General features: G+C 73.1%; 90 protein-coding genes and 1 riboswitch (2 of these 91 running past the window's edge). Of the genes, 45 read left to right on the forward strand and 45 right to left on the reverse strand.

The features are described from left to right. A protein-coding gene (locus tag A6A08_RS11420) for an amidohydrolase family protein (protein WP_073702531.1) crosses the window boundary here: on the reverse strand, positions 1 to 1,084 show its 5' portion. The gene continues 125 nt to the left of window position 1, outside the view; only the first 1,084 of its 1,209 coding nucleotides appear in the window; its start codon is at positions 1,082 to 1,084; its stop codon lies beyond the left edge, outside the window. Positions 1,085 to 1,541: 457 nt separating this feature from the next. Continuing rightward, positions 1,542 to 3,080 carry a GTPase HflX gene (gene hflX / locus A6A08_RS11425; RefSeq protein ID WP_073702532.1) on the reverse strand — a complete coding sequence of 513 codons (1,539 nt, stop codon included), beginning with the start codon at positions 3,078 to 3,080 and terminating at the stop codon, positions 1,542 to 1,544. Positions 3,081 to 3,420: 340 nt separating this feature from the next. On the opposite strand from hflX, the gene aceB reads away from it, so the two are divergent. The 4 genes from aceB to A6A08_RS11445 all read left to right on the forward strand — a co-directional run bounded on the left by aceB (position 3,421) and on the right by A6A08_RS11445 (position 9,326). Next, the gene (gene aceB / locus A6A08_RS11430; RefSeq protein WP_073702533.1) at positions 3,421 to 5,025 is read left to right on the forward strand and encodes a malate synthase A; all 1,605 of its coding nucleotides are present in this window, start codon (positions 3,421 to 3,423) and stop codon (positions 5,023 to 5,025) included. A 147-nt stretch (positions 5,026 to 5,172) separates the two neighbouring features. Continuing rightward, entirely contained in the window at positions 5,173 to 6,663 is a 1,491-nt protein-coding gene (locus A6A08_RS11435; RefSeq protein ID WP_073702534.1) for an FAD-linked oxidase C-terminal domain-containing protein, read from the forward strand. A 52-nt stretch (positions 6,664 to 6,715) separates the two neighbouring features. Further along, positions 6,716 to 7,939: an FAD-binding oxidoreductase gene (locus A6A08_RS11440; RefSeq protein WP_073702535.1), complete on the forward strand. Its 1,224-nt coding sequence runs from the start codon at positions 6,716 to 6,718 to the stop codon at positions 7,937 to 7,939. Positions 7,940 to 7,964: 25 nt separating this feature from the next. Then, positions 7,965 to 9,326 carry a (Fe-S)-binding protein gene (locus A6A08_RS11445; protein ID WP_083609071.1) on the forward strand — a complete coding sequence of 454 codons (1,362 nt, stop codon included), beginning with the start codon at positions 7,965 to 7,967 and terminating at the stop codon, positions 9,324 to 9,326. A gap of 30 nt (positions 9,327 to 9,356) precedes the next feature. Here A6A08_RS11445 and dapF read toward each other — a convergent pair whose 3' ends face one another. Further along, complete coding sequence (gene dapF / locus A6A08_RS11450) at positions 9,357 to 10,181, reverse strand: diaminopimelate epimerase (protein WP_073702536.1); 825 nt, start codon at positions 10,179 to 10,181, stop codon at positions 9,357 to 9,359. A 101-nt stretch (positions 10,182 to 10,282) separates the two neighbouring features. On the opposite strand from dapF, the gene miaA reads away from it, so the two are divergent. The 3 genes from miaA to A6A08_RS11465 all read left to right on the forward strand — a co-directional run bounded on the left by miaA (position 10,283) and on the right by A6A08_RS11465 (position 13,545). Further along, positions 10,283 to 11,284 carry a tRNA (adenosine(37)-N6)-dimethylallyltransferase MiaA gene (miaA, locus tag A6A08_RS11455; RefSeq protein ID WP_073702537.1) on the forward strand — a complete coding sequence of 334 codons (1,002 nt, stop codon included), beginning with the start codon at positions 10,283 to 10,285 and terminating at the stop codon, positions 11,282 to 11,284. A 172-nt stretch (positions 11,285 to 11,456) separates the two neighbouring features. Beyond that, positions 11,457 to 12,263 carry a TetR/AcrR family transcriptional regulator gene (locus tag A6A08_RS11460; protein ID WP_199866900.1) on the forward strand — a complete coding sequence of 269 codons (807 nt, stop codon included), beginning with the start codon at positions 11,457 to 11,459 and terminating at the stop codon, positions 12,261 to 12,263. Between the two features lie 13 nt (positions 12,264 to 12,276). Next, a complete protein-coding gene (locus A6A08_RS11465) occupies positions 12,277 to 13,545 on the forward strand; it encodes a cytochrome P450 (RefSeq protein WP_073702538.1) in 1,269 nt (422 codons plus the stop codon). Positions 13,546 to 13,616: 71 nt separating this feature from the next. Here A6A08_RS11465 and miaB read toward each other — a convergent pair whose 3' ends face one another. Next, positions 13,617 to 15,083 carry a tRNA (N6-isopentenyl adenosine(37)-C2)-methylthiotransferase MiaB gene (gene miaB, locus A6A08_RS11470; RefSeq protein ID WP_274534035.1) on the reverse strand — a complete coding sequence of 489 codons (1,467 nt, stop codon included), beginning with the start codon at positions 15,081 to 15,083 and terminating at the stop codon, positions 13,617 to 13,619. A 350-nt stretch (positions 15,084 to 15,433) separates the two neighbouring features. Here miaB and A6A08_RS11475 point away from each other — a divergent pair, with 350 nt between their 5' ends. The 5 genes from A6A08_RS11475 to A6A08_RS11495 all read left to right on the forward strand — a co-directional run bounded on the left by A6A08_RS11475 (position 15,434) and on the right by A6A08_RS11495 (position 21,193). Continuing rightward, a complete protein-coding gene (locus tag A6A08_RS11475) occupies positions 15,434 to 16,177 on the forward strand; it encodes an amino acid ABC transporter ATP-binding protein (protein ID WP_073702540.1) in 744 nt (247 codons plus the stop codon). 45 nt (positions 16,178 to 16,222) lie between these two features. Next, positions 16,223 to 17,077 carry a glutamate ABC transporter substrate-binding protein gene (locus tag A6A08_RS11480; RefSeq protein WP_073702541.1) on the forward strand — a complete coding sequence of 285 codons (855 nt, stop codon included), beginning with the start codon at positions 16,223 to 16,225 and terminating at the stop codon, positions 17,075 to 17,077. Between the two features lie 81 nt (positions 17,078 to 17,158). Further along, positions 17,159 to 17,833 carry an amino acid ABC transporter permease gene (locus A6A08_RS11485; RefSeq protein WP_073702542.1) on the forward strand — a complete coding sequence of 225 codons (675 nt, stop codon included), beginning with the start codon at positions 17,159 to 17,161 and terminating at the stop codon, positions 17,831 to 17,833. Then, positions 17,830 to 18,927 carry an amino acid ABC transporter permease gene (locus tag A6A08_RS11490; protein WP_073702543.1) on the forward strand — a complete coding sequence of 366 codons (1,098 nt, stop codon included), beginning with the start codon at positions 17,830 to 17,832 and terminating at the stop codon, positions 18,925 to 18,927. Before A6A08_RS11485 ends, A6A08_RS11490 begins: the two co-directional genes overlap by 4 nt. 154 nt (positions 18,928 to 19,081) lie before the next feature. Further along, positions 19,082 to 21,193 (forward strand): prolyl oligopeptidase family serine peptidase, encoded by a 2,112-nt coding sequence (locus tag A6A08_RS11495; protein ID WP_073702544.1) that lies wholly within the window; start codon positions 19,082 to 19,084, stop codon positions 21,191 to 21,193. A 112-nt stretch (positions 21,194 to 21,305) separates the two neighbouring features. Here A6A08_RS11495 and recX read toward each other — a convergent pair whose 3' ends face one another. From recX to A6A08_RS11510, 3 genes are all read right to left on the reverse strand, one after another. After that, on the reverse strand, positions 21,306 to 21,893 hold the full coding sequence (gene recX / locus A6A08_RS11500) for a recombination regulator RecX (protein WP_073702545.1): 588 nt from the start codon (positions 21,891 to 21,893) through the stop codon (positions 21,306 to 21,308). After that, complete coding sequence (gene recA / locus A6A08_RS11505; protein ID WP_073702546.1) at positions 21,886 to 23,031, reverse strand: recombinase RecA; 1,146 nt, start codon at positions 23,029 to 23,031, stop codon at positions 21,886 to 21,888. The genes recX and recA overlap by 8 nt, the downstream gene beginning before the upstream one ends. Positions 23,032 to 23,189: 158 nt before the next feature. After that, positions 23,190 to 23,384: a DUF3046 domain-containing protein gene (locus A6A08_RS11510; protein ID WP_073702547.1), complete on the reverse strand. Its 195-nt coding sequence runs from the start codon at positions 23,382 to 23,384 to the stop codon at positions 23,190 to 23,192. Positions 23,385 to 23,462: 78 nt separating this feature from the next. Here A6A08_RS11510 and A6A08_RS11515 point away from each other — a divergent pair, with 78 nt between their 5' ends. The 3 genes from A6A08_RS11515 to A6A08_RS11525 all read left to right on the forward strand — a co-directional run bounded on the left by A6A08_RS11515 (position 23,463) and on the right by A6A08_RS11525 (position 29,490). Further along, complete coding sequence (locus tag A6A08_RS11515) at positions 23,463 to 28,022, forward strand: ATP-dependent helicase (protein WP_073702548.1); 4,560 nt, start codon at positions 23,463 to 23,465, stop codon at positions 28,020 to 28,022. A gap of 96 nt (positions 28,023 to 28,118) precedes the next feature. Next, a complete protein-coding gene (locus tag A6A08_RS11520) occupies positions 28,119 to 28,610 on the forward strand; it encodes a GNAT family N-acetyltransferase (protein WP_199866914.1) in 492 nt (163 codons plus the stop codon). Positions 28,611 to 28,836: 226 nt separating this feature from the next. Beyond that, positions 28,837 to 29,490 (forward strand): hypothetical protein, encoded by a 654-nt coding sequence (locus A6A08_RS11525; RefSeq protein WP_073702549.1) that lies wholly within the window; start codon positions 28,837 to 28,839, stop codon positions 29,488 to 29,490. A 92-nt stretch (positions 29,491 to 29,582) separates the two neighbouring features. Here A6A08_RS11525 and A6A08_RS11530 read toward each other — a convergent pair whose 3' ends face one another. Then, positions 29,583 to 30,797, reverse strand: coding sequence for an ROK family transcriptional regulator (locus A6A08_RS11530; RefSeq protein WP_073702550.1), 1,215 nt, complete (start codon positions 30,795 to 30,797; stop codon positions 29,583 to 29,585). A 255-nt stretch (positions 30,798 to 31,052) separates the two neighbouring features. Between A6A08_RS11530 and A6A08_RS11535 the strand changes: the two genes are divergently transcribed. The 5 genes from A6A08_RS11535 (at position 31,053) to A6A08_RS11555 (ending at position 36,719) form a co-directional block, all read left to right on the forward strand. Continuing rightward, positions 31,053 to 32,330: an extracellular solute-binding protein gene (locus A6A08_RS11535; protein WP_073702551.1), complete on the forward strand. Its 1,278-nt coding sequence runs from the start codon at positions 31,053 to 31,055 to the stop codon at positions 32,328 to 32,330. A 94-nt stretch (positions 32,331 to 32,424) separates the two neighbouring features. Beyond that, positions 32,425 to 33,417 carry a carbohydrate ABC transporter permease gene (locus tag A6A08_RS11540; RefSeq protein WP_073702552.1) on the forward strand — a complete coding sequence of 331 codons (993 nt, stop codon included), beginning with the start codon at positions 32,425 to 32,427 and terminating at the stop codon, positions 33,415 to 33,417. Continuing rightward, positions 33,414 to 34,382 carry a carbohydrate ABC transporter permease gene (locus tag A6A08_RS11545; protein WP_073702553.1) on the forward strand — a complete coding sequence of 323 codons (969 nt, stop codon included), beginning with the start codon at positions 33,414 to 33,416 and terminating at the stop codon, positions 34,380 to 34,382. The genes A6A08_RS11540 and A6A08_RS11545 overlap by 4 nt, the downstream gene beginning before the upstream one ends. 144 nt (positions 34,383 to 34,526) lie before the next feature. Then, entirely contained in the window at positions 34,527 to 36,011 is a 1,485-nt protein-coding gene (locus tag A6A08_RS11550) for a glycoside hydrolase family 3 protein (RefSeq protein WP_073702554.1), read from the forward strand. 243 nt (positions 36,012 to 36,254) lie between these two features. Continuing rightward, positions 36,255 to 36,719, forward strand: a complete 465-nt coding sequence (locus tag A6A08_RS11555; RefSeq protein WP_073702555.1) for an Rrf2 family transcriptional regulator — start codon at positions 36,255 to 36,257, stop codon at positions 36,717 to 36,719. 118 nt (positions 36,720 to 36,837) lie between these two features. Here A6A08_RS11555 and A6A08_RS11560 read toward each other — a convergent pair whose 3' ends face one another. The 9 genes from A6A08_RS11560 to A6A08_RS11600 form a co-directional block, all read right to left on the reverse strand. Beyond that, positions 36,838 to 37,194 (reverse strand): helix-turn-helix domain-containing protein, encoded by a 357-nt coding sequence (locus tag A6A08_RS11560; RefSeq protein WP_073702556.1) that lies wholly within the window; start codon positions 37,192 to 37,194, stop codon positions 36,838 to 36,840. A 159-nt stretch (positions 37,195 to 37,353) separates the two neighbouring features. Then, entirely contained in the window at positions 37,354 to 37,911 is a 558-nt protein-coding gene (locus A6A08_RS11565) for a CinA family protein (RefSeq protein ID WP_073702557.1), read from the reverse strand. Continuing rightward, on the reverse strand, positions 37,908 to 38,513 hold the full coding sequence (gene pgsA / locus A6A08_RS11570) for a CDP-diacylglycerol--glycerol-3-phosphate 3-phosphatidyltransferase (protein ID WP_073702558.1): 606 nt from the start codon (positions 38,511 to 38,513) through the stop codon (positions 37,908 to 37,910). The genes A6A08_RS11565 and pgsA overlap by 4 nt, the downstream gene beginning before the upstream one ends. Further along, positions 38,510 to 39,946: a 30S ribosomal protein S12 methylthiotransferase RimO gene (rimO, locus tag A6A08_RS11575; protein WP_073702559.1), complete on the reverse strand. Its 1,437-nt coding sequence runs from the start codon at positions 39,944 to 39,946 to the stop codon at positions 38,510 to 38,512. The genes pgsA and rimO overlap by 4 nt, the downstream gene beginning before the upstream one ends. Positions 39,947 to 40,117: 171 nt before the next feature. After that, on the reverse strand, positions 40,118 to 41,353 hold the full coding sequence (locus tag A6A08_RS11580; protein WP_073702560.1) for a helix-turn-helix domain-containing protein: 1,236 nt from the start codon (positions 41,351 to 41,353) through the stop codon (positions 40,118 to 40,120). Positions 41,354 to 41,564: 211 nt separating this feature from the next. Then, complete coding sequence (locus A6A08_RS11585) at positions 41,565 to 44,081, reverse strand: DNA translocase FtsK (RefSeq protein WP_073702561.1); 2,517 nt, start codon at positions 44,079 to 44,081, stop codon at positions 41,565 to 41,567. Positions 44,082 to 44,326: 245 nt separating this feature from the next. Next, the gene (locus A6A08_RS11590) at positions 44,327 to 46,012 is read right to left on the reverse strand and encodes a ribonuclease J (protein ID WP_073702562.1); all 1,686 of its coding nucleotides are present in this window, start codon (positions 46,010 to 46,012) and stop codon (positions 44,327 to 44,329) included. After that, positions 46,009 to 46,980, reverse strand: coding sequence for a 4-hydroxy-tetrahydrodipicolinate synthase (gene dapA, locus A6A08_RS11595; RefSeq protein WP_073702563.1), 972 nt, complete (start codon positions 46,978 to 46,980; stop codon positions 46,009 to 46,011). The genes A6A08_RS11590 and dapA overlap by 4 nt, the downstream gene beginning before the upstream one ends. 340 nt (positions 46,981 to 47,320) lie before the next feature. Continuing rightward, positions 47,321 to 47,701 (reverse strand): phage holin family protein, encoded by a 381-nt coding sequence (locus A6A08_RS11600; RefSeq protein ID WP_073702564.1) that lies wholly within the window; start codon positions 47,699 to 47,701, stop codon positions 47,321 to 47,323. 98 nt (positions 47,702 to 47,799) lie between these two features. Here A6A08_RS11600 and A6A08_RS11605 point away from each other — a divergent pair, with 98 nt between their 5' ends. The 3 genes from A6A08_RS11605 (at position 47,800) to A6A08_RS11615 (ending at position 50,210) form a co-directional block, all read left to right on the forward strand. Then, complete coding sequence (locus tag A6A08_RS11605) at positions 47,800 to 48,354, forward strand: N-acetyltransferase (RefSeq protein ID WP_073702565.1); 555 nt, start codon at positions 47,800 to 47,802, stop codon at positions 48,352 to 48,354. 141 nt (positions 48,355 to 48,495) lie between these two features. Then, positions 48,496 to 49,368 (forward strand): 1,4-dihydroxy-2-naphthoate polyprenyltransferase, encoded by an 873-nt coding sequence (locus tag A6A08_RS11610; protein WP_073702566.1) that lies wholly within the window; start codon positions 48,496 to 48,498, stop codon positions 49,366 to 49,368. A gap of 158 nt (positions 49,369 to 49,526) precedes the next feature. Next, complete coding sequence (locus A6A08_RS11615) at positions 49,527 to 50,210, forward strand: class I SAM-dependent methyltransferase (protein ID WP_073702567.1); 684 nt, start codon at positions 49,527 to 49,529, stop codon at positions 50,208 to 50,210. A gap of 115 nt (positions 50,211 to 50,325) precedes the next feature. On the opposite strand, the gene dapB is transcribed toward A6A08_RS11615, so the two are convergent. The 10 genes from dapB to A6A08_RS11665 all read right to left on the reverse strand — a co-directional run bounded on the left by dapB (position 50,326) and on the right by A6A08_RS11665 (position 61,878). Then, positions 50,326 to 51,069 carry a 4-hydroxy-tetrahydrodipicolinate reductase gene (dapB, locus tag A6A08_RS11620; RefSeq protein ID WP_073702568.1) on the reverse strand — a complete coding sequence of 248 codons (744 nt, stop codon included), beginning with the start codon at positions 51,067 to 51,069 and terminating at the stop codon, positions 50,326 to 50,328. A gap of 28 nt (positions 51,070 to 51,097) precedes the next feature. After that, positions 51,098 to 52,072, reverse strand: coding sequence for an L-histidine N(alpha)-methyltransferase (gene egtD / locus A6A08_RS11625; RefSeq protein ID WP_073702569.1), 975 nt, complete (start codon positions 52,070 to 52,072; stop codon positions 51,098 to 51,100). 69 nt (positions 52,073 to 52,141) lie between these two features. Beyond that, the gene (gene egtC / locus A6A08_RS11630) at positions 52,142 to 52,879 is read right to left on the reverse strand and encodes an ergothioneine biosynthesis protein EgtC (protein WP_073702570.1); all 738 of its coding nucleotides are present in this window, start codon (positions 52,877 to 52,879) and stop codon (positions 52,142 to 52,144) included. Then, a complete protein-coding gene (gene egtB, locus A6A08_RS11635) occupies positions 52,879 to 54,225 on the reverse strand; it encodes an ergothioneine biosynthesis protein EgtB (RefSeq protein ID WP_073702571.1) in 1,347 nt (448 codons plus the stop codon). The genes egtC and egtB overlap by 1 nt, the downstream gene beginning before the upstream one ends. Next, positions 54,222 to 55,520, reverse strand: a complete 1,299-nt coding sequence (gene egtA, locus A6A08_RS11640; protein ID WP_073702572.1) for an ergothioneine biosynthesis glutamate--cysteine ligase EgtA — start codon at positions 55,518 to 55,520, stop codon at positions 54,222 to 54,224. The genes egtB and egtA overlap by 4 nt, the downstream gene beginning before the upstream one ends. A 290-nt stretch (positions 55,521 to 55,810) precedes the next feature. After that, positions 55,811 to 56,890: an ABC transporter ATP-binding protein gene (locus tag A6A08_RS11645; protein ID WP_073702573.1), complete on the reverse strand. Its 1,080-nt coding sequence runs from the start codon at positions 56,888 to 56,890 to the stop codon at positions 55,811 to 55,813. Continuing rightward, the gene (locus A6A08_RS11650) at positions 56,887 to 57,945 is read right to left on the reverse strand and encodes an ABC transporter ATP-binding protein (RefSeq protein WP_073702574.1); all 1,059 of its coding nucleotides are present in this window, start codon (positions 57,943 to 57,945) and stop codon (positions 56,887 to 56,889) included. Before A6A08_RS11650 ends, A6A08_RS11645 begins: the two co-directional genes overlap by 4 nt. Beyond that, positions 57,942 to 58,934: an ABC transporter permease gene (locus A6A08_RS11655; protein ID WP_073702575.1), complete on the reverse strand. Its 993-nt coding sequence runs from the start codon at positions 58,932 to 58,934 to the stop codon at positions 57,942 to 57,944. The genes A6A08_RS11650 and A6A08_RS11655 overlap by 4 nt, the downstream gene beginning before the upstream one ends. Beyond that, positions 58,931 to 60,001, reverse strand: a complete 1,071-nt coding sequence (locus A6A08_RS11660; protein WP_073702576.1) for an ABC transporter permease — start codon at positions 59,999 to 60,001, stop codon at positions 58,931 to 58,933. Before A6A08_RS11660 ends, A6A08_RS11655 begins: the two co-directional genes overlap by 4 nt. After that, complete coding sequence (locus tag A6A08_RS11665) at positions 59,998 to 61,878, reverse strand: ABC transporter substrate-binding protein (RefSeq protein WP_073702577.1); 1,881 nt, start codon at positions 61,876 to 61,878, stop codon at positions 59,998 to 60,000. The genes A6A08_RS11660 and A6A08_RS11665 overlap by 4 nt, the downstream gene beginning before the upstream one ends. A 240-nt stretch (positions 61,879 to 62,118) precedes the next feature. On the opposite strand from A6A08_RS11665, the gene A6A08_RS11670 reads away from it, so the two are divergent. The 5 genes from A6A08_RS11670 to A6A08_RS11690 all read left to right on the forward strand — a co-directional run bounded on the left by A6A08_RS11670 (position 62,119) and on the right by A6A08_RS11690 (position 68,346). Then, complete coding sequence (locus A6A08_RS11670) at positions 62,119 to 62,832, forward strand: metal-dependent hydrolase (RefSeq protein WP_073702578.1); 714 nt, start codon at positions 62,119 to 62,121, stop codon at positions 62,830 to 62,832. 84 nt (positions 62,833 to 62,916) lie between these two features. Continuing rightward, entirely contained in the window at positions 62,917 to 63,576 is a 660-nt protein-coding gene (locus A6A08_RS11675) for an O-methyltransferase (protein ID WP_073702579.1), read from the forward strand. 99 nt (positions 63,577 to 63,675) lie between these two features. After that, positions 63,676 to 64,821 carry an exonuclease SbcCD subunit D gene (locus tag A6A08_RS11680; RefSeq protein WP_073702580.1) on the forward strand — a complete coding sequence of 382 codons (1,146 nt, stop codon included), beginning with the start codon at positions 63,676 to 63,678 and terminating at the stop codon, positions 64,819 to 64,821. Beyond that, positions 64,821 to 67,823, forward strand: coding sequence for an AAA family ATPase (locus A6A08_RS11685; RefSeq protein ID WP_073702581.1), 3,003 nt, complete (start codon positions 64,821 to 64,823; stop codon positions 67,821 to 67,823). Before A6A08_RS11680 ends, A6A08_RS11685 begins: the two co-directional genes overlap by 1 nt. A gap of 94 nt (positions 67,824 to 67,917) precedes the next feature. After that, positions 67,918 to 68,346 (forward strand): hypothetical protein, encoded by a 429-nt coding sequence (locus A6A08_RS11690; RefSeq protein ID WP_073702582.1) that lies wholly within the window; start codon positions 67,918 to 67,920, stop codon positions 68,344 to 68,346. 190 nt (positions 68,347 to 68,536) lie between these two features. Here the strand turns inward: A6A08_RS11690 and A6A08_RS11695 are convergent, their stop codons facing one another. Further along, positions 68,537 to 70,732 (reverse strand): cytochrome c oxidase assembly protein, encoded by a 2,196-nt coding sequence (locus A6A08_RS11695; RefSeq protein WP_083609073.1) that lies wholly within the window; start codon positions 70,730 to 70,732, stop codon positions 68,537 to 68,539. A 368-nt stretch (positions 70,733 to 71,100) separates the two neighbouring features. Here A6A08_RS11695 and A6A08_RS11700 point away from each other — a divergent pair, with 368 nt between their 5' ends. The 4 genes from A6A08_RS11700 to A6A08_RS11715 all read left to right on the forward strand — a co-directional run bounded on the left by A6A08_RS11700 (position 71,101) and on the right by A6A08_RS11715 (position 75,691). After that, positions 71,101 to 72,348, forward strand: coding sequence for a dihydroorotase family protein (locus A6A08_RS11700; protein WP_073702798.1), 1,248 nt, complete (start codon positions 71,101 to 71,103; stop codon positions 72,346 to 72,348). A 186-nt stretch (positions 72,349 to 72,534) separates the two neighbouring features. Continuing rightward, positions 72,535 to 73,656 (forward strand): alanine dehydrogenase, encoded by a 1,122-nt coding sequence (gene ald, locus A6A08_RS11705; protein WP_073702583.1) that lies wholly within the window; start codon positions 72,535 to 72,537, stop codon positions 73,654 to 73,656. Positions 73,657 to 73,960: 304 nt separating this feature from the next. Beyond that, positions 73,961 to 75,124 (forward strand): enolase C-terminal domain-like protein, encoded by a 1,164-nt coding sequence (locus tag A6A08_RS11710; RefSeq protein WP_073702584.1) that lies wholly within the window; start codon positions 73,961 to 73,963, stop codon positions 75,122 to 75,124. Positions 75,125 to 75,235: 111 nt separating this feature from the next. Further along, positions 75,236 to 75,691: a MaoC family dehydratase gene (locus A6A08_RS11715; protein ID WP_073702585.1), complete on the forward strand. Its 456-nt coding sequence runs from the start codon at positions 75,236 to 75,238 to the stop codon at positions 75,689 to 75,691. 93 nt (positions 75,692 to 75,784) lie between these two features. Here the strand turns inward: A6A08_RS11715 and A6A08_RS11720 are convergent, their stop codons facing one another. The 5 genes from A6A08_RS11720 to A6A08_RS11740 form a co-directional block, all read right to left on the reverse strand. Then, positions 75,785 to 77,479, reverse strand: coding sequence for a glycosyltransferase (locus A6A08_RS11720; protein WP_378698216.1), 1,695 nt, complete (start codon positions 77,477 to 77,479; stop codon positions 75,785 to 75,787). Then, on the reverse strand, positions 77,476 to 79,527 hold the full coding sequence (locus A6A08_RS11725) for a glycosyltransferase family 2 protein (RefSeq protein ID WP_073702586.1): 2,052 nt from the start codon (positions 79,525 to 79,527) through the stop codon (positions 77,476 to 77,478). Before A6A08_RS11725 ends, A6A08_RS11720 begins: the two co-directional genes overlap by 4 nt. A 186-nt stretch (positions 79,528 to 79,713) precedes the next feature. After that, complete coding sequence (locus tag A6A08_RS11730; protein ID WP_073702587.1) at positions 79,714 to 81,363, reverse strand: glycosyltransferase family 2 protein; 1,650 nt, start codon at positions 81,361 to 81,363, stop codon at positions 79,714 to 79,716. Beyond that, positions 81,360 to 83,384 (reverse strand): glycosyltransferase family 2 protein, encoded by a 2,025-nt coding sequence (locus tag A6A08_RS11735; RefSeq protein WP_073702588.1) that lies wholly within the window; start codon positions 83,382 to 83,384, stop codon positions 81,360 to 81,362. Before A6A08_RS11735 ends, A6A08_RS11730 begins: the two co-directional genes overlap by 4 nt. Before the next feature lie 112 nt (positions 83,385 to 83,496). Then, positions 83,497 to 84,543, reverse strand: a complete 1,047-nt coding sequence (locus tag A6A08_RS11740; protein WP_073702589.1) for a class I SAM-dependent methyltransferase — start codon at positions 84,541 to 84,543, stop codon at positions 83,497 to 83,499. Positions 84,544 to 85,511: 968 nt separating this feature from the next. Between A6A08_RS11740 and A6A08_RS11745 the strand changes: the two genes are divergently transcribed. After that, positions 85,512 to 86,126: a superoxide dismutase gene (locus A6A08_RS11745; RefSeq protein WP_073702590.1), complete on the forward strand. Its 615-nt coding sequence runs from the start codon at positions 85,512 to 85,514 to the stop codon at positions 86,124 to 86,126. A gap of 145 nt (positions 86,127 to 86,271) precedes the next feature. Here the strand turns inward: A6A08_RS11745 and A6A08_RS11750 are convergent, their stop codons facing one another. After that, the gene (locus tag A6A08_RS11750) at positions 86,272 to 87,747 is read right to left on the reverse strand and encodes a PLP-dependent aminotransferase family protein (RefSeq protein WP_083609075.1); all 1,476 of its coding nucleotides are present in this window, start codon (positions 87,745 to 87,747) and stop codon (positions 86,272 to 86,274) included. A gap of 120 nt (positions 87,748 to 87,867) precedes the next feature. Between A6A08_RS11750 and A6A08_RS11755 the strand changes: the two genes are divergently transcribed. Beyond that, positions 87,868 to 88,353 (forward strand): DUF3291 domain-containing protein, encoded by a 486-nt coding sequence (locus A6A08_RS11755; protein WP_073702592.1) that lies wholly within the window; start codon positions 87,868 to 87,870, stop codon positions 88,351 to 88,353. Here A6A08_RS11755 and bioD read toward each other — a convergent pair. Then, entirely contained in the window at positions 88,319 to 89,044 is a 726-nt protein-coding gene (bioD, locus tag A6A08_RS11760) for a dethiobiotin synthase (RefSeq protein ID WP_073702593.1), read from the reverse strand. The genes A6A08_RS11755 and bioD overlap by 35 nt on opposite strands. Next, a complete protein-coding gene (locus tag A6A08_RS11765) occupies positions 89,041 to 90,384 on the reverse strand; it encodes an adenosylmethionine--8-amino-7-oxononanoate transaminase (RefSeq protein WP_073702594.1) in 1,344 nt (447 codons plus the stop codon). The genes bioD and A6A08_RS11765 overlap by 4 nt, the downstream gene beginning before the upstream one ends. A 263-nt stretch (positions 90,385 to 90,647) precedes the next feature. Between A6A08_RS11765 and A6A08_RS11770 the strand changes: the two genes are divergently transcribed. Together A6A08_RS11770 and A6A08_RS11775 are read left to right on the forward strand one after the other, a co-directional pair. After that, positions 90,648 to 91,895 carry an 8-amino-7-oxononanoate synthase gene (locus tag A6A08_RS11770; protein ID WP_073702595.1) on the forward strand — a complete coding sequence of 416 codons (1,248 nt, stop codon included), beginning with the start codon at positions 90,648 to 90,650 and terminating at the stop codon, positions 91,893 to 91,895. 49 nt (positions 91,896 to 91,944) lie between these two features. Beyond that, a complete protein-coding gene (locus A6A08_RS11775; protein WP_073702596.1) occupies positions 91,945 to 93,357 on the forward strand; it encodes an SGNH/GDSL hydrolase family protein in 1,413 nt (470 codons plus the stop codon). Between the two features lie 108 nt (positions 93,358 to 93,465). Here the strand turns inward: A6A08_RS11775 and rocD are convergent, their stop codons facing one another. Then, a complete protein-coding gene (gene rocD / locus A6A08_RS11780; protein ID WP_073702597.1) occupies positions 93,466 to 94,740 on the reverse strand; it encodes an ornithine--oxo-acid transaminase in 1,275 nt (424 codons plus the stop codon). 360 nt (positions 94,741 to 95,100) lie between these two features. Here rocD and A6A08_RS11785 point away from each other — a divergent pair, with 360 nt between their 5' ends. The 4 genes from A6A08_RS11785 to thiD all read left to right on the forward strand — a co-directional run bounded on the left by A6A08_RS11785 (position 95,101) and on the right by thiD (position 99,838). Next, on the forward strand, positions 95,101 to 96,792 hold the full coding sequence (locus A6A08_RS11785) for an acyl-CoA synthetase (RefSeq protein WP_199866901.1): 1,692 nt from the start codon (positions 95,101 to 95,103) through the stop codon (positions 96,790 to 96,792). A 419-nt stretch (positions 96,793 to 97,211) separates the two neighbouring features. Continuing rightward, complete coding sequence (locus tag A6A08_RS11790) at positions 97,212 to 98,141, forward strand: DUF368 domain-containing protein (protein ID WP_073702598.1); 930 nt, start codon at positions 97,212 to 97,214, stop codon at positions 98,139 to 98,141. Positions 98,142 to 98,160: 19 nt separating this feature from the next. Then, on the forward strand, positions 98,161 to 98,853 hold the full coding sequence (locus tag A6A08_RS11795) for a DedA family protein (RefSeq protein ID WP_073702599.1): 693 nt from the start codon (positions 98,161 to 98,163) through the stop codon (positions 98,851 to 98,853). Positions 98,854 to 98,947: 94 nt separating this feature from the next. Next, positions 98,948 to 99,046: riboswitch (TPP riboswitch) on the forward strand. Continuing rightward, positions 99,035 to 99,838 carry a bifunctional hydroxymethylpyrimidine kinase/phosphomethylpyrimidine kinase gene (gene thiD / locus A6A08_RS11800; protein ID WP_073702600.1) on the forward strand — a complete coding sequence of 268 codons (804 nt, stop codon included), beginning with the start codon at positions 99,035 to 99,037 and terminating at the stop codon, positions 99,836 to 99,838. Its footprint overlaps the riboswitch before it by 12 nt. Positions 99,839 to 99,936: 98 nt before the next feature. Here the strand turns inward: thiD and A6A08_RS11805 are convergent, their stop codons facing one another. Beyond that, positions 99,937 to 101,361, reverse strand: coding sequence for a sodium:alanine symporter family protein (locus tag A6A08_RS11805; RefSeq protein ID WP_073702601.1), 1,425 nt, complete (start codon positions 101,359 to 101,361; stop codon positions 99,937 to 99,939). A gap of 206 nt (positions 101,362 to 101,567) precedes the next feature. Beyond that, positions 101,568 to 101,819: a DUF6457 domain-containing protein gene (locus A6A08_RS11810; protein ID WP_073702602.1), complete on the reverse strand. Its 252-nt coding sequence runs from the start codon at positions 101,817 to 101,819 to the stop codon at positions 101,568 to 101,570. Positions 101,820 to 102,075: 256 nt separating this feature from the next. Between A6A08_RS11810 and A6A08_RS11815 the strand changes: the two genes are divergently transcribed. Next, entirely contained in the window at positions 102,076 to 103,242 is a 1,167-nt protein-coding gene (locus A6A08_RS11815; protein ID WP_242422353.1) for a glycosyltransferase family 1 protein, read from the forward strand. A gap of 37 nt (positions 103,243 to 103,279) precedes the next feature. Here the strand turns inward: A6A08_RS11815 and A6A08_RS11820 are convergent, their stop codons facing one another. After that, positions 103,280 to 104,608: a pyridoxal phosphate-dependent aminotransferase gene (locus A6A08_RS11820; protein ID WP_073702604.1), complete on the reverse strand. Its 1,329-nt coding sequence runs from the start codon at positions 104,606 to 104,608 to the stop codon at positions 103,280 to 103,282. Between the two features lie 129 nt (positions 104,609 to 104,737). Between A6A08_RS11820 and A6A08_RS11825 the strand changes: the two genes are divergently transcribed. Continuing rightward, positions 104,738 to 105,676: a LysR family transcriptional regulator gene (locus A6A08_RS11825; RefSeq protein ID WP_073702605.1), complete on the forward strand. Its 939-nt coding sequence runs from the start codon at positions 104,738 to 104,740 to the stop codon at positions 105,674 to 105,676. A gap of 315 nt (positions 105,677 to 105,991) precedes the next feature. Here the strand turns inward: A6A08_RS11825 and A6A08_RS11830 are convergent, their stop codons facing one another. The 3 genes from A6A08_RS11830 to A6A08_RS11840 form a co-directional block, all read right to left on the reverse strand. Continuing rightward, complete coding sequence (locus tag A6A08_RS11830) at positions 105,992 to 106,321, reverse strand: hypothetical protein (RefSeq protein ID WP_073702606.1); 330 nt, start codon at positions 106,319 to 106,321, stop codon at positions 105,992 to 105,994. 377 nt (positions 106,322 to 106,698) lie between these two features. Beyond that, positions 106,699 to 107,949, reverse strand: coding sequence for a glycosyltransferase (locus A6A08_RS11835; protein WP_073702607.1), 1,251 nt, complete (start codon positions 107,947 to 107,949; stop codon positions 106,699 to 106,701). Positions 107,950 to 107,965: 16 nt separating this feature from the next. After that, complete coding sequence (locus A6A08_RS11840; protein WP_073702608.1) at positions 107,966 to 108,880, reverse strand: DMT family transporter; 915 nt, start codon at positions 108,878 to 108,880, stop codon at positions 107,966 to 107,968. A 415-nt stretch (positions 108,881 to 109,295) separates the two neighbouring features. Between A6A08_RS11840 and A6A08_RS11845 the strand changes: the two genes are divergently transcribed. Further along, positions 109,296 to 110,888, forward strand: a complete 1,593-nt coding sequence (locus A6A08_RS11845) for a beta-N-acetylhexosaminidase (protein WP_073702609.1) — start codon at positions 109,296 to 109,298, stop codon at positions 110,886 to 110,888. A gap of 52 nt (positions 110,889 to 110,940) precedes the next feature. On the opposite strand, the gene A6A08_RS11850 is transcribed toward A6A08_RS11845, so the two are convergent. Continuing rightward, on the reverse strand, positions 110,941 to 112,182 hold the full coding sequence (locus A6A08_RS11850) for an alanine racemase (protein WP_073702610.1): 1,242 nt from the start codon (positions 112,180 to 112,182) through the stop codon (positions 110,941 to 110,943). 143 nt (positions 112,183 to 112,325) lie between these two features. After that, positions 112,326 to 113,291: a glycerophosphodiester phosphodiesterase family protein gene (locus A6A08_RS11855; RefSeq protein ID WP_073702611.1), complete on the reverse strand. Its 966-nt coding sequence runs from the start codon at positions 113,289 to 113,291 to the stop codon at positions 112,326 to 112,328. A gap of 253 nt (positions 113,292 to 113,544) precedes the next feature. Between A6A08_RS11855 and A6A08_RS11860 the strand changes: the two genes are divergently transcribed. Next, on the forward strand, positions 113,545 to 114,903 hold the full coding sequence (locus A6A08_RS11860) for a hypothetical protein (protein ID WP_073702612.1): 1,359 nt from the start codon (positions 113,545 to 113,547) through the stop codon (positions 114,901 to 114,903). Between the two features lie 329 nt (positions 114,904 to 115,232). Continuing rightward, positions 115,233 to 115,343: the 5' portion of a gamma-glutamyltransferase family protein gene (locus A6A08_RS11865; protein ID WP_073702613.1), read on the forward strand. Its footprint extends 1,692 nt past the window's final position; only the first 111 of its 1,803 coding nucleotides appear in the window; its start codon is at positions 115,233 to 115,235; the stop codon falls past the right edge of the window.

A 115,343-nucleotide genomic window follows, 5' to 3' on the forward strand; every position in this document is an offset into this window, starting at 1 on the left:
CGCGGTCGCCCAGGCCCAGGGCGCGGGCGCTGCCCACCGTGGCGGCGTGCAGCGCCTCCTGGACCGTCATCTCGAACATGGAGATGGCCAGCGAGATCACCAGCGGCATCGACATCGTCCCGGACTGTCCGGGGTTGTGGTCGGTGCCCAGGCCGATCGGCACCCCGTGGTCGAGCAGGGTCCGCACCGGCGGGGTGCGGCGCTCGTGCAGCGAGGTGGTCGGACAGGCCACCACCGGAGTGCGTGTGGCGGCCAGCGCCAGGACGTCCTCCTCGTCGGTCTCGTGCAGCAGGTCCACCGACGAGCAGCCCATCTCGGTGGCCATGCGCACGGCGCCGTGCCGGGGCCGGGAGCAGGCGTGCAGCGTGGTGCGCAGCCCCACCGACTGGCCCACGCCCAGCAGCATGTGGGCGTCCTCGGTGGTGAACTGCTGGTTGTCGCAGTACACGTCCACCCCGTCGGCGCCGGCCAGGGCGGCGTCGCTGAGCCAGGAGGCCGCGGTGGCCACGTACTCCCGGGGGCGTCCGAAGAACTCGGGCGGCACCCCGTGCGCGGGGAAGAAGGTGACGTGCAGGCGCGGCATGCCCGGCTCCTCCTCCAGGGAGCGCAGCAGGCGCACGTCGGCCAGTTCCCCGTCCCTGGTCAGGTGGTAGCCGGTCTTGGCCTCCACGGTGGTGCTGCCGGTCAGCACCCAGTGCCGGAGCCGCTCGCGGACCGCGTTGCACAGGGTCCACGGGTCGGTACCCCGTGTGATGGTCACGGTCGTGGAGACACCGCCGCCCGCCGCGAAGATGTCCCCCTTGGACGCGCCCTTGGCCCACATGTTGACCTCGGCGTAGCGGTCGCCCGCGTACACCGGGTGGCAGTGGGCGTCGACCAGGCCCGGGGTGATCATGCCGCCGCCGATGTTGACGACGTCGTCGACGTCGGTGAGGTCCTCCACCACGCCCGGAATGCGCTGGGGCAGCTCGGCGGCGGGGCCCAGCCAGGCCACGCGGTCGTCGTCCATCAGGAGCGCGGCCTTGGTGAGCAGCTCGTTCCCGGTCCACAGCCGTCCGATGTTGCTGAGGAGTACTACCGCCATGGGGTCGCCCGTCCTCGCCGGTCAGATCCGCAGCTGTGGCCGGGGGACGCGGTCGTGGGATACACGGACTGGCATGGCGACCTCGTATCTGGAGCGGTCCGACAGAGCCGGTGGGGGCGGCCGGACGGCCGCCGCGGTGCCGGACAGTGGGGGAGTGTCGGCTGTCGCCGGGACAGCGGCCACTGACGGCCAGTGCTCCAAAACCGTAGTCCATCCGCGGACTCCGTGTACACCTTCCCTGGGGACGAATGCGAATGTACCGGAGCAGAATTCGCGAGTGGCCGGAGTGACACGCACCACGGACGCCCGTACCGGGGCGCGGAGGCGCCCCGGCGGCACGCGCGTGACACGCCTGGGGCAAGCGCGGCGGTCCTTCGGACACGGCCGAGGGCCGGGGCGCCCCTCTCGGAGCGCCCCGGCCCTCGGCCGTCACGGTGCGCGGCGTGCCGCGCGGTCCTCAGACCGCGCTGGGCGTGTACTCGTTCAGCCTGGCGGCGAGCAGCTCGGGGACGAAGGCGTGGAGCGCCGTGCCCTCGGCGGTGTGCTCCTCGCTCAGGATGCGCCCCTCCTCGTACACCCGCGCGACGAGGTCGCCCCGGGAGTAGGGGACGAGCGCGCGGACCTCGTGCGCCAGCTCGGGCAGCGCGTCGGCCAGCGCCTCCACCAGTTCGGGCACACCCTCCCCGGTGCGGGCCGAGACCTCGACCATGTCCGGGTAGCGGGTGCGCAGCGTCCTGAGCACGTCGGGGTCGGCGGCGTCCACCTTGTTGACCACGATGAGCTCGGGCACGTCGCCGGCCTCGATGTCGGCGAACACCTCGCGGACCGCGCTGATCTGGCTCTCGGGGTCGGGGTGGGACCCGTCGACCACGTGCAGGACCAGGTCGGAGTCGGCGACCTCCTCCAGGGTGGAGCGGAAGGCCTCCACCAGCTGGTGCGGCAGGTGCCGGACGAAGCCGACGGTGTCGCTGAGCGTGAATCCGCGGCCGTCGGGCGTGCGCGCCTGGCGGACGGTCGGGTCCAGGGTGGCGAACAGGGCGTTCTCCACCAGGACGCCGGCGCCGGTCAGCCGGTTGAGCAGGCTCGACTTGCCCGCGTTGGTGTACCCGGCGATGGCCACGGAGGGCACCTCGCGGGTGCGCCGGACGTCGCGCTTGACCTCGCGCGCGGTGCGCATGTGGGCGAGCTGGCGGCGCAGCTTGGCCATCTTGTCGTTGATGCGCCGGCGGTCGGTCTCGATCTTGGTCTCACCGGGACCGCGCAGGCCCACGCCGCCGCCCGCACCGCCACCGCCGGAGCCGCCCGCCTGTCGGGACAGGGAGTCACCCCAGCCGCGCAGCCGCGGCAGCAGGTAGTTGAGCTGGGCGAGTTCGACCTGGGCCTTGCCCTCGCTGCTGCGCGCGTGCTGGGCGAAGATGTCCAGGATCAGGGCGGTACGGTCGATCACCTTGACCTTGACGACGTCCTCCAGCTGGCGCAGCTGGCCCGGGGTGAGCTCCCCGTCGCAGATCACGGTGTCGGCGCCGGTGGCCTCGACGATGTCGTGCAGCTCGGCGGCCTTGCCCTTGCCGACGTAGGTGGCGGGGTCGGGCTTGGAGCGGCGCTGGGTGAGGCCCTCCAGTACGAGGGCGCCCGCGGTCTCGGACAGGGCCGCCAGCTCGACGAGCGAGTTGTCGGCCTCGGCCTGGGTGCCGTTGGTCCACACGCCGATGAGGACGACGCGCTCCAGCCGCAGGGAGCGGTACTCGACCTCGGTGACGTCGGTGAGCTCGGTGGAAAGTCCCTGTACGCGTCGCAGCGCGTGACGCTCGGCGAGTTCCATCTCGCCCTGGTCGGGGACGTTGTTCGGGTCGTCGTAGCGGTCGCCGCCGGTGGCCTGGGCCTCGCGGGACGCGTCTGTTGCGTTGACCCCGTCCCCGACGGTGATCGCCTCGCGGAACGCGTCCTCGGCCTCGTGGCCGTGACGGGCGCTTCCGCGGGTGTCAGCTGTATTCATATCCCTCCAGGTGGGTCAACGCGATCGCCACCGTGATTCTTCCCGTGGCCGGGCCGTGGCGGTGCCCTGCCGGGTCGATGGTGACACCTCGTCTCCGCCGGGGCACCTGAATTATCGCAGGGCGCGCGGCGGAGTACGGTACCGCGCGCGGAGCCGGAGCCAATCCTTGCCGCCTTCGGCCAAGAATCACGGAACTTGAACTGAGAAGTTCTTAGGGTCTTCCCATACCGGGAAACTTCCCGGTCACGTGAGACACACGCGACGTTGACCGCCTGACCGACCGGGCGGTACCTTCATTTCCACATACCAGAAGCTAGTTTCGTATTGCGGAAGGTTTTCCATGGGCGCCACGCACGGGGTCGAAGTCACCGGCCCCCTCCACGAACGGTTCGACGAGATCCTCACCGAGGACGCCCTCGCCCTCGTCGCCGAGCTGCACCGCACCTTCGAGGGACGCCGCCAGGAGCTCCTCGCCGCGCGCGAGGCCCGCCAGGAGCAGATCTCGGCGGGGGCCGACCTCGACTTCCTCCCCGAGACCAAGCACATCCGCGAGGATGACAGCTGGCGGGTCGCCCCGCCCGCCCCGGGCATCACGGACCGGCGGGTCGAGATCACCGGCCCCACCGACCGCAAGATGACCATCAACGCGCTCAACTCCGGCGCCAAGGTGTGGCTGGCCGACTTCGAGGACGCCAACACCCCGCTGTGGGAGAACATGATCGGTGGGCAACTCAACCTGCGCGACGCGCTCGACCGCAGGATCGACTTCACCTCGCCCCAGGGCAAGACCTACGCGCTGAGGGAGGACGACGAGCTCGCCACCATCGTCGTGCGCCCGCGCGGCTGGCACCTGGACGAGAAGCACATCCTCGTGGACGGCAAGCGCGTCAGCGGCGGCATCGTCGACTTCGCGCTCTACTTCTTCCACTGCGCCCAGCGCCAGATCGACAAGGGCAGGGGCCCCTACTTCTACCTGCCCAAGATGGAGAGCCACCTCGAGGCCCGTCTGTGGAACGACATCTTCGTCCTGGCCCAGGAGCGCCTGGGGATCGCGCGCGGCACCATCCGCGCCACCTGCCTGATCGAGACCATCCCGGCCGCGTTCGAGATGGAGGAGATCCTCTACGAGCTGCGTGAGCACTCCGCCGGGCTCAACGCGGGCCGCTGGGACTACCTGTTCAGCATCATCAAGGTCCACCGCACCCGCGGCCGCGGCTTCCTGCTCCCCGAGCGCAACGCCGTCACCATGACCGCGCCGATGATGCGGGCCTACACCGAGCTGCTGGTCAAGACCTGCCACAAGCGCGGCGCGCACGCCATCGGGGGCATGGCGGCCTTCATCCCCTCCCGCAGGGACGAGGAGGTCAACAAGGTCGCCTTCGCCAAGGTCCGCGACGACAAGTCCCGCGAGTCCGGCGACGGCTTCGACGGCTCCTGGGTGGCCCACCCCGACCTGGTCCCGGTCGCCATGGAGATCTTCGACGGCGTCCTGGGCGAGCGTCCGAACCAGCTCGACAAGCAGCGCCCCGAGGTGGAGGTCTCCGCCGCCGACCTGCTCGCCGTCAGCCGCACCCCGGGCGGCGTCACCCTCGCCGGCCTGCGCGGCAACATCAACGTCGCCCTGCAGTACCTGGCGTCGTGGATGGGCGGCAACGGCGCGGTGGCCATCCACAACCTGATGGAGGACGCCGCGACCGCCGAGATCTCGCGCTCCCAGATCTGGCAGTGGCTGCACAACGACATCACCCTCGACGACGGCCCCAAGGTCACCGTCGACCTGGTCAAGCAGATCATCGACGAGGAGCTGGCGACCATCCGGGAGTCCCTGGGCCAAAGCTTCGACGAGAACCTGTTCACGCAGGCCACCGAGCTGTTCACCGAGGTCGCGCTCGCCGACGACTACGTCGACTTCCTGACGCTCCCCGCCTACGAGCGCATGCCGTAATTCCGGCAGGTATTTCACAAAACGGAAAATAACGTCCACCGTGCCCCTTGCCTCGGCAGGGGGCACGGTCGTACTTTCGCCTTGCGAGCTCGCATCCGGCGGGAGCGGGGCCACCCGTGTCGGCGCCGGTGGAACCGGGAGGCCTCCATGTCCGAGACCGCGACCCCGACGAGGGCCCAGGCCGACGTGGCCTCGCTCGTCCCGCGGCTGCGCCGGATCTGCGGCGAGGACGGGGTCCTCACCGACACCGCCCGGCGCCGCACCTACGAGAGCGACGGCCTCACCCACCACCGCACCGTCCCCGGCGCCGTCGTCCTGCCCACCACGGCCGACCAGGTCGCCGCCGTCGTGCGCCTGTGCGCCGAGAACGGCGTGCCCTTCGTCCCGCGCGGAGCGGGCACCGGCCTGTCCGCGGGAGCGCTCCCCCACGCCGAGGGCGTCCTGCTCGTCACCTCGCGCATGCGCCGCGTCCTGGAGATCGACGTCGAGAACGAGTGCGCCGTCGTCGAACCCGGTGTGGCCAACCTCGACGTCACCCGCGCCGCCGCGCCGTACGGCTACTACTACGCCCCCGACCCCTCCAGCCAGCAGGTGTGCTCCGTGGGCGGCAACGTCGCCGAGAACTCCGGCGGCGCCCACTGCCTCAAGTACGGGTTCACCGTCAACCACGTGCGCGGACTGGACATCGTCACCCCCTCCGGCGAACAGGTGAGCCTGGGGGGCAAGAGCCCCGGCGCGCACGGCTACGACCTCATCGGCGCCTTCGTCGGCTCCGAGGGCACCCTGGGCGTGGCCACCCGTGTCACCGTCGGCCTCACCCGGTCCCCGGAGCGGACCGTCACCCTGCTCTTCGCGTTCACCTCGACGGACGCCGGCGGGCAGGCGGTCGGCTCGATCATCTCCGCCGGGGTGCTGCCCTCGGCCGTCGAGATGATGGACGCGCTGGCCATCGAGGCCGCCGAGAGGGCCGTGGCCTGCGACTACCCCGCGGGCGCCGCCGCCGTGCTGGTGGTGGAGCTGGACGGGCCCGCCGCCGAGGTCGACGCCCAGCTCGCCGAGGTCACCCGGCTGTGCGCGGAGGCGGGCGCCTTCGAGACCCGCACCGCCAGCGGAGCCGACGAGCGCGCCCGGATCTGGAAGGGCCGCAAGTCGGCCTTCGCCGCCGTCGGCCGGATCAGCCCCGCCTACATCGTCCAGGATGGCGTCGTCCCGCGCACCGCCCTGCCCGAGGTGCTGCGCCGCATCACCGAACTGTCGGCCGCGAGCGGCATCCGCGTCGCCAACGTCTTCCACGCCGGGGACGGCAACCTGCACCCGCTCGTGCTGTTCGACGACGCCGAGCCCGGCGCGGGGGAACGGGCCGAGGAGGTCTCCGGCGCCATCCTGGACCTGTGCATCGAACACGGCGGGTCCATCACCGGCGAGCACGGCGTGGGCGTGGACAAGGCGTGCAAGATGCCGCGCATGTACGGCCCCGACGATCTGGCCACCTTCGACCTGTTCCGCCGGGCCCTGGACCCGGACGGGATCGCCAACCCGGACAAGCTGCTGCCCACCCCGCGCCTGTGCGGTGAGCAGCCCGGCGTGCGCCGGGGGCCGCACCCGCTGGTGGAGTCGGGAAGGGCCGAGCAGTTCTGAGCACCGGGGCACGCCGGGCGGGACACCAGGACACGAGAGCAGGGGGACGCGCGTGACACTCGTCGGGGAACCGGGCGCCGGGAGCGGCGCCCTGAGGGAGGGGACCGGCGCCGACGCGGTGGGCGGCCTGGTCCCCGCACGTGTGGCGCGCCCCGACGGCACCGAGGCGCTGGGGCGGGTCATGGCGGCCGCCGCTCGGGAGGAGCTGGCCGTCGTCGCGCGCGGCAACGGCACCGCCCTGGACTGGGGCGGCCTCCCCCGCCGCCTGGACCTGCTCGTGGAAACCGCCGGCCTGTCCTGGATCGAGCACATCGCGGGCGATCTGGTGGTGGAGGCCGGCGCGGGCACCCCCGTGGACGAGCTGTACGGGGTGCTGGCCGCCGCCGGACAGCGGCTGTCCGCGGACCCGGTGCGCACGGGCGGCACCGTGGGCGGGATGGTCGCCACGGGTGTGAGCGGTCCGCGCCGCCTGCTCGGCGGGGCGCTGCGCGACCTGGTCATCGGCATGACGGTGGTGCGCGCCGACGGGGTGGTGGCGCGCAGCGGCGGCCGGGTGGTCAAGAACGTGGCCGGGTACGACCTGGCCAAGCTGCACACCGGCGGGCTGGGCACCCTGGGCGTGATCGCCTCGGTGGCCTTCCGCCTGCACCCGCTCCCGCCGGCCCTGCGCGTGGTGAGCCGCGCGCTGCCCTCCCACGAGCACGCCGAACGGGCGCTGGAGGCGCTGCGGCGGAGCACGGTGGTGCCCTCGGCGGTGGAACTGGACCGGCCTCCGGAGGGGCCGGCATGCCTGCGGGTGGTCCTGGAGGGAACCCCGGACGGCGTCGAGGCGCGGGCGGCCGAGACCTCACGCGCCCTGGGCGGGGAGCCGGAGGTGGCCGACTCCCTGCCCGGGGGCTGGGGCGTCCTGCCCTCCGAGGGCACGCTCGCGCTGGTGTCGGTGCCGCCCGCCGAGAGCGTCCGGGCCGCCGCACGGGTGGGCGGGCTCTCCGGCGCGGCGGGGGCGCCCGCGCACGTCACCGGTTCCCTCCCCGCAGGCGCGCTGTACGCGTCCTTCCCCCCGGGTGCCGGTGCCGGGGCCGTGGGAGCGGTGGCCGACGGCGTGCGCTCCGTCCCCGGCTGGTCGATGGCCCTGCTGCGCGCCGAACCGGACGTCCACACCGCCGGGGTGGACCTGTGGGGCGAGGTTCCCGGCCTGCCGCTGATGCGGGCGGTCAAGGACTCCTTCGACCCCGGCCACCGACTGGCCCCCGGGCGTTTCGCGGGCGGCATCTGAAGACCACGAGTACCAGGGAGGGCCCGTGACCGACCTACCGGCCGACGCCGCGAACGAGACCGCGGGGGCCGCGGACGAGGCTCCGGACGAGCGCGAGCGACTGTTCGGCGAACTCCTCGACGACTGCGTCCACTGCGGGTTCTGCCTGCCCACCTGCCCCACGCACGTGCTGTGGGGCCAGGAGATGGACTCACCGCGCGGGCGCATCCACCTGATGGAGCAGACGCACACCGAGGACGTGCTCACCGAGGCCGCCGTCGGGCACTTCGACAACTGCCTGGGCTGTCTGGCGTGCGTGTCCGCGTGCCCCTCGGGGGTGGCCTACGACGCCCTCATCGAGCACACCCGGCACCGGGTGGAGACCGAGTACGACCGGCCCCGGAGCGAGCGGGCGCTGCGGGGCGCGGTCTTCGCGCTCTTCCCCCACCGGAACAGGCTGCGGCTGCTGCGCGGCCCCCTGCGCGCCTACCAGGCCAGCGGCGTGTCCTCCCTGGTACGGCGGTCGGGACTGCTGGACCGGATCTCCCCGTCCCTGGCCGCGATGGACCGCGTCGCACCATCGCTGTCCTCTCCCCCGCCCGCGCTGCCGGAACGGGTGCCCGCCGTCGGGCGGGCGCGGGCCCGGGTGGGCATGCTGGTGGGCTGTGTGCAGGGGGCGTTCTTCCCCGAGGTCAACACCGCGACCGCGCGCGTACTGGCCCTGGAGGGCTGCGACGTGGTCGTCCCCCGCTCCCAGGGCTGCTGCGGCGCCCTGTCCGGACACGCCGGGCGGCTGGAGGAGTCCGCCGGCTTCGCCCGGCGCCTGATCGAGGTGTTCGAGCGCGAGCGCGTGGACCGGATCGTGGTCAACTCGGCGGGGTGCGGCTCCAGCATGAAGCACCTCGACCGCACCCTGGCCGAGGCGGGCGCCGACGAGGCCTGGGTGCGCCGGGGCCGGGCCCTGGCCGAGCGGGTCGTGGACCTCACCGAGTTCCTGGTGGACCTGGGCCCGCGGGCCGAGCGCCACCCCCTCCCCCTGCACGCGGCCTACCACGACGCGTGCCACCTCTCCCACGGACAGGGCGTCATCCGGCAGCCCCGCGCCCTGCTCGCGGGCATTCCCGGGCTGCGCGTGTCCGACCTGCCCGACAAGGAGGTCTGCTGCGGCTCGGCCGGGGTGTACAACCTCCTCAGACCCGGGGCCGCCGTGGAGCTGGGCGACCGCAAGGGCCGGGACGTGGCCTCCACCGGCGCGGACGTGCTGGTCTCGGGCAATCCCGGATGCTCCCTGCAGATCGCCGCCGCCATGAGGCGCGCGGGTTCTCCGATCGCCGTGACGCACACCGCCCAGGTACTGGACGCCTCCCTGCGCGGCCTGCCCGCGGAGCGGCTGTCGGGCCGTGCCTGAGCCGGGGCCGACGGGGCTCGGGGCCGGGGCTCAGGCCAGCGAGGTCTCGCCCTCGGCCACGATGACGGCGGGGCCGCGCAGCCGCGCGCCGTCCGGGGCCAGGAGCACGGTGCACTCGCCCCCGAGAACCCGCACACGCCAGGTCGCGCTCTGGCCGGCCGGCGTGGCGGCAGCGGCGGCCGCGACGATCCCGGTACCGCAGGAGCGGGTCTCGCCGGAGCCGCGCTCGTACACGCGCATCTCCAGCACGCCCGGGGCGACCCTCCTGTAGACCTCGACGTTGGCGCCGTCGGGGAAGGCCTCGCCGTCCAGCACCGGAAGCTCGGTCAGGTCCACCTCGGCGACGGGTCCGGACACCTCGCAGGCCAGGTGGGGGTTGCCCACGGAGATCTGGGTGCCGTGCACGACCTGCCGGGCGAGCTTGGCGGAGGAGGTCCCCTGCACCTCCACGAAGCCCATGTCCACGGTGATGTCGCCGTCGTCCCCGACCTGTGCCTCCTTGGCCCCGTCGCGGGTGCCCACCTCGAAGCGGTCGCCCCGGACCAGCCCCGCGTGCAGCAGGTAGCGGGCGAAGACCCGCACCCCGTTGCCGCACATCTCGGCGATGCTCCCGTCGGCGTTGCGGTAGTCCATGAACCACTCGGGGCGCTCGGCCGTACGCGCGGCCGGGGCGAGGGTCTCGCCGAAGGCGCGCGTGCGCACCACGCGCAGGACGCCGTCGCCCCCGATCCCGGCGCGACGGTCGCACAGCAGGCGGACGGTCTCCTCCGTGAGGTCGAGCTCCCCCTCCGGGTCGGGGAGTATCACGAAGTCGTTCTCTGTTCCGTGGCCCTTGGCGAATCGCATGACGACCATCCTAGGTGCGACCGCCAACCCCGCCCCACTTCGCGCCTTCGCGCCGCCGGCGCCTCCGCCGGACGGGTCGGGGCAGGCCCCGGGCCGAATACGCTGGGGGGATGATCAAGGTGATCGCGGTCGTCGGCCCGACCGCTGTGGGCAAGTCGGACCTGGCCGTCGAGATGGCCCTGCGGCTGGAGGAGCGCGTCGGACGCCGGGGCGAGGTGATCAACGCCGACTCCATGCAGCTCTACCGCGGCATGGACATCGGTACCGCCAAGCTCACCGAGGACGAAAGACGCGGAGTCCCCCACCACCTGCTCGACGTCTGGGAGGTCGGCGAACCCGCGGACGTGGCCAGCTACCAGGCCATGGCCCGCGACCGCGTCGAGGAGTGCACCGACCGCGACGTCATCCCCATCCTGGTCGGCGGTTCGGGCCTGTACGTGCGGTCGGTCCTGGACCACCTGGAGTTCCCCGGCACCGACCCGGAGGTCCGCGCCCGCCTGGAGGCCGAGTTGGGCGACGTCGGTCCGGGTGTGCTGCACGCCCGCCTGGCCGAGGCCGACCCCGCGGCGGCCCGCGCCATCCTGCCCGGCAACGGACGGCGGATCGTACGCGCCCTGGAGGTCATCGAGCTGACCGGCGAGCCGTTCACCGCGAACCTGCCGGACCACACCTCCTTCTACCCGTGCACGCAGATCGGCCTGTCCGCTCCCCGCCCCGAACTGGACGAGCGCATCGGCACCCGTGTGGACCGCATGTGGGAGCGGGGCCTCCTGGAGGAGGTCCGCCGGCTGGACAAGCAGGGACTGCGCGAGGGCCGGACCGCTTCGCGCGCGCTCGGGTACGCGCAGGCACTCGCCCAGCTGGACGGAGAGCTGTCGGCGGAGGAGGCCAGGGAGGCCACCGCCCAGGCCACCCGCCGTTTCGCGCGCCGCCAGGAGTCGTGGTTCCGTCGCGACCCGCGGGTGCGCTGGCTGCCCTACGACGCCTCCGACCTCGTGGAGCGCTCCCTGACCCAGGTGGAGCGGGCGCTGGCGGGGGCCGTGGAGGAGCCGGGAGAGGCGCTGGTGGACGTGTCCACCTGGGTGCCCAGCTCCCAGCGCGGCGCGGAGTAGCCGCCTCCCACGCACGAGAGGGGGCCGGGCCCGGCGGGGCCCGGCCCCCTCTCGTGTCCGCTCCCCGTCTCCCCCGGCAGGTCCCTTGCCCCCGGGTGTCCGGTCGCCTACCTTGACTGTATGACCAGATTTCATATCTGGTCACGGAGTCAGAGGGTGGAGGTGTGGGGATATGGTCATCGCGACAACACGCGTGGTCAGCCGTACCGCGCCCACTCTCGACTCACAGGAGTACACCGTGGCCCCGTCCACCGACACGTCCGTCACCGAACGCGAACTGCGCGCCGACCGCATCCTGGACGCGGCGGAGGCACTGGTCGTGGCCTGGGGGCACCGCAAGGTCACCATCGAGGACGTCGCCCGTCGGGCGAAGGTCGGCAAGGGCACCGTCTACCTGCACTTCTCCACCAAGGACACGCTGCTCATGACGGTCGTCATGCGCGCGCAGCTCGACATGATCTCGCGGCAGCTGGACGCCATGCGCCGCTCGCCCGAGAACATCCGGCCCAGCGAGATCGCACGCAACCTCTACCTGCTCCAGCTGGAGTCACCGCTCCTGCGGACCCTGTTCGCCGGCGACACCGAGTCCCTCGGCGACCTCTCACGCAGCGCCTCGGCCGTGGCCGGCGGCCTCGTCCAGGAGCGTATGGAGGCCCTGCGGACCGCATGGGGGCTGCTACGCGAACACGGCGTGCTGCGCACCGACCGGCCCTTCGACGACCAGGTCTACGCCTTCACCGCGGTCGTCCTCGGCCACATGGTCGCCGCCCCGCTGCTGGGCGAGGCCCGCTTCCACGTGCCGGACCACACCACCCGCGCCGACCTCATCGCCCAGAGCATCCGGCTGCTCATGGAGGAGGACGTCCTCCCGGAGAGCGCGCACAGGGCCCATCCCCGGGTCGTGGAGGTGTTCTCCCGCCTCGCGGAGCGGATCCGCGACGAGATCGAACGGCAGAAGCAGACCGCACGCACCACCTAGACCAGGAGGACCCATGACAGCCACGTCCCCGTCCGACGACCCCATCGATCTGCGCTCACCCGAGTTCGCCGCCGACCCCTTCCCGGTGATCGACCGGGTCCGTGAGGCGGGCGGAGCGGCCCCGGCCCTGTTCGTGGACACCATGGAGGCGGTCCTCTTCGTCGACGACGAGGACGTGCGCACCATCCTCGGCGACCGGCGGTTCGTCCTGGATCCCGCCAACGTGTCCCAGGGACAGGTCAGCGCCAGGCGCTCCGACGCCCTGAACGCGATGGGCATCAGCCCGGACCTGGTCACCTACCTGACCGAGTCGCTCCTGGACAAGGACGGCGACGACCACACCCGGCTGCGCAAGCTGGTCTCGCGCACCTTCACCGTGCGCCGGGTCAACGAGCTGCGGCCCAAGGTCCAGCGCGTCACCGACGAGCTGCTGTCCCGGCTGCCCGCCCTCGCCGACGGGGACGGGGTCGTGGACCTCATGCCGCACTTCTCCTACCCCCTGCCGATCGCGGTCATCTGCGACCTGGTGGGGGTCCCGGAGGAGGACCGCGCCGCCTGGCGGGAGTGGAGCACGCAGCTGAACAGGTTCGACCCCACCCGCGCCGAACTGATGAACGACACGCTCGGCGCGATGATCGACCACATCAGGGGCATGCTCGCCCAACGCCGCGCCGAGCCGACCGACGACCTGCTCGGCGCGCTGGTCCGGGCCCGGGACGAGGACGGTGGCCGCCTCAGCGAGAACGAGCTGATCACCCTGGTGTTCACTCTGGTCATCGCCGGACACGAGACCACGGCGCACCTGCTGGGCAACGGTGTGGCGACCCTGCTCGCCCACCCCGACCAGCTGGAGGCGCTCAGGTCCGACCCCGGGCTGCTGCCCTCGGCCGTCCACGAGATGCTCCGCCACGGGGGCACCGCCGTGGTCAGCAAGGCCCGGTACGCGGCCGAGGACGTCCAGCTCAGGTGCGGCCGCCTGGCCGCGGGGCAGCGGGCGATCGCGGTCATCGCGGGCGCCAACCGCGACCCGCGGGTCCACCCGGACCCGCACCGGTTCGACATCACCCGCCACCGGGGGAAGCCGGGTGAGGCGCACGTGGGCTTCGGCCACGGCATCCACTACTGTCTGGGCGCGGCCCTGGCCCGCCAGGAGGGTGAGGTGGCCGTCGGTTCCCTGCTGGCCGCCCACCCAGGCCTGTCACTGGTTCCCGGCCGGGAGCCCCGGCGCATGTCCTCCCCGGGCGCGCTGCGGATGGACAGCCTGCCCGTACGGCTCCGGTGAACCCGTTCGCCCGGTGACGACGGCGGCCCCCGGCGCGTGCGCGCCGGGGGCCGCCCGCGTCCATGCGGCGGTCAGGCCTCGCAGCAGCCGCCCGCGGCGGCGGGCTGCTCGGCCGGGACGCCGACCCGGGGCATGCCCAGCAGCACGTCCGGCCTCCTCTGCTCCACCGGTCGGCCGTTGCGGGCCGCCCAGGCCTCACCCGCACGGGTGCGGCGCAGGCTCCGGACCCCGGAGTCGGCCACGAGGTGGTGCGGGGCGGCGTAGGTGACCTCCACGGTCACCGTGTCGCCGGGGCGCGGCTCCTCGCCGTCGCCGACCGCGAAGTGCACCAGGCGGTTGTCGGGGGCCCTGCCGGACAGGCGGCGGTGCTCGCCGTCCTTCTTGCCCTCGCCCTCGGAGACCAGCAGCTCGACCTCGCGGCCGACCAGTTTCTGGTTCTCCTCCCAGGAGATCCGGTCCTGCAGCTCGACCAACCGCTGGTACCGGTCCTTGACCACCTCCGGCGGCACCTGGCCGTCCATCGTGGCGGCCGGGGTCCCGGGACGCTTGGAGTACTGGAAGGTGAACGCCATGGCGAAGCGGGCCTCGCGGACCACGTGCAGCGTCTCCTGGAAGTCCTCCTCGGTCTCGCCGGGGAAGCCCACGATGATGTCGGTGGTGATCGCGGCGTGCGGCATGGCGGCGCGCACCTTCTCCACGATGTTCAGGAAGCGCTCCTGGCGGTAGGAGCGCCGCATGTCCTTGAGGACCTTGCTGGACCCCGACTGCAGCGGCATGTGCAGCTGCGGCATGACGTTGGGGGTCTCGGCCATGGCCTCGATGACGTCGTCGGTGAAGTCGCGCGGGTGCGGGGAGGTGAAGCGGACCCGCTCCAACCCCTCGATACCGCCGCAGGCGCGCAGCAGCTTGGAGAAGGCCTGCCGGTCGCCGAAGCCGCTGCCGTAGGCGTTGACGTTCTGGCCGAGCAGGGTGACCTCGCTGACGCCCTCGTCGACCAGCGCGCGCACCTCGGCGAGCACGTCGCCGGGGCGGCGGTCCTGCTCCTTGCCCCGCAGCGCGGGCACGATGCAGAAGGTGCAGGTGTTGTTGCAGCCGACGGAGACCGACACCCACGCCGCGTAGGCGGACTCGCGGCGGCTGGGCAGTGTGGAGGGGAAGTGCTCCAGCGACTCGGCGATCTCCACCTGCGCCTCCCTCTGGACGCGGGCGCGCTCCAGCAGGGTGGGCAGGGAGCCGATGTTGTGGGTGCCGAACACGACGTCGACCCAGGGCGCGCGGCGCACGATCTCACCGCGGTCCTTCTGCGCCAGGCACCCCCCGACGGCGATCTGCATGCCCGGGTTGGCGTCCTTGACCGGGCGCAGGTGCCCGAGGTTGCCGTACAGGCGGTTGTCGGCGTTCTCCCGGACCGCACAGGTGTTGAAGACGACGATGTCTGCGGTGGTGTCCTCGGCTGCGCGCGCGTACCCAGCGTCCTCCAGCAGACCGGAGAGGCGCTCGGAGTCGTGGACGTTCATCTGGCAGCCGTAGGTCCGCACTTGGTAGGTACGACTCTGGCTCACGGCTCCAGGCTATCCCGTACCGCGGACCGCACGGGGCCCGCCGGCGCACCGGTGCGCGGGGCCGCCGCGGGCCCGGCACCTGCCGGTCCGCACGTGCCGGCATGGGGCGACACGGGCGGGCCGCCGGACACGGGGAGGCCGCGCGCGCCCGGAGAAGGCCCGTGTGAGACGCTGAAGCACGGAATCACGACAGGGAGCGACAAACACGCACCTAATCGTCTAAACGGGTAACAGTTTCGCCGATCACGCCGTAACAAGTCTGCTACTCCGCAGTCGGGCGGCGCTTTTGTGATGACACGGCAATATGGACCCGTTAGGTTCCCAACATGACCTCAACTCCTCTCGTCGTGCTGGAGAACGTCAACAAGCACTTCGGCGACCTGCACGTGCTCCGCGACATCGATCTGACGGTTAACTCCGGCGAGGTGGTAGTCGTCATCGGGCCGTCCGGCTCCGGCAAGTCGACTCTGTGCCGCACGATCAACCGCCTGGAGCCCATCGACTCCGGGACGATCACCCTGGACGGGCAGCCGCTGCCCGCCGAGGGACGCGGCCTGGCCAAGCTCCGCAGCGACGTGGGCATGGTCTTCCAGTCGTTCAACCTGTTCGCGCACAAGACCGTGCTGCAGAACGTGACCCTCGGTCCCACCAAGGTCCTGCGCATGGGCAGGGCGGAGGCCGACAAGCGCGGCATGGAGCTGCTGGACCGCGTACAGATCGGCAACCAGGCGGACAAGTACCCGGCACAGCTCTCCGGCGGCCAGCAGCAGCGCGTGGCCATCGCCCGCGCCCTGGCGATGAACCCCAAGGTGCTCCTCTTCGACGAGCCCACCTCCGCCCTGGACCCGGAGATGGTCCAGGAGGTCCTCGACGTCATGACCGACCTGGCCGGCGAGGGCATGACGATGGTCGTGGTCACCCACGAGATGGGCTTCGCGCGCCGCGCCGCCAACCGGGTCGTCTTCATGGCCGACGGGCAGATCGTCGAGGAGAACACCCCGGACGAGTTCTTCACCAACCCCCGGTCCGAGCGGGCCCAGGACTTCCTCTCCAAGATCCTGACCCACTAGGTTTCCCCGCGTTCTTCGCACGAACCAAGGAAGAGGTACCCCAACATGCGAGTTCGTCGCATCAGCAGCATCCTGGGCGGCACCGCGGCCCTGGCCTTCGCCCTCAGCGCCTGCGGCACCGCCGACGTCGGCGGCGGTGGCGGTGGCGGTGACGAGAGCGGCGGCGAAGGCGGCGGTGAGACCATCACCATCGGCGTCAAGTACGACCAGCCCGGCCTGGGCCTGTACGAAGGCGACGCCCCCGTCGGCTTCGACGTGGACGTGGCCACCTACATCGCCGGCGAGCTGGGCTACTCCCCCGAGCAGATCGAGTGGGCCGAGGCCGCCTCCGCCAACCGCGAGTCCTTCCTCCAGCAGGGCACCGTCGACATGGTGGTCGCCACCTACTCGATCACCGACGAGCGCCGCGAGGTCGTCGACTTCGCCGGCCCGTACTACGTGGCCCAGCAGGACATCCTGGTCAACGCCGACAACGAGGACATCCAGGGCCCGGACGACCTCGAGGGCAAGGTGCTGTGCTCGGCCTCCGGCTCCCGGTCGGCCCACAACATCGTCGACGACATGGGGATCGACGCCGAGCTGCGCGAGGCCGGCAACTACTCCGAGTGCCTGTCGCTGCTCGGCAACGGCGCCGTCGACGCGGTGACCACCGACAACACCATCCTCGCGGGCTTCGCCGCGCAGAACCCCGGCACCTACCGGATGGTCAACGACCCCTTCGGCGAGGAGCGCTACGGCGTCGGCCTGCCCGCCGGCTCCACCGAGCGCTGCGAGGAGGTCAACGCGGCCATCACCAAGATGTGGGAGGAGGGCGCCGCCATCGAGGCCCTGGAGAAGGCCTTCGGCGAGACCGACTTCGACTACGAGGAGACCACTCCCGAGGTCGACGCCTGCCAGTAAGGCCCCTCATCCGACCGCACGCCCCGCGGCGGGGCCGGATCCGTCCGGCCCCGCCGCTCGGCCCTTGACCAGCTGGGACCCATGGAAGCCTTTCTCAGCAATATCGACAGGGTTGTCGACGGTTTCTCATGGACCGTCCGGCTCACCCTCCTCAGTGCCCTCTTCTCCTTCGTCCTGGGCGTCCTGCTCACCGCCATGCGGGTCTCCCCCGTCCCGCTGCTGCGCGGCCTGGCCACCGCCTACGTCGAAGGCATCCGGAACACGCCCCTGACCCTCGTCCTGCTGTTCTGCGGGCTCGGCCTGAACAGCGCGCTCGGCCTGAGCCTGTCCGGCACCGTCGCGTGGGACGTCTTCTGGTGGGCGGTGATCGGCCTGTCCGCCTACACCGCCTGCTTCGTCTCCGAGTCGCTGCGCTCGGGCATCAACACGATCCCCCTCGGCCAGGTCGAGGCGGCCCGCTCGCTGGGCCTGACCTTCACCCAGAACCTGCGGCTGATCGTCATCCCGCAGGCGCTGCGCGCCGTCGTCGGCCCGCTGGGCAGTGTGCTCATCGCGCTGACCAAGAACACGACCGTCGCCTCCGTCGCGGGACTGGGCGTCCAGGAGGCGTCCCGGGAGATGAAGCTCATGTTCGACCAGGGAGTCGCACCGGTCCTGCCGACCTTCGTCGGCTTCGCGATCGGCTTCCTGATCCTGACCCTGCCGACGGGCTACTTCTTCGGGTGGCTCTCCAAGCGTGTGGCGGTGGTCCGGTGAGTACCCAGAGCTCCGTCCTCTTCGACACGCCCGGCCCCCGGGCCCGCGCGCGCAACACCGTCTACACCGTCATCACGCTGGTCCTGTCCGTGGTCGGCCTGGCGGTCCTGTACCTGGGGTTCAACGACTACTTCCGGGGGGAGAGGCCGTCCCTGCTCGACCCGGCCACCTGGGCGGTCAACCCCTCAGGTGAGTGGACGGCGGCCAAGTGGGAGCCGTTCCTGCGGCCGGGCACGTGGACCGACTACGTCCTCCCGGGCCTGCAGAACACGCTGACCGCCGCCCTGACCGCCTCGGTCCTGGCCATCGTCTTCGGCCTGGTCTTCGGCGTCGGGCGCCTGTCCGAGCACTGGTGGATCCGCGTCCCCGCCGGAGCCGTCGTGGAGTTCTTCCGCGGCATCCCGCTGCTGATCCTGATCTTCTTCACGATGGCACTGCCGATCGTGGCCTACCAGCTGTTCGACATCCCCACCGGCACCTTCCAGGTGACCGCCCTGGCCGCCGTCGTCACGGGTCTGACCCTGTACAACGGCTCCGTGCTGGCGGAGGTCTTCCGCGCGGGCATCCTCGCCGTGCCCAAGGGCCAGTCCGAGGCGGCGCAGGCCATCGGGATGACCAGGAGCCAGAACATGTGGCTGATCCTGATCCCGCAGGCGATCACCGCGATGATGCCCGCCATCGTGGCGCAGCTGGTGGTCCTGCTCAAGGACTCCGCGCTGGGCTACATCGTCGCCTTCCCCGAGATGCTGCGCAGCTTCACCCTGCTCGCGACGCGCGAGGGCAACGTGATCCCCGCGGCGATCATCTGCGCGGTCATCTACATCGCCATCAACCTCTCCCTGAGCCGGGTCGCGATCTGGTTGGAGCGCCGCAACTCCCGCCGCGGCCGCGTCTCGGCCAAACCCGCGGACGCCGAGGACGCGCCGGTGAAGGCCGACACGGCCACCGGCCCCGCAGGCGCCGTCGCGGTGGAGCCCACCGTGCAGGAGCCCCTGCCGGACACCCTCCGCGAGGACGGCTCCGCCGAGCCCGGCGACGGCGGCACCGAGCCCGGCGACGCCGACGGCAACGGCCCCCGGGACGGCCGGGACTGACCCCTCACCCCCGGCCGTACGGCCCCGTCCGCGCCCCGGGGCGCGGACGGGGCCGTCGCCGTCTGCACGCCCTCACCGGTACTGCACAGGAAAGCGTCTGAGGGCTAGGGTCGACATGTCATCCGATCGAACCCACGACCCTTCCTGAGCGGACATGTCTGAACTGTCGAGCCCCTATGGCTCCTGGCCATCGCCCATCAGCGCCGGTGACGTCGCCCGAGGAGGGCGGCGCCTGGCGTTCCCGTCCGTCGTGGGCGGCGCGGTCTGGTGGGAGGAGGGCCGTCCGGAGGAGGGGCGGACCACCCTCATGCGGCGCGACGCCGACGGGACGGTGACCGAGCTGCTGCCCGCCCCCTGGAGCGCGGGCACCCGGGTGCACGAGTACGGGGGACGCGCCTACCTGCCGGTCCCCCGCCGCGACGACAAGGCCATCGCCCGCATGGGCGTGGTGTTCTCCTCCTCCGCCGACCAGCGCCTGTACCTGCTGGAACACGGATCCCGGGAACCGGTGCCGCTCACCCCCGACGACGGGGCGTCCTCCCGCTACGCCGACCCCGCGCTGAGCGCGGACGGGCGCGGCGTGCTGTGCGTGCGCGAACGGCACGAGGACGGCGCGGTCCACCGCTCGATCGTGTCGGTGCCGCTGTCCGGCCGGGGCGCGCAGGACCCGTCGGCGGTGCGCGAGCTGGTCTCGGGCGCGGACTTCTACGCGTCGCCCACACCCTCGCCGGACGGGGCCCACCTGGCGTACGTGCGGTGGAACCACCCCAGGATGCCGTGGGACGGCAGCGAGCTGCGGGTGGGCGCCCTGGACGGGTCCGGGCTGTCCGGTGAGTACACGCTCAAGGGCGGCGTGGACGAGTCGGTGGTCTCCCCGGTCTGGGCGGACGACGCGACGCTGTACGTGGCCTCCGACTGGCCGGGCTGGTGGAACCTGTACCAGGCCGGGATGACCGGGCAGGCGATCGCGCTGTACCCGGCCGAGGAGGAGTTCCACGCGCCGCCGGGACGGCTGGGCGACCGGTCCTTCTGCGTACTGGACTCGGGCAGGATCGTGGCGCTGCACGGGCACGCGGACATGACCCCGAGCGTGTACGACCCCGACACCCTGGACCTGGCGCCGGTGCGGACCGGGCTGACCACGTGGTCGATGCTGGACACCGACGGGCGCACCGTGGTGGCGGTGGCCTCCTCGCCCACCGAGCCGCAGTGCCTGGTGCGTCTGGACCCCGGCTCGGGGAGCGTGGAGGTGCTGCGCCGTGTCACCGAGAAGCTGCCGGACGCCGCCTACCTGCCGGTTCCCCGGAGGGAGACGCTGCCGGGACGGTACGGGGCTCCGGTGCACGCGAACGTGTATCCGCCGACCAACCCCGACGTCGTGGCGGAGGGGCCCGCCCCGTACGTGGTGTGGGCGCACGGCGGACCGGTGTCGGCGAGCACGCTGGCGTTCGACCCGGTCAAGGCCTACTTCACCAGCCGGGGGATCGGCGTGGTGGACGTCAACTACGGCGGCTCCACCGGGTACGGGCGCTCGTACCGCAAGCGCCTGCACAAGGAGTGGGGCGTGGTGGACGTGGAGGACTGCGTGGCCGCCGCGCGGGCGCTGGTCGAGCAGGGCGTGGCCGACCCGGATCGGCTGGCGATCCGCGGGCCGAGCGCGGGCGGCTACACGGCCCTGATGGCGCTGACCGGGGACACGTTCGCGTGCGGGGTGTCCCTCTTCGGCGTGACGGACCTGCTGGGGTTCGGCGAGACCACGCACGACTTCGAGTCGCGCTTCCTGGACACCCTGGTGGGGACGCTGCCGGGGTTCGCGGAGCGGTACCGGGAGAGGTCACCGGTCAACCGGGCCGCGGACATCGACGTCCCGGTACTGCTGCTGCAGGGCCTGGAGGACAAGGTGGTGACGCCGGACCAGGCCACGGCGATGGCGACGGCGCTGGGGCGGTGCGAGTCGCCGTACGCGCTGCTGGAGTTCGAGGGTGAGGCGCACGGGTTCACCGCGCAGGACGTGCGCGTCCGCGCGCTGGAGGCGGAACTGGCCCTCTACGCGCGGGTGTTCGGCTTCGAGGCGGACGTGGCGCCGCTGGAGCTGGTGACCGCGCCTCCGCCGACGCGCCCGGAACCGGAGCCCGAAACGCGCTCGCAGGCGCCCGAGCCGGCCGGGGAGGCCGGGACGGAGGCCGCCGGAGAGGGCGGCACGCCAGGAAAGGACGGGGACGCCGGGGAAGCACCGCGTTCCGCCGGAGCCGCCGTCACCGACTGAGCCGGGGCACCGGCCCCGGCGGGCACCCACACGTGCGCGGTCGCCGTCGGGGCACGCTCAAGCGGGGACGGCCTCCTCGTCCGTGACCGCCTCCCCGGCGCGGTGGACCGGCTCAGAGGTCGGGGTCGTACAGGTCGGCGTCCACACCCTCGTGTTCGAGCTCCTCGCGGATCACCCGGTAGGACAGGCCCGACGGGTAGCCCTTGCGGGCGAGTGCGCCCAGGGCGCGGCGGATCCGGGTCTGCTTGTCCCTGCCCCGGCTGGCGGCCAGACGGCGGCGGGCCAGGTCACGGGCGGCCTCCTCCTCGTCCTGGTCGCTGAGCTCGCCGACGGCCTCCTGGACGGTGTCCTCCTCCACGCCCCGGGTGCGCAGCTCCCGGGCCAGCGCGCGGCGGGACAGGCGCCTGCCGTGGTGGCGGGAGGAGACCCAGGCCTGGGCGAAGGCCGCGTCGTCGATCAGCCCCGCCTCGCTGAACGTGCCCAGGACGGAGGTGATGACCTCCTCGGGGAACTCCCTGCGGTGCAGTGCCCGCTCCAGCTGGGCACGGGTGCGCGGGGAGTGGGTGAGCATCCGCAGGACCAGGGCCCGGGCCCTGGCCTCGGGATCCTCCCCGGACGGGCCGCGCCCGCCCGGGGAGGGACCGTCCTCGGGGAACCCGGGTTGCTGGGGCCGGTCCTGGGACCGGCTCCCCTCACGCATCCGTCGTGGGCGCCTTGGTCGTCCTGGCCGTGGCGCGCTTGGCGGGGGCCTTGGCGGCGGCCGAAGCCGGGGCCTCCTTGGCGGATTCGGCGGTGTCGGCGGAAGCGCTGTCGGCGACCGGACCGGAGGCGCTGTCGTCGCCCCTGGAGGGCACGCCCAGCTTCTCCTTGATCTTCTTCTCGACCTCGTTGGACACGTCGACGTTCTCGCGCAGGAACTTGCGCGCGTTCTCCTTGCCCTGGCCCAGCTGGGTGCCGTCGTAGGTGAACCAGGCGCCCGACTTGCGCACGATGCCGTGCTCCACGCCCAGGTCGATGAGGCTGCCCTCGCGGGAGACGCCCACACCGTAGAGGATGTCGAACTCGGCCTGCTTGAAGGGCGGGGCCACCTTGTTCTTGACGACCTTGACGCGGGTGCGGTTGCCGACCGCGTCGGTGCCGTCCTTGAGCGTCTCGATGCGGCGCACGTCCAGGCGCACCGACGAGTAGAACTTCAGCGCCTTGCCGCCGGTCGTCGTCTCGGGCGAGCCGAACATGACGCCGACCTTCTCGCGCAGCTGGTTGATGAAGATCGCGGTGGTACCGGTCTGGTGCAGCGCGCCGGCGATCTTGCGCAGCGCCTGGGACATCAGGCGGGCCTGCAGGCCGACGTGGCTGTCGCCCATCTCGCCCTCGATCTCGGCGCGGGGCACCAGGGCCGCCACGGAGTCGATGACGATGACGGAGATCGCGCCCGAGCGGATCAGCATGTCGACGATCTCCAGCGCCTGCTCGCCGGTGTCCGGCTGCGAGAGCAGCAGGTCGTCGGTGTCGACGCCGATCTTCTTGGCGTACTCGGGGTCGAGCGCGTGCTCGGCGTCGACGAAGGCGGCGATACCGCCCATCTTCTGCGCGCTGGCCACCGCGTGCAGGGCGACGGTCGTCTTTCCGCTCGACTCGGGCCCGTAGATCTCGACGATGCGGCCCTTGGGAATGCCTCCGATGCCCAGGGCCACGTCGAGGGCGATCGCCCCGGTGGGGATCGCCTCGATCGGCGGGCGCTCGTCGTCGCCCAGACGCATGACGGAGCCCTTGCCGAACTGCCGCTCGATCTGGGCGAGTGCTGTTTCGAGAGCCTTGTCTCGGTCTCCGGATGCCACGGGATACCCCTGTTGTTGGGTCGATGCCTTTTTCTTCATGATGAGCACGACGCTACGCGGCCGGTACGACAATCGCGACGTCCGACGTCCGCCTGTGGATATCCACACTACCCGAACCTGTGTTCGATGTGACGTACGAAACGTGTACTCGTGTGAGGTCAGCGCATGGACGCGGGGATGTCGAAGGCCTCGCACACCGCGCGCCACACCTCCTTGGCCCCCACCCCGTCGGCGAGCGCCTGCTGGATCGTGCGGGACCCGAGGCCCTCCAGGACGTAGTCCTTGGCCAGGCTCTGCGTGTAGGCCTCGCCGAACTGCTCGTGCATGTTGTTCCAGAAAACCGTGAGTCTCATCGGGCCCAGTATCGGTGATCGGCGCGCCCCCACCGCCCCTTCCGGGTTTTTGTCACGGCCCGCGGGCACACTGGCGGCATGAGCCGTGCGCCGCACCCCCTCGAACGCTTCGGACCGGCCACCCGGACCTGGTTCGAGCAGGCCTTTCCCGCCGGTCCCACCCCCGCGCAGACCGGTGCCTGGGAGTCGGTGTCGCGGGGAAGGAACACGCTGGTGGTGGCCCCGACCGGCTCGGGCAAGACCCTGTCGGCCTTCCTGTGGTCACTGGACCGGCTGACCTCGGCGCCGGTCCCCGAGGACCGCGCCCGCCGCTGCCGGGTGCTGTACGTGTCCCCACTCAAGGCCCTCGCGGTGGACGTGGAGCGCAACCTGCGCGTCCCCCTCGCCGGGATCGCGGCCGCCGCCGAGGCCGCGGGGCGCGAGCTGTCCCCGGTCACCGTGGGGGTGCGCACCGGCGACACCCCCGCCGGTCAGCGGCGCGGGCTCGCCAGACGGCCGCCCGACGTGCTCATCACCACACCCGAGTCCTTGTTCCTGGTCCTCACCTCGCGCGCCAGGGAGGGACTGGCCGGTGTGGAGACGGTGATCGTCGACGAGGTGCACGCGCTGGCGGGCACCAAGCGCGGCGCGCACCTGGCGCTGAGCCTGGAGCGGCTGGACGCCCTGCTGGACCGCCCGGCGCAGCGGATCGGGCTGTCGGCGACCGTGCGCCCGACCGGGACGGTGGCGGAGTTCCTCGGCGGCGCCGACGTCGTCTCGCCGCCCGACTCCCCCGGCATGGACCTGCGCGTGGTGGTGCCCGTTCCCGACATGGACGATCCCGGAGCGCCGGAAACGCCCCCCGCGCCGCCCGGCGACGGCTCCCCGGGCGGCGGGCCCCGGGGCGGCGGGTCCCTGTGGCCGCACGTGGAGGCGCGGGTCCTGGACCTGGTCGAGTCCCACCGCTCCACCATCGTGTTCACCAACGGCCGCCGCACCGCCGAGCGGCTGTGCGCCCGCCTCAACGACCTGCACGCCGAGCGGCACGGCCGGGAACTGCCGCCGGAGGAGGTGCCCGCTCAGGTCATCGCCCAGTCCGGAGGCAGCCGCGGCGGCGCCCCGGTCCTCGCGCGGGCCCACCACGGATCGATGTCCAAGGCCGAGCGCGCCCTGGTCGAGGACGACCTCAAGGCGGGGCGGCTGCGCTGCGTGGTGGCCACCTCCAGCCTGGAGCTGGGCGTGGACATGGGCGCGGTCGACCTGGTGGTGCAGGTGGCCTCGCCCCCGTCGGTGGCCGGCGGCCTCCAGCGGGTGGGCCGTGCCGGGCACCGGGTCGGCGAGACCTCGCGCGGGGTGTTCCTCCCCCAGTTCCGGGGCGACCTGCTGTCGACGGCCGTGGTGGTGGAGCGGATGCGCGCGGGCGACATCGAGCGCCTGGAGATGCCCCGCGCTCCCCTGGACGTGCTGTCCCAGCAGATCGTGGCGATGGCCGCCATGGACGACTGGCCCGTGGCCGGGCTCGCCGGCCTGGTGCGGCGGGCCGCGCCCTTCGCCGGGCTGACCGACCCGGTACTGGAGTCGGTCCTGGACATGCTGTCGGGACGCTATCCCTCGGACGAGTTCGCCGAGCTGCGCCCGCGCCTGGTGTGGGACCGGGAGGCGGACGTGGTGCGGGGACGGCCGGGCGCGCAGCGGCTGGCGGTGCTCAGCGGCGGCACCATCCCCGACCGGGGGACGTACGGGGTGCACCTGGCCGCGGAGGGCGCGGACCCGGGGCGGGGACGGGCGCCCACCCGGGTCGGCGAGCTGGACGAGGAGATGGTCTACGAGTCAAGGGTGGGCGACGTGTTCGTGCTGGGGTCCACCTCGTGGCGGATCGAGGGGATCACCGCCGACCGGGTGCTGGTCTCGCCCGCGCCGGGGCGGCCGGGGCGGATGCCGTTCTGGAAGGCCGACGCGCAGGGCCGCCCGGCCGAGCTGGGACGCGCGGTGGGCGCGCTGGCCAGGAGACTCGCCGAGGCGGAGCCGGAGGAGGCCCTGGCCCTGGCCGAGGAGGTGGGGCTGGACCCGTGGGCGGCGCGGAACCTGGTGGCGTACGTGGCCGAACAGCGCGAGGCCACCGGCCAGGTGCCCGACGACCGGACCGTGGTCGTCGAGCGCTTCCGCGACCAGGTCGGCGACTGGCGCGCGGTGGTGCACTCGCCGCTGGGTGCCCGGGTGCACGCGCCCTGGGCCCTGGCGGTCGCCCGCCGGGTGCGGACGCGGTTCGGAGCGGACGCGCAGGTCGTGCACGGCGATGACGGGATCGTGCTGCGGCTGCCGGACACCGAGCAGGGCGGGATCGACCACGCGGGCGGGCTGGCCGACCTGGTGGCGCCCGACCCCGGGGAGGTGGAGGAGGCGGTCACCGACGAGCTGCCCGGGTCGGCGCTGTTCGCCGCCCGCTTCCGCGAGTGCGCGGCGCGGGCGCTGCTGCTGCCCCGGCAGCGCCCGGACCGGCGCATGCCGCTGTGGCAGCAGCGGCTGCGGGCCTCGCACCTGCTGTCGGTGGCGGGCCGGTACGGGTCGTTCCCGATCGTGCTGGAGACGGTGCGCGAGTGCCTGAGGGACGTGTTCGACGTGCCCGCCCTCGTGGAGGCGCTCACGGACATCCGGGCCCGGCGCACACGTGTGGTCGAGGTGCGCACCGAACGGGCGTCGCCGTTCGCGCGGTCGCTCCTGATGGAGTACACGGCGGCGTTCCTGTACGAGGGTGACGCCCCGGCCGCCGAGCTGCGGGCACAGGCGCTCACCCTGGACCCGTCGCTGCTGTCCGACCTGCTGGGGCGGGCGGACCTGAGGGAGCTGCTCGACCCGCGGGTGGTGGAGCACGTCGGCGCCCTGCTGCAGCGTACGGCCGAGGGGGCGGGCGCCGGGGACGCGGAGGGCGCGTCGGACCTGCTGCGCGAGGTCGGTCCGCTGACCACGGCCGAGGCCGCCGAACGCGGTGTCCGGCGGGAGTGGCTGGAGGGGTTGGAGTCCGCGGGCCGGGTGGTGCGGATGTCCGTGGCGGGCGCCGAGCGGTGGTGCGCGGTGGAGGACGCGGCGCGGCTGCGCGACGCCCTCGGCGCCGAGCCGCCCGCCGGTGTGCCCCGGGCCCTCCTGGAGCCGGTGGAGGAGCCGACACGCGACCTGGTGTCGCGGTACGCGCGCACGCACGGGCCGTTCACCTCCGCCGAGGCCGCCGAGCGCCTGGGGCTCGGGCGCGACGTGGTGGAGGGCGTGCTGCGGGAGCTGTCCCGCCGGGGACGGGTGTCCGGCGGCGGCTTCCGGCCGGGCGGGACGGGCATCGAGTGGTGCGACGCCGAGGTGCTGCGCCGGTTGCGGCGCGGCTCTCTCGCACGGCTGCGCCGGGAGGTGGAACCGGTCGGTCCGGAGGCGCTGGCCCGGTTCTCCCCGCTGTGGCAGCGCGCCGTGCCGGGTGAGCGCCGGCGCGGTCCGGACGCGGTGTTCGACGCGGTGGAGTCGCTGCGCGGGGCGAGCCTGACGGCGTCGGCGCTGGAGTCGCTGGTGCTGCCCGCTCGGGTGGAGGACTACGCGCCCCACCGGCTGGACGAGCTGACCCAGGCGGGCGAGGTGGTGTGGGCCGGAGCGGGGGCGCTTCCCGGCCAGGACGGGTGGGTGTGCCTGCTCCCGGCCGACGAGGCTCCCCTCCTGCTGCCCGAGCCGGTTCCTCCCGAGGAGGGCACGCTGCCCCACGCGGTTCTGGAGGTGCTGCGCGAGGGCGGAGCGCTGTTCTTCCGCGACGTCGCCGACCGGGCGGCGAGGACGGCGGGCGGCTCCGCGGTCACCGACGGGGACCTGGTCGAGGCGCTGTGGGAGCTGGTGTGGTCGGGCTGCGTCACCAACGACACCCTGGCACCGCTGCGGGCCGTGCTGGGGACCGGGCCCGCTCCGCGCCGCTCCCCGTCGCGGAGGTCGTCGCGCGCGGTGGGGCGCCGGCCGGTGATGCCCACCCGGTCGGGTCCGCCCACGGCCGCGGGGCGGTGGTGGGTCCTGCCCGAACGCGAGGGCGATCCCACGCGGCTCGCCCTGGCCCGCCTGGAGGCGCGGCTGGAGCGCCGGGGCGTGCTGGTGCGCGGGTACCAGGGCGGACGGATCTCGCCGGAGGAGTACCGGATGCTGCGGACCCTGGAGGAGTCGGGCCGGGTGCGCCGGGGCTACTTCGTGGAGGGGCTGGGCGGTGCCCAGTTCGCCCTGCCCGGCGCGGTGGACCGCCTGCGGGCGCTGTCCGGGGGCGGGGCGGGCGCCCCGGTGGTGCTGGCGGCGACCGATCCGGCGAACCCGTTCGGCACGGACCTCCCCTGGCCGCCGGGAGGGGACGGCCAGGGGCGGCAGGCCAGGCCGGGCCGGACGGCGGGCTCCCTGGTGGTGGTCGACGACGGACGGCTGACCCTGTACGCGGGCCGGGGCGGCCGCTCGGTGCTGACCTTCGGTTCGCCGCCCGACCTGCTGGAGCGGGCGGCCCGTGCCCTGGCCGGGGCGGTGCGGGAGGGGCGCGTGGCGTCGTTGACGGTGGAGCGCGCGGACGGGGCGGAGGTGTTCGGCAGCCCCCTGGACACCGCGCTCGTGGCGGCCGGGTTCCACGTGACCCCCAAGGGGCTCCGCCTGCGCCCATGAGCCGGAAACGACTGGACGCGATGGCCGGAACCGGCCAGGATGGCGCCCGTCCGGACGAGGCTGGGAGGCAGGGTGGAGCACACGGGGATCCGACCGATGCGGCCGGAGGACACCTCGCATCTGGTGGAGGTGTCGCTGGCGGCGGACACGGTGTTCGCCGGGGCCGGTGTGGTCCTGCCTCCCGACGATCCCGGGGAGATGCTCGCGCACGCGGAGCGGGTCCTGGTGGCCGACGACCCGGTGGCGGGCGCCCCTGTGGTCGGCCTGGCCGCGACCGTGACCGTGGACGGCCGCCCGCACCTGGAGCAGCTCGCCGTGCATCCCGACCACGGCAGGCGCGGGGTCGGCGGCGCCCTGCTGGAGGCGGTGTGCGCCGAGGCGGCGGCCGCCGGCCACACCAGCCTCACCCTCACCACCTTCCGTGACCTGCCGTGGAACGGCCCCTGGTACGCGGACCGGGGCTTCGCCGTCCTGCCCCGCCTGGAGTGGGGCCCCGGCCTGGAGGGGGTGTGGGAGGCCGAGGAGCGGGCGGGGATCCGGGTGCTCCCGCGCGTGGTGATGGTGCGGGACCTGTCCCCACCGGGCTGAGGAGTACGGGCCCGGCCGTCCCGGGCCGTCGCACACCTACAATCAGACGCGCTCGCGTCCCCCCGCACCGGAGGCCTTCGTGCACGATCCCGGACATGCCCCGCAGCGCCAGGCACCGGCGGAATCGAACGACGCTCCGTCCGGGGCGGCACCGCCACGGCCCGGGCACCCGCCCCGGCCCGCCGGTCCGCGGACACGGGGCCCGCTACTGGTCGGGCTCAGCCTGGTGTGCACGCTGGTGGTCGCGGCCGCCGGGCTGGCGCTGGTCCAGCGGCTGTCCCCGCCCGGCTCCGGACCCGCCACCGCGGCCTCGGCGCCCGGAAAGGCCACGGAACCGGAGCAGCCCGCGGACGCGGCGCCCACAGAACCCTCCCACGCGCCGGTGGAGTACTCCGACTTCAGCGATGACGGCGTCGTCATGCGCTACCCCCGGGAGTGGGCCACCGTGTACGTCATCGTGGACGCGACGGCCGAGGACTCCGGCGTCCTCTCCAACTACGAGTTCTGCTCTCCGAGCGGTGACCACCGGATCAGCTTCACCGTCTTCTCGCTGGAGGGCCTCCGGCCGCGCACGGCCCGCGAGTACCAGCGGGACGCGGAGACCGTGTTCCTCATGGAGGAGCCGAACGTCTCGGACTGGCGGCGGCTCGCCCTGGAGGACGACCCGTCCGCGCCGTCGGGATGGGACGCCTCCCGCATGGAGGCGACCTACCGCGGCGGAGACTGGGCCCGGCCCGACCGGTGGATGCTGTGGAGGTACGCCCTCGCCACGGAGGAGGGCAGGGGGTACCACCTCCGGTTCGACGTTCCCGCGTCGGAGCAGGAGGAGTACGCGCCGGTCGTGGAGGAGGTCTTCGACTCCTTCGAGCTGGTGCTCTGAGGAGTCCCGCGCCGGGCGGCCGCTGTGCCGCGGCCGGGTGAGGAGGGGCCGGGGCACAGCGATGGGAGGGCTCCCAGGGACTCCGGCGCCGGTCACACGGTGGAGGAGAAGACGTCCTCCCGGGCGCGTTCGAGGGCGTGCAGGAGCGCGCCGCGCACGACCGGGCTGCCCTCCACCCCGCCCAGGGCCACCTCGGTGGTGTTGGGCGCGATGCGGGCGGTGGCCTCCTGGACCCGCTCGGCGAGCTTGGCGCCGCCCGCGCGGGCGACGTCTCCGCCGAGCACCACCAGGCCGGGGTCGAGGATGACCGTGACGGCGGCCACACCCCGGGCCAGGCGCTCGGCGAAGGCGTCCAGGAAGGCGTCCCCCCGCGAGGTCCCCGCGGCGGCGGCCGCAGCGACGACCTCGGTGACGTCGGTGCCCTCGATGCCGTACCCGGCGGCGAGCTCGACCACCTGGCCGGCCTTGACCAGGGCCTGGAAACCGTGCGGCAGTTCGCGGTTGGCGCCGAGGCGCAGGGACTCGTAGCCGCCGGACAGCCCCACGTCGGCGGGCATGGGGGCGCCGGGCACGGGCAGGTAGCCGATCTCGCCCGCGCCGCCGGAGCGCCCCCGGTGGATGCGGCCGTCGATCATGGTGGACATGCCGACACCGCCGTTGGCGCTGAGCCAGATGAGGACGAACTCGGCCACGCCCGCGGCGGCGCCCTCGGAGTGCTCGGCCAGGGCGGCCAGGTTGACGTCGTTCTCGATCACGACCGAGCGCTTGAGGTCGGCGCGCAGGGCCTCCAGGACGCCCTCGTGCCAGGACATCAGGTCGAAGGAGAAGCGGATGTCGCCGGTGCGGGGGTCGACGACGCCCGGGGTGCCGATGACGCAGGCGCGGACCTTGCCCAGGGGGACCCCGGCGGTGTCGGCCAGGCGCATCACCGCGGTGTGCACGAGCGCGACGGGGTCGTCGGAGGCGCGGGGGTCGACGGTGACGTCGCTGATGATCCTGCCCGTGATGTCGGCGATCGTCGCGGTCACCCGCTGCGCGCTCACGTCCAGGGCCGCGACGTAGGCGCTCTCGGGCACCACCGCGTACAGGGCGGCGTTGGGCCCCCTCCCTCCCGCCTGGCTGCCCACCACTCGCACCAGGTCCCGCTCCTCCAGCCGCGCCAGCAACTGGGATGCGGTCACCTTGGACAGACCGGTCCTCGTTCCCAGCTGCGTCCTGGTCAAGGGCCCCGCGGACAGCAGTAGTTCCAGCGCCGCGCGATCATTGAGCTGGCGTAGCAGCCGGGGCGTCCCTGGACGTTGAGACATAACCGTGACACCTCACCCTGTTTTTATTAGGAAAGTTTCCTGTTAATTTAGCTCACAACCTCACAGGAGGTCACGTCCTGGCAGGCCCGCTTTCCGGGCCCTTCCGGTACCCGCGCCGGCGGGGCGGCCAACGTGCTATCCCAGCACAACCCCCACGAAGACGTCGAGTCGCGGGGTGGTCCCTCGATCATCCCAGGTCGATTCGAGCACAGGCGTCGAACCCCAGCGCGCCGTGCGAAGGGAGAAGAGGTACACATGAGGTTCCCCAAGATCGCCGCGGCCACGGCCGTGGTCCTGCTCGCCGCGGCATGCGGCGGCAACTCCGAATCCGGCGGCGGCGGTGAGGCCGACAGCCTGACCGTCTGGGTCATGGGCACCTCCCAGGAGCCCCTCGTCAAGTACTTCGAGGACACCGAGGCGCGTTTCCAGGAGACCCACCCGGGCGTCTCCGTCGAGGTGGAGTTCATCCCGTGGCCCGACGCGCAGGAGTCCATCACCAACGCCCTCGCCGGCGGTGACGCCCCCGACGTCCTGGAGGTCGGCAACGACCAGGTCTCGAACTGGGCCGCTCAGGGCGCCCTGCTGGACATCACCGAGCAGGTCGAGAACTGGGACGCCGCCGCGGGCATCGACGAGAAGGCCCTGGAGTACGGCACCTACGAGGGCGTCCAGTACGGCGTTCCGTGGTTCTCGGGCGTGCGCACCCTGTACTACCGCGCGGACTGGCTGGAGGAGCTCGGCCACGAGCCGCCGAAGACCTGGGACGAGCTGGTCGAGGTCGCCGAGGCCATCGAGGACGAGCAGGGCGTCCCCGGCTTCGCCGCGCCGACCGACTTCACCAACGGCATCGCCAGCTTCATCTGGAGCAACGGCGGCGAGATCGCGGAGCAGAACGGCGACGAGTGGGAGGGCAGGCTCACCGACCCCGCCACCGTCGAGGCCATCGAGTTCTACGCGAGCCTGACCACCGACGGGATCTCCCCCCAGGACTACGTCGGACAGAACGAGCTCATCGCCCTGGCCGACATGGCCAACAGCGAGCTGGGCATGTACATCGACGGCGGCTGGGCGATCGGCTCCATGGAGGAGCAGGCCGCCGACCCGTCCGTCGTCGAGAACATCGCCGCCGCGCCGATCCCCGGCGCCGACGGCATCGCCCCGGCCTTCGCGGGCGGCTCCGCCCTGACGGTGTTCACCACCACCGAGCACCCGGACCTGGCCTTCGACCTGCTGACCGTCCTCGGTGACGAGGAGGGCGGCAAGGGCTACGCCGACGTCGCGGGCTTCTTCCCGGCCTACCCGCACCTGCTGGAGAGCGACGAGTACCAGGAGGACCCGGACCGCGCCGCCGCCGCCACGCAGATGCAGAACACCCGGTTCTTCCCGACCACCCCGCGCTGGACCGCGGCCGACCAGGACAGCAAGATCCTGCCGGGAGCCGTCCTGGAGATCGTGCAGGGCGGTGACCCCGAGAAGGTCCTGGAGGCGGCCAACGAGGAGCTCACCTCGATCCTCAACGAGCCGGTCGAGTAGCCGGAACCGACTCACTGTGCAGAGCTGCGCGCGGGCGGGACCCGCATCCGGGTCCCGCCCGCCGCGCCCGGCCCACGCCTCGATTGAGAAGACCATGCCACGAACCGTCGAACCAGCGGCCGAACACGAGGCCGAGAGGCCCGTCAGGGCCCCCGCGGCCGAACCCGCGCCGCACCGCCGCAAGCTCCCCACCCCGTACCTGCTCATCGCCCCGGCCCTGATCCTGCTCGCGGTCGTGCTGCTGTGGCCGATCGTGCAGATGGTGTGGTACTCGCTCACCAGTTTCACCACCCGCAACCTCCTGCCGAACCAGCCCGGCCCCGCCTGGAACGGCTTCGCCCACTACCAGACGCTGCTGACCGACCCCGAGTTCTGGACGATCCTGCGCAACACGGTCCTGGTCTGCGTGCTGATGGTCGGCATCACGATGGTGCTGGGCACCCTCGTGGGACTACTGCTGCACAAGCTCCCCCAGTGGTTCTCGGCGTTCGTGTCCCTCGGCATGATGCTCGCCTGGGCCACCCCGGCGCTGAGCGCCTCGCTGGTCTTCCGCTGGCTGTTCCTGCCCGAGCGGGGGCTGGTCAACGTCGTCCTGGACCGGCTGCCCGACTGGCTGGTGGGCAGCGGGTGGCTGGAGTACAACTGGTTCCTCGAACCGGGCTCGCTGTTCTTCATCCTCGTCACGGTGATCGTCTGGCAGTCCTTCCCCTTCGTCTCCGTCTCCGTCCTCGCCGGACTCAAGAGCATCCCGCACGAGCTGTACGAGGCCGCGAGGATGGACGGCGCCAGTGCCTGGAAGGCCTTCTGGAACGTCACGTTCCCCATGCTGCGTCCGCTGTTCGCCCTGCTCCTGGTCCTGCAGATCATCTGGGACCTGCGGGTGTTCACCCAGCTGTACATCCTGGCCAACAGCTTCCAGAACAAGGACGTCTACCTGCTCTCGTACTACATCTACCAGCAGGGATTCAGCGCCAGCCCGGCCAACTACGGCATGGGCTCGGCGATCGCGGTGGTCATGACCGTGATGATCCTCGCGGTCACCGCGTACTACCTGCGCATCATGATCCGCCAGGGGGAGACCCGATGACCGCGATCGACAACACCACCGGCCCCGCCGCCGTCCGTGAACGCGCCGGGGGCTCCGGCAGCGGCGGGGCGGACCGCTCCGGACGCGTCTACCGCCGCAGCCCGCTGCACCGCCTGCGCCCGGCACCGCTGTACCTGGCCGGTATCGCGGTGTTCCTGTTCTCCGTCTTCCCGGTCTACTGGATGGTCGTCACGGCCTTCAAGCCGGTGGGCGAGATCTTCACCCGCGACCAGACCGTCTTCCCGGACGCGCCGACGCTGGAGCACTTCGACAGGGTGCTCAACGGCCAGCTGATCCCGGGCGTGAACTTCTGGCAGTTCCTCGGCAACAGCCTGTTCGTCACCGTCGCCGCCGTGGCCATGGGGGCGTTCCTGTCGCTGCTGGCCGCCGTGGCCGTGGCCCGGTTCCGCTTCCGGCTGCGTACCACCTTCATCATCCTGCTGATGGTGATCCAGATGGTGCCGATGGAGGCGATGATCATCTCGATCTTCATCAACTTCCGCCAGCTGTCCGACGTGAGCGGCGTGCAGCTGCTCGGCAACCTGTCGGGCCTGCTCATCGTGTACACGGCCGTGTCCCTGCCGATCACCATCATGATGCTGCGGGGCTTCGTCGCCGCGGTGCCCAAGGAGCTGGAGGAGGCCGCGGCCATCGACGGCGCCGGCCCCTGGACCGTCTTCTGGCGCATCCTGATGCCGCTGGTCGCGCCGGGCCTGGTCGCGGCGAGCATCTTCGCCTTCATCACCGCCTGGAACGAGTTCATCGTCGCCCTGACGTTCCTGGGCCGCAGCACGGACAGCTACACGCTGCCGCTGACCCTGTCCTACTACTTCGGCCGCTTCGGCACCGAGTGGGGACCGATCATGGCGGCCTCCACCCTGCTGACCATCCCCGTGATGCTCTTCTTCCTGTTCGTCCAGCGGCGCATGGTCTCCGGCCTGACCATGGGCGCTGTCAAGGGCTGACCGCCCCTCCTTCCGGGGGCGGGTCCCGCGCCAGAGGCGCCGCGGGACCCGCCCCGGGCACGCACGCCCCCGACACGTACCCGCTCCCACGCCACCCGTCTGCCCCTCCCCGGGCACCCCTTCGCTCACCGAACGGAGTCCGTCATGCCGTACGACCCGACCCTGGCGCGCCTGGCCAACGCCACGCTGCTGGTGCCCTTCGAGTCCTACCAAGCCCCGCGCTGGGTCCTGGATGGTCTGGCGGACGGCATCGCCGGTGTCTGCCTGTTCCACAACAACCTCGACGGTCCGGACCAGGTGACCGCGCTGAACGCCTCCCTCTCCGAGGCCGCCGACACCCCCCTGATCTCCCTCGACGAGGAGGGCGGCGACGTCACCCGCATCGGCCAGGCGCGGGGCAGCGACTACCCCGGCAACGCCGCGCTGGGCGCGGTGGACGACCCCGCCCTGACCCGGGCCACCCTGCGCTCCCTGGGCGGGCGCCTGGCCGAGCTGGGCTTCAACCTGGACCTGGCCCCGTCGGTGGACGTCAACGTCGCCGACGACAACCCGGTGATCGGCACCCGCTCCTTCGGCTCCGACGCCGAACTGGTGGCCCGCCACGCGGCCGCGGCCGTACTGGGACTGCAGGAGTCGGGCGTGGCCGCGTGCGCCAAGCACTTCCCCGGACACGGCGCCACCTCCCAGGACTCCCACCACGTGCTGCCGCGCGTGGAGGCCGACGCCGACCTGCTGCGGCGCCGCGAGCTGCTGCCGTTCCGGGCGGCGGTGGAGGCGGGGGTCCGGTCGATCCTGACCGCGCACATCGAGATGCCCGGGCTCGGCGGTGACGGCCCGGCCACGCTCACCCCGCACATCCTCAACGACCTGCTCCGCGGTGAGCTGGGCTTCACCGGCACCGTGGTCAGCGACGCCATGGACATGCAGGGCGTCAGCGGCCGGATCGGCATCCCCGAGGCCAGCGTGCGCGCGGTGGCCTCGGGGGTGGACCTGCTGTGCCTGGGCAGGTTCGTCTACGCCGACCAGGTCGAACTGGTCCGCACCGCCCTGGTGGACGCGGTCCGCGAGGGCCGCCTGTCCGGGGAGCGCCTGGAGGAGGCGGCCGCGCGCAACGCCGAGCTGCGCGCCTGGATCCGGGAGTCGGCCTCCCGGCGCGCCGCCGCCCCCGAGGCCGACGGCGTGGGCCTGGCCGGCGCCCGCCGCGCGGTGCTCGTGGACGGCGACCTGCCGCCGCTGAGGGACCCGTACGTGGTGGAGGTGGACGCTCCCTCGGGCATGGCGGTGGGCGAGGTCCCGTGGGGGCTGGGCCCCTGGTTCCCCGACGTCGAGCGGGTCTCCCCCGAGGAGGCGCACGCCGAGCGGCTGGCGGCCGACTCCCGGGGCCGCGACCTGGTCGTGGTGGTGCGCGACGCGCACCGCTACCCCGGCGCCCAGGCTCTGGTGAACCGCCTGCTCAGCGTCCGCCCCGAGGCCGTGGTGGTGGAGATGGGCCTGCCCATCTGGCGCCCCGGGTGCCGCGCCCACGTGAGCACCTACGGCGCCGCACACGTGAACGGCCTGAGCGCGGCCGAGCTGCTGGGGGGCGCGGTGGGCGCCCCCTCCCCCTCTCCCTCCCCCGGCAGGAGCTGACCCCCCTCCCCCGGGCACGGGAGCCGCGGGGCCCGTCCCGGGCGGGCACGGGCCCCGCGGCCGTCACGTCCCCGACGGACGGAGGGGGACGCGTCGGCGCGGGCGGGCCCGGGACGGAAACGTCACCGATGTCCCCGAAACCCGGTCGGAGAAGTACCCTTACCCTGAAGCACTCCGGCCGTCGGCACACCTGATCGGCGCCCGGTGCCCCATTCGCCCTTCTAACCACGGCATAATCACAGCATGCGCCTTTCAGCCCGGGTCGACTACGCGCTACGCGCGGCGGCGGAGCTCGCCGTCGCCGAGGAGGGGCCGGTGACGGCCGAGCAGCTCGCGCGCGCGCAGGCCATCCCCGGAAAATTCCTCGAGAACATCCTCACCCAGCTACGCCGTGCCGGCCTGGTGCGCAGCCAGCGCGGCCCCGTGGGCGGCTACTGGCTGGCCCGCCCGGCCGCGGAGATCTCCCTGGCCGACATCATCCGCGCGGTCGACGGACCGCTCGCCAACGTGCGCGGGGAGCGGCCCGAACACGTCGACTACGACGGTGCGGCCCGCAGCCTGCAGCAGGTGTGGATCGCCCTGCGCGCGAGCGAGCGCGTCATCCTGGAGGGCGTCAACCTCCAGCACCTGGTGACCAACGAGCTGCCCGCGACGGTGCGCACCCTGGCCGAGGACCCCGAGGCCTGGGTCAACCACACCCACCGCTGACCCTCCCCCGCCGCCGATCGCGGGCGGCGGGGACCCCGGACACGCGAAAGGAGCCGACCGCGAGGTCGGCTCCTTCACATGGTCACGATGGCGATGGACGGACAGTTCCGAGGCGGGGTCAGACCCCCACCATGTCGGCGACTTGGGGAACGCGATCCGGTACCGGGTCGATGCCGAGGTCCTGGGCGGAGACGGGGTCGGTCGTGACCGAGTCGCCCAGCAGCGCGGCCTCCTGCAGCTCGGCGAGGGCAAGCTGGTCGGAGACCTCCCTCAGTACCTGGGAGAGCGGGACGCCGAGCGCCCCGCAGATCGAGGAGAGCAGTTCGGAAGAGGCTTCCTTCTGCCCGCGCTCGACCTCCGACAGGTAGCCGAGGGATACACGTGCATCGGCCGACACCTCGCGGAGGGTGCGGCCCTGGCGCTGCCGGAGCCGCCTGAGCACGTCACCAAGTAGGTGACGAAGCAGGACCATCATTCGCGCTCCCTCCCACCGGTAGCGACCTTCATATACAACACCGTACCTGCCCCACGCCCGATTCGGGCACCTCTTGCCGTCCTGTTCGCTGGAGGGGGAACCTCGTCCGGGGGTGGTTTTGTTCCCCGGGACGAGGGGAGGAGGGACCAACCGAAAGGTTCAGGCCCGGGTGCTTCCCTCCGCGCTCCCGCGAACGACCGAGTCCAGGAGCGACAGTGCCCCCTCGACCGTTCGGTATCGGATACCCGCACGGTCCCCGGTGAAACGGAACTGGTGGACACGGGTCTGATCACCCGGCGTGGCGACGGCCACGTGGACGGTGCCGACGGGCTGTCCGTCCTGGGCGTCGGGGCCGGCCACGCCGGTCACCGCGACGCCGTAGTCGGCCCCCAGCAGTCGGCGGACGCCGATCGCCATGTGCTCGGCCACCCCGGGGTGGACGGCGCCGTGTTCGGCCAGGAGGTCCTCGGGCACACCCAGCACACCGGTCTTGGTGTCGGTGGCGTAGGCGACCACGCCGCCCCGGTAGGAGCCGGAGGCGCCGGGAACGGCGGTCAGGTGGGCACCGATCAGGCCGCCGGTCAGCGACTCGGCGGTGGCGCAGGTGGCGCCGCGGTCCAGCAGGGCCCGGTGGGCGGCCCCGGCCGCGGTGAGCGCTTCGGGCAGGAACTCCAGCTGCTCCGGGCCCGGGCGGGCCCGGTCCTCCTCCCGCTTCACCCCGCGTGCCCCCTGCGGGCGCGGACCGCGCGGACGGCCTCGATCACGTAGGTCAGGCCGGTCCACAGCGTGACCGCGAGCGCCGCGCCCATCACCACGTGGGCGAACCAGGTGAGGACCCCGCTGAGGGGGAGCACGTGCAGGGGGAACAGGTAGACGCTGATCGCGACGATCTGCAGGACCGTCTTGAGCTTGCCGCCCTGGCTGGCGGGCATGACCACGTAGCGCAGGACGGCGAAGCGCAGCGCCGTGACGCCCCACTCGCGGACCAGGATGGCGAGGGTGACCCACCACCACAGGTCGCCCTGCAGGGAGAGCACCACCAGCGCGGCGCCGGTGAGCGCCTTGTCGGCGATGGGGTCGGCGATCTTGCCGAAGTCGGTGACCAGGTTGCGGCGGCGGGCGATCTCGCCGTCGACGCGGTCGGTGATGGCGGCCAGCACGAAGACCGCGAAGGCGGCGAACCGCCACCAGGAGCCGTCCAGGAACATGAACCACACGAAGAGCGGCACCATGACCAGGCGGCTCATCGTGAGGATGTTCGCGATGTTCCACAACGGGACGCGGGGGGCGGGCGTGGCCGCGGGCTCGTGGTCGCTCATCTGTCCGCGGCTTCCGGCTGGGCGTCGTCCTGCTCCGCGACGAGGTCGGCGCCGGCCGACTGGACGACGGTGGCGCGCACCAGGTCGCCGACGGCGAGGCCCTCGCCGTACAGGATCGTGCTGCCGTCCACCTCGGGCGCCTGGTGCTCGGCGCGGCCCTCGTAGGCGCCGTCCTCCAGCACCGACTCCACCAGGACCGTCACCTGCGAGCCGATCCGCTCCTCGGCGCGCTGGGCCATCAGCTCCTCGGAGAGCCGGTTGAGCCGGTCCACGCGCTCGGCGACGACCTCGTCGGGCAGCTTGCCCTCGTGGCCGGCGGCCTCGGTGCCGTCCTCGTCGGAGTAGCCGAACACGCCGATGGCGTCCAGGCGGGCCTCGGCGAGGAAGGAGACCAGGTCCTCGAACTCGGCCTCGGTCTCGCCGGGGAAGCCGACGATGAAGTTGGAGCGGGCTCCGGCGCCGGGGGCGCGGCCGCGGACCGTGCCCAGCAGCTCCAGGAAGCGCTCGCGGTCGCCGAAGCGCCGCATACGGCGCAGGAGGGTGCCGCTGGCGTGCTGGAAGGACAGGTCGAAGTAGGGGACCACGCCGGGCGTGCCGGTGAGGACCTCCACCAGCCCGGGGCGGACCTCGGCGGGCTGGAGGTAGCTGACGCGGACCCGCTCCAGGCCCTCGACGGCGGCCAGGCGGGGCAGGAGCTTCTCCAGGGCGCGCACGTCGCCCAGGTCCTTGCCGTAGGAGGTGGAGTTCTCGCTGACCAGGAACACCTCGCGGACGCCCTCGCCGGCCAGCCACTCGGCCTCGCGGACGACCTCGTCGGGGTGGCGGGAGATGTAGGCGCCGCGGAAGGTGGGGATCGCGCAGAAGGTGCAGCGCCGGTCGCAGCCGGAGGCGATCTTGAGGTTGGCCACCGGGCCGCCGGTCAGGCGGCGGCGCGGGATGGCGGCGCGGTAGGGCAGCTCGGTGCCCTCGGCCCCCGCGGAGTCGGAGAAGTGGCCGGGCACGTGCGCCTGGGAGGCGTCGCGCTCGGCCGGGCTGATCGGCAGCAGGGTGCGCCGGTCGCGGGGGTCGTGGGGAACCAGGGACCGCCCGGCCACGACGTCGTCGAGGCGGTCGGTGATGGCGGCGTAGTCGTCGAAGCCGATGACCTGTGCCTCGGGGAGGGCCTCGGCGAGCTCGGAACCGTACCGCTCGGCCATGCACCCGGCGGCGACGACCTTCCCACCCGTCGAAGCGGCCTCCAGGAGGGTCTCGATGGAGTCCTGTTTGGCCGCATCGATGAATCCGCAGGTGTTGACGAGGGTGACGTCGGCCTTGGTGTCGCCGTCGACGAGGTCCCAGCCGCCGGCCGACAGGCGCCCGGCCAGCTCTTCGGAGTCGACCTCGTTACGCGCACACCCCAGGGTGACGAGTGAGACAGTACGGCGCGATGACATGGCTTCCAAGCGTGTGGGAGAGCTTCGAGTGGTGCGGGGGCCGGACCGGCGACGGTTGGGCCATGTCCGGGCGCGACGTCGCATGGCGCCGCCCGCGGCCCCCCACACTACCCTGACCGGCCCACCCGCCCGTACCCCGGCCCGGGTTCGCACCCCCGGACGGCGGTGCCGTCACCGGACCAGTCCGTCCGCGCCGATGGTGACCTCCTTGGCCTCCCCCGGCAGTCCGAGGGGTTCGAGCTCCTCGCCGTCGACGGTGACACTGACCGCCCCGGCGTCGCCGATCCACAGGTTGAGGTTCTCCTCGGCCACGTACTCCTGCTTCTCGCCCTCCAGCAGGAAGCCGACGTACAGGCTCTCGTCGTCGGCCCCCGTGACCTCGATCCAGCTGCGGGAGGAGGCGCTGAGCCCGACGGTGAACTCGGTGGCCTCCGCCGGGGCCGCCTCGCCCGCCTCCGCCGCGCCGCCGGGGTCCACTGCGGAGCCGACGGTGCTCTCGCCGACGGAGGAGTCGAAGGCGGCCCGCAGCGGGTTGCCCGCGTCCCAGTCCTGCCACGTGCGGACGCCGATGAGGACGGACAGGACGACGATGGCGGCGACCATGGCCCAGGGCCAGTGGCGCCGGACCGCCTCGATCCGCCGGTGTCCCGTGCCGAGGGGACGCGGCGTGGGCCTGCGGCCGCGCGCCCTGCCGGCCCCGGCGTGCCTGCCGCCCCGGAACACGCCGTTCGCCGGCCTGCCGTACACGGGGATCCCGTTCCTCGGCCCGCCGTGCGCCTGGTGACCGTCGTGGGGCTGGTGGCCGTCGTGCGCGTGGGGCCCTCCGTGCACGTACTCCTCATCGGGGTCGTGGTAGCCGTCGTGGTACCCGTCGGGGACGTGGTACCCGCCGCTGTACGCCTCCCCGGTCCCACGGGGCTCGGGAACCCGCCCGGCCCCGGCATCGCGGTGCTCCTTCCCCTTGGACCGGCGGCCCAGGATCTGCCCGCGTTCGAAGTGGCCCCAGCGCTGGGCGCCGACACCGGAGTCGTCGTCGCCGAAGCGGTGCGTCGGCGACGGGGACCGCGCGTCCTCGCGCGCGGCCGCCGCGGCGCGCGCCGCGGCGGCCGCGCGGATCCCCTCGGGCGTGGCCGCCGGGTGGCGCTGCGGAGGAACGAAGGCGGGTATGGCACCGCTGGCGTGCTCGCGGTCGTACTCGGCCAGGAGCGGTGCCGGGTCCAGGCCGAGAGCGCGGCAGATGCCGCGGATGTGTCCGCGTGCGTAGAAGTCCCCGCCGCAGGGGACGAAGTCCTCCTGCTCGATGCCCATCAGGACGGTTTCCCGGATACGTGTACGGGCGCTGAGGTCCGCGACCGTGTGACCCGCCGCGACTCGGGCGGCGGACAGGGTCTGGCCGATCGTCGCCATGCGCACTCCCCCCGCTACTGTGCGTTTATACCGGGACCTACTCTGCCTTCTCAAGGGGCGTTTACGCAGGTCACCACGCCCCATGAAGCCCCCAAGATCACACCAAATCGGGCAGGCCAGTTGCTAAGGGATGCGAGTGGAGGTTCGGGAAAGTCCGTGACACCTGGGCCATCGGCCCCCGGCGGCCCGGGGCCCGGCCCCGGAAAGCGGGTCAGGAGCCGCGGATGTCCTGCAGGACGGCGGGCAGGTCGTCGGGGGTGACCAGCACGTCGCGGGCCTTGGACCCCTCGCTGGGACCGACCACGTCGCGGCTCTCCATGAGGTCCATCAGGCGGCCCGCCTTGGCGAAGCCGACGCGCAGCTTGCGCTGGAGCATGGACGTGGACCCGAACTGGGTGGTGACCACCAGTTCGACGGCCTGCAGGAGCAGGTCGAGGTCGTCGCCGATGTCCTCGTCGATCTCCTTCTTCTTGGTCTCGGGGGCGGCCACGTCCTCGCGGTAGCTGGGCTCGGCCTGCTTCTTGCAGTGGTCGACGATCCCCCGGATCTCCTTCTCCGCCACCCACGCGTTCTGGAGGCGGATGGGCTTGCCCGCACCCATCGGCAGGAAGAGGGCGTCGCCCTTGCCGACCAGCTTCTCGGCCCCGGGCTGGTCGAGGATGACCCGGCTGTCGGACAGGCTGGAGGTGGCGAAGGCCAGGCGGGAGGGCACGTTGGCCTTGATCAGGCCGGTGACGACGTCGACGCTGGGCCGCTGGGTGGCCAGCACCAGGTGGATGCCGGCGGCGCGGGCCAGCTGGGTGATGCGCACGACGGCGTCCTCCACGTCGCGGGGGGCGACCATCATCAGGTCGGCCAGCTCGTCCACGATCACCAGCAGGTAGGGATAGGGCTCGTACTGGCGCTCGCTGCCGGGCGGGGCGGTCAGCTCACCGGTGCGCACGGCGGCGTTGAAGTCGTCCACGTGCCGGTACCCGGAGGCGGCCAGGTCGTCGTAGCGGCGGTCCATCTCCCCCACCACCCACTGCAGGGCCTCGGCGGCCTTCTTGGGGTTGGTGATGATGGGGGTGATCAGGTGAGGGATACCCTCGTACATGGTCAGCTCGACCCGCTTGGGGTCGACCAGGATCATCCGCACCTCGTCGGGCGTGGCGCGCATCATCAGGGAGGTGATCAGCCCGTTGATGCAGGTGGACTTACCGGCACCGGTGGCACCGGCGACCAGCACGTGCGGCATCTTGGCCAGGTTCGCGACCACGTTGGAGCCCTCGACGTCCTTGCCCAGGCCCACCAGCATGGGGTGGTCGTCCGAGGTCGCCGCCGGTGACCGCAGCACGTCGCCCAGGCTCACGATGTCCTTGTCGGTGTTGGGGATCTCCACACCGATCGCGGACTTGCCGGGGATGGGCGACTGGATGCGCACGTCGGCGCTCTTGACGGCCAGGGAGATGTTCTTGGCCAGGGCGGTGACCTTCTCGACCTTGACCGCCGGGCCCAGCTCGATCTCGTAGCGGGTCACCGTCGGGCCGCGGGTGAAGCCGGTGACGTCGGCGTCGATGTTGAACTGGGTGAGCACCCCGGACAGGGCCGCCACGACCTCGTCGTTGGCCTTGGTGCGCGGCTTGACCGGGCTGCCGGGCTTGAGCATGGTCGGGGCGGGCAGCTCGTAGTCGCCCTCCACCACGCGGGAGGGGATGGTCAGCTGCTCGGCGGTGGCGGGCGCCGGCGTGGGTTCGGGGACCTCCACCTTCTTCTTTCGCGCGGGCTTCCTTCCCGCCGCGGCCTCCTCGGCCGGCCCCGCCCCCGTCTCCTCGGCCAGGGCCGGCGGGGCTGCCTCCTCCTCGTCCTCGGGCGCGGGGGCCACGGACCCGCCGGACAGCACCGGACTGTCGTAGGGGCGCTCGTGGTTGCCCGCCACGGTCGCGCCGCCCCTCTTCCCGGGCTTGCGCCTGCGCGGTCCGGAGGGCTTCCCCGCCGTGTCGGCGCCCAGGACGCCGAGCCCCGAGTCGGGCCCGCCGTCGCGCTCCAGGAGCACGGCGAACAGGGTCTGCAGGCGTTCGGGGATGCGCCGGATGGGGGTGGCGGTGACCACCAGGACGCCGAAGACCAGCACCAGGAACAGCAGCATCCCGGTCAGCCAGGGGGTGACCACGGCGCTGAGCGGCCCGGAGGCGACGAAGCCGATGAGCCCGCCCGCCTCCTGGAGGGCCTCCAGGCCGTCGGAGGGCTGCGGGATGCCGCGGGCGATGTGGATCAGGCCGAGCAGGCCCAGCGTGATCGCGGTGAAGCCGATGAACAGCCGTCCCGCGTCGCCCTCACGTCCGCTGCCGGGGGTCCGCATCAGCTTGACCGCGATCGGCAGGAACAGCAGCGGCAGGATCGGGGAGAACGTGCCGAAGCCGCCGGCCACGACCATGCGGGTGTACTCCAGCAGCAGCCCCTCGCTGCGCCACCACACGGCGGCGGCGATGAGGACCCCTGCGGCGAGCAGGACCAGTCCGACTCCGTCGCGGCGCAGGTCGGGGTCCAGGCCCCGGGCACTGCGGCCGACCGCGCGGGCGGAGCCGCCGACGGTGTGCGCGACCAGCTTCCACAGCACCAGCAGGAACTGTCCGAACATGGTGACGGCGAAGGCGATCGGCCCGTCGGGCATGCGCTTCTTCGCGGCGGGCCTGCGGGCGGCGGGCTTCTTGCGTCCGGAGCCTCCGGAGGAGGCGCGCGTGGCCATCGGGGGTCACCTCCGGGAGGACGGGGTCGTTCGGACGGACGGGCAGGACGGCCCGCCACGGCGAGCAGCCTACTGAAGTGTCCACGCCGTCCGCCCGCAACGGGGCGGCGTGTCGTCCGAACGGGTCGGCGCGGCCGTCCCTTCCGCCCGGCGGCCGGGACCATGCGGCACGGGGCCCGGGAACGCGGGCGGCCCGGGCGCGCCGTGACGCGCCCGGGCCGCCCGCCCACCGTGTTCCGTCCGGGTCAGACCTCGACCAGGACGGGGATGATCATGGGCCGGCGCCGGTAGGTGTCGTTGACCCAGCGTCCCGTGCTGCGGCGGATGAGCTGCCGCAGCTGGTGGGGGTCGTTGACCCCGTCCCGCGCCGCCTTGTCCAGGGCGTCCTGGATCCTGTCCACGACGTCGTCGTAGGCGTCGGCTCCGATGCCGGCGCCCCGGGTGTGGACCTCGGGCTCGCCCAGGATCTTGCCCGTGGTGGAGTCCACCGCCACGACGACGGAGACGAAGCCCTCCTCGCCGAGGATGCGGCGGTCCTTGAGCGCGGCGTCGGTGACGTCGCCGACCGAGGAGCCGTCCACGTACACGTAACCGGCCTGCACCGCGCCGACGATCTTGGCGCGGTTCTTGTACAGGTCCACGACCACGCCGTCCTCGGCGATGACGATGCGGTCGTTGGGAACGCCCGTGAGCCTGGCCAGGTCGGCGTGGGCGCGCATGTGCCGCCACTCGCCGTGCACCGGCATGAAGTTGCGCGGGCGCACCATGTTGAGCACGTACAGCAGCTCGCCCGCGGGCGCGTGCCCGGACACGTGCACCAGGGCGTTGCCCTTGTGCACGACCTTGGCGCCCCAGCGGGTCAGCCCGTTGATCACCCGGTTGACCGAGTTCTCGTTGCCGGGGATCAGGGAGGAGGCGAGCAGGACGGTGTCGCCCTCCTCGATCCGGATCTGGTGGTCCCGGTTGGCCATCCGGCTGAGCGCGGCCATCGGCTCGCCCTGCGAGCCCGTGCAGATCATGAGCACCTCGTCCGGGCGCACCTGGTCGAGCTGCTTGACGTCGATGATGGTGTCGCCGGGAACGTTGAGGTAGCCCAGGTCGCGCGCGATGTTCATGTTGCGGACCATGGAGCGGCCCACGAACGCGATCTTGCGCCCGTGCTGGACGGCGGCGTCGATGACCTGCTGGACGCGGTGCACGTGCGAGGCGAAGCAGGCCACCACGATGCGCTTCTCGGCCTGCCGGAACACCTTGTCGATGGCCTCGGTCAGGTTGCGCTCGTTGATGATGAAGCCGGGCTGCTCGGCGTTGGTGGAGTCCGACAGCAGCAGGTCGACGCCCTCGTCACCGAACCGGGCGAAGCCCGCCAGGTCGGTCAGGCGGCCGTCCAGCGGCAGCTGGTCCATCTTGAAGTCGCCGGTGTGCAGCACCGTTCCGCCCGGGGTGCGGATACCCACGGCGAGCGCGTCCGGGATGGAGTGGTTGACCGCGAAGAACTCCAGGTTGAAGGGGCCGCACTCGTGGCGCTCCCCCTCCTCCACCAGGACGGTCTCCGGCTTGATGCGGTGCTCGCCCAGCTTGGCGGTGATCAGCGCCAGGGTGAGCTTGGAGCCGATGATCGGGATGTCGGGCCGCTCGCGCAGCAGGAACGGGACACCGCCGATGTGGTCCTCGTGCCCGTGGGTGAGCACGACCGCCTCGACGTCGTCGAGCCGGTCCCGGATGTGGTCGAAGTCCGGCAGGATCAGGTCGACGCCGGGCTGCTCCTCCTCGGGGAAGAGCACGCCGCAGTCCACGATGAGCAGGCGGCCGCCGTACTCGAAGACCGTCATGTTGCGGCCGATCTCGCCGAGGCCGCCCAGGGGGACGACGCGCAGGGCGCCCTCGCCCAGGGGCGGCGGCGGGCCCAGTTCGGGGTGCGGGTGACTCATACGGATCCCTCCGTGAGGCGCTCGACGCGCACGGCGCTGGCGGGGACGGCCTGGTGCGGGGCCAGGCCGATGGGGCCCTTGACGCCCGCGGCGGCCAGGTCCTCGCGCAGGAGGGCCTGGAGCTCGGACGATGCGTCGGCGAGCGGTGTGCGCACGGGGCCGGACGGCAGCCCGAACAGGTTGAGGACGGCCTTGGTGGTGATGACGCCCTGGGTGCGGAACATGCCGGTGTAGACCGGGGTGAGGCGGCGGTGGATGGCCAGGGCCTGGCCGACCTCGCCCTTCTCGAAGGCGTCGATCATGTCGCGCAGGTCGGAGCCGACGATGTGGCCGACGACGCTGACGAACCCGGCGGCGCCGACGGACAGCAGCGGCAGGTTGAGGATGTCGGTGCCGCAGTAGAAGGCCAGGTCGGTGCGCTCCATGACCCAGGAGCTGGCGCCGAGGTTGTCCTTGGCGTCCTTGTTGGCCACGATGCGCGGGTGCTCGGCCAGGCGGACCAGGGTCTCGGAGGCGATCGGCGTCCCGGTGCGGTGCGGGATGTCGTAGAGCATGACCGGCAGGGCGCTCGCGTCGGCGATCGACGTGAAGTGCCGGATGAGGCCTTCCTGCGGCGGCTTGTTGTAGTACGGGGTGACCGCCAGCAGGCCGTGCGCCCCCGCCTTCTCGGCCGCCTGGGCCAGCCTGATGCTGTGGCGGGTGTCGTTGGTACCGACCCCGGCGACGACCGTGGCGCGGTCGCCGACGGCCTCCACGACGGCCCTGAGAAGGCGGTCCTTCTCGTCGTCGCTGGTCGTGGGCGACTCGCCGGTGGTGCCGCTGATGATGAGTCCGTCGTTGTGCTGCTCGTCGACGAGGTAGGTGGCCAGTCTGGCCGCGCCCTCGTAGTCGAGCTCCCCGTCTTCGAGCATCGGGGTGACCATCGCGGTCAACATCTTGCCGAACGGGCGGTTCTTTGTGTCCACCATCGTGTGTGAAAGGCGTGCGGACCGCCGCCCGCGGGCGGTGGGGTCCGTGGTAGCCCCTCCTCCTCTCGGTGTGCGTCGGCAGCTGTGGATGTCCCGTGTCTTCCGTGCACGGGTGGGCGGCGCTGCGTGTCCGCCACCGCGACCGGCGTGTACGCGACGGTTGCGGGGAAGATCTGTGGTGCCCCTGGGGGCGCGGGATCGGAGTCCCGCCGGGCCACCGTCCTCGTGGGTCGAGGTTGATGGCTCCGAAGCTGTGAACCTACCCGCCCCGGGCCCGTGCCATCCGGCCGGGCCCGGGGTCCGCACGCAGTTCAGGGCGGACGGGAGGGTGTGGGAAAGGCTAGTCGTCCCCGCGGTCGGGGAGGAACATGCTCAACAGCCAGCTGACGATGGTGACGACGATCGCACCCCAGAAGGCGGGCCAGAACCCCTCGATGTGGAAGGGCAGGTCGAACAGCCCGGCGATCCAGTTCGTGAGCAGGAGCAGGAGTGCGTTCACCACCAGGCCGATCAGGCCCAGGGTCAGAGCGTAGAACAGGCACCCGACCGCTTTGACGATCGGTTTGATGACCGCGTTGACCACGCCGAAGATCGCGCCGACGGCGAGGTAGACCAGGATCTGGCCGACCGTGTCCTGCGCCGTGACATCGATCCCGTCGATCAGGAAGACCGCCGCCCAAAGGGCGAGCGCGTTCACGATAACTCTGATAATGAGGCTCACAACGTAGATGTTCCCATGCCGTGGCAAGGTCCCGAAACTCCGGCGTAGGTGACCTTGCCTTCAGGCGTGTCGCACGCCCCCTCGAAGGAGACCCCGCCGTGTCCAGTGCCCAGTTCGTCCGTCCCGCCCGCGCCTCCGACGTGGACACCGTCGTCGACGTCCAGGTGGCCTCCTGGCGGGCGGTGTACGGGGCACTGCTGCCCGAGGACGTGGCCGGGGCCCTGGGCGGCGAGGAGGCCCGTGCGCGGTTCCGTGAGCAGTGGACCGCGGCCCTGCAGTCCCCGCCGACCTCCAGGCACAGGCTGGTGGTGTCCACCGACGAGGTCGGCGGGGTGCGGACGGTGACCGGGTTCGCGGCGTTCGGCCCGGCCGGGGACCCGGACCTGTGGCCCGCCACGGACGCGGAGGTGTTCGCCCTGCACGTGGACCCCCCACGGGCGCGCCAGGGACACGGCAGCCGCCTGGTGAACGCGTGCGTGGACCACCTGGTGGACGACGGCTTCGACACCGTGCACGTGTGGGTGCCCGAGGCCGACAACGCGCTCCGCGCGTTCTTCGAGGCCTCCGGGTGGCGCCCGGACGGCGCCCGCCGCGAGATCGACATGGGCAGGATGCTCCCGATGGTGCGCCTGCACGCGGCGATCTCCCGCTGAGCGGGCCCTCCCGTCCCGGTGTCCGGGCCGGTACGGGTGGACGCGGGTTGGGGGCCGCCCTGGGCAGGGACTACCTTGGGGTGGTTGTCCCGGCGCGCACCGGATGGTACGCGCCGTCGTCGAGCGGGGAGGGACCGGCGCGTGGCCACGGTCAGTGAATGGGTCTCGGGGCTGCGCCCCCGTACGCTTCCGAACTCCGTCGTGCCGGTGGCGGTCGGCACGGCCCTGGCCTTCGCCCTGGACGGATTCGTCTGGTGGAAGGCGCTGCTGGCCCTGGTGGTGTCCATGGCGCTGCAGGTCGGCGTGAACTTCGCCAACGACTACAGCGACGGGGTGAAGGGCACCGACACCGAGGAGCGGACGGGGCCGGTCCGGTTGACCGCGACCGGCCTGGCCGCGCCGAGGCAGGTGCTGGCCGCTGCCCTGGGCAGCTTCGCCTTCGCCGGTGTGGTCGGTCTGGTCCTGGTGGCGGCCTCCTCGTGGTGGCTGCTGCTGGTGGGCGCCCTGGCGATCGCGGCGGCCTGGTACTACACCGGCGGCCGCGCCCCGTACGGGTACCGGGGCCTGGGCGAGGTCTCGGTGTTCGTGTTCTTCGGCGTGGTGGCCGTGGTGGGCACGGTGTTCGTGCAGCTGGGCTCGGCGCCGTGGCAGGCGTGGGTGGCGTCGGTGCCGGTGGGGCTGCTGTCCTGCTCGGTACTGGTGATCAACAACCTGCGCGACATCCCGACCGACCGCGGGACCGGCAAGATCACCCTGGCCGTGCGGCTGGGCGACAGCGGCACCCGCCGCCTGTACGCGGGCGCGGTCGTGGTCGCCTACGCGGCGGCACTGGCGCTGACCCCGGTGTCCTGGTGGACGCCGCTGGTGCTCCTGTCGGTGCCGCTCGCGGTGCCGCCGCTGCGGCGCGTGCTGGGCGGCCAGGTCGGCCGCGACCTGGTGCTGGGCCTGGGAGAGACCGGGAAGCTGCAGATGGCCTTCGGCGTGCTGCTCTCGGTCGCGCTGCTGCTGGGCTGACGGCGCCGGCTCCCGGGGCCGGGCAGGCTCCGGGGACTTCCGGCAGTCGGTATCGGGGTGTTCGCCTATGTGTGTCCCCGTGTACCTGGGTAACCTCTCACACCAACAGCCGCCGCCCCCGGACAGGCGCGTACGACACGGCAGGGAGAGATGACACCGTGCCCAGTGAGGACACCGCCCCCGACCCCCTCGAACAGGCTCCGGACCCGCAGGCGTGGGCTGAGCGCTCGGCCCGACAGGCCGCCGCCTTCGACGCGATCGGGGAACGCTACGACGAGGCGTTCCCCAGGAAGGAGGGGCAGGAGGACCGGGTACGGCGACTGCTGGACCTCCTACCGCCCGGCGCCCACGTACTCGACCTGGGGTCGGGTACGGGCGTGCCCACGACCAGACAGCTGGTGGCCGCCGGAGCTCGGGTCACCGGCTACGAGATCTCCGGACGGATGATCGAGATCGCCCGCCGGAACGTGCCGGAGGCGACGTTCGTCCAGGCCGACATCCTCGACCTGGAGCCGGCGGAGGCCTCCTACGACGCCATCGTGGCGTTCTTCTCCCTGCTGTGCCTGCCCAAGGCGCGCATCCCCGAGGCGCTGAGCCGTATCCGCGCCTCACTGGCGCCGGGCGGGCTGCTGTGCCTGTCCATGGTGGAGGCCGACCTGGACGACACCGCGATCCCGTTCCTGGGCTCCGACATCCGGGTGTCGGGCTACCCGCGCGAGGAGCTGCGCCGGGTGGTGGAGGGTGCCGGGCTGGTCGTGGAGGACGAGCGCGTCGTCTCCTACGAGCCCGAGGGCGCCCGGCCCGAGGTCCAGGTGTTCCTCACCTGCCGCCGCGGCGCCTAGCACGCGGACGGAGCGGGCGCCGCGGGGCCGCGTCCCGGACCGGGACGCGGCCCCGCTCACGCGCGCGGTGCCTGCGCCGTGGCCGGAAGGCGCGCCGCCGGCGGCGACGCGAGCGCTAGTCCAGGTCGAGGAGGGCGTCCAGGCCCACGGTGAGCGGCGCAGGCAGGTCGGCCACCCCGCGCACGCCCAACAGCACGCCCGGCATGAAGGAGGTGCGGTTCATCGAGTCGTGCCGGATCTTGAGGGTCTCCCCGTCCGTGCCGAACACGACCTCCTGGTGGGCGATGAGCCCGGCGATGCGCAGCGCGTGCACGCGCACGCCCTCCACGTCGGCGCCGCGGGCGCCGGGGATCTCGGAGGTGGTGGCGTCGGGCATGGGTGCGGACGCGGCCTCGCGGCGGGCCTCGGCGACCAGCTCGGCGGTCCGGTAGGCGGTGCCGCTGGGGGCGTCGGCCTTGCCCGGGTGGTGCAGTTCGATGATCTCGGTGGAGTCGAAGTACGGCGCCGCCTTGCGCGCGAAGTGCATCATCAGCACGGCGGCGATGCCGAAGTTCGGGGCGACCAGCACCTTGGCTCCGGGCGTGGCGGCCTGCATGGCGCGCACGCGCTCCAGCCTGGCCTCGTCGAAGCCGCTGGTGCCCACGACGGCGTGGATCCCGTGGCCGATGAGCCACTCCAGGTTGTCCATCACCACGTCGGGGTGGGTGAAGTCGACGACGCAGTCGGCCCCCCGCACCGCGTCCCGTTCGTCGGCGCTGTCCACGCCCGCGACGAGTTCCATGTCGTCGGCGCCCTGAACCGCCCTGACGACCTCTGACCCCATGCGCCCGTCGGCGCCGAAAACTCCTACCTTGAACACGGCACGAGCGTACCGGAGAACGGGGTGGTCAGCGGACCGAGGCCAGGGCGAGCGCGAAGTCCCCGTCCGGGTCGGTCCACCAGTGGACGAGGTCGAACCCGGCGGCATCCAGCTCGGCGGCCAGGCCCTCCCTGCGGAACTTGGCCGAGATCTCGGTGAGCATCTCCTCCCCGGCGGCGAAGTCGACCTCCAGGTCTAGGTCGGCGACCCGGACGCGCTGGTCGGTCCGTGAGCGCAGCCGCATCTCGATCCACTCCCGCTCGGCGTTCCAGCGCGCCAGGTGGTCGAAGGCGCCGGGGTCGAAGTCGGCGCCGAGCCGGTGGTTGATGACGCTGAGCACGTTGCGGTTGAATGCGGCGGTCACCCCCTGGGCGTCGTCGTAGGCGGCGACCAGGCGGGCGGCGTCCTTGACCAGGTCGACGCCGAGCAGCAGCGAGTCGCCGTGGTTCAGGACGCCGCGGATGTCCCGGAGGAAGGCGGCGCGCGGGCCGGGCTCCTGGTTGCCGATGGTGGAGCCGAGGACGGCCAGGAGCTGGCGCTCACCGGCCGAGGCGACCGGCAGCAGGCCGAGGTGCTCCTCGAAGTCGCCGACGACGGCGTGTACGTCCAGGCCGGGGTGGTCGTCGGCGACACCGCGTGCGGAGGAGGCGAGGAAGTCGCCGCTGACGTCGACGGGCACGAAGCGGGTGAGGCGTCCGTGGCGGCCCATGGCGTCCAGCAGGAGCCGCGTCTTGACCCCGGAGCCGGAGCCGAGCTCGATGAGCGCCTCGGCGTCCGCCGCCTCGGCGACCGCGTCGGCCCGCAGCGCCAGGATGGCGCGTTCGGCGCGGGTGGGGTAGTACTCGGGCAGTGCGGTGATCTCCTCGAACAGGGCGCTGCCGCGCTCGTCGTAGAACCACTTGGGCGGAAGCCGCTTGGGGTGCGCGCCCAGCCCCTCGGCCACGTCCGCGCGCAGCGCCTTGTCGAGGTCGTCGGCGGTCAGGTTGCGGTCGATCCGGAACATGGTGCCTCCTGCGCTTCGGGCCCGGGGCCCGGTACGGGTGCGGTGTACGGAGGGTGGGCGGGCCTCCCCTCAGCCCAGTGGATGGATCTCGGTGCTCTCCGCCGTGGCCACGACCACCGAGTCCTCGGGGACCTCGTGCCAGCCGGGCGCGTCGTCGAAGGGCTCGGACGCGAGGAATACCCCTCCGCCGGGCTCGCGCAGGGTGAACAGGGTGTCCCCCGCGGCCGTGCCGACGAGTGCCTCTCCGTCACTGGCCAGCAGGTTGTAGCGGCCCCCGGAGTGCTCACGGGCCTGGCGGACCACGCCGGCCAGGGTTCCGGCCAGGTCGCCCGACGCCCGCCACAGCCGCACGGTGTGCGCGAACAGGGGCGCGGAGTCCAGCGCGGCACGTGCGTCCAGCACCCCTCCGGGCGGAGGCGAGGAGAAGGCCGCGGCGAGCGCCTCGTCGTCCTTGACCGCGCCGTTGTGGCTGAACAGCAGCCGGTCGGCCCGGAAGGGCTGGGCACCCGACTCCTCGGAGCCGAACCCGGGGGTGGCGTCGCGGACGGCGGCCACCACGCACCCGGAGGTGATGGCGCGGGCGGCGTCGGCGAAGGAGGCGTCGCCCCACATGGGCATGGCCCGGCGGTAGCGCAGCGGTCCGGCGTCCGCCCGGGGGTACCAGCCGACGCCGAACCCGTCGGCGTTGACGGTGCCGTACCGCTGCATGCGCGGCGCCCAGGCCTGGACGTACAGCGAGTGGGGCGCCGCGTACAGCAGATCGTGCACCGTACGCGGCGGCCCCAGGTAGGCGAGGTGGCGGCACATCAGGCGGGTTCCGCGTCGCGTGCGCAGCGGAACCCGCTGAAGATCTGCCGCCGGAGCGGGTGGTCCCAGTTGCGGAAGGTGGACCGGGCGGCGGTGGGGTGGGTGGCCCAGGAGCCGCCGCGCAGCACCTTGTACCCGTCGTCGAAGAACACCTCCGAGTACTCGCGGTACGGGAAGGCCCAAAACCCCGGGTAGCCGGTGAAGGTGGTGGAGGTCCACTCCCACACGTCGCCGACCAGCTGCTGCACGCCCAGCGGGGAGGCGCCTTCGGGGTGGCTCCCGGCCGGGGCCGGTCCGAGCCTGCGCCGGCCCAGGTTGGCGTGGCGGGGCCCGGGTTCGGTGTCCCCCCACGGGTAGCGGCGGGAGCAGCCGGTGCGCGGGTCGAAGCGGGCGGCCTTCTCCCACTCGGGTTCGCTCGGCAGCCGTTTGCCCGCCCATGCGGCGTAGGCCTGCGCCTCGTGGAAGCTGACGTGCTGGACGGGTTCGTCGTCGGGCACCATCTCGCGGCGGCCGAACCTGCGGCGGGACCACCCCTCGCCCTCGCGGGTCCAGAAGGCCGGGGAGGTGGCGCCCCTCTCCTCCCGCCACTCCCATCCCTCGCGGGTCCACCAGCGGCGGTCCTGGTAGCCGCCGTCGTCCATGAACTCCTGGTAGGCGGCGTTGGTGACGGGCGCGGTGTCGATCCAGTAGGGGCCCAGGTCGACGGTGCGGGCCGGGCGCTCGTTGTCGTAGGCCCAGGGGTCGTCGTCGGTGCCCATGGTGAACTCGCCCTCGGGCACGAGCACCTCCTTGCGGGCGGGCGGGCGCAGCGCGGCCACGTCGGCGGTGTCCTCCAGCAGGACGGGCGCGCCCTTGCGGAGCTGGTGGGTGGCGAGCATGGTCTCGCCGTGCTGGTGCTCGTGCTGGATGACCAGGTGGTAGACGAGTCCCGCCTCCAGCAGGGAGAGCCTGTCGTCGGGGGCGCCGCGCGGTCCGGGCACGCCGAGGTCGACCGAGTCCAGGACGTCGAGCACCTCCCTGCGCACCCGCTCGTTGTACTCGCGGGCCTCCTCCGGGCGCAGCAGCGGCAGGCTGACGCGTTCGGCGCGCGCGTTCTCGAAGGCGTCGTAGAGGCCGTCGATGTCGGGGCGCAGCGCCTCGCGCTCCCCGGCCGCCCTCAGCAGCCACTGCTCCTCGTAGTTGCCGACGTGCGCAAGGTCCCACACCAGCGGCGACATCAGGGGCGAGTGCTGGGCGAGCAGCTCCTCCTCGTCGAGGGCGTCGAGCGTCAGCCCGTTGCTGCTGTGCCTGCTGCGTTCGAGTTCGGCTGCGATGCGCTCCTTGGCGCGCTCCTGTGCGTGGTTCACCGTGCTCCTCCAGCGTGTCCGGAGTCGGGGCTCGCGGATCGTTCCGCGGGGTGTCGCCCTTGCGTCGGGCGCGGTGCGGGCACGCGCGGCCGCGTGCCGGCGGGGCTGGACCCCCGCCGCGTGTAGCGGTCGGCGTAGTCGTCGACCAGGGCGGACAGGGACGCGGCGCCCATGCGCGGCAGGGCCTCGACGGCGGCGTCGAAGCAGTCCCGGGCGCACCGGGCGACGTCGGGGTCGGCGATGCCGTGCTGTGCGGACCGCATCCACAGGCGGCGGTCGGGGAAGCGTCCCCGGCACAGCCTCTCGGTGGACTCCTCCGCCACGGCCCGGGCGCGGGGATCGTCGACCAGCGCGGCGGCGAGCGCCACCGGGACCGGCCACCAGCGCAGGGGGAGCGCGTCGATCATGCGCAGCTCCCACCAGCCGCGCGGGCGCACGGGCGGGAAGAGTGTGCTGAGGTGGAACTCCAGGTCGGCGCGGGTGACCGGGCGCGGCCCCTGCCCCTCGATCCACTGGGCGAGGGTGACGCCGGGGTCCGCGGTCCAGGGGGTGCCCGTGTCGGGGCACGCCGGGACCGCCATGACGTTCGCGGCCAGCGCGTACTCGGCCCACGCCGTGGCGGGGTCGGGATGGCTGCCCTGGTCCAGGACCGGCCGGGTCCGGGTGGCGTCGATGGTCGCCCAGATGGCCCACCGGGTGGACTCCCAGCCGGTGGGGCGGCCCCGCCAGAGGGCGGAGTTGGCGAAGGCGGCGACGAGCACGGGGCCGAGCCGGTGGCTGAGCTCCCAGCGGGCGCGGACGTCGGCGGCGTCCGCGCCGTTGTCCAGGCACACCTGGAGCGAGGCGGTGCTGCACATCATGGTGCGGCCGCCGGTGTACCCGTGGTTGCCGAAGAACCGCTCCATGGCCGCGTAGCGGGGCTGCCGGAGCTGGAGCCGGGGCGGCCGTACGGTGTCGAGCGCGGTCTCGACCAGGCGTAGTCCGGATTCGGCGAGGGTCTTGCCGATGTGGCCCAGATCGGTGGAGAGCGCCTCGTGCGCCCGGGCCGGGCCCGGGAGGGCGGGCGAGCTGAGTTCGAGCTGTCCGCCGGGTTCGAAGGTGATCCTGCTTCCCGCGGGCGGGGGGCCGCTGGCCTCCATCAGCTCCGCGAGGCGGTCGACGGAAACGGGTGCGTCCGGGTCGTCCGGGTCGGTGACCAGCCATTCGGTCTCGACCCCGACCTTTCCGGGAGGGCCGGTCTTGAAGCAGACCCCGTTGATGTACTCGTGGACGTCTTCCGTGGTCATCCGGGCCATGGGCTACTCCCTCGACAGCGGTCACCCCCGCCGGGTGACGCCTGACGCCTCCAAGGTCCTGCCCACGACGCCGCCAGACGGAACGCATGGAATGCCCACGAATCTCCGAAGAGGTCGGGACACTCCCAATGCGGACGATATGCACCGGTGTCGGGAGGCCAGGTGGTAGGGGTCTTCGCGGTGGGTGGGCACGCTCCCACCCACCGTTCTGTGATGACGGTCACACCCCGGTGGGCTCCCGGGGCCATCCGGCGGCGGGCCGCTCCTCCCTGCCGGAGACGGCGCCGGCCTCAGCCGGTGCCCGGCTCCCGGCCGCGGACCCGGCCGGCCGTGTCGGAGGCCGACCAGTGGCAGGCCACCCTCCGTTCGGCTCCGCCCTCCAGGATCGCCGGGTCCACGGTGCGGCACCGGTCGGCGACCCCCGCGCGCTCGGCCTCTCCCGAGGCCAGCACCGGGCAGCGCGGGTGGAAACGGCATCCCCTCGGCACGCGCTTGGGGTCCGGCGGCTCACCGGACAGCACCACCGGCTCGCCCTCCGCGTCCGGCAGCACCGACAGCAGCGCCCGGGTGTAGGGATGGGCGGGCGCGGCCAGGACCTCCTCCACCGTGCCCAGCTCCACCACCCTGCCCAGGTACATCACCGCGACCCGGTCGGCGATGTTCCACGCCAGTCCCAGGTCGTGTGTGGCCACCAGGGCCGACAGCCCCAGGTCGGCGCGCAGGTCCAGGAGCAGGCGCAGGATCTCGCCGCGCACCGACGCGTCCAGGGAGGCCACCGGCTCGTCGGCCACCAGCACCTCGGGGTCCAGCACCAGCGCGCCCGCGATCACCACGCGCTGGCGCTGGCCTCCGGACAGCTCGTGCGGATAGCGGGGGAAGAAACGCTCCGGCGGACGCAGGCCCGCCTTGGCCAGCGCCGCACCGACCCGGTCGGACTCGTCGGCGGTGGTGCCCTCGTGGATGCGCAGACCCTCGGCCACGGACTCGTAGACGGTGCGGCGCGGGTTGAGCGAGCCGGTGGGGTCCTGCTGCACCAGCTGCACCCGGCGCCGGTAGCGGCGCATGTCGCGGGAGCCGTATCGCAGCGGGACGCCCTCGAAGACCACGTCTCCGCCCGTGGTCGGCTCCAGGCCCAGCAGGGCCCGGGCCAGCGTGGTCTTGCCGCAGCCGGACTCCCCCACCAGCGCCACGATCTCCCCCGCGGCGATGTCGAGGTTGACGCCGTCCACGGCACGGGCGGTGCCCCGGCCGCCGCCGGGGGCGAATCCGGCCGCGAAGGCGACCTCCACCCCCCGGGCGCTCAGGACGGGTGCGGTCCCCTCCCCGGACGTCGGCGGGGTCTCGTGGGAGTCGGTCTCGGTGGTGCTCAAGGGCGCTTCTCCTCGGTGGGGTCGGCGGTCGGCGCCGTGGGCGCTCCCCCGTCCCCCGTCGCCGTCAGCGGTCGGGCGGGACCCACGTGCACGCACGCCGCCTGCCGGGTGGAGGCGCCCTCGGCGTCGGGGTCCACGGGCCACAGGGGTGGGTCGACCGTGGCGCACACGGTCTCGGCCACCGCGCAGCGCGGCCGGAACACGCAGCCCGGGGACGGGTCCGCCGGGTCGGGCGGGTCGCCGGGCAGGCCCCGGGGCGCCAGGCGCGAGGCCGGGTCGCCGATACGGGGGAAGGCCGCGCTGAGCGCTCCGGCATAGGGGTGCGCGGGCTCGTGCACGACCTCCCGGGCCGGTCCCTGCTCCACGATCCGGCCCGCGTACATGATCGCGACCCGGTCGCAGGTGGAGGACAGCACGGACAGGTCGTGGCTGATCATCAGCATGCCGATGCCGTGCTCGGCGACCAGCCGCCGCAGCAGGGCCAGGATCTGCGCCTGGATCATCACGTCCAGGGCGGTGGTGGCCTCGTCGGCGATGACCAGGCGGGGCTCGCACGCCAGCGCCATGGCGATCATGACCCGCTGGCGCTGGCCGCCGGACAGCTGGTGGGGGTAGTCGCGGTACCGGGAGTCGGGCAGGCCGACCTGCTCCAGGAGCGCGCTGACCCGGGCGGGCACCTCCCCGGCGGGGACCGTGCCGTGGACGGCCATGGGCTCGGCGATCTGGTCGCCGATCCTGCGTACCGGGTTGAGCGAGTGCATGGCGCCCTGGAAGACGATGGAGGCGTCCGCCCAGCGGACCGCGCGCAGGCGGCCCCAGCGCATGCCGAGGACGTCCTCGCCCTCCAGGAGCACCTCGCCGGTGACACCGGCGGTCCCGGGCAGCAGGCGCAGCAGGGCCAGGGCGACGGTGGACTTGCCGCTGCCGGACTCCCCCGCCAGGCCCAGGGTGCCGCCGGGGTCCAGGGCCAGGTCCACACCGCGTACGGCGGGGACGTCGCCGCCGCCGGTGCGGTAGGTGACGCGCAGGTCGCGGACATCGAGCAGGGAGGTCAACGCTGCTCCCGGAGTCGCGGGTTGATGACGGATTCGAGTGCCCGGCCGCACAGGGTGAAGGACAGCGCGACCAGGGCGATCGCCAGACCGGGCGGGACCATGTACCACCAGATCCCGGAACTGATCGCGCCGGCGTTGCGGGCCGCCTCCAGTACGCCTCCCCAGGACACGGTGGTGGGGTCGCCCACGCCGAGGAAGGCCAGGGTGGACTCGGCGATGATCGAGGTGGCCACGAGCAGGGTGGTCTGGGCGAGCACGACCGGCATGACGTTGGGCAGGACGTGCCAGGCCATGACGTGGGCGTGGCCTCCGCCCAGGGCGCGGGCCCGCTCCACGTAGGGACGGGCCTCCACCGCCAGGGTCTGTGCGCGCACCAGCCGGGCGGTGGCGGGCCAGACGGTGAGGCCGATGGCGATGATGATGGTGCCGGTGCCGCGCGGCAGCACGGCCGCCAGGGCCACGGCCAGGACCAGGGTGGGCAGGACCAGGAACCAGTCGGTGACGCGCATGAGCACCGAGGACACGATCCTCCCGGCGGTGCCGCCGGAGGCGCCGAAGTGCCCGGCGGTCATCCCGACCAGGGTGCCCAGGACCACGGAGACGGCCGTGGCCAGGAAGCCCACGGTGAGCGAGACGCGGGAGCCCCAGACGACCAGGTCCAGGATGGAGCGGCCGAAGTTGTCGGTGCCGAGCGGGTACTCGGCGCTGGGCGGCTGGTAGGCGGCGCCGGGAGCGCCGGTGATGGTGAGCTCGGCCTGGTCGACGAAGAGCGGGGCGGTCAGCGCCAGGGCGCCGATGGCCAGCAGCGCGGCCAGTCCGATCAGCCCGGCGCGGTTGCGGGCGTACTCGCGGGCGAAGCGGCGCAGGGCCTCACGGCGACGCCTGCGGGCGAGGGCCCGGGGGGTGGGCGGCGCGGCGCCGCCGGCCCCTCCGGTCCGGTCGGTCCCGCTGGTCTGCGGGGTGCCGGGCGTCCCGGCGGGGGCGCTCACGGGCGCACCCGGGGGTCGAGCAGCGGGTACACCAGGTCGGCGAGAAGGTTCATGAGGATCACCGAGGCCGCGAAGACCACGAACAGGCCCTGGACGAGGCCGAGGTCGGGCACGCGCAGGCCGGAGTAGAAGAGCTGTCCGAGGCCGGGCCAGGAGAACACGGTCTCCACGAGGATCACGCCGGACACGACCTGGCCGAGGTTGAGGAAGACGAGCGTGACCGTGGGCAGCAGCGCGTTGGGCACGGCGTGCCTGCGCCGCACCAGGGTGTCGCGCAGGCCCTTGGCGCGTGCGGTGGTGAGGTAGTCGGCGCCCTTCTCGTCCATGAGCGAGGAGCGCATGATCATCAGGTACTGGGCGTAGATGACCGCGACCATGGTGGTGACGGGCAGCACCATGTGCCGGGCGGTGCTCAGCGCGGTCTCCAGGGCTCCGTCGGCGCCGGGGGCGACCATGCCGCCGGTGGGGAACAGGCCGGGCACGAACCCGCGCCCGGAGGCCAGGAACACGATGAGCAGCAGGCCGAGCCAGAACGTGGGCACCGACCAGAAGAACAGGGCCACGGCGGTGTTGACGCGGTCGCCGCGGCCGCCCGGCCGCCACCCGGCGCGGGCGCCCAGGAACAGTCCCAGGAGAGCGGCGACGACCGTGCCGGTCCCGGCGAGCAGGACCGTGGGCCCGAGCCTGTCCAGGATGAGCTCGGCGACCGGCTCGCGGTACTGGAAGGAGGTGCCCAGGTCGAGTCGGAGCAGCCCGGACGCGTAGTCCAGGAACTGCCGCCACAGCGGCTCGTCGAGGCCGAACTGGCGGCGCAGCTCCTCGCGCTGTTCGGCGGTGACCTCGCGCCCCTCGGTCATGGCGCGGACGGGGTCGCCGGGCAGGATCCGGAAGAGGAAGAACCCGGCGACGACCACGGCGGCCAGGGAGGCCGCCGCGGTCGTCAGGCGTCCGGCCACGTAGCGCGCGACGCGCCCGGCCCGGCCGGCCCCGGCCGGCTCCGGCGGGGCGGGGGCGTCGGCCGCCCCGGCCCCGGGCGGACCGTCCGCCGTGGTGGGAGTACTGGTCACTCGCGGTCCTCCATGGTGGAGCGTCGACGGAACAGCAGGAACCCCCCGGCCGCGACGAGGACGAGCACGACGGCTCCGACGCCGACCCAGACCCCGGTGGAGGGCCCGGAGGCGGAGGCTCCGGCCTCGGCGGAGGCGGGTTCGGCGGACCACCAGGCCCAGTAGCCCTCCTGGCCCCAGATGTTGCCGCCCTCGGCGGGCTCGTACTGGATGGAGGCGATCTGGTCGGTGCGGTAGGCCTCCATGATGTCGGGGTAGGCGAGGACGTTCACGACGGCCTCGCGGTAGAGGACCTCCTGGAGCCGGTGGACGAGCTCGGCGCGCGCGGGGCGGTCGTACTCGGCGAGCTGGGCCTCGTAGAGCTCGTCGTACTCCTCGTCGCAGAAGTAGGCGTCGCCCTGCATGGTGCCGGGTTCGGTGGGCAGGGCCCCGCAGGTGTGGATGCTGAGGACGTAGTCGGGGTCGGGGTTGACCGTCCACCCGGTGAAGATGAGGTCGTACTCGCCGGCGTAGAGGGCGTCGCTGAGCACGCCGGGGTCCACGGTGAGGTTCTGGACCTCGATGCCGATGTCGGCGAGGCGCTCGACCAGGATCAGTCCGGCGTTGACGTTGGCGGGGCGGTCCTGGTGGACGTGCATGCGCAGCCTGAGGCGGTCGCCGTCGGGTGAGACGCGCACTCCGTCCGCGCCCCGCTCGTACCCGGCCTCGTCGAGCATGGCGTTGGCGGCGTCGGGGTCGAATCCGAGGTCGGCCCCGCCGCCCTCCGGCGCCCAGTGGAAGTCCTCGTAGCGGGGAGGGATGTAGCCGCCCGCGGCGACGGCCCGGCCACCGTGCGCCTTGTCGACGATCTCCTCGTTGTCGACGGCCATGACGATGGCCTGGCGCAGGGTCCGGTCGGCGAGGGCGGGGTGCCCGTCGCCGAACTCGTCGCCGTCCTGGGTCACGGCCCCGGGGTTGATGGTGAAGGCCTGGAAGCGCTTGCCGTCGGCGAAGTTGACGTGGATGTCCTCGGCGGACTCCAGGGCGGTGGCCTGGGCCTGGGTGAGCTCGTAGACGAAGGAGATCTCGCCGCTGCGCAGGGCCTCGACCGCGGCGTCCTTCTCGGAGTAGTAGCGCATGACGATCCGGTCGAAGCCGGGGGCGCCGCGCCAGTGGTCGGGGTTGGCCTCCAGGGTGATGGACCTGCCCCGGTCGTGGCCGCTGAGGACGAAGGGGCCGCTGCCGACGGTCGGGAAGTCCTCGTTGCCGTACTCGGCGAAGGCCTCCCCCTCCTCCTCCAGGACCGGCTCCCAGACGTGCCGGGGCACGATCGGGACGTTCAGGGAGGCCATGGTGGCCTGGGGCTCGTCCAGTTCGATGACCACGGTGTGGTCGTCAGGAGCGGTGACCAGTCTGAAGTCGGCGACGTAGTTGCCGTTGGCCACGGCCGCCGCCTCGTTCTCCATCATCGTGGTGAAGGTCCAGGCCACGTCGTCGGCGGTGAGGGGCTCGCCGTCGGAGAAGGTGACGTCGTCGCGCAGCCGGAAGGTCCAGGTGAGGCCGTCCTCGCTCGTCTCCCAGGACTCGGCCAGGGCGGGGGCGGGCTCGTTCGTCTCGGGGTTGGTGGTGGTGAGGGAGTCGTAGACGTGGCGAAGGATGTTGGTGGTGACCGCGAGCTGGGCCGTGAAGGGGTTGAACGAGTCCACCTGCTGGGAGATCGCGACCGTGAGGGTGTCCTGACCGCCCTCGTCCGCGGCGGCGGGGGCGGAGGCGAGGGCGGGGGTCGCGGCCAGGAGCAGGGCGGTGCCCGCGGCGGCGGCGCGGCGGAGGGGGGCGCCGCGGGGCCGGCGGAGGCCGGGTGATCGGAGGAGGCCGGAAGGGCGGTGGTGGGAGTTCATGTGCGGCCCCTGTCAGAGGATCGTGTGGTGGGCGGCGCGCCACCGCTCACCCTGGGGTTGGTGGTTGTTTACCAACACGCTGTGATCAACGTCAATGATCTACGGGGAGCGCCGTGACATTGGCATACATTCGCCCTCGGGGGCCGGTGTCGGAGTGGTCCGTGTGCACCGCGTCACGGGCGGGACGTTCACACCACCCCGCGTTGGCAGCGAATGCCTTACTCCGCTACGGTTCCGGCCATGATGGGGCACTCGCACGCACTGAGCGGCGTGGTCGGCTGGATGGCGGTCGTTCCGCTGGTCCAGGGCACGGAATTTCTCGGACTCAGCTTCCACCTGGGCCCCGGTGAGGTCATCGCCGGTTCCCTGGTCTGCGCCGGCGCGGCCCTGCTGCCCGATCTGGACCACAAGAGCGCCACGGTGACCAAGACCTACGGCAAGGTCACCGAGACGCTGAGCGGCATGCTCGGCTTCCTCTTCGGCGGACACCGCATGGGAACGCACTCGTTCTTCTTCGCGGTCCTCATGGGCGCGCTGGTGCAGCTGCTGGCCCTGTGGTCGGAGATGGCCGTCCAGGTCTTCGTGTTCCTGCTGATCGGTATCGCCCTGCAGGGCCTGGGGTTCGGCCTGGACAAGAACCGCGTCGCCTCGGGGGTCATCAACGCGCTGGCCACGGGAGGGATCACGCTGGCCCTGTTCACCGCCGGGGTGAACTACAGCTGGCTGGGCCTGGCGGTGGCCTTCGGCGTGGTGCTGCACTTCTTCGGCGACATGATCACCAAGATGGGCGTGCCGATCTTCTGGCCCTTCTACAAGAAGCGCTTCGGCCAGAACAAGGGCTTCGTCACCGACGGCCCCGTCGAGCAGAAGCTGGTCACCCCGCTGCTGACCATCGGCGTCATCGTGGGGACGATCTACCTCTTCGACTGGCCCGCACTGCTGCCCGAGTACTAGTCGCGGCCGACCGCCCCGGCGGAGGGTCCGGACACGGTGCCGGGGTCCGGGCGCCCCGGGGCGCGCTGTCCTAGGCTGGCGGGCGTGACACGATCCTCAGAGAACCTGACCCCGGCACTGCACGCCTACATCGTCGACCACAGCGAACCCGTGGACGAGGTGCTCGCCGACCTGGCCGAGGAGACCGCCCGGCTCTTCCCGGACCACCAGGGCATGCAGATCGGCCCCGAGCAGGGCGCCTTCACCACCCTTCTCACCCGGATCTGCGGCGCGCGCGACGTCGTGGAGGTCGGCACCTTCACCGGCTACTCCTCGATCTGTTTCGCGCGCGGCCTGCCCGAGGACGGCCGCCTGCTGGCCCTGGACATCAGCGACGAGTGGACCTCCGTCGCCCGCCGCTACTGGGAGCGCGCCGGGGTCACCGACAAGATCACCCTCAGGCTCGGCCCGGCCCTGGAGTCCCTGCGCGCGCTCCCGCCGGAGCCCCAGTTCGACCTGGCCTTCGTGGACGCCGACAAGGAGGGCTACGTCGGCTACTGGGAGGAACTGGTCCCCCGCGTCCGCCGGGGCGGCCTCGTCCTGGCCGACAACACCCTCTCCCACGGGCGTGTGGTGGACGCCACCGCCACCTCCGCGGCGGTGCAGGGCATCCGCGACTTCAACGACCGCCTGGTCGCCGACGAGCGCGTCGCGCAGGTGCTGCTGCCCATCGGAGACGGCCTCACCCTCGCCCGCAAGCACTGACGCCCCCGGCGGCGGCCGCGGACACCGATATCCCACAGTCGTCCACAGAACGGGATTTCCCCGAACGCCGCGCGCCCGTCTTCGGTAGTGTCCGGTGCCATGCGCCTGCTGCACACCTCGGACTGGCACCTGGGCCGCTCCTTCCACAGGGAGAGCCTCATCGACGCCCAGGCCGCCTTCCTCGACCACCTCGTCGACACCATCCGCGAACACCGGATCGACGTCGTGGTCGTGGCCGGCGACCTCTACGACCGCGCGCTCCCCCCGGTCGACGCCGTCCGGTTGTTCGACCGGGCGCTCAGCCGTATCCGCCGGACCGGGGCCCGCGCCGTCCTCATCAGCGGCAACCACGACTCCATGGCGCGGATGTCCTTCGCCACCGGCCTCATCGACGCCTCCGGCGTCCACCTGCGCAGCTCCCTGGAGGGGGTCGGCACCCCCGTCGTCGTCGACGACGAGCACGGCCCCGTCGCCTTCTACGGCATCCCCTACCTCGAACCGGAGCTCGCCCGCCACCAGTGGGACCTGCCCGGGCGCGGCCACGCCACGGCCGTCGGGTACGCCATGGACCTGGTCCGCGCCGACCTCGCCGAGCGCCCGGGCACGCGCTCGGTGGTCCTCTCGCACGCCTTCGTCACCGGCGGCGAACCCTCCGACAGCGAACGCGACATCTCCGTGGGCGGCGCCTCGCACGTGCCCGTCCCGGTCTACGACGGGGCCGACTACGTCGCCCTGGGCCACCTGCACGGACGGCAGACCATCACCCCGTCCGTGCGCTACTCGGGCAGCCCGCTCGCCTACTCCTTCTCCGAGGAGCACCACGTCAAGGGCTGCTGGGTGGTGGAGCTGGACGCCGGCGGCCTGGCGGGCGCGGAGTTCGTCGAGGCGCCCGTCCCCCGCCCGCTGGCCCGGATCCGCGGCCGGATCGAGGACCTGCTCACCCGGCCCGAGTGGGACGCCTACACCGGCCACTGGCTCCAGATCACCCTCACCGACCCCCGCCGCCCGGCCCACCCCATGGACCGGCTGCGCGAACGCTTCCCCCACGCCCTGGTCCTGGACTTCGCCCCCGAGGGCGGCACCCCCGATACCCGCCCGGTCGCCGCCTCCGTCGCCGGCCGCAGCGATCACCAGGTGGTCGCCGACTTCGTCGAGTGGGCCCGCGGCACCCCCGCCACCCCCGAGGAGGAGGCCCTCGTGAACACCGCCGTCGAGCAGGTCCGGCTCCAGGAGGGGGCGCGCTGATGCGGCTGCACACCCTCACCATCGAGGCGTTCGGCCCGTTCGCGGGCACCGAGAAGGTGGACTTCGACCGCCTCAGCTCGGGCGGCCTCTTCCTGATCCACGGCCCCACCGGAGCGGGCAAGACCTCCGTGCTGGACGCGGTGTGCTTCGCCCTGTACGGCAGCGTGCCGGGCGCGCGCGGCAAGGACCGCTCCCCCAAGAGCGACCACGCACCGCCGGACCGCCTCCCCCGGATCACCCTGGAGTTCACCGTCCGGGGCCGCCGCGTCCGCATCGAGCGCAGCCCCCGCTGGGAGCGGCCCAAGAAGCGCGGGACCGGCACCAAGGTCGAGAACGCCAAGGTCCTCGTCCAGGAGCGGCTCAACGGCCGCTGGGAGGGCGTCACCAACCGTCCCGACGAGGCCGGGCAGTTCGTCGGCGACCTGGTCGGGCTCACCCTCGAACAGTTCTGCCAGACCGCCATGCTCCCCCAGGGCGACTTCGCCCGGTTCCTGCGCGCCAGGTCCGACGACCGGCGCGACTCCCTGGAGCGGATCTTCAACACCCGCGTGTTCCGCGACGTGGAGGAGTGGTTCAAGGGGCACGCCAACAGGCTGCGCCACGAGGTGGAGGCCGCCCGCGACCGGGTGCGCGCGGTCGCGGGCCGGATCAACGAGGCCGGCCGGTCCACCGCCCCCGATCTGCCCGAGGAGCTGTCTGCGTGGGCTGCCGAGCTGGCCTCCGTCACCGCCGCGACCGCACGCGACGCCGTGACCGTGGCCGGGGAGTTCACCGGGGCCCGCGAGGACGCGCAGCGGGCCCTGGCCGAGGGGCGGGAGCTGCGCGACCGCCAGGAGCGGCTGGCCTCCGCGCGCAGGCACCGCGCCCGGCTCGCCGAGCACACCGGCTGGCGGTCCGGGATCGACACCCGGCTCGACGCGGCCGAGCGCGCCGAGTCGGTGCTGCCGTTCCTGCGCGCCCGCGAATCCCGGCGCACCGAGCTGGACAAGGCCGAGATGGCCGTCGCCGACCACCTGTCGCTGGTCGGCGGCATGCCCGGGATCGACGCCGCGGACCTGTCCCCGTCGGGGCCCGGCGCCGGCCCCGAGGAGGCGCTGCGCGGCGCCGAGCGGGAGCGCCGCGACGAGCTGGCCCGTCTGGAGCTGCTGCGCGGGGACGCCGAGCGCCGCCGGGCCCTGGGCCACTCCGTCACCGCGCTCACCCGGCGTCTGGGCGAGGTCCGCGACCAGTTGGACCACCAGCGCGGACTGGTCGCCGACCTGCCGGCGCTGGTGGAGCGGCTGACCGCCGAACTGCGCGGCCTGCGCGACCGGGCGGGCCGGGCGGAGTCGGCCGAGACCGGCCTCGCCGCCGCCGAGCGGCGCCGGGACGCGGCCGTGGAGTCCGAACGCCTCGGCCGGGAGCTGGAGACGGCCCGGGAACGGCACCGCGCGGCGGTGGACGCCGCCCAGGAGGCCCGCGACCGCGCCCTCGAACTGCGCGAGCGCCGGATCACCCACATGGCCGCCGAGTTGGCGGCCGGCCTCTCCGAAGGCGAGCCGTGCGCCGTGTGCGGATCGGCGGAGCACCCCTCCCCCGCCCGGCCCTCCGACGGGGGTCTGGTGTCCGCGGAGGAGGAGAAGCGGGCCCAGGCGGCCGCCGATGACGCCGCCGCCCGGCGCACCGAGGCCGAGAACGCCGTGGTGGCGCTGCGCGAGCGGCGCGACGCCGCCCGCGAGCGCGCCGAGGACCGCACCCCGGAGTCCGCCCTCGAGGAGGTGCGGGCCCACGCCCTGGCGCTGTCGGAGGCCCGGGAGGCCGCAGGGGAGGCGCACCGGGTGGAGGAGGCGCTGGAGAGGGCCGTCGGCGACCTGGAGGGGGCCCGTGCCCGTGAGGGCGACCTGGTCCGCCAGGAGAGCCGGCTGGAAGCCGACCGGGAGAACGCCGTCCGCGAGCACGAGAGGCTGACCGCCCAGCTGGACCGGGCGCGCGGGGACGACGCGGGGCTGGACGAGCGGATCACCAGGCTGAACGGCGAGGCCGACCTGCTCCGCGCCGCCGCCGAGGCCGCCGTCGGCCGCGACCGCGCGGCCGAGGAGCTGCGCGCGGCCGCCGCCGAGGCCGAGCGGGCGCGGGCCGACGCCCGGTTCGCCGACGAGGCCGGGGTGTGGGAGGCCGCCGTGGACGAGGGGCAGCGGCGTGCGCTGCGCGAGCGCGCCCGCTCCTTCGACGACGAACTGGCCGCCGCCGAGGCCGCGCTGGCCGACCCCGGCCTGGTCGCCGCGGAGGGACTGCCCGCCCCGGACCTGGAGGCGCTGGAGGCCGACGCCCGGCGCGCCTCGGAGGCCGCCGACCGCGCGGTGGCCTGGCGGAGCACGCTGGAGGAGAGGGCGCGCCGGCTCACCGAGCTGCGCGAGGACCTCCGTCGGCAGCTGGCGGACTGCGAGCCGGTGCTGCACCGCTACACGGTGGCCGAGGGACTGCGCGGCCTGGCGGCGGGGACCTCCCCCGACAACACCGACAACGTGCGCCTGTCCGCGTACGTGCTGGCCTCCCGCCTGGAGCGGGTGGTGGCCGCCGCCAACGACCGCCTGGTGACGATGTCGGACGGCCGGTACGAGCTGCGGTACACGGTGGACAAGGCCGCCGGTGACGGACGCGCGCGTTCGGCCGGCGGCCTGGGCATGCGGGTGGTCGACGCCTGGACGGGGGTCGAGCGCGACCCGGCCACGCTCTCGGGCGGGGAGACGTTCTTCAGCTCGCTGGCCCTGGCCCTGGGGCTGGGCGACGTGGCCGGTGCCGAGGCGGGCGGCGCGGACATCGACACGCTGTTCGTGGACGAGGGTTTCGGCACCCTGGACGAGGACACCCTGGAGGAGGTCCTGGACGTACTGGACCGGCTGCGCGACGGCGGCCGCGCCGTGGGCGTGGTGAGCCACGTCGCCGACCTGAGGCAGCGGGTCACGACGCGGCTGAGGGTGGTCAAGAGCGCCTCCGGGTCGAGGGTGGAGCACGTGGGCTGAGCGTTCGGCTCGGGAGCCCGAACGGTGCCCGTGGTGCGCGCGGCCTCCCGCGCGCACCCACCCCGGGTCCGGGCCCCTCCGGACCGGTGCGACAATGACCAGCGTGAATTCGCTGGTCGACATCGCCGTGTTCGGAATCGTGGGCGCCATCATGATGGCGGCCCTCATCGGTCTGCTCCTCGTGCTCCCGGGAGGTGCGAGCGGGACGACGCCCAAGGGGCGGGTGGCGTTCGGGACCGCCTCGGTGGTGCTGCTGGTGGCGCTTCCGACGCTGGCCGCGGCCGACTCGCTGTCCGCCGGGGCCGGCTTCTGGACCGCGTTCGCCGTGGCCAGCTGCGCCGTGGCCGTCGTGTACGCGGTGAACGTGGGGATGCTGCCGCTGGTGGCGCGCCGCCGGGCCGCGGCCGGGGGCCGGTCCGCCCTCGCCTCGCTGCGGCCGTCCCTGCCGGTCCTGGCCGTGGGCCTGCTGGTCTGCCTGGCCCTGGGGCTGCTGGGCGCGTCCGTGTCCGCCCTGATCGTCTGATCCCGCCTCCGAAGGCTCCGCCCCGACGTCCCCGACGCCCCGTGCCCTGCCGGTGCGGGGCGTCCCGCGTCGCGGGCTCCGTACGGTGCCGGGGCTCCCGTGCTCGACGGGGCCCGAAGCGGCGGCGGGGGCACACCTTCCGGTGCGCCCCCGCGAGGGTCCGGCCGGGCGCCGGTCCCCAACCGTCCTGTCAGGCCTGTTCCTCGGGCTCCGCCCTCGCCCCCGGTACGGGCCGGTCCCGCGGCTCCGACGCCTCCGGGGCCTCCGAGGCCTCCTGGGCCCCTGATGCCTCCGGGGCCGCGGTGCCCGTGGCCGGGCCCGTACCGCGCGAGCGCCGGTCGAGTTCGGCCAGGTAGGCGTTGTAGGCGTCCATGTCGGCGTCGTCGGAACCGCCCCGGCGGCTGTGCCGTTCGCGGCGGCGCTCCTCCTTCTCGTCGTCGCGCGCCCACTGACGGACCAGCGCGATCATGACCAGTGCTGTGGGGATCTCGCCCAGCGCCCAGGCGACGCCGCCGCCCTTGTACTGGTCCTCGGCCTGCCCCTCCAGCCAGGGCACCTCGAACTGGCCGTAGAAGTCCATCGCCAGCGGCGCCGACTGCATCATGATCGTGATGCCGAAGAAGGCGTGGAAGCCCATCACCACCAGCAGCAGCAGGATCCGCAGCAGGAAGGGCACCTTCCTCGGGGCCGGGTCCACGCCCACGATGATCCAGTAGAAGAGGAAGCCCACGAGGAGGAAATGCACGCCCATGAACATGTGGCCCAGGTGGTCGTTCATCAGCGTGGCGAACAGCGGGGTGAAGTACAGCGCGTAGGGACTGAGCACGAACAGCGGGGCGGCGACCGCCGGATGCGTCACCACCTTGGAGTAGCGGCTGTTCAGGAACAGGTTCAGCCACTCGCGCGGCCCCCGGTCCCCGCGCCGCGCGGCGGGCCGGAGCGCGCGCAGGGCCAGGGTGACCGGCGCGCCCAGCACCAGCAGGATCGGGGTGAGCATCGACAGCACCATGTGCTGGATCATGTGCGTCGAGAACATCACCATCGAGTAGGTCGCGAACCCGCTCAGCTGGGTGGCGACGATCGTCAGCAGCCCCGCCATGAAGGCCACCGTGCGCCCGACGGGCCAGGTGTCGCCCCGGCGCCGCAGCCGCACCACACCGGCCGTGTAGAGCCCGCCCCCGAGCACCACGAGCATGATGAAGAACAGGTCGGGGCGCCACAGCGTGAGCAGGGTCCCGGCGCTCATGGGCGGCGGGACGGGAAAGCCGAGGATGATGGTGGCCGGGTCGACGGTGCTCTCCAGCGGCGGGGGCGGCGCGGTGCGCCCCAGTCCGACGGCCACGCCGATGACGGCGGCCATGACGAGCACCTCGACCAGTGCCACGCGCAGGAACAGCGGGCGTCGGAAGGCCTCTCCCGCCGCTCCCGCGGGCGCGTCCCGGAGGCGCTTGAAGGCGAACTCGCGCTGCATGTAGCCGAAGACGCCCAGGACCGCGAACAGGATGGTCTTGACCAGGATGATCAACCCGTACTCGGTGGTGACCAGGTCCCCTGCGGAGTACAGGCGCGCCAGGGCGCTGGCCACACCGCTGACGGCCACACCGACGTAGGCCCACAGGGCCAGGCGGCTGAACCGGTTGGCGGCCGCCGACGGGTCCTGCGCGTCCCGGCGCACCGCGTGGTAGGTGAGGGCCGCCAGGCCGCCCACCCACACGCTGATGGAGATGACGTGCATGGCCAGCCCGGTCACGGCCAGTTCGTGCGATCCGGAGGAGGCCGAGTGGCCGGTCAGCGCCGGGGGCGTGACGGCGACCAGCGCGAGGACGAGCAGCCACAGGCCGCCGGTGGCGCTGGTGGTCGTGCGGCCGAACAGGGCGATGCCGGTCGTGAGCAGGACGACGAACATCAGCGCGATACCGCCGGAGACGGACCCGGCGTAGGCGGTGACCTCGTCGATGCTGACCTGTCCGGCGGTCTTGGCCAGGAACTCCGAGGCCTGGAAGTAGAGGGTGAACACGGCGGAGACGGCCCAGGCCAGGGCCGCCCAGGTGGCACCCTGCACGTAGCCGACCGCCTGTGGGGACAGCCTGCCCTTGTGTGAGGGCAGCAGGACCGCCGCGAGCAGCAGCAGGCCGATGGCCGCGACCGCGGCGGCGTCCATGGCGGTCTTGGCCAGCGGCAGGCCCCAGCGGACGGCCTCGCCGGCGTCGGGCAGGCCCGGGATGACCTCGGGGAAGGCGGCGCCGCCGAGAACGAGGGTGAGGCTCAGACCGATCAGGCACAGGGCCGCGGCGGCCGTGGCGAAGAGGGGGACGCGCCCGGTGCCCGGGGCGTCGTCATGGTGTTCCTGGGGAGGGGATTTCGGGTTCAGTGCGGGAGGAGCCACGCGCCACTCCGTCGTCGGTCTCGTTTCGATGGCTGGTCAGCGCCCTTGGCCGTGTGACGCCTCGCTGCCGTCCAGTCGTTTCCGCAGGGGCCGCGCACGGAGGAACACCTCGACCAAGGTTAAACGGTCTACTACGCGGCGTCGGACTCGGGCGGCTCCGGCGACCGCTCCGGCAGGCCCCGGGCACACGGCGTGCCCGAGGGGATGTCGCGTTTCCCCCTCGCCGAAGGGCTTCGCGCGATACGCTCGTCCTCCGGCCGAGAACGGTATCCCCCGCTCCCCGCTTGACGCCCCTCCCCCGTGCCACGGCTCCTCCCGTGGCCCCCAGAGCACATCCTCCCGTCGCAAGCGTAGTGAAGGGGACGGCGATAACCGTGTTCGACAGTGTGGTCAGGTCCAGGCGCGTGGTCACCGCCGAGGGGGTCGGACCCGCCTCCGTCGGGGTGCGCGACGGCCGGATCGAGGCCGTGGACTCCTATGGCGCGGACATGCCCGCGCGCGAGGTGACCGACCTCGGCGGCGTGGCGCTGCTGCCCGGAGCCGTCGACGTGGACACCGGCGTGCACGTACCGGGACAGGGCCTGGCCGAGTCCTACCGCATGGTGGGCGAGACCGCCCTGCGCGGCGGGGTGACCTGCGTCGTGGCCTCACCCGCACCGGCCCGGCCCGCCATCACGTGCGCGGACACGCTCCGGGTCCACCAGCGCGCGGCGGCGTCCTCGCCGGTGCCGGTGCTGTTCCTGGGCGGAGTGACCCCGGGCACCGGCCCGCTCGACCTGGCCGACCTGCAGGCGGCGGGAGCGGTGGCCTTCCGCTGCTCCCTCTCGGACGGGGGAGCCCCGGACATGGCGTCGCTGGACGACGCCCGGATGCGCAAGTCGATGGCCGAGCTCGCGGCGCTGGACAGCGTGCTGCTGGTGCACGCCGAGGACGCCCGGGAACTGGGCGCCCCGCCGGTGTCGGCGGAGCAGCGGCCGCCCCGGGCGGAGCGGCGCGGGCTGGAGCGGGTGATCGCGGCGGCCCGCGTGGTGGGAGCGCGCACGCACGTGGGCCCGTTCACCGCGGCCGAGTGCGCCGCGCTGCTGGCGGCGGCGGGGCCGATCGGGGTGGAGTTGTCGGCGCGGACCTGTCCGCACTACCTGTGCCTGCCCTCGGAGGCGCTGGCGCCGGAGTCGCCCGCCCACGCCTGCCGTCCGCCGGTGCGCTCGGACGCCAACCGCAGGGCCCTGTGGAGCGCGCTGCTGGCGGAGGACTCGTCGATCACCACGGTGGGTTCGGGGCACCTTCCCGCCCACGGCCTGTACACGCTGGAGTGGAGCCTGTCCGCGCTGTGGACGGCGGCGCACCGGCGCGGCCGCGGGCTGGTCGAGCTGGCTCGGTGGACGGCCCTGGCTCCCGCGGAGCTGCTGGGGCTGGGCGGTAAGGGGCGGATCACGGCGGGCCGCGACGCCGACCTGGTCGCCTTCGACCCCCTCGCGCGGGTGGTGGTCCCGCCGGTGGACCCGAGCCCGTACGCGGGTAGGGAACTGACAGGCCGCGTGGAACAGGTGTGGGTCTCGGGACGCAGGACCGTGCCGGAGGACGTCCCGGACGGCTTGCGGGCCGAGGGCCCGTGAGGAGGCCGCCGGGCGGGGCACTTCGGTACGAACCCGTACACCGGGCGCGGACTCGTGTCCCACCCCACACATCCTTCTTACATCCTGTCAACAAGGTTGCCGACAGCCATGCATGTTGACGATGGCGGCGAAGGGCATCCGCAGGTCACAGTGGGGATATCAACGGAGATACCAGTAGGAGGAACCGTGCGCATCGGCGTGCCCCGTGAGATCAAGAACCACGAGTACCGGGTGGCCATCACTCCTGCGGGGGTCCACGAACTGGTCAGCCGGGGCCACGAGGTGGTCGTCGAGCGCGACGCGGGCCTCGGCTCCTCCATTCCCGACGCCGAGTACGAGGCGGCGGGCGCCCGCATCCTGGACACCGCCGACGAGGTGTGGGACGCGGGCGAGCTCATCCTGAAGGTCAAGGAGCCGATCGCGGCCGAGTACCGCCGCATGCGCGAGGGCCAGACCCTCTTCACCTACCTGCACCTGGCCGCGTCGCGTGAGTGCACCGAAGCGCTGCTGGAGCGGCGGGTGACCGGTATCGCCTACGAGACCGTGCAGATGCCGGACGGTTCCCTGCCGCTGCTGGCCCCGATGTCGGAGGTCGCGGGGCGCCTGGCCACGCAGGTGGGGTCGGTGACCCTGCAGCGTCCCAGTGGCGGCCGCGGTGTGCTCATGGGCGGGGTCCCGGGTGTGCGCCCGGCGCGGGTGACCGTGATCGGCGCGGGCGTGTCCGGCCTGAACGCGACGCAGGTCGCGGTGGGCATGGGCGCCGACGTGACCGTGCTGGACCTGAACGTGAACAAGCTGCGGCACGTGGACTCGATCTACCAGGGCCGGGTCAAGACCGTGGTGTCCAACGCGTTCGAGCTGGAGCAGTCGCTGCTGGAGTCGGACCTGGTGATCGGCGCGGTGCTGGTGCCGGGGGCCAAGGCGCCCAAGCTGGTGTCCAACGAGCTGGTGTCGCGGATGCGCCCGGGCGCGGTGCTGGTGGACATCGCCATCGACCAGGGCGGCTGCTTCGAGGACTCGCGTCCCACCACGCACGCCGACCCCACGTTCCAGGTGCACGACACCGTGTTCTACTGCGTGGCGAACATGCCGGGGGCGGTGCCCAACACCTCCACCCACGCGCTGACCAAGGACACCCTGCGCTACACCGTGGCGCTGGCGGAGAAGGGCTGGCGGCGGGCCCTGAACGAGGACGAGGCGCTGGCCGGGGGCCTGAACACCTTCGACGGCGACGTGGTGTCGGCGCCGGTCGCCGAGGCGCACGGGCTCAAGCACCGCCCGCTGGACGAGGTGCTGGCCACGGGCTGAGACCGCGGGCTCCGGGGCGGGGCCGTCCGCGGCGTCGACCGGCGCCGCGGGCGGCCCCGCCCTCGTGAGGAGCCCGCCGCCGCTGCGGAGGGCCACGGGCACGGCGGCCCGCACCGCCCCGACGGGGAGGAGGCCCGGTGGACCGGTGTGCCCGGCGCCGTTCGGGGCACACAGCCGAAGAGGCGTTCCGCGCCCGGGACGCACTCCCGGTCGGACCCGAGGAGCGGTACCGTCGAAAGGACAGCCCGCGTCCGGCCCGGTGGCCGGACGACCGGCGGGAGGACGAGCACCGAGGTGGGACAGCGTGGCACACACCGGCTCGACGACCGCGACCCGGATCGTCGAACTCGAGCTGATCCGGCTGCGGCCCCAGACGGGTGAGCGGGGCACCGGCGCCGACGGCCCCGTCCTGGTCCGTGTGGCCGACGGTGAGGGCGTCAGCGGCTGGGGGGAGCTCCCACGCGCCACCGGACCCCAGTGGGAGTCCCTGGTCTCGGCCTTCGCCCCCGCCCTGCTGCGCCACTCCTGGAGGCGGCCCACCGAGGCGGGTGAGGCATGGGCGGACCTGCCCTGGGACCCGGCGGTGGCCAGCGCCCTGGACACCGCCTGCTGGGACCTGTGGAGCCGCCAGCGCAGCACGCCGCTCTCGCACGCCCTGGGCGGGGAGCGCACCGCGCTCACGGCGGGGGTGTCCCTGCCCCGGCAGGTGACCGTGGAGTCGGTGGTCACCGAGGTCAACCGGCAGGTCGGGGCGGGCTTCAGGCGGATCCGGCTGGAGATCGAGCCGGGCTGGGACGCCGACGTGGTGCGTGCGGTGCAGAGCAGCTTCCCGTTCCTGGTCCTGCAGGCCGACGCGGGCGGGCGGTACACCGAGTCACCCGCCGACCTGGACGCGCTGCGCGCCATGGACGGGCTCGGCCTGCTGGCGATCGAGGACCCCTTCGCCCCGGGCGAGCTGGCCGCACACGGCCGCCTGGCCTCGGAGCTGCGCACCCCGGTGGCGCTGGGCCGGTCGCTGGAGTCGGTGGAGGACCTCACCGAGGCGATCCGCGCCGAGGCCGGCAGCGCGGCGAACGTGGACCTGACCCGGCTGGGCGGCCTGACGGAGGCCCGCCGCGCGGTGGACCGCGCCGTGGACGCCGGCTGGCAGGTCTGGTGCGGGTCCTCAGCTGTGACGGGGGTCGGCCGGGCCGCCGCGGTCGCGCTGGCGTCCCTGTCGGGAGCGACCCTGCCGGTGGAGATGCCCGGCGCCGGGAGCCGCGGCCGCGACCTGGTGGTCCCGCCGGTGCGCGCACACGACGGTGTGGTCCCGGTCCCGTTGACGGAGGGCGGCCTGGGACACGGGGTGGACCGCGCGGCGGTGGCCGGACGCACCGCGCGGGCCCTGCTGGTGGACGCCGACGGCGCGCACGAGGCCCTCGTCGAGCGCGGACGCGGCGACGGAGCCTCCCGCGGACGGGGGCGCTGATCCCGCGGGGCCTCCCGAAGGGGTTCCCCCGCCCCCTTTAACCGAACAGCGTTAGGTAGAGTTGCGGCACCGTCCGGCTCCCGTTCCGGACCCGACGACTGTGGAGGCGCGGTGCGCGTATTCGCCGACATCAACGAGGTCATCGCATCCCAGGGCGAGCACCTGGGCTACACCGACTGGGTGACCATCGACCAGGAACGGATCTCCCTCTTCGCCGACGCGACCGGGGACCACCAGTGGATCCACCTCGACCAGGAGAGGGCGGCGGCGGGTCCGTTCGGCGGCACCATCGCGCACGGGTTCCTGACCCTGTCGATGCTGGCCCACTTCTCCCAGTCGGCCATCTCGCTCACCGAGAAGCCCAGCATGTCCATCAACTACGGACTCAACAAGGTGCGCTTCCTCCAGCCGGTCCCCTCCGGCGCGCGCATCCGCGACGGCATCGAGCTCACCTCGGTGCAGGAGTCCCCCAAGGGCTACCTGGTGGCCACGACCCACACCGTGGAGATCGAGGGCCAGGAGCGCCCCGCCCTGGTCGCCGAGTCGCTCGGCCTCTGGGTGCCGTAGGCCCTTCCCCGCTGACGGCACGAGCGGGGCGGGACCCCCGGGGGCGCCCGAACACGGGGCGAAGCGCAGCGGAGCCCCAGAACAAGCACCACCTCAACGGGCGATCCTGCGCAGCACACGGCGGACCAGGTCGGGGGTGAACCAGCGCAGCTTGCGCTCGGCCCTCTCCGCACGGCGCCGCATCCTCCTGGCCTCGTTCTCGGCGCGGGCCAGGCGGTGGCGCAGAAGGGCCGTGTCACCCTCGGCGGCTCCGGCCTCCTCCGCCGGGGCGGAGGAGGCCGCGAAGATCTCCTCCCCGGACATCCAGTGGATACCGCAGACCTCCTCCACCAGACGGTCGCACTCCTGCGGCCCGGCCCCGGGGGCCAGGTGGCGGGCCCTGGCGTAGGCGGCGGTGCGCTCCATCCGCAGCGCCCCTCCCCCCTGCGCGTCCCCGGGCGGAAGCGAGCGCAGCAGGCCCGCCCCCGTGCGTTCGGCCGTCCGCAGGAGCTGGCGGAGGGCCCCGGGCGCCGGTCGCGCTCCGACGGGCGGTCTCAGCAGGAAGGGCACCCGCGGATCGTGCTCGGGCTCGGATTCGGTGAACCGCACCCGGGGGTCGCCGCGGAAGAGCTCCCTGACCAGCCGCAGGTCCAGGTTCTCCTCCTCCAGCAGAGGCCTGCGCCCCTCCGTGAGCACCTCCCACGGACCGACGAGCCACAGCCGGATGTCGGGGGTGGTGCCGGACAGCAGCGCCGAGGCGGTGGCCTCCACGTCCTCCAGAGAAGCACCGTCCACGTCCACCACCGCCTCCAGCACCGGTACCTCCCACAAACGCCCCGAGCGCTGGTTGCGCAGGTGGTAGTAGGGCATGCGGTTGGCCACGAACGGCATCCTGTAGCGGGTCCCCGCCTCGCGGCGGGTCTGCATCTGGGTGCGCCCCAGGTGCCAGCTGCTGGTGTCCAGGTCCGGGACGAAGACCGCCCCCTGCTGGGAGGCGCGGTAGCCGAACTCGCTGTCGCCCCCCAGGATGAGCTCGGCGTCCATCCCCCCGGCCCTGTCGAACAGCGTGCGGTGCAGCGAACCAGTGGCGCCGATGAACACCTTGTACGCCTTGTGGTGGGCGGTGAGGAGCCGGTCGCTCCTGTTGATCGTCCGCTCCACCCAGTGCGGTTCGGCGCTCTCACGGTCGAACAGGTCCGCCGCCCTGCCCGCACGCACCTGCTCGGCCACGTACTCGGGATTCATCGTCTCGGGGTCGAAGTCCACGAACATCTTGTGGCCCATGACCACCGCGTAGTCGACCAGGTGGTGCCAGCGCATCTGCGACTCGACGTGCTCGCGGTAGACCAGCATGTCCGCGTCCAGACGCAGCACCACCTGGCCGGAGGAGACCTCCACACCGCTGTTCACGGCGTGCGCCGAGCCCCAGCCCCCGGGCGCCGAGGTGACCAGCCGGGTGTTCTCCGGACGCACCGGCGGCAGGGTGAGCGGCTCGGGAGAGCCGTCGTCCACCACGACCACCTCCATCAGGTGCGCGGGGTAGCTCTGCGCGGACAGGGAGGCCAGCACCATCGCGAGCTTCTCCGGATGGCCGTGCGCGGGGATGACCACCGACACCGACAGCGTCGGGGTCCACTCCCCCAGCGGCGGCGGCTGGAGCACCGAGTAGTCGTTGCGCCACAGCCGGGGCGTGGAGCCGCCCTCGGAGCCGTGGGGACCGGCGCCGCGGATCTCCGTCACCGGGTCCGCCTTCGCCCGGCGCCGACCGGGCACCAGGCCCGATCCGGGAGCGTTGTCTGAGGTGGTCAACGGTGTCCTCCCGTGTACTCGGTCATTCCTTCGGGCTGTCCCAGGGGTTCGGGGACCCCCTCCATCAGGACGCTGGGGCACCAGCCGGACCACTGCCTGGTGCTCTTGCGCACGAAGTAGCCCGGGTCCTCGTTCCAGGTGTGGCCCTCGGCCACGCGGCGCAGCATGTAGCACAGCCCGTGGGCGCGGTAGATGCGTCCGCCGTTGCGCCGCACGGCCAGGAGGAGCTGGCTGTCGATCGCCCGGGGCAGGGGGCGAAAACCACCGACCTCCTCCAGCACCGAGCGGTCGGTGAGGATGGTCCCTCCCGCCACATGGGGCGAGGGAAGCTCCGAGTGGTAGCTCCTCCACGCGGTCAGGTCCAGTTCCTGGAGGTAGACGTAGTCCGTGCTGCTGCCCACCAGGTCGGCTCCGGAGTAGGTGCGCGCCAGCATCAGGTCGGCCAGGTGCTCGGGCCCGTACCAGTCGTCGTCGTCCCACTTGGCGATGACCGTCCCCGAGGCGCGGTCGACGGCGTCGTTGAGCACGGCCCCGAACACCTGGTCCGCCGGTGCCTCGTGCACGGTGACCCGCGTCCCCGTGGCCGCGAACTCGGTGATGGCCGCGCGCACCTCGGGCAGTTCGGCGGAGAAGCCGTGCAGGGTCAGGACCACCTCGAAGCGCACGTGGCGCTGTCGGGCGATCTGGGCGAGCGCGAACCCCACCATCTCGGGGCGGCGGGTGCACATGACCACCGAGACCAGGGGGTCGGGCGGCAGCGGGACCCCGGCCCTTCGCGCCAGGGAGCGCCAGCGGGTGAGCTGGCCGTGGGTGCGCAGGGCGGCGCGGCGCAACCGGATGCTGTGCTCCTCCCGGACGAGCGGGTCGCGCAGCTCCTCCTCCCCCACGGAGGTCAGCAGGCCGGTCAGGGTTCGTCCGAGGGCGCGCGCCCAGGCCGGGACGGGACCGCTGACCGTCGGTACGCCCGCGGCCGCGAGGGAGGCGACCGCGCGCACCGCGGCCGCGGGTCCGCTGTGCCCGGACCAGTCCACCCGGACGCCGCGCAGATGGCGGATCCGGCCGATGTCCAGGTCGGTGACCGTCCCGTTGCCGGGAAGCGCGGCCAGGACCTTGTTCCCGTCACGGATGACCGCGCGCCGGTCGTGGACCGTGAGGTCGCCCATGGGGCCGCCGGACTTGCGGGTGAAGCCGCAGGGGTTGATGACGCGCTCGTCGATGGGGGCGACCAGCTCCGCGGGGTCGGCCTCCCGTACGCGCAGCGGACCGCCTCCGCCGACCTCCGACGGGTGGCGCCCGCCCTCGGCGCGGGTCAGCCTCTCCCAGGAGCCGGCGGCGGTGGTCTCCAGGTCCAGGCAGGGGACGGCCTCGTCCTCCCATGCGGGCAGCGGCCCGCCGTCGTGTGTGCGCACGACCAGGTCGACGACCGGGGTGACCCGGCGCAGCGGGACGGGGCCGGTGGCGCTCACCCCCGAGGCCGAGGCGTCGCCGGAGCGCCACAGGGCGCCTTCGGGTCCGTGCAGTCCGCCCAGGGGCACGGGCCTGGGGCCGCGCCTGCGGCCTCCCGTCCCGTGCAGGATGTTGTCCAGGGCCGAGGCGGTGTCGGCGCCGCCGGGGAAGAACAGCTCGCAGACCCAGCCGCTCTTGCCCGTACGGCGGAGCCGCAGTTCCTGCAGGCCGTGCCATTCGTCGATCCCGGGGGGCGCGGGCAGCAGGGGGCCCTGGTGGCCCGGCATGTCGGCCACGGCCGCTACCAGGTGCACGGCGGGCGGCAGGTGGACCGCGGTGGTGAGGGAGCGGCGAAGGTCGGTGAGGCTGGCCGCGACGACCGCCAGCAGCCCCACCTCCGTCGCCTCGCCCGGTCCGCCCACGCCCCGCACGCCGACCGGCTCGCCCATGGGGCAGGTGTCCAGGTCGACGATCCGGTCACGGGCCCCGAGCCGGAGCCAGTCGAAGTAGACGCAGCCCCGCCCCTGGAAACCGGTGTGGCACAGCACCGCGGGTTCGCTCCCGCGTGTGCGCAGGCCCTGGCGGAGTACGGAGGTGATCATGGGGCGACCTCGGTGGTGTGGGAGGCGGAGCCGCGGCCCGTGGGACGCGCACCAGTTCCGGGTGCCCAGAGTAGTCAAATAATCACTGATCGCACCCGAGAGGCGGCGGTGTGTCGTGGACGACCGACACACCGCCGGTCTGGGCGCGCCCTCTCCCTCCGTCCGGAGGAGGCCTCCGGGGCCGGGTCAGCGGGCCAGCTTGCGCAGCGCCCTGCGGGCCAGCCCGGGGGTGAACCAGCGCAGCTTGCGCTCGGCCCGCCTGGCCCGCGCACGCATCCGCTCCACCTCGGCGAGCGCGTGGTCGAGCTTGCGCCGCAGTGCCTCGGGGTTCTCCGGCTTGGTCTGTGCCTCCTCCTCCGAGGCCACGAAGTCCTCCCCGGGCATCCAGTGGGTGCCGTAGACCTCCTCCACCCGGCGGTCCAGTTCCTCGGGCGCGGCGTCCGGCCACAGGTGGCGCGCCCTGGCGTAGGCGGAGATGCGCTCCATGCGCAGGACGCCGTCGCCCCGGGTGGCACCCGGCGCGGGCGCGCACAGCAGCCCCGCCTTGTTCTTGTTGGCCGCGTCGACCAGGTCGGCGACCGCACGGCTCCGCAGCGCCACCCCGGCGGGCACGCGCAGCAGGAAGGGCACCTGCGGGTCGTGGCCGGGTGCGGCCCCCGCCAGGCGCACCCGGGGGTCGCCCCGGAAGGTCTCCCGCACCAGCCGCAGATCGAGCCGCTCCTCGTCCAGCGGGGAGCGCCGCTCCTCGTCCAGCTCGCCCCAGGGGCCCACGAGCCACAGCCGGATGTCGGGGGTGGTGCCGGACAGCAGCGCCGAGGCGGTGGCGTCCACGTCCTCCAGGGCGGCGCCGTCCACGTCCATCACCACGTCGACCAGCGGCACCTCCCACTGCCGTTCGGGGCGCCTGCGGCGCAGGTGGAAGTCGGGAACCCGGTTGGCCACGAACGGCATCCTGTAGCGGGTGCCCGCGTCGCGGCGGGTCTGCATCTGGGTACGCCCCAGGTGCCAGCTGCTGGTGTCCAGGTCCGGGACGAAGACCGCCCCCTGCTGGGAGACCCGGTAGGCGAACTCGCTGTCGCCGCCCAGGACCAGTGCCCCGTCCAGACCGCCCGCGGCATCGAACAGGGTGCGGTGCAGGGAGCCGGTGGCACCCACGAACACCTTGTAGGCCAGGCGGTCGGCGGTGCGCAGCCCGTCGTGGTTGGCGATCGTCTGCTCCACCCAGTGCGGGTCGGCGCTCTCGCGGTCGAACAGCTGGGCCGCGCGCCCCTCGCGGACCTCGGCGGCCACGTACTCGGGGGTCATGGCGGAGGGGTCGAAGTCCACGAACATCTTGTGGCCCAGGGCGACCCCGTAGTCGACCAGGTGGTGCCAGCGCATCTGCGACTCGACGTGCTCGCGGTAGACCAGCATGTCCGCGTCCAGACGCAGCACCACCTGGCCGGAGGAGACCTCCACACCGCTGTTCACGGCGTGCGCCGAGCCCCAGCCCCCGGGCGCCGAGGTGACCAGCCGGGTGTTCTCCGGACGCACCGGCGGCAGGGTGAGCGGCTCGGGAGAGCCGTCGTCCACCACGACCACCTCCATCAGGTGCGCGGGGTAACTCTGCGCGGACAGGGAGGCCAGGACGAGTGCGAGCTTGTCCGGGTGCCCGTGGGCGGGGATGACCACCGACACCGACAGCGTCGGGGTCCACTCCCCCAGCGACGGCGGCTGGAGCACCGAGTAGTCGTTGCGCCGCACGCGGGGCTGGCCCCGGTGGTCGATCTCCGCCCGGGGCAGGACGGACGCGCGGTCGTCGGAGACCGGTTCCTGGGTCGTGTCGAGCTTGGTCAACGGATCTCCCCCGTGTACTCGGTGGCGGGCTGGCCGAGGGGCGAGGGCTCGCCCTCCAGGAGTGCGCTCGGACGCCAGCCGGACCACTGTTGGGTGTGGTTGTGCAGGAAGAAGCCCATGTCCTCGGACCAGGTGTGCCCGCCACCGGTGCGGCGGAGCACGTACCCGAGTCCGTGGGCGCGGTAGATGCGCCCGCCGCCCCGGATGACGGCGATGAGGAGCTGGGTGTCGATGGCGCGGGGCAGCGGCCGGAATCCCCCGGTCTCCTCCAGCACCACCCGGTCGGTGAGGATGGTGCCCCCGGCGATGAACCGGGTGGCGGCCTCGGACCTGCGGTTGCGCCAGACCGTCAGGTCGACCTCCTGGAGGTAGACGAAGTCCTGGCCCACGCCGACGAGCTCGGCACCGGAGTAGGTGCGCGCCAGCAGCAGGTCGGCCAGGTGGTCGGGGCCGTACCAGTCGTCGTCGTCCCACTTGGAGATGAGGTCGCCGGAGGCACGGGCGACGGAGTCGTTGAGCACCGAGCCGAAGACCTGGCCCGCGTCGGCCTCGTGCACGACCAGCGGCAGCCCCGTGTCCCTGAACGCGGCGACCGCGGATCTCACCTCGGGCCGGTCGGCGGGGAATCCGTGGAGGGTGAGGACCACCTCCAGGTCCACGTCGCGCTGCCGGGCGATCTGGGCGAGCGCGAACCCGACCATCTCGGGGCGGCGCGTGCACAGGATGACCGAGACCCGGGGCGACCGGGGCAGGGGGATCCCGGCCTCGGTGCCCAGGGCCCGCCAGCGGGAGCGCTGTCCGTGGGTGCGCAGGGCGGCGCGGCGCAGCCGGACGCTGTACTCCTCCCGACGCAGTTGGTCGCGCAGGTCCTCCTCGCCGGCGCTGGTGATCAGGTCCGTGAGCGGCGCGCCCAGGCCCGCCGCCCAGGCGGGCACCTCGCCGCTGAGCAGGGGCACCCCGCCGGCGGCCAGAGAGGCGACCGCGCGCACGGCGGCGCTGGGCCCGGTGTGCCCGGACCAGTCCACCCTGACCCCGCGCAGGTGGCGCAGCCGTGACAGGTCGACGTCGGTGACGGTGCCGTCGGCAGCGACGGTGACCAGGTCCCTGCCGCCCTCCCGGACGACGGCGTGGGCGCCGTGGAGGGTCAGGTCGGCCAGCTTCCCGTCCTTGACCCTGGTGAACCCGGTGGGGTTGACCGTGGTCTCGTCGATGGGCGCGACGGCGTCGACGGCCGCCTCCCCGGTGCGCGCGGCGGCGGCCGCCCGGAGGTCGGCGTGCCCGTCGGAGGCGATCCGCTCCCAGGAGTCGGCGCCGGTGGTGGAGCGGTCCAGGGCCGGGACGACCGGGTCGGTCCACCCGGGCCGCCCGCCGTCGTCGGACACGCGCAGCGCCAGGTCGCCGACCGGGGTCACCCGGCGCAGCGGGACGGGCCCGGCCGCGTCCACGCCCCGCACGCTGGTGTCGCCGGGCCGCCACAGGGCGGCCTCGGGCCCGTTGAGGACGGCCATCGGCGCGGTGGCCGGTCCCCGGCGGCGGCCGCGTGTGCCGTGCACGACGGCGTCGACCACCTGGGCGGTGTCCACCCCGTTGGGGAAGAACAGCTCGCACACCCAGCCGCTCCTGTCCGCGCGGCGCACCCGTACCTCCTGGAGTTCGCGCCACTGGCCCATGCCCGGGGAGGCCGGGATCGGAGGTTCCTGGTGGCCGGGGGTGGCGGCCAGGGCGACCACGACGTGCACGGCCCGGGGCAGTTGCACCGCGGCGGTGAGCGCGCGGTTCAGGTCGGTGGGCGTGGCGGCCAGGACCGCGACGAGTCCGACCTCGGCCTCCCCGTCCCGGATCCAGGCCCTCGGGAGCTCCAGGGGTCGGCCCAGGGGGTGGGCGTCCAGGTCCAGCAGGAGGTCGTCGTGCCGTAACGGCAGATCGGCCAGGGTGGAACGGGTGCCGGCGCCCGCGTGGCACAGCACGGCGGTCTCGGTGCCACGGGCGCGCAGGGCGTGCCGCAGGGCGGTGGTGATCATCGGGTGACCTCGGGTGTGTCGGTCGGACTCCGGCGGGAGCCCGTCGGGTGGTGCGATGCCAGGCCGTGAGGGAGGGGGCCGTGAGAGACGCGGGGAGCGGGAGCGGCCGGGCTCAGACCCCCTTGCGGCCGAAGACGTGGGCGCCCTTCTCCGCGGCCTCCTCGGTGCGGTGGAGTTCGGGGTACTCGTCGAGCCAGCGGTCCCCGAGGCCGCGCTCGTCGGCGCGCGCGGCGTCGTCCAGGACGATGACGGCATCCTCGGTGCAGCGCGGCAGCAGGACGGGTACGGCCGGGTAGCGGGCCTGCAGGCCGGTGGCCTTGGGCGGGCCGTCGACGAACACCAGTCCGATGTCCTCCAGGTCGGTGAAGGCGGAGGTGTCGTACCAGCGGTCAGCGGTCGTGCGCTCCTGGCCGTCGACGGTGACCGCGGTGCTCTCGGTCTCGACCAGCGGGGCGTGGCGCACCTCGACGATGTCGTCGAGTCCGTGCGCGGCGACCAGCTCCCGGCTGAGCTCGGCGTAGCGGGCGTCGTGCTCGATCGCGACGAGCCTGCCACCGCCCGCGCGGCGCAGCGCGTAGCCGATCCAGACGCTGGAGGCGCCGCTGCCGCACTCCACGACCAGCTTCGGGCGCAGCCGGTCGATGTGGCGGACCAGGACCCTGAGCACGTCGGGGGAGGCCGCCCAGCCGCGCAGGGGCGGCATGAAGGTCGCGGTGTCGAGGTGTTCGCGCAGCTCGGTCCAGGCGACCTGCTGTTCGTAGTCGTTGCGGCCCTGCACGGTGACCGCGTTCCTGATCTCGCGGTTCATCCGGGGGAGCGTGTGCTCCTGGAGGTGGGCGAAGCGCTCGTGGACGCCCTCCAGGGCGCGGACGTTCTCCAGGCGGTCCTGGCCGAGCGTCTCGGCGACCCTGCGGCTGTGGGCGTCCATCGCCGTGGTCACGCTCTTGGACAGGGCGCCCATGCGGCGGGACAGCAGTAGTACGCCCAGCCCGAGGGCGCCCACCGCGGCGCAGAGCAGGCCGAGGAGGGTGAGGGTGGCCACATCGGCCCAGTCGATCACGCCCGCCAGCCCCAGTGCGGCGGGGACACAGAGCACGGCGGCCCCGACCACCGCGCCGGTGGCCAGGATCGGACGGAGACGACTGCGAATCGACCGCATGGACGGATACCTCCACGGGAGTTCCTGACGCGGCGCCGCCGAGCGCGGGCCGCGGGGGGACGAGAGGGGAAGGAGCCGGTTTCCCCGTGTCGGACCACCGGTCCGCCCGCTCCTGCCGGAGGCGGTGACCGGCGAACCGCTCAGACGCCTCCGACCTTAACGCTTCGGGGAAATAACGGATGCTCCGTGACGGAAATCGAAACCTGGAGTACACGCAATTCCCCTGTTGTTCACCCCCCACTCATGAATTCCTCATCTTTGTGCATCCGGTGTTCTGCTCCCGTTTCGCGTGGTCCGCCGCCGCCCCGCGCGGCCCCCTCCCCCTTCCGGCCGCGGGGGCCGCGGCGCGGTCCGCCCCACGCGGAAGTCGCCCGGGCACGGGCACGCCGCCCCCTGGCCGGGGCGGACCCGGTGGTGGGCCGCCGGGCCGGCGGCGGGGCGCGGCGGAGACCTCGGGCGTAAAGGACCGGGACGCGCGCGGCGGGACGGGGATCCGGCCCGCCGCCGAATTCATCGACGTATTACCGCCGCCCTCCGGGCGGGCCCGGGTGAATGCCGCCCGAGCCCTCCGCGCAACGGTCCGGTGACGGGCGGATGTCACCTCCCGGGAGGACGCGCGCGCCCCGGCGAAAAGCGCGTCACATCACGTTGTGCCGCACGCGCAAGGAGATTCCTCCATAAAAGTGATGATTGGGAGGAGGCGAGTGGGGAAGTGCTGGAGGGGGACGGTGGGACGGCGACACGGAAGGTCGTCCGCGAGGGCCCGGTGCCCGTGGCGACACGGTCCGCACGCTCGGTGACCGCGGGGATCCGGATACCGCGGTCCGGCGAACCCGGTTTATTCCCGGGCCGGAGTGTAAACAGCCTGACATCGGGTGCGCGGTCGACTGACTGATAGCTTGCTGCCTAGCGATCCCATCGCTGGTGAACACGACGAATCTCGTCATTGGAAAGGTGCGTCAGAAGAGATGTCTGCGCCGTACTCGCTTCCCGAACTGCCCTACGACTACGCGGCCCTGGAGCCGTGGATCTCCGGTCAGATCATGGAGCTGCACCACGACAAGCACCACGCGACCTACGTCTCCGGTGCCAACACGGCCCTGGAGAAGATGGCCGAGGCCCGCGAGAGCGGCGAGTTCGGGACCATCCCGATGCTGGAGAAGAACCTCGCCTTCAACCTGGGCGGCCACGTCAACCACTCCGTCTTCTGGAAGAACCTGTCCCCTGAGGGCGGTGACAAGCCCGAGGGCGAGCTGGGTGCCGCCATCGACGACCAGTTCGGCTCCTTCGACGCCTTCCGCGCCCACTTCACCGCCGTGGCCACCACGATCCAGGGCTCGGGCTGGGCGATCCTGGCCTGGGACGCCCTCGGTCAGCGCCTGGTCATCGAGCAGCTCTACGACCAGCAGGGCAACACCGCCCTCAGCTCCGTCCCGCTGCTGATGCTGGACATGTGGGAGCACGCCTTCTACCTCCAGTACAAGAACGTCAAGGCCGAGTACGCCAAGGCCTTCTGGAACGTCGTCAACTGGGCCGACGTCCAGGAGCGCTTCAGCAACGCCCGCGGGATCCAGATCGGCTGACACCCGCTGCTCCCGTCCGGTGCGTCCGCCGGACACGGCGGAGGGCGGCACCGCGCGTGGTGCCGCCCTCGCGCGTGTCCGGGCCCGCCCGGACGGGGCGCACGGCGTCCCCGCCCGCCTCCGCCGGTGCGGGAGCCGTGCCGGATCAGACCACCAGGCGGACCGGGTCCTCGGCCACCGGGCCGTACCGGTCGAGTTCGCGCCAGGCCCGGGCCAGCCGCCAGACCAGTTCCTCCCGGGTGGCCCGGTCGTAGGCGAAGGGCAGACGGAAGCACTCGGAGTAGCGGCCGTCGGCGGAGGCCGACATGATCGCCCCCGGGACGAGCTCCACGTCGTGGCAGAGCGCGACCTGTACGTAGGCGCGTGCTTCCACGCCGGGCAGGCGCACCCACAGGGCCGCCCCGCCGTCGGGGCGCTTCCACTCCCAGGAGGGCAGGGCCTCGCGCAGCAGCTTCTCCATGTGGCCGAGCGCCTCGCGCAGCATGTCGGAGCGCTGCCGGGAGAGCTCGTCGTAGCGCTCCAGCAGGCGCACGGTCACCGCCTGGTCGAGCAGGGGGCCGGCCAGGTCGGCGAGGACCTTGCGGCGGCTCAGGCGCAGGGCCATCTCGGCGGGCGCGCGCAGCCAGCCCAGTCGGAGCCCGGCCCAGCCGATCTTGGACAGGGACTCCACGGTGATGACCTCGGCGCCGCGCGGAGCGAACGCGGCCAGCGGCGGGGGCTCGTCCGCGGCGCGCATGCCGGTGTAGGCGGAGTCCTCCAGGACGGGTACGCCGTGGCGCGCGGACAGCTCGCCCAGCTCGCGGCGGCGCGCCGCGGACATCATCGTGCCGGTGGGGTTGTGGTACGAGGGCATGGTGTAGATCAGGTGGGGCATGTGCTCGGCGATGGCACGGCGCACGCCGGTCCCGTCGATGCCCTGGTCGTCGAGGGGGACGGGGAGGAAGCGGGCGCCCCGGTCGCCCATCAGGTCCAGGCAGCCCGCGAAGCCGGGGTCCTCGACCACGACGGGCGAACCCTTGCGCAGATAGAGCTGTGAGACCAGGTTGACGGCCTGGTGCGCGCCGGTGGTGACCACGATCTGGTCGGGGGTGGTGGGCAGGCCGCGGCTGCCGTAGTGGTCGGCGATGGCCTGGCGCAGGGCGGGCAGACCGCTCGGGTGGTAGGAGCCCTCGGCCATGAGCGCGGGCAGGTCCTCGGCCACGACCTCGCGGATGGCCTCCTCCACGCCCGGGAGGGCGGGGGTGGCCAGGCAGGAGGCCGGGATGAGGCCCTCCTCCCGCTGGAAGAGGTTGCGGTACATGGGGTTGCCGGTGCCGTTGGCGGTCCAGCCGTCCGAGCGCACGGGCGCGATCCGGCTGCTGACGCGGGTGCCGCTGCCCTGCCTGCTGTCGAGGATGCCCGCCGAGCGCAGGGAGTCGTAGGCGGAGACCACGGTGGTGCGGCTGATCCTGAGGGCGGTGGCCAGGGCGCGCTCGGACGGCAGGCGCTCACCGGGGGTGAGGGTGCCCTGGTCGACGAGCTCGCGCAGGGCGTCGGCGAGGCGCCGGTAGAGGGGGCCGCCGCCCCGGGACCAGGCCCCGAAGAGGTCCGCGAGTTCTGCGGCGTTCCGAGAAGAGTCCATTTTCCCCTCCATTGGATCTACTGGGGCTACCCCCGGACTTCCATACTGGCATTCGACAGGGGATGCCACCAGAGCCAATGTGGACCCCTTGACAAGCAGTCCAATTTCTTGGGAGTCCTCATGCAGTTCCTGGTCCGGCACCAGCGCGTTTCCGCCGCCCACTCCGCCGCACACCGCCCGCGCCGGGGCAGGGAGCACGTTCGGAACCTCCGCGTCGGCTCGCCGGTCCTCGTGGAGGCGCGCACCGTCCGGGGCGACCGGCGTTTCCTCGGGGAGTTCGCCGCCGCGCTGCGCGAGCGCGCCCGGAGCAGTCCCGGGCACCTGGAAGAGGTCCACTTCTCCGACGAGGGAGACCGGATACACCTGGTCGCGCTGTGGCGCTCCCCGGCGGACCTCAGGTCCTTCGTGGAGGAGGCCCACCCGGACGTGCTGGCCCTGCGTGCCCGCAGCGGTGCCTTCCCCGAGGTGGAACGCGTCCTGTGGTGGTCCGCCGCCGGGGCCCCGGTGTCCCGGGAGGAGGCCGGGGAACGCGCCCGGCGGCTGCGTGGGCACGGCCCCGGCCCGCGCGCGTTCACACTGGCCTCGCCGGTCCCCGCTCCGGCGTGAGGGCGCCCGTCCACGCACCGCCCAGGCACGGGGCCAGGAAGCGGCGGGCCGCGTCCGCGAACGCGGGCGCGGCCAGTGCCCCGCTGCCCTGCGGCAGCACGCCGGCCAGCGGTCCGGCGCCCATGGCGGGCAGGTCGGCGAGGTTGCAGCGCATGGCCAGGTCGGGGCGGTCCGGCCAGGACCCCACCACCACACCGGCCGGGGACAGGCCGCGGGTGCGCAGGGCCTCCGCGGTCAGCGCGGTGGCGTTCAGCGTGCCCAGGTCGGGCCGGGCCACCACCAGCACCGGCGCGGACAGCAGCACCGCGACGTCGGCCAGGGTCTGGCCCTCGGCGTTCAACCGCACCAGCAGGCCGCCCGCGCCCTCCACCAGTACCAGGTCGTGCGCGTGGGCCAGGCGCCACACGGCGTCGGCGGCCTCCTCGGCCCGCACGGGTGCCGCGCCGCACCGGGCGGCGGCCGTGGCCGGGGCCAGCGGGTCGGGGTAGCGGGCCAGTTCCGCCGTCGTCACACCCGGCGCGAGGCGGGCCACGGTGTCCGTGTCTCCGTGCCCGGCCCGCCCCACCCCGGTCTGGGCGGGCTTGAGCACGGCCACCCGCCGTCCCCTCGCACGTGCCAGCGCGGCCACCGCCGCCGTGACCACCGTCTTCCCGACCTCGGTCCCGGTCCCGGTCACCACCAGGACGCTCATCGCGGCCCCTCCCCCAGTGAGGCCCGTACCGCCGCGACCATCCCGGCGGCGATCGCCGCCACGTCCTCCGGGCCGCACACGTAGGGCGGCATCGCGTACACGTGGTTGCGGAAGGGCCGCAGCCACACCCCCGCACCCACCGCGGCGCGGGTGGCCTCGCCCGTCCGCACCGGCGCGTCCAGCTCCACCACCCCGACGGCGCCGAGCACCCGTACCTCGCGCACCCCCGGCAGGTGTTCGACGGGGGCGAGGCCCTCGCGCAGACCGGCCTCGATCCGTGCCACGTCGCCCCGCCAGTCGCCCCCCGTCAGCAGCTCCACCGAGGCCAGCGCGGTCGCGCAGGCCAGCGGGTTGCCCATGAACGTGGGCCCGTGGGCGAGCACCGGCACCTCCCCCGTGGCGATGCCCCTGGCCACCCGGCCCGTGCACAGCGTCGCGGCGAGGGTCAGGTAGCCGCCGGTCAGCGCCTTGCCCAGGCACATGACGTCGGGCGCGACCCCCGCGTGGTCGGCGGCGAACAGCTCGCCGGTGCGGCCGAAGCCCGTGGCGATCTCGTCGAAGACCAGCAGCAGTCCGTACGCGTCCGCGATCCGCCGCAGCTCGCGCAGGTAGCCCGGGTGGTGGAAGCGCATGCCGCCCGCGCCCTGCACCACCGGCTCGACGATGATCGCGGCCAGTTCACCCGCGTGCTCGGCGGCCAGGCGCTCGAAGGCGGCCACGTAGTCCGGGTCGGGCCCCGTGTCGAACCCGGCGGGCGGTGCGGGCGCGTACACCTGCGCGGGCAGCACGTCCCCCCACAGGGAGTGCATTCCGCCATCGGGGTCGCAGACGCTCATGGCGTGGAAGGTGTCGCCGTGGTAGCCGCCCCGCCAGGTGAGGAAGCGGCGCCGGCCCGGGTTCCCCGTCGAGCGGTGGTACTGCAGGCACATCTTCATGGCCACCTCCACCGACACCGAGCCGGAGTCGGCGAGGAAGACGTGCTCCAGCGGTTCCGGGGTGACCTCCACCAGCGTCCGGGCCAGCTCGGCGGCGGACCCGTGGGTGAGCCCGCCGAACATGACGTGGCTGTAGGCGTCCACCTGGCCGCGCACCGCCGCGTCCAGCACCGGGTGGCGGTAGCCGTGGATCGCCGACCACCAGGACGACATCCCGTCCACCACGTGGTGCGTGCCCTCCTCCGACCACAGGGTCAGCCGCGTCCCCTCCGCCCCGGTCACCACATACGGCCGCTCCTGCGCGGGGACCGTGGTGTAGGGGTGCCACAGGTGGGCGGTGTCCGCGGCGCGGACCTGCTCGGGGAGGAAACGGTCGGTGCCTGTGCCGGTGGGAGTCGGGGCCATGGTGCCTCATTGTTCACTTACCGCACGCACGTGTGCCCGTACGGTCCCGCCAAGGAATCCACGCGGATCTTTGTGGGCTTCCACGGGTGACGCGCGCATGCGCCGACCGGCAGAGTCGTAGGCGCCTCCCTGGCACGAAGGACCGGGCCGCCCCAGCGGGATTGGCCGCCGCTGGGTCGGCCCCTTCCAGGGCCGCACCGCTCCCCGCCCCTGCCCGAACGATCCGGAGTGTGCCCGACACGACCCGAGGAGGCCGCGCCCGCATGCCGAGTTCCGCCACCGGTACCGCCCCGTCCCGCCGCCCGTGGACCCTGCGCGCCGCGGCCCGCACGCGCTCCGCACGGGCGCTGCCCCCTGGACACCCCTTCGCGTGGCTGGACGGGGCCGCCCGCAGGCGCGCCGCGGCCGGACTCACACGGCGCACCGTGCCCCGGGGCGCCGACGACGGCCTCCTGGACCTGGCGGGCAACGACTACCTGGGGCTGCTGCGCCACCCGGACGTGGTGCGGGCCGCCGCCGACGCCACGCGCGTGTGGGGCGCGGGCGCGGGCGGGTCGCGCCTGGTCACCGGGGACACCGCCCTCCACCACGAACTGGAGCGCGAACTCGCCGGCTTCTACGGCGCGGAGGCGGCGCTGGTGTTCTCCTCCGGGTACGCGGCGAACCTGGCGATGGTCACCGCGCTGGCCGCCCCCGACGGCGGCACCCCTCCCCTGGTGGTGTGCGACCGCCACAACCACGCCTCCCTCATCGACGCGACCCGGCTGGCCAGGGCCTCCGGCGCGCGCGTGGCGCTCTTCGACCACGCCCGGCCCGACCTGGCCGCCGAGGCGCTCGCGGCCGCCGGGGGGCGTGCCCTGGTGCTGAGCGACACCGTCTTCTCCGTGGACGGCGACCTCACCGACACCGCCTCCCTGGCCCGGGCGGCCCGCGAGCACGGCGCCGCGCTGCTGCTGGACGACGCGCACGGCCTGGGCGTGGTGGGCCCCGGCGGGCGCGGCACCGCCACCGCCGCCGGGCTGCGGGGCGCGGACGACGTCGCGGTGTCGGTGACCCTGTCCAAGGCGCTGGGATCCCAGGGCGGCGCGGTGCTGGGGCCGCTCCGGGTGATCCGCCACCTGGTGGAGACCGCGCGCACGTTCGTCTTCGACACCGGCCTGGCCCCGGCCCCGGCGGGCGCGGCCCTGGCCGCGCTGCGCGTGCTGCGCGCCGAGCCCTGGCGGGCCGGGGCGGTGCGCGAACGGGCCCGGGCCCTGTCGGAGGGCCTGCGCGGGCGCGGGCTGGAGACGAGTACGCCCGACGCCGCCGTGGTGTCCGTGACGGCGCCCTCCCCGGAGGCCGCCCTCAGATGGCGGGCGGACTGCCTCAGGGCGGGCGTGCGCGTGGGGTGCTTCCGTCCCCCGTCGGTGCCGGACGGCCGGTCCCGGCTGCGGCTGACCGCCCGGGCGACCCTGGACGAGAGCGACGTCGGCCGCGTTCTGGACGTCATCGAGACGAACCGCCCCAGGTAGTCTTTCGGGTGCACAGAACCCGTCCGTGACGTGGGAGGCAGCAGCGGCCGTGTCAGCACGTGGTGAGGACCCCGAGGTGCCGGAACCGCTCCCCGGCGACCCCTCCGCCGCCGACCCCGCACGAGGCGACGACCGTCCCGGCTCCGGCGGAGCCCCGGAGGGCGCCGACACCGCCGGTCCCGGCGGAGACGACGGCGACGGCCCTGACGGACCCGGCGACGGAGGCGACGACGGCGACGCAGGCGGCGACGGTGACGCTGGCGGCGGGCGGCCCCGCAGGAGGCGGCGCCGGGGCCGCGTCGCCGCCGCCGTCTCCCTCGTCCTGGTCCTGGCCCTGGTGGCCACCCTCGCTCTGCCCTTCACCCGCGACGGCCTGGTGTCCCTGTGGTGCGACCTCACCGGAGGCGTGTGCCCGGCCGAGGAGTTCCCCCCGATCACCGAGGACGAGGAGAGCGACGGGCGGGTCCGGATGGAGCCGGAGAAGGCCGCCCTGTGGGGCAACTACGTGGCTCTGGGCGACTCCTACTCCTCCGGCGACGGCGCGGGCGACTACGATCCCTCCACCGCCGAGGCGGGCGGCTGCTGGCGTTCGGAGCACGCCTACCCCCAGGTCGTCGAGGACGAGTTCGACTTCGCCGGCTCGCTGGCCTTCTACGCGTGCAGCAGCCACAAGGGCTCGGAGATGATCGACCAGATCGGCACCCCCGAGTCGCAGATCGAGCGGGTCACCGAGAACACGTCCCTGGTGACCCTGGGCATCGGCGGCAACGACCTGGGGTTCATCCCCGTCCTGCGCACCTGCATGATGCGGATGCCGCTGCTGGAGAGCAGCGTCTGCGTCGAGCAGGAGGAGGACATCGAGAAGCGGATGGACACCTTCGAGAAGACCCTGACCGAGATCCTCGGGGAGGTCCGCGACCGCGCGCCCGACGCACGCATCCTCGTCCTGGGCTATCCCCGGCTGTTCCCCGAGGACCCGCCGGGCATGTACTACACCCTCTCCAGAAGCGACCAGCTGTGGCTGAACGGGCTCGCCCAGCGGTTCAACGAGCTCATCCGCGACGTGTCCTACCGGGTGGACGGCGACGTGTACGGCTCTCGGGGGACCGGCAGCGTCGAGTACGTGAACACCTTCTCCGCCCTGACCGGGCACGAGGTGAGCGCCGAGGACGCGTGGCTGAACGGGATCGTGCTCGGCCAGCTGGGCGAGGGGCTGCGCGTGGACCGCGCCAGCTTCCACCCCACCGCCCAGGGGCAGATGTCCATCGCCGAGCGGGTGCGCCTGCAGATCGTGGAGGGCCCGGAGCGGGTGCTCTACGTGTCCCGGGAGACCCTGGACGGCGTCGACCCGGACCAGTTGAGGTCGGAGCTGGGCGGTCCGTTCGACCCCGCGCTCGATCCCGGGGCCTCGGAGGCGCCCGAGGTCCCGGACGCCGCCGACGGCGCCTCCGAGTCCCCGTGACCTGCCCGAGGGGACGGGCGCCCCGCCCGTACCCGGCGGGGCACCCTGTCACGGCCCGTCCTCGGCGCCTGGTCCCGCCTCACGCCGAGGACGCCCGCGTCCCGACCGCTAGCGGCCCTCCCTGAGCTTCGCGATCACCTCGGCGAAGCGGTCCAGGCCCCAGTTGAGGTCCTCCTCGCTGATCACGAGCGGCGGCGACATCCGTACGGTGGAGCCGTGCGTGTCCTTGACCAGGACGCCGTGCTCGGCCAGCCGCCTGCACAGCTCCTTGCCCGAGGCCAGCGACGGGTCGACGTCGATACCCGCCCACAGCCCGATGCTGCGCGCGGACACCACGCCGTCGCCGACGAACTCCTTCAGACGCCGTCCCAGCACCTCGCCCAGACGGCGCGCGTTCTCCAGGTAGGGGCCCTCGGACAGCATCCGGACGACCGTCCGCCCCACCGCGCCGGCCAGCGGGTTGCCGCCGAACGTGCTGCCGTGCTGGCCCGGCCGGATCACGCCGAGCACGTCCTCGTCGGCGACCATGGCCGACACCGGCAGGATGCCGCCGCCCAGCGCCTTGCCGAACAGGTAGGCGTCGGGGACCACCCCGCTGTGCTCACAGGCCCGGACGGTGCCGGTGCGGCCCAGTCCCGACTGCACCTCGTCGGCGATGAACAGCACCCGTTCGCGGTCGCAGACCTCCCTGACCCGGGGCAGGAAGTCCTGCGGCGGCACGATCACGCCCGCCTCTCCCTGCACCGGTTCGATGAGGACCGCCGCGGTGGTGTGGTCGATGGCCTCCTCGATGGCGGCGGCGTCCCCGTAGGGCACCGTACGGAACCCCGGCGTGTACGGCCCGAAGCCCGTCCTGGCCTCCGGGTCGGACGAGAAGGAGATGATCGTGGTGGTGCGTCCGTGGAAGTTGGCGCCCGCCACGACGATGGTCGCCTCGTTCTCCGGGACGCCCTTGACCTCGTAGGCCCATTTGCGGGCCACCTTGATGCCGGTCTCCACCGCCTCGGCACCGGTGTTCATCGGAAGGACCTTCTCCTTGCCGACCATGTCGGCCAGGGCACCGACCCACGGGCCGAACTGGTCGTTGTAGAAGGCCCGGCTGGTCAGCGTCACCCGGTCGAGCTGCCGGTGCGCCGCCGCGAGCAGGTCGGGGTTGCGGTGGCCGAAGTTCATGGCCGAGTACCCGGCCAGACAGTCCAGGTACCTCCTGCCCTCGACGTCGGTCACCCAGGCACCGTGGCCCTCGGCGATCACGACGGGGAGTGGGGAGTAGTTGTGTGCCGACCGCGCCCCCGCGAGCGCGATGTGGTCCGTGCTGGAGAGTTCCGCTCCGCCGGGGTCTCCGGCCGAGTCATGCCGTCCCAGGTTCTGGGTGCTGCCCATCTAGCCGCTCCGATCACCATTGACCGATGTCAGACAAGTGATACCCACCGCCGGGCCCGGTAGCGCCCCTTCCGGCGGGATCCCCAAGAGTTGAGCAGATGATCCGGTGAGCCCACAAGAGGTGGTGCGTATCACAGCTCCCGGGCACGGCCCGAAACCCCGGGGCGCACAAGCCCCGCCCACCCCCTGAGCGGGACTGTTGCCAGCACCGTGACCTGGGATGACACCCCTGGTGACGCGCTCCACAGCCCCGACGACGATCGGGTGGTCCCCCGGCGGGTACCGTCGCACCAACAGCCACTCCGCCGCCGCGAGCCCCGAGCCGTGGACGGCCCGTCGATCGTGTCAGGGAGGCCAGGCGTGTCCATCCCCGCGTCCACGGACGTCCCCTTCTCCCTCTCCCGGCTGTTCGCCGCGGTCGCCGACGCCGTCCCCGACCGGACCGCCCTGGTCTCGGGTTCCCGGCGGCTCACCTACCGCTCCCTGCACGAGCGCTCGCTGCGCCTGGCCCGGCACCTGGTGGAGACGGGCGTGCGCCGGGGGGAGCACGTCGCGGTCCTGGCGTTCAACCGCGCCGAGTGGGTGGAGTCCTTCCTGGGGATCCTGCGCGCGGGAGCGGTCCCGGTCAACGTCAACTACCGCTACGTCGCGGGCGAGCTGCGGCACGTCCTGGCCGACTCGCACGCGGTCGCACTCGTCGTCGAGGACTCCCTGGCCCCGACGGTCGCCGTGGTCCGCTCCGACCTGCCCAGGCTCCGGCACGTACTGCTCGTCGCGGACGGTTCCGCGCGCGAGGCCGAGGGGGTCGACTACGAGCAGGCCCTGGCCTCGGCCCGCGGGGACACGTCGCTGCCGCCCACCAGCGGCGAGGACCACTACCTGCTCTACACCGGCGGCACCACGGGCTATCCCAAGGGCGTCCTGTGGCGGCAGGCGGACATCTTCCGCGCCGCGCTGGAGCGCCGTGCGCCGGGCGCGCCCCGCGCACGGACCCCGGAGGAGGTCGCCGAGCGCGCCACCCTCTGCTTCCCGCAGCGCATGCTGGTGCTGGGGCCGCTGATGCACGCGGCCGGGCAGTGGAACGCGCTGAGCATGCTGCTGTGCGGCAAGCGGGTGGTGCTGTACACCGACCGCAGCTTCCACCCGGACCGTGTGCTGGAGACGGCGCACCGGGAGGGCGTGCACACCGTGCAGCTGGTGGGCGACGCCATGGCCCGCCCGCTGGCCCGCCACCTGCTCACCGAACCCGGGCTGTGCCCCGAGCTGACCTCGGTGCGCTCCGGCGGCACCCCGCTCACCCCGGCGGTGCGCGCGCTGTGGCACGCCTGGCGCGGGGACGTGGCCCTGGCCGACTCCTACGGGGGGTCGGAGACGGGCGTGTGCGGTTCGGCGACCGCGGCCGAGCAGGACGGCGGCGGCCAGGAGGAGGCCCAGGCCCTGTCCGGAGCCTCCGACAGCCGCAGTTTCACCATGGGCGGCAGCATCGCGGTGCTGGACGACTCCCTGCGCCCGCTGCCGCCGGGGTCCCCGGAGGTGGGGCGGATCGCGCGCACCGGCCGGATCCCGCTGGGCTACTACAACGACCCCCTGGCGACCGCCCGCACCTTCCCCACCGACGGCGAGGGGCGCCGCTGGGCGCTGTCCGGCGACTTCGGGACCCGTGCGGCGGACGGCTCGATCGTGCTGCTGGGCCGGGGCAGCGTGGTCATCAACACCGCCGGGGAGAAGGTCTACCCCGAGGAGGTGGAGGCCGCGCTGAAGGCGCACCCCTCGGTGGAGGACGCCATCGTGGTGCCCGCCCCCGACGAGCGGCTCGGGCAGCGGGTGACCGCGCTGGTCTCGCTGGCCCGGAACGCCCGGCTGGAGGAGGCCGAACTGCGCGCGTACTGCCGCGTGCGGCTGGCGGGGTTCAAGGTGCCGCGGACCGTGCACTTCGTGGACCGGGTGCGGCGCACGGCGGTCGGCAAGCAGGACTACCGGTGGGCGGCGTCGGTCGCCCGTGTGGACGCGCCGGCGCCCGACACGGTCGGGCCGGACCCGCTCTCACGCTGAGGAGCACGGTGCGCGGGCGCGGCGGGCCGCGGCCCTCCCCGAGTCCGCACCCCCGCACTGCGGAACTCCACACCCCAGCGGTAGGGAACCCTTCATTTCGGGCACAGGGTCAATATGCTCCTACCCAGCCGAAACAGGGGTTCGGCGCCTTTCGGACAGCCTCCGGCCCGTCCCGCCGCCGTTAGACTGGCGTCTCCTGGTTCCGGGCCTCACGGTCTCCTCTCCCCCGCCCCGGCCCGGTCGGTGCGCCCGGCCGGTACCGGCGGATTTCATCGCGTGTCCAGTCGGGACCGTGGATCACGTGGACAACCCCTGACTCACCCTCCACCCGTGCACACTGTGCGCGTGGGGTGGCACCACTAGGACGGAGGACGGCGCCCTCGCCCGGGTCCCGATCCGGGCGGCGCCCAACAACCCAGATGCCAAAGTCAGTAGGCAGCTACATCTTCAACGCCGTGCGCGGAGCGGCCGTGGGCACCTCCGAGGCGGTGCCCGGCATCAGCGGCGGCACGGTCGCCCTGATCGTCGGACTGTACGACAAGCTCATCGGCGGCGCCGGCCACATGGTCAGCGGCATCAAGCGCTACGTCACCGACGTCCCGCGCGGACGCGGCAGGGAGCGGTCCCAGGAGCAGTTCCGCCAGGTGGACTGGAGCGTGCTGGTCCCGGCCCTCGTCGGCATGGCGGTGGCCCTGGTGCTGGCGCTGCTCCTCATCGCGCCCCTGGTCGAGGAGCACACCCAGTACGCCTACGCCCTCTTCTTCGGGCTGGTGCTCGCCTGCCTGTGGGTCCCCTACACCGGTGCGGGCAGGCGGTGGCGGGCCTGGCACTACCTCCTCGCCCTGGTCGTGGCCGCACTGTTCTTCTTCCTGACCGGGCTGCCCGGAGCCAACCTGCCCGCGCACCCGGCCGTGCTCTTCCTCGTCGGTGCCGTGGCCGTCTGCGCCCTCGTCCTGCCCGGCATGTCGGGCTCGTTCATCCTGCTGACCGTCGGTCTGTACGAGCCGACCAAGGACGCGGTGGAGCACCTCGACTTCGTCTACCTGGGGGCCTTCGCCCTCGGTATGGTCACGGGCCTCTCCCTGTTCGTGAAGTTCCTCCAGTTCCTTCTGGAGAACTACCACCACGTCACCCTCGTCGTCCTGACCGGGCTCATGGCCGGGTCGCTGCGTGCACTGTGGCCGTGGCAGACCGAGGAGCGCGAGATCCTGCCCATGACCGAGGTCCCGCTGACGCTGGCCTTCGCCGCCGTCGGCTTCGCCGTGGTGACGGCGGCCATCGTGTGGGAGCACCGCAAGCGCGGCCGGATGGCGGAGGCCGAACACCACCAGGCGCCCACCCGCGTCTGAGGACGGGAAGGACGACCCCATGGCGACGAGTCCGTGGACGGCCGCCCCGGCGGCGGAGGGAGCCTCGGCCCACCAGTACGAGGGCTTCGTCGGGTGGGTCCTGAACCTGATGAACACCCTGGGCGAGCCGGGCGTGGGCGTGGCCCTGTTCATCGAGACCTTCTTCCCCCCGGTACCCAGTGAGGCGGTCCTGCCCGGTGCGGGGTTCCTCGCCTACTCCGGGGAGATGAACGTGTGGCTCGCCGTCCTGTGGGCGACGGCCGGCGGCCTGGTCGGCGCGTGGGGCTTCTACGGGATCGGCGCGCTCCTGGGCCGTGACCGCACGGCGCGACTGGTCCGGAGGACTCCGCTGCTGGAGATCGAGGACTTCCACAGGGCCGAGCGCTTCTTCGCCCGGTTCGGCGCCGCCGCGGTCCTCCTGGGCCGGTGCGTGCCCGTGGTGCGCAGCTTCGTCTCGATCCCCGCCGGGGTCGAGCGGATGCCTCTGCTCAGGTTCTCCCTGTACACGGTCATCGGTTCCACGGTGTGGAACACGGTCTGGATCGGCCTCGGCTTCGCCTTCGGGCCGGCCATCCAGCCCGTCCTGCTCCGGTGGAGCGGCCTCATCAGCAACGCCGTACTCGTGGTCATCGGCCTGCTGGTGCTGTGGTTCGTCCTCGTCCGTGTCCGCAGGCGGGCCAGGGCCCGCGGGTTCGAGGGCACCTCCGGCTGAGGACGCCCGGGGCCGCCCTCCGGGCGTCCCCCGCCCCGGGATACCCTCCCTGGAGAACACCCACAAGCACATACGGAGTGGGGGCCGCCGCGGCCCCCGCGGCGCGGGGTGCCGGGACACCGTCCCGGCTGAGAGCACACCCGTCGAACCTGCCCTAGTTAGCACTAGCGAAGGAACGCCCATGAGCGCGTACAACATCGTGTCCGTCGCCGGCAGCGACCCCAGCGGGGGCGCGGGGATCCAGGCCGACCTCAAGGCCTTCTCCGCGCACGGGACCTTCGGGATGACCGTGGTCACCGCGCTGACCGCCCAGTCCACGCGCGGCGTCACCGGGGTCCACCCGGTCCCGGTCGAGTTCGTCGTCCGGCAGATGGACACCCTCTTCGGCGACGCCACCGTGCACGCGGTCAAGGTGGGCATGCTGGGCACCTCCGAGGTCACCGGGGCGGTGGCCGAGGCGATCGGGCGCCACGCGCTCGCGAACGTGGTGGTGGACCCGGTGATGGTCGCCAAGAGCGGCGACCGGCTGCTGGAGTCCTCCGCCGTCGAGGCGCTGCGGAGCGAGCTGCTGCCCCGCGCGGACCTGATCACCCCGAACCTGCCCGAGGCCGCCGACCTCCTGGAGGAGCCCGAGGCCGCCGACCTGGCGGCGATGCGCGCCCAGGCCGTGCGGCTGCTGGACCTGGGGCCCCGCCGGGTCCTGCTCAAGGGCGGTCACCTGTCCGGCGGGGAGAGCGTCGACGTCCTGGTCTCCCGTGACTCCGACCCGGTCGAGTTCCGCGCCCCGAGGGTGGCCACCCGCAACACGCACGGCACCGGGTGCACCCTGTCCTCCTCGATCGCGGCCCTGCTGCCGCAGCGCCCGGACGTGGCCGCGGCGGTGGGCGACGCCAAGGCCTACCTGACCGAGGCCATCCGGCGCGCCGACGGGATCGACGCGGGCGGCGGCCAGGGACCGGTGCACCACTTCCACGCCTGGTGGTAGGAGCGGCGCATCGGCGAGGACGCGAGCGCACGAGGGGACCGGCACGGAGCCGGTCCCCCCTTTCCGCCGTCCCCCGCCCTACGGGGGAGCCGGGTCCGCTACTTGGTCACGTCCTCCATGATCACGTCCGGGTTCCTCCAGTCCGGGTGCTCGAAGAACCTGCGCGTCTCGGCCGCGATGACCGGGGACAGCAACAGGAGCCCGATGAGGTTGGGCAGCGCCATCAGGCCGTTGGCGATGTCGCTGAACAGCCAGACCGAGTCCAGGCTGGCGATCGAGCCGATGAAGATGACGGCGATGAACACCAGGCGGTAGGGCGTGACCAGCTTGCGGCCGGCCAGGAAGACCACGCACCGCTCACCGTAGTAGGCCCAGCCGAGCAGGGTCGTGAAGGCGAACACGGCGACCGCGACGGCCACGATGTAGGTGCCGACCGGGGCGAGCCCGGGGCTGAGGTTGCCCAGGCCCTCGGCGACCGCGCTGCTGGTCATCAGGGAGCCGTCCTCCCGCTCCGGCCCCGAGGCCTGCCAGACACCGGTGGTGATGATGACCAGGCAGGTCATGGTGACCACGATGATGGTGTCGATGAAGGTCTGGGTCATCGAGACCATGGCCTGGCGGACCGGCTGCCTGGTCTTGGCCGCGGCGGCGGCGATGCCGCCGGTGCCCAGGCCCGACTCGTTGGAGAAGATGCCGCGGGCGAAGCCCTGCTGGATGGCGAGCATGATGCCCGCGCCGGCGAAGCCGCCCGCCGCGGAGGTGCCGGTGAAGGCGTCGGTCACCACGAGCTGGAGCGCGGGCAGGATGGCCGCCCAGTTGACGGCCAGGACGACCAGGCAGGCTCCGACGTAGAGGATGATCATGACGGGCACCAGGGCGGAGGCGACCCGGCCGATGCTCTTGATCCCGCCGAGGATGACGGCGCCCGCGATGACGGTCAGCGCCAGGCCCACCATCCACGGCGCCAGCGGCGTGATGTTGGTGATCTGGTCGGCGACGGCGTTGGACTGGGTGCCGTTGCCGATACCGAAGGCGGCGATGGCCCCGAAGACCGCGAACGCCACGCCCAGGGTGGTGCCCAGGCCGCCGCGGATCCCGTACTTGAGGTAGTACATCGGTCCGCCGCTCTGCTCGCCCTTGGCGTCGGTGCGGCGGAACTTCACGCCCAGGAGGGCCTCGCTGTACTTGGTGGCCATGCCGATGAGGCCGACGACCCACATCCAGAACAGTGCGCCGGGGCCGCCCACGCCGATGGCGAGTGCCGCACCGGCGATGTTGCCGACGCCGACGGTGGCGGCGAGGGCGGTGCTCAGCGCCTGGTAGTGGGAGATGTCCCCCTCGACGGACGCGTCCTCCTTACGGCGGACGAGTGCGAGCCACAGTGCGTGCGGCAGGCGGAAGAGCTGGAGCAGGCGCAACCGGATCGTGAGGAACATGCCGACGACGAACAGCAGCGGGATGAGGACGAAGGGCCCCCAGATGATGCCGCTGACGATGTTCGCCATTTCGAGGAGTTGGTCCACAGGGGATCTCCCTATCGGTGAGTGTGTGGGGACGGGGTCGCCGGTACTGCGGTGCGGGGGGATCCGACGCCCTCGCGATCGCGTCGGCACTGGTGGAAGCCTTGCGATACCGGCAAAGAATCGCACCGACGCGTAACGAACGAATCACGCCTGTTCCACATGCCGGTTTCTTCGGGAACTCGCACGCTTTCCCCGCGTGCGCGCTCTCAGACGCCGCGCTCGTCGTCCTGCGCCAGGGCGAGCCTGCTGAGGACGGCCGCGGCGTCGGAGGGATCGGCTCCCCGCCCCACCGCGACGCCGAGGAGATAGGTGGTCAGGGGTGCCGCGGGCCGTGCCACGGAGTGGGCGGCGTCCCTCGCCAGGTCCAGCACCCGGTCGACGTCCGCCTTCTGGAGCGGCTCCGTACCGGTCAGATCCAGCTCTCTTCTGACCACTTCCGCCCATTCGGTGAGGGTCACCGCATGACTCCTTAGAGCAACAAATCAATTACGTGAGGCGATCATAGCCACCGGGTGATCACCCGGCGGACATACGGGCGCACGGGCGCCGTCACCGCCTGCTCGGCCAGTCCACGCCCGGCCTTCGGACACGGTTCCCCCGCGCCTGAACCGGGGTTCACCACCCGAGCCTAGCGTCGAAGGCAGCCATCCCCCGGCGTTGGGAGCCACTCGCATGTCCCCGACCGAGACCCGTAGGCCGCTTCGCGTGGCCATCGTGACAGAATCCTTCCTTCCGCAGGTCAACGGGGTGACCAACTCCGTGTGCCGTGTCCTCGACCTGTTGGCCGCACGGGGCCACGAGGCCCTGGTGCTGGCCCCCGGCCCCGGCCCCTCCTCCTACGCGGGCTTCCCGGTGGTCCGCATGCCCTCCCTGCCCCTGCCCTTCTACCGGGACTTCCCCGTGGGGCTGCCCGCCCGGCGCACGATGACCGCGGCGGTCCGGGCCTTCTCCCCCGACGTCCTGCACCTGGCCTCCCCCGCCCTGCTCGGCGCGGCGGCCGTGGAGACCGCCCACCGGTGGGCGCTGCCGACCGTGGCCGTGTTCCAGACCGACCTGCCCGGTTTCGCCGGCCGCTACCGCCTGCCCGGCGGGGACGCGCTCTGGTCGATGCTGCGGCGCACCCACGCGGCCGTGGACCGAACGCTGGTGCCGTCCTCGGCCACCATGGAGGCGCTGTCCGCCCGGGGGTTCCCGCGGTTGGACCTGTGGCGGCGCGGGGTGGACACCCGCCTCTACAGCCCCGCCCGCCGCGACGGGGAGCTGCGGCGCGAGCTCGCCCCGAACGGGGAGGCGGTCGTGGGCTACGTGGGACGGCTGGCCCGGGACAAGCGGGTGGACCTGCTGGCGCACGTGGCGCGGCTGCGCGGGATCAGGCTGCTCGTGGTGGGCGACGGCCCCGAGCGGGCCCGCCTGCGGCGGCGCCTGCCCGACGCGGTCTTCACCGGTCAGCGCACCGGGGAGGACCTGGCCCGCCTGTACGCGTCCATGGACGTGTTCGTGCACACCGGCGCCGACGAGACGTTCTGCCAGTCCGTCCAGGAGGCCCTGGCCTCGGGGGTCCCTGTGGTGGCGCCGGCCTCGGGCGGGCCGCTGGACCTGGTGGTCCCCGAGCACAACGGGCTGCTGTACGCCCCCGACTCGGTGCGCGAGCTGCGTGTGGCGGTGGGTCGGCTGGCCCACAACCGCGGGGTGCGGCGGCGGATGGCCGAGGGGGCCCGCCCGTCGGTGGAGCACCGTACGTGGGAGGCGGTGGGCGAGCAGCTGATCGACCACTACCGCGCGGTGATCGCTCCCAGCCGGGAACTGGCCGCCCGCGGCACCGGGGCGGACATGGTTCCGGCCTCCCCCGGAAGGAGCGGCCGGGGGAGGCCGGAAGAGTGAGCGTCCGCCCCGCCCCCTTCACGGGGCGGACGCGGACCTAGCTGACCGCCTGCGGCTCGTGGCCCGGGGGCTGCGCGAGGACGGAGCCGGCCGTCTCGGTGAGCAGCTCGGCCAGCACCTCGGCGAGGCGGTCCAGGTGGGTGCGGATCCACGGCAGCGCCAGCGGGTCGGTGGCGGACAGGGCGGCGTAGCGGCGCTCCTCGGTGTCGCCGTAGAGCAGGCTGGTGGCGACCCGCATGCGCAGGGCGCCGGCGCCCTCCCCGAACTCGGCGGCGGGCAGCACGCCCATGCCGAAGCGCTCCAGCAGCAGTCCGGTCAGCTCCGGGCCGGTGGTCACGCCGTACCGGTCGGCCAGCTGTTCGCGGACCGGTTCGAAGTCGGGGTAGAGGTAGAAGGCGGCCCGGGGCGCGGAGACGACCGCGCCCGCCCGGGCGAACTCCGCGGTGACCGCGTCGGCGACGATGCCGTGCAGGCGGCGGCTGCGGTCGACGTGGTCCAGGAGCTCGGCGGGTTCGGTGAAGGCGTACGCGGCGGCCTCCTGGACGGGGGCGGACGGGCTCGACCAGATCTCGCTGGCCACGCCGAGCAGTCCGCCGCGCAGGCGGTGGCCGGTCTCGGAGTCGGGCAGGCGCATGACTCCGATACGCCAGCCGCCCAGGGCCAGGTTCTTGCTCAGGCCGGTGGAGATGACGGTGCGCTCGGGCGCGTACTCGGCCGGGCTGTACACCCGTGCGGCCTCCTCGCCGGAGGTCGCGGGGTGGACGAGGTCGCGGTAGATCTCGTCGGAGATGATCACCAGGTCGAGCTCGCGGGCCACCTCGCACAGGCGGCGCACGGTGTCGGCGTCGGCCACGGTGCCGGTCGGGTTGTCGGGCAGGGTGACGATGACGGCGTTGACCGTGCGGCCCTGCTCCCGGGCGGCGGTGACGGCGGCGTACAGCAGGTCGGGCTGGGGGACCCCGCCCTGCCCGGTGGCCGTGGGGACCATGACGGGCCGCTGGCCCACCAGGCGGCTCTGCGCCGCGTAGCTGACCCAGCTGGGCGCGGCGATCGCGGTGTCGCCGCCGATCTCCAGCAGGAGGCTGTACAGGAGCGGCTTGCTGCCGGGCCCGGCGATGACCAGCGCGGGGTCCGTGGGCAGGCCGCGGCGCTCCCAGTACCCGGCGGCGGCCTCGCGCAGGGCCTCCGATCCGGCGACCGGACCGTAGGCGTTGGCTCCGTTTCCCGCGGTGAGCCGGTCTCTCATAACCGGGTGGACCGGGAGTCCGGCCTCACCGAAGCCCAGGGGAAGCACACGTACTCCCTGGCGGCGCTTCTCGGCGAGGGCCTCGTTGACGGCGAGGGTCGCGGACACAGTGACGGTCATCGATGACTCATCTCCGACTTGTCGTGTAATGCGTGGTCACACCATGAGTGAGGACTGTCACCACCACACTGCCCAGATCCAGACATCAGTACAAGCGAGTCTTTTCGATGCTGAGCGTAAGCTCTTCTTATGCTCGATCTTCGCCGCCTGAAGGTCCTCCGCGAGTTCAGCGTCCGGGGCACGATCGCGGCCACCGCGAGCGCCCTGGGCTACACGCCCTCGGCGGTGTCCCAGCAGCTGGCCGCGCTGGAGAGGGAGACGGGTGTGGCCCTGCTGGACCGGTCCGCCCGGGGCGCCGAGCTGACCGATGCCGGGCGGCTCCTGGTGAGCCAGGCCGAGGACATCCTGGCGCTGGTGGAGGCGACCGAGTCGGTGCTCGCCGAGCGGTCCGACCTCGCCCTCGGCGTGGTCACCGTCACGGCCTTCCCGACCGCGGCCGTGGCGTTCGCGCCCCTGCTCGTGCCGCGGCTGCGCCGGCACGAGGGGATGCAGCTGCTGCTGCGCCAGACCCTGCAGGCGACGGGGACCCAGCAGGTGCGCTCACGGGAGGTGGACGTCGCGCTGGTCGACGACTGGTCCGGGCAGCACCCGGGGCGCGGCCCGGACAGCGGGCTGCGGCACATCCACCTGATGCGCGATCCGATGGTGCTGGCGGTGCCAGAGGACCATCCGCTGGCCGATCCCTCCGCACCCGTGGTGCTGGAGACGCTGCTGAGCGAGTCGTGGATCGTGACGCCCGAGAGCGAGCGCTCGCGCTACGGCATGGACCGCCTCCTGTCCGAGGTGGGCGGCCTGCCCGCCTCGGCCTGGGAGTTCGAGGGGCTGGGAACGGTCCTGAGCCTGGTCTCGCGCGGCATCGGCATCGCCGCGGTCCCGGCCCTGGCGATGGCGGGCGGACCGGCGGGGCTGGTCTACCGCAGGCTGCCCTCCGCCGCGCCCGAGCGGCACGTGTACGCGGTGGTGCGCTCGGTGAGCGCGCGCCGTCCGGCGGTGCAGGTGACCCTGGCCGCCCTGCGCGACGCCTCCCGGCAGGTGAGCGGGGAGATCACCGGGACCACGGTCGCCTAGCGGACTGGCCGGAAGTGTCGCCGGCGCGACGCGAGAGGTTTCACGCTCGTCGATCTTGTCCTTGTAGCGCGATGGGGCGGGCGGTTTCTCGTGTCTGTTGCGACAACCACTTGTCCCCAAGGCGTCGAACCTCGCTATAGGTACCAGACCAGCAGCGAGGGGGAGAGCTGTGCAGGCTTTCGGTCACCGCACCGGCCGTAGCCATCCCCGGTGAGGCGTGCCGGACACAGACGCGCGGCCCGCTCGTGGCGGGCCGCGTGTCGGTTGAACCGTGTTCGGTTGCAGGGCGGTGTCCGTCCGGCACTCGCGCGCCGCTCACCCTTGGCTCTCTCTTCGGCGCGTCCGGTCGATCCGCCGGCGCAGTCTGCGGCAGACGTGCAGTGCCCGGTCACGGTCGTCCCGGGCGTTCCACCAGCGCGCGTAGGCTTCCAGTCTCCTTTTTCGCAGTGCCTCCAGCTCGGCTTCCATCCGGTTCACCCGGTGTTCCAGGTCGATGCGTTCGCGTTCGAACACCGACATGTCACGCTCGTGGAACCCCGCCTCGCGTTCGGCGCTGACGAGCCGTTCGGTGAGGCCTTCGGCGGCGTTGCCGCCGCGGGCGATCCAGCGTCGGCCGGACTGTGCACTGATGCCTTCGAACCACACAACATCTGGTGTTTCCCGCAGGGGGACAACATCACAGGTCGCTACGCAAAGAATACGGAAAGTGGCAAAGGGCTCAGACCCCCACAAACAACGCATTTCAGGTATGCCGGAGGATCGGCGTCCCACCACAGAACGCTCCCTGGGCGACCGACCTCCCACGGCGCACAGGGCGCGCACAGGGCTTTCGGGTGCCACCGGCCCCGTCCGACAACCGGGGCGACCCGGGTATCCGCCACCTCATGCGACGGTCAACACGCCACCGCGCCCAGGAGGCGACGGGGTCTCCCCCCGCGCCACACACCTGCGGGTGGCCGGCCCCGGCTCCCGGGGGCAGGCCCAGGACGCTCCCGACCCGGCCCCGGGCACGCACCCGCGGATCACACCGCGACCGGCCGCGGCCGACCGGCGGCCACCCGCTCGACCCACAGAGGCACCGGGGGCGCACCCCGCAGCCGCCTGTAGGTGTCCTCGAACCGCCCCAGCGACCGGTGGTGGTCGTGCCGCAGCGCGATCTCCCGGCTGGCCGCGCCCATGGCGCGCCGGTCCTCCTCCGGGCCGAGCACGGTGAGCAGCCGGTCCGCCAGACGCGCGTCGTCCCCCGGCGGGAAGAGGAAACCGTTGCGCCCCTCCTCCACCAGGTGCGGCAGCGCCATCGCGTCGGCGGCCACCACCGGCAGACCAGTGGACATCGCCTCCAGGGTGGCGATGCTCTGCAGCTCGGCCACGCCGGCGATGGCGAAGGCGTCCCCCGCCGCGTACACCAGCGGCAGGTCCTCGTCCGGCACGAACCCCAGGAAGAACACCCGGTCCTCCACTCCCAGCTCCACCGCCAGCGCGCGCAGCTCCGCCCCGCGCTGGCCGACCCCCGCCAGGGCCAGCTGGGCATCCCGCTCCGGCACGATCCTGGCCAGCGCCCGGATCGTGTCGCCGATCCGCTTCTCCTCGTCCAGCCGGCCCACGAACACGATCGTGTCCCGGTCGGGCAGGCCGAACCTCCGGCGCGCGACCTCCCGGTCCCCGGCCCGGGGACGGAACCGCTCCAGGTCGATCCCGCACGAGATGTCCTCGACCGTGCGGGCGAACCCCTTCTCCCGCAGCAGCCGGGCCGCGCGCGGCGTCGGCGTGGTCACGTAGTCGGCCTCGCCGGCCACCCGGATCATGTCCCTCCAGGCCAGCGCCCCCGCCGCCTCCTGCATGGGAGCGGGCACCCGTGCGTGCGCGTACAGGTTGTCCGGCATGAAGTGGTTGGTCAGCACCACCGGGATGCCGGCCGCCCGGCCCCTGCGTAGCGCCGCCCGGCTGAGCGGAAAGTGGCTCTGCACGTGCACGACGTCCGGGTCCATGCGCTGCACGATCCTGGCGATGTGCCCGCCCAGCCCCAGTGGGACGGCGGCACGCATGCTGGGCTGGAAGGGTATGGGGGCCGAGCGCATCCGGTGCTCGGTCACCGCGCCGTTGACCGTCACGTACGGCTCGCCGTGTTCGGAGGGGCACGCCACGTGGACGCGGTGTCCCCGTCCCGCCAGCCCCTCGGCCAGGCGGTGGGTGAAGTACCCGGCGCCGTTGACGTCGGGAGGATAGGTGTCGGTGGCGATCAGTACGCGCAGCGGGCGGTCGGACTGGGCCATGGTGGAACTCCTTCGTTCAGCGTGTGGGGGCATGTGGGCCGGTCCCGGCATGCCCCGGGCCCTGCGGGCCCTGCGGGGCCTCGGGGTTGCGGTGGCGCGCCTGCGCCAGCGCGATGGTCCCGGCGATCGCCAGGACGGTGAAGGCCAGCGCGCCCAGCTGGGCGGACGGGGTCTTTGGCGCCCCCTCCCCCAGGAGCAGGGCCCCGATGGCCACGCCGACCACCGGGTCGGTGATCAGGAGGGTCGCGTAGGCGGCCGAGAAGTGCCCGGTCCGGTAGGCGTTCTGCATCAGCAGGGCGCCGAAGACCCCGGTCACCACGGCGAGCGGGGTCAACCAGCTGATGACGCTGGCCCAGTCCGTGTGGGCGTTGGCGGTGATGACCCGCGCCAGCCCGGACGTGGTACCCATGGCCGCCCCGCCCGCGAGGGCGAGCAGGATGGCCCGGGCCGAGCTGTGCATCCAGTGCGCGGTGAGGTGGACGAGGGCTCCGGCGCCGAGAGCGGTTCCGGTGAGGAGCAGCGCCGCGCCGGTGGTCATGGTGGGGGTGTCGGCCGCGTGCGGGAACAGGGAGAGCACTCCGACGAGGCCCGCCATGACGGCGGTCCCGGCGATGATCTGGGAGAGGCCGACCCCGCGACCGGTGAACACGGCCGACAGCACGATGGCGAAGAGCAGGCCCGTCACACCGATCGGCTGGATGATGGTCAGCGGAGCGCTGCTGAGGGCGACCAGGTGCAGGAGGGACCCCAGGACCGCGGCGGCGCTGCCGACCATCCAGCGGGGCTGGCGGAGCAGATGCAGCAGGAAGCCCCCGCGCGCCACCTGGTGGCCCGGGGCACGGACGGCGTCGCGCTCCTGGAGGGCGGAGCCGAGCGCCAGGGTGAAGGCACCCGCCACGGCGAGCAGAATCGGCAGCAGCATCAACGCCACCGTCCCGTACGCCCCGGGGGCGTTCCCCGCATCCTCTGCATCGTGTCCTCCGACGCTCGATTCCGGCCCGCGCGCACCCGGCTGCGGATATGCCACAACGGTACGAACGGGCGTCCCGCCGCGGCGATAACGGCAGCCCCCGTCCGGAGGTGGTGCTCACCCCACCCCCTCTCGGGGCCGGACACCTCCGCGCACCCGCTCCGGCGCGGACCGGTGGCGATCCGCCGCTCCCTCCCGCCTACCCGAGGGGACGGACCTGTCACAGCACCCGCGCGGCGGACCCGGCCGCGAACGGCCGTGGGTCCGCCCCGGTCCGGCCCGTTCCGGTGGACAGGCGGCCTCCGGGGGTGTGCCTCCGCGGAGGCCCATGGCACTATGGCCGGTATTGGTCTAGACCGGATAGGAGCGGTTTCCCGTGCCTGACACCTCCCCCTTCTCCAGCCGTCCCGTCATACCCCGTCCCGTCTCGATGGTCGGAGGCGACGCCGAGCGGCTCGACCTCACCTCGTCGACCAGGGTGTCCGCCGACCTCGAAGCCCGGGGCACGCTCATGTGGCTCCAACGTGAACTCGGGGCGGCCACCGGACTGTCCCTGGCCGCCGGCGACGAGGCCGACGCCCAGATCCGGTTGAGCGTGGACGCCGACGCGGGCCTGGGCCGCGAGGGCTACCGGCTGATCGTGGACGGCGCGGGGGCCATCATCGTCGGCAACGACCCCGCCGGGGTGTTCTACGGTGCGCAGACGCTGCGCCAGCTGCTTCCCGCCGACGCCTACCGCGACGCCCCGCTGGGCGGGGCCGCGTGGTCCCTGCCCGCGGTGAGCGTCACCGACGCGCCGCGCTTCCGCTGGCGGGGGGTGATGTTGGACGTGGCCCGCCACTTCGTCCCCAAGCGCGAGGTGCTGCGGTTCATCGACCTGATGGCCATGCACAAGCTCAACGTGCTGCACCTGCACCTGACCGACGACCAGGGCTGGCGTGTGGAGATCCGCCGCTACCCGAAGCTGACCGAGGACGCCTCCTGGCGTGCCGAGAGCCAGGTGGGCGCCGGCAGGCCTCCGGTGTTCGACAACCGCCCGCACGGCGGCTTCTTCACCCAGGACGACATTCGCGAGATCGTCGCCTACGCCGACGCCCGGCACGTGGCGGTCGTCCCCGAGATCGACGTGCCCGGCCACTCCCAGGCGGCCATCCACGCCTACCCCGAACTGGGCGAGAGCGGGCGGATCCCGGTGGGCACCCAGTGGGGCGTCTTCGAGGAGGTGCTCGCGGTGACCGACGAGGTCCTGGAGTTCTACCGCAACGTCTTCGACGAGCTGATGGAGCTCTTCCCGAGCACCTACGTCCACGTGGGCGGCGACGAGTGCCCCAAGGACCAGTGGAGGGCGAGCGAGTCCGCGCAGAGGCGGATCAAGGAGGAGGGGCTGGCCGACGAGGACGAGCTGCAGAGCTGGTTCATCCGCCGGCTGGACGAGCACCTGACCTCGCGCGGTCGCCGCCTGGTGGGCTGGGACGAGATCCTGGAGGGAGGGTTGGCGGCGGGAGCGACCGTGATGTCGTGGCGCGGCGAGGAGGGCGGCGTCGCCGCCGCCCGGGCCGGACACGACGTGGTCATGAGCCCCACCCGCACCTCCTACCTGGACTACAGGCAGTCCGAGGCCCATGACGAGCCGGTGAAGGTGGGCACCCTGCTGCGGACCGAGGACGTCTACCTGGCCGAGCCGGTGCCCCCAGGCCTCACCGAGGAGGAGGCCCGGCACGTCCTGGGCGCGCAGGTGAACGTGTGGACCGAGCACATCGACACGCCGCGCAGGCTGGACTACATGGTCTTCCCGAGGCTGTCGGCCTTCGCCGAGCAGGTGTGGTCGGCCGGTGAGCGCGACTACGCCGAGTTCGAGCCGCGGCTGAGGCGGCACCTGGAGCGGCTCGACGCGGCCGGGGTGGAGTACCGCCCACTGGAGGGGCCGCGCCCGTGGCACACCCGCCCGGGCGTCGTGGGCTGGGGCTGACGGGCCGCGTCCCCGGGCACGCCCGGGGACGCCCCCAGCACCCTCAGAAGCCTCAGAAGTAGGTGGCCACCGCGTCCACCACGGTGTCCTGCTCGTCCACCACCGGGATGACGTGCCAGCGGTCGAAGGCCGTGCACGGGTGCGAGATCCCGAAGGAGACCAGGTCGCCGGGGCCGACGTCCAGCCCCGGCGGCACGCTCAGGTAGGCGTGGTGGTCGTTGAGGCCGGTCACCTCCATGCCCCCCGCCGCCACGGTGCTCCCGTCAGCGCGCCGCAGCCGGCGCGGGACCGGGAACCCCTGGTCGTGGTTGGCCTCCCGGCGTCCCAGGCCGGCGATCGCCAGGCCCTCCTCCGGGACGGAGGTGACCTGCGCCCACAGCTCCAGGGCCCCGGCCAGGGCCCCGGGCCCCTCCGGCAGGCGGCGGTAGGGGGTCGTGCGCTGGTACAGGCCGTCGTCGTGGGCCACGTAGGCGCCGCTGCGCAGGATCGGGACGATGTCGTCGCGGCCGCCGAGCTCCTCGGCGACCAGGTCGAACCACGCGCTGCCGCCCACCGACAGCACCGGCCGGGCCGTCCCGTGTCCGGCGGCCAGGGCCTCGGCGTCCCCCAGCAGCTCGCGCAGGAACCCGCGGACGCCGTCGGCGCTGTCGAGCGGTCCCTCGTACCCCGCGATCCCGGCCAGTTCCAGGCCGGGCGCGTCGGCCACGGCACGGGCCACCGCGAGCACCTGTTCGCGGGTGCGGCAGCCTGTGCGCCCGCCGGGGATCCCGCGTTCGACCATCACGCGCAGGGGGCGGCCGCCGGGCCGGTCGGCCGCACCGCGCGCCGCGGCCGCCACGCCCTCGGCGGAGTCGGCGTAGAACAGGAACTCGAATCCGGGGTCCCGGTCGAGTTCGGCGGCCGCCCAGCGCAGCACACGCTCGTCCAGCAGCTCGTTGGCGAGCAGGATCCGGCGCACGCCGAACCGGCGGAAGTCCAGGACCTGGTTGGCGGTGGCCGCGGTGATCCCCCAGGCGCCCGCGTCCAGCTGGCGCTGGACGAGGGCCGGGGCCATGGAGGTCTTGCCGTGCGGGGCGAACAGCAGGCGGTGGTGCTCTGTGAACGCGGAGAGCGCGGCGATGTTGCGTTCCAGGGCGGAGGCCCGCAGCACCATGAGCGGCCAGGTGAACGGGCCGGTGAACAGGTGGTCGCGGCGGGCCGCGAACTCCTCCAGGGTGATCGGTTCGCCCGTCCACCACAGGCCCTTGGTACGCCAGTCGACGTGTTCCTGGGGGACGGTCAGCCGGTCGCTCACGTGGTGTACGCCTCCTGTGCCTGTGCCCCGCTCCGGTCACGGCCGGGCGAGCGCCCTCCCGGGGCGGGGCCTCGGTGTGGTCCGGACCGATCATCCCACCGGTCCGGACCGGGGGCCAGGGCGCGGTCGGCGGTCGGGCGCGGTCAGCGGAACACGGACACGGGCGGGTTGACGATCCTGACGGTGGGCCGGGACCCCTCGCGGTGGGCGGCGGCGGCCTCCAGGCCGACGTCGGGGAAGTCGGTGATGAACCCGTCGACCCTCCACTTGAGGACGGCGTCCATGCGGGAGCGCTCGTTGACGGTGTAGGGCATGATCTCCAGTCCCGCGTCGTGCACGCGCTCGACGTAGGCCGCGTCGATGGTGGTGTGGTTGGGGTTGATCATCTGCGCCCAGGTGAACTCGGAGATCCGGCTCTCGGGGACCCTGCCGAGCAGGGCGTGCGGCACGGACGGCATCAGGTCCTTGGAGCGGCGCACCGACTTCCAGTCGAAGCTCTGCACGACGAGGCGCTGGGACCCGCGGGACGATCCGGCCTCCAGCCAGCCCTCGCGCCCGCCCAGTTCGGCGGCGACCTCCTTCTCCACACCGGGGTAGAGCTCGGGCGACTTGAGCTCCAGGAAGAGGTCGAGGTCCAGCTCCTCCATCCGGTCGAGGGCCTCCGCGAAGGTGGGCACCCCCTCACCCTCGAAGGAGGGGTCGAACCACGATCCGGCGTCGAGCCTGCGGATCTCGGCCATGGTGAAGTCGCCGACGCTGTAGGGACTGCGGTCGGGAAAGACGTCCTCGACGTTGGTGGTGCGCTCCAGCGTGGTGTCGTGGAGCAGGACGAGGACGTCGTCCTCCGTGCGCTGGACGTCGACCTCGACGGCCTCGGCTCCGAGTTCGTGTGCCGTGTCCAGGGAGACGAGGGTGTTCTCGGGCGCGTGGCCGGACGCTCCCCGGTGGGCGACCACGGTCAGTGGCCGCTCCGAGGGCGCGTACTCGATGGACACGGGTCTGTCCTGGCGCGGTCCCGCAGGCTCGGGGGCCTGTGCCGCGGACGACGGGCCCGCGCTGACGGCGACGGTGAACGATACGGCTGCGACGACGATCCCGATGCGCTGCACCGGACCTCCCAAGTGCGCGTGTACTGGGCGACTGCTCCCAGGCTGAGTGCGGATGGTGACCGATCGGTTACCACGTGCGGAGCAGCCGGTGATCCGCCGCCCATCATCTGGTGGGCACTCCACGAGTTCGACGACATTCTCACTTAATGCATCCATTTGATGACTTCATATGCCTTCTTTGACTCCACAGCCTCTTGATGATTACGGAGAGCCTGCGACCATCACTAGGAGTAGTCGATGGGAAGGAAGTCTCATGCGCAAGCACCACAAGAGGTGGGTCGCGCTGTTCGGCGCCGCCGCGATCGCGTCGTCGGGGTTGGTCGGGCTCCCGGGGGCGACGGCCGGCGAGAGGGACACGCGGGCGCAGAACCGGCCGGTGGCGAGCCAGAGCGCCTCCTCGTACAGCCTCGACGGTTACGAGATCGGTTACCTGCCCGAGGGGCTGGAGGAGTACGGGATCAGCGCCTCCTCCGTCACCGACCGGAAGGGCAACAAGCAGTCGCAGATCTCCTGGATCCAGGGGCCCGACCAGCTGTTCGGCCGGGTGACCGTACTGCGCTCGGAGAGCATCCAAAGCCTCGAGGACCTTCGTTCGATGCGGTACGGCCACCTGCGCGAGGGGTCGCTGCAGCGCATGGAGCGCAACGAGGCCCTGGAGCACGAGTCCTACCTGTCACAGGAGACCGGCGACCTGTTCTGGATGGAGAAGCCGGGCGTGGCCATGGCCGTGCACCTGCAGCCGGACCGGTGGGGCAGCGGCGAACTGGTCAGGATGGCGGAGTCCCTGAAGCCGGCGGACTCCTCCCCGCAGGATCCCGCGGAGGAGCCCGCCGGGGAGGGGGCTCCGTCCGAGGAGCCCACCGCCAAGGAGTCCGGCCAGGGCGGGCCCGCGGCCGGGGGCCAGGCCACCGGGGCCGAGGGCGTGCAGGAGCCCGCCGGGGGAGCGGTTCCCCTCGACAAGGTCGCGGACGGCACTCCGGCGGACGTCGCGGGCAACGCCCCCGTCGGGCGCCCCGCGGACCCGCGGCCGTCCGACGCCCCGCAGGTTCCGGAGGCTCCGCAGGCCCCCGAGGCCTCCGAAGCCCCGGCCGGGCAGGGCGAGACGCCCGCCGAGCAGGAGCAGACCCCGGCCGAACAGGGGGAGGCCCCCGCGGAGCCGGGCGGACAGGGTGAACAGGGAACACAGGACGAGGGAGCCAGGGTCCGGCAGGCCAAGGAGTGCCTCATCGGCCGGTTCGTGGACTTCGAGACCGGCGGGACCAGCCTGGACCAGTCGGGGATGGCCCCCTCCAGCGGAGCCTTCGTCGAGCGGGTCCTGGCCCAGGACCGGCTCGGCGCCGCCGAGCTCGACCGCCTGCTGGCCACCGCCTGGTACTACGGCGGGGAGAAGGACAAGACCGGCGCGGTCAGCGGCTGCGCCCGGGACCTGGCCATGACACGCGCCGAGGTGGAGGAGGCCGTCTTCGGCCTCTCCTCTCTGATCGCCGAGATCGTCCGGGAGGCCGAACAGCACGGGACCGGCTCCACCCGGACCGTCGAGCCGATCGGCGCCGAGGAGTGGCAGGCGCTGTGGGACTCCCTGCCGTGGAGCTTCCCGGCAGCGACCTCCTGACGGCACGGGGCGGAAGCGGCCCCGGACAGGGCGGTGCGCACGGGCACCGCGCGCGGAGGGCGACCGCCGGAAGCGGCGGTCGGCGCCGCACCGGAGCAACCCGGGGCCGGGTACGACCGGCCCCGGGTTCCCCTTTGCGGGGACCCGGGGCAACCGACGAACCGGACATGGGGCCGCTCATGGGAACAACCCATGATGTACCGTCACCTCAGGTCCGCGGGTGGGTGACCACCGTCACCCACCGGTCGCGAAGCCCCACCCGGGCGCATCCGGCCCGGACCGCGGTGGCGACCCCCGCCATCCCCCACACCCGAGGAGGACCCGCCCAGATGCCCGGTTTCACCACCCGGCCCCAGCTCCGCGGCGATTTCGGCATGGTCGCCTCCACCCACTGGCTGGCCAGCGCCACCGGCATGTCCCTGCTCGAACGCGGCGGCAAC

Source organism: Nocardiopsis sp. TSRI0078, from assembly GCF_001905145.1.
Lineage (GTDB): Bacteria > Actinomycetota > Actinomycetes > Streptosporangiales > Streptosporangiaceae > Nocardiopsis.

What these genes read in the sequence shown, in the direction of transcription:
- miaA (WP_073702537.1), top strand. Translation starts at nt 10,283, where the DNA reads ATGATCAAGGTGATCGCGGTCGTCGGCCCGACCGCTGTGGGCAAGTCG.
- A6A08_RS11550 (WP_073702554.1), top strand. Translation starts at nt 34,527, where the DNA reads ATGCCGTACGACCCGACCCTGGCGCGCCTGGCCAACGCCACGCTGCTG.
- A6A08_RS11790 (WP_073702598.1), top strand. Translation starts at nt 97,212, where the DNA reads ATGCCAAAGTCAGTAGGCAGCTACATCTTCAACGCCGTGCGCGGAGCG.
- rocD (WP_073702597.1), bottom strand. Translation starts at nt 94,740, where the DNA reads ATGGGCAGCACCCAGAACCTGGGACGGCATGACTCGGCCGGAGACCCC.
- A6A08_RS11585 (WP_073702561.1), bottom strand. Translation starts at nt 44,081, where the DNA reads ATGGCCACGCGCGCCTCCTCCGGAGGCTCCGGACGCAAGAAGCCCGCC.
- A6A08_RS11520 (WP_199866914.1), top strand. Translation starts at nt 28,119, where the DNA reads ATGCGGCCGGAGGACACCTCGCATCTGGTGGAGGTGTCGCTGGCGGCG.
- hflX (WP_073702532.1), bottom strand. Translation starts at nt 3,080, where the DNA reads ATGAATACAGCTGACACCCGCGGAAGCGCCCGTCACGGCCACGAGGCC.
- A6A08_RS11435 (WP_073702534.1), top strand. Translation starts at nt 5,173, where the DNA reads ATGTCCGAGACCGCGACCCCGACGAGGGCCCAGGCCGACGTGGCCTCG.
- recX (WP_073702545.1), bottom strand. Translation starts at nt 21,893, where the DNA reads ATGCGTGAGGGGAGCCGGTCCCAGGACCGGCCCCAGCAACCCGGGTTC.
- aceB (WP_073702533.1), top strand. Translation starts at nt 3,421, where the DNA reads ATGGGCGCCACGCACGGGGTCGAAGTCACCGGCCCCCTCCACGAACGG.
- A6A08_RS11465 (WP_073702538.1), top strand. Translation starts at nt 12,277, where the DNA reads ATGACAGCCACGTCCCCGTCCGACGACCCCATCGATCTGCGCTCACCC.
- egtC (WP_073702570.1), bottom strand. Translation starts at nt 52,879, where the DNA reads ATGTGCCGCCACCTCGCCTACCTGGGGCCGCCGCGTACGGTGCACGAT.
- A6A08_RS11725 (WP_073702586.1), bottom strand. Translation starts at nt 79,527, where the DNA reads ATGATCACCTCCGTACTCCGCCAGGGCCTGCGCACACGCGGGAGCGAA.
- A6A08_RS11820 (WP_073702604.1), bottom strand. Translation starts at nt 104,608, where the DNA reads ATGACCGTCACTGTGTCCGCGACCCTCGCCGTCAACGAGGCCCTCGCC.
- A6A08_RS11685 (WP_073702581.1), top strand. Translation starts at nt 64,821, where the DNA reads ATGCGGCTGCACACCCTCACCATCGAGGCGTTCGGCCCGTTCGCGGGC.
- A6A08_RS11735 (WP_073702588.1), bottom strand. Translation starts at nt 83,384, where the DNA reads ATGATCACCACCGCCCTGCGGCACGCCCTGCGCGCCCGTGGCACCGAG.
- A6A08_RS11530 (WP_073702550.1), bottom strand. Translation starts at nt 30,797, where the DNA reads ATGTCTCAACGTCCAGGGACGCCCCGGCTGCTACGCCAGCTCAATGAT.
- A6A08_RS11680 (WP_073702580.1), top strand. Translation starts at nt 63,676, where the DNA reads ATGCGCCTGCTGCACACCTCGGACTGGCACCTGGGCCGCTCCTTCCAC.
- A6A08_RS11825 (WP_073702605.1), top strand. Translation starts at nt 104,738, where the DNA reads ATGCTCGATCTTCGCCGCCTGAAGGTCCTCCGCGAGTTCAGCGTCCGG.
- A6A08_RS11485 (WP_073702542.1), top strand. Translation starts at nt 17,159, where the DNA reads ATGGAAGCCTTTCTCAGCAATATCGACAGGGTTGTCGACGGTTTCTCA.
- A6A08_RS11690 (WP_073702582.1), top strand. Translation starts at nt 67,918, where the DNA reads ATGACCAGCGTGAATTCGCTGGTCGACATCGCCGTGTTCGGAATCGTG.
- A6A08_RS11750 (WP_083609075.1), bottom strand. Translation starts at nt 87,747, where the DNA reads ATGGACTCTTCTCGGAACGCCGCAGAACTCGCGGACCTCTTCGGGGCC.
- A6A08_RS11580 (WP_073702560.1), bottom strand. Translation starts at nt 41,353, where the DNA reads ATGGCGACGATCGGCCAGACCCTGTCCGCCGCCCGAGTCGCGGCGGGT.
- A6A08_RS11770 (WP_073702595.1), top strand. Translation starts at nt 90,648, where the DNA reads ATGCCGAGTTCCGCCACCGGTACCGCCCCGTCCCGCCGCCCGTGGACC.
- A6A08_RS11670 (WP_073702578.1), top strand. Translation starts at nt 62,119, where the DNA reads ATGATGGGGCACTCGCACGCACTGAGCGGCGTGGTCGGCTGGATGGCG.
- egtA (WP_073702572.1), bottom strand. Translation starts at nt 55,520, where the DNA reads ATGGCCCGGATGACCACGGAAGACGTCCACGAGTACATCAACGGGGTC.
- A6A08_RS11795 (WP_073702599.1), top strand. Translation starts at nt 98,161, where the DNA reads ATGGCGACGAGTCCGTGGACGGCCGCCCCGGCGGCGGAGGGAGCCTCG.
- A6A08_RS11860 (WP_073702612.1), top strand. Translation starts at nt 113,545, where the DNA reads ATGCGCAAGCACCACAAGAGGTGGGTCGCGCTGTTCGGCGCCGCCGCG.
- A6A08_RS11590 (WP_073702562.1), bottom strand. Translation starts at nt 46,012, where the DNA reads ATGAGTCACCCGCACCCCGAACTGGGCCCGCCGCCGCCCCTGGGCGAG.
- pgsA (WP_073702558.1), bottom strand. Translation starts at nt 38,513, where the DNA reads ATGAGCGACCACGAGCCCGCGGCCACGCCCGCCCCCCGCGTCCCGTTG.
- bioD (WP_073702593.1), bottom strand. Translation starts at nt 89,044, where the DNA reads ATGAGCGTCCTGGTGGTGACCGGGACCGGGACCGAGGTCGGGAAGACG.
- A6A08_RS11475 (WP_073702540.1), top strand. Translation starts at nt 15,434, where the DNA reads ATGACCTCAACTCCTCTCGTCGTGCTGGAGAACGTCAACAAGCACTTC.
- A6A08_RS11755 (WP_073702592.1), top strand. Translation starts at nt 87,868, where the DNA reads ATGCAGTTCCTGGTCCGGCACCAGCGCGTTTCCGCCGCCCACTCCGCC.
- A6A08_RS11665 (WP_073702577.1), bottom strand. Translation starts at nt 61,878, where the DNA reads ATGAACTCCCACCACCGCCCTTCCGGCCTCCTCCGATCACCCGGCCTC.
- A6A08_RS11740 (WP_073702589.1), bottom strand. Translation starts at nt 84,543, where the DNA reads ATGCGGTCGATTCGCAGTCGTCTCCGTCCGATCCTGGCCACCGGCGCG.
- A6A08_RS11460 (WP_199866900.1), top strand. Translation starts at nt 11,457, where the DNA reads ATGGTCATCGCGACAACACGCGTGGTCAGCCGTACCGCGCCCACTCTC.
- A6A08_RS11745 (WP_073702590.1), top strand. Translation starts at nt 85,512, where the DNA reads ATGTCTGCGCCGTACTCGCTTCCCGAACTGCCCTACGACTACGCGGCC.
- A6A08_RS11560 (WP_073702556.1), bottom strand. Translation starts at nt 37,194, where the DNA reads ATGATGGTCCTGCTTCGTCACCTACTTGGTGACGTGCTCAGGCGGCTC.
- thiD (WP_073702600.1), top strand. Translation starts at nt 99,035, where the DNA reads ATGAGCGCGTACAACATCGTGTCCGTCGCCGGCAGCGACCCCAGCGGG.
- A6A08_RS11835 (WP_073702607.1), bottom strand. Translation starts at nt 107,949, where the DNA reads ATGGCCCAGTCCGACCGCCCGCTGCGCGTACTGATCGCCACCGACACC.
- dapF (WP_073702536.1), bottom strand. Translation starts at nt 10,181, where the DNA reads ATGGTCGTCATGCGATTCGCCAAGGGCCACGGAACAGAGAACGACTTC.
- dapA (WP_073702563.1), bottom strand. Translation starts at nt 46,980, where the DNA reads ATGGTGGACACAAAGAACCGCCCGTTCGGCAAGATGTTGACCGCGATG.
- A6A08_RS11545 (WP_073702553.1), top strand. Translation starts at nt 33,414, where the DNA reads ATGACCGCGATCGACAACACCACCGGCCCCGCCGCCGTCCGTGAACGC.
- egtD (WP_073702569.1), bottom strand. Translation starts at nt 52,072, where the DNA reads ATGTTCCGGATCGACCGCAACCTGACCGCCGACGACCTCGACAAGGCG.
- A6A08_RS11555 (WP_073702555.1), top strand. Translation starts at nt 36,255, where the DNA reads ATGCGCCTTTCAGCCCGGGTCGACTACGCGCTACGCGCGGCGGCGGAG.
- A6A08_RS11765 (WP_073702594.1), bottom strand. Translation starts at nt 90,384, where the DNA reads ATGGCCCCGACTCCCACCGGCACAGGCACCGACCGTTTCCTCCCCGAG.
- A6A08_RS11535 (WP_073702551.1), top strand. Translation starts at nt 31,053, where the DNA reads ATGAGGTTCCCCAAGATCGCCGCGGCCACGGCCGTGGTCCTGCTCGCC.
- A6A08_RS11515 (WP_073702548.1), top strand. Translation starts at nt 23,463, where the DNA reads ATGAGCCGTGCGCCGCACCCCCTCGAACGCTTCGGACCGGCCACCCGG.
- A6A08_RS11495 (WP_073702544.1), top strand. Translation starts at nt 19,082, where the DNA reads ATGTCTGAACTGTCGAGCCCCTATGGCTCCTGGCCATCGCCCATCAGC.
- rimO (WP_073702559.1), bottom strand. Translation starts at nt 39,946, where the DNA reads ATGTCATCGCGCCGTACTGTCTCACTCGTCACCCTGGGGTGTGCGCGT.
- A6A08_RS11510 (WP_073702547.1), bottom strand. Translation starts at nt 23,384, where the DNA reads ATGAGACTCACGGTTTTCTGGAACAACATGCACGAGCAGTTCGGCGAG.
- A6A08_RS11480 (WP_073702541.1), top strand. Translation starts at nt 16,223, where the DNA reads ATGCGAGTTCGTCGCATCAGCAGCATCCTGGGCGGCACCGCGGCCCTG.
- A6A08_RS11540 (WP_073702552.1), top strand. Translation starts at nt 32,425, where the DNA reads ATGCCACGAACCGTCGAACCAGCGGCCGAACACGAGGCCGAGAGGCCC.